This window comes from Vibrio sp. 9-16B-A1 (genome assembly GCF_056726165.1).
Map to the genome: position 1 here is coordinate 230,685 of NZ_JBSDZD010000004.1, position 115,343 is coordinate 346,027.

General features: G+C 51.9%; 102 protein-coding genes and 2 pseudogenes (2 of these 104 cut by a window edge). 60 read left to right on the top strand and 44 right to left on the bottom strand.

Annotated elements, in window-relative coordinates; genetic code table 11:
- Positions 1 to 243: the 3' end of a pyridoxamine 5'-phosphate oxidase gene (pdxH, locus tag ACVB80_RS08985; protein WP_481080942.1), read on the top strand. Its footprint begins 396 nt before the window's first position; the window shows 243 of its 639 coding nt (coding positions 397-639); its start codon lies off the left edge, out of view; the stop codon is at positions 241 to 243.
- Between the two features lie 66 nt (positions 244 to 309).
- Here the strand turns inward: pdxH and ACVB80_RS08990 are convergent, their stop codons facing one another.
- The 4 genes and pseudogenes from ACVB80_RS08990 to ACVB80_RS09005 form a co-directional block, all read right to left on the bottom strand.
- Positions 310 to 1,032, bottom strand: a complete 723-nt coding sequence (locus ACVB80_RS08990; protein WP_481080943.1) for a helix-turn-helix transcriptional regulator — start codon at positions 1,030 to 1,032, stop codon at positions 310 to 312.
- Between the two features lie 368 nt (positions 1,033 to 1,400).
- Positions 1,401 to 3,209: an SUMF1/EgtB/PvdO family nonheme iron enzyme gene (locus tag ACVB80_RS08995; RefSeq protein WP_481080944.1), complete on the bottom strand. Its 1,809-nt coding sequence runs from the start codon at positions 3,207 to 3,209 to the stop codon at positions 1,401 to 1,403.
- Between the two features lie 223 nt (positions 3,210 to 3,432).
- Positions 3,433 to 4,320 (bottom strand): annotated as a pseudogene (locus ACVB80_RS09000) (PEGA domain-containing protein); the annotation flags it as partial.
- Positions 4,321 to 4,394: 74 nt separating this feature from the next.
- Positions 4,395 to 4,536, bottom strand: a pseudogene (locus ACVB80_RS09005) (PEGA domain-containing protein); the annotation flags it as partial.
- Between the two features lie 446 nt (positions 4,537 to 4,982).
- Here ACVB80_RS09005 and ACVB80_RS09010 point away from each other — a divergent pair.
- From ACVB80_RS09010 to dcm, 7 genes are all read left to right on the top strand, one after another.
- On the top strand, positions 4,983 to 5,774 hold the full coding sequence (locus ACVB80_RS09010; RefSeq protein WP_481080945.1) for a helix-turn-helix domain-containing protein: 792 nt from the start codon (positions 4,983 to 4,985) through the stop codon (positions 5,772 to 5,774).
- 283 nt (positions 5,775 to 6,057) lie between these two features.
- Positions 6,058 to 9,153 (top strand): bifunctional proline dehydrogenase/L-glutamate gamma-semialdehyde dehydrogenase PutA, encoded by a 3,096-nt coding sequence (gene putA, locus ACVB80_RS09015; RefSeq protein ID WP_481080946.1) that lies wholly within the window; start codon positions 6,058 to 6,060, stop codon positions 9,151 to 9,153.
- Positions 9,154 to 9,164: 11 nt separating this feature from the next.
- Positions 9,165 to 9,857 carry a 1-pyrroline-5-carboxylate dehydrogenase gene (locus ACVB80_RS09020; RefSeq protein ID WP_481080947.1) on the top strand — a complete coding sequence of 231 codons (693 nt, stop codon included), beginning with the start codon at positions 9,165 to 9,167 and terminating at the stop codon, positions 9,855 to 9,857.
- 84 nt (positions 9,858 to 9,941) lie between these two features.
- The gene (gene putP / locus ACVB80_RS09025) at positions 9,942 to 11,432 is read left to right on the top strand and encodes a sodium/proline symporter PutP (protein WP_481080948.1); all 1,491 of its coding nucleotides are present in this window, start codon (positions 9,942 to 9,944) and stop codon (positions 11,430 to 11,432) included.
- 288 nt (positions 11,433 to 11,720) lie between these two features.
- Positions 11,721 to 12,506 (top strand): hypothetical protein, encoded by a 786-nt coding sequence (locus ACVB80_RS09030; RefSeq protein WP_481080949.1) that lies wholly within the window; start codon positions 11,721 to 11,723, stop codon positions 12,504 to 12,506.
- Between the two features lie 83 nt (positions 12,507 to 12,589).
- Positions 12,590 to 13,063: a very short patch repair endonuclease gene (locus ACVB80_RS09035; protein WP_481080950.1), complete on the top strand. Its 474-nt coding sequence runs from the start codon at positions 12,590 to 12,592 to the stop codon at positions 13,061 to 13,063.
- A 77-nt stretch (positions 13,064 to 13,140) separates the two neighbouring features.
- Entirely contained in the window at positions 13,141 to 14,853 is a 1,713-nt protein-coding gene (dcm, locus tag ACVB80_RS09040; protein WP_481080951.1) for a DNA (cytosine-5-)-methyltransferase, read from the top strand.
- 864 nt (positions 14,854 to 15,717) lie between these two features.
- Here the strand turns inward: dcm and ACVB80_RS09045 are convergent.
- From ACVB80_RS09045 to ACVB80_RS09080, 8 genes are all read right to left on the bottom strand, one after another.
- Positions 15,718 to 16,374: a tRNA (adenine(22)-N(1))-methyltransferase gene (locus tag ACVB80_RS09045; protein WP_481080952.1), complete on the bottom strand. Its 657-nt coding sequence runs from the start codon at positions 16,372 to 16,374 to the stop codon at positions 15,718 to 15,720.
- Entirely contained in the window at positions 16,371 to 17,666 is a 1,296-nt protein-coding gene (locus tag ACVB80_RS09050) for a sensor histidine kinase (protein ID WP_481080953.1), read from the bottom strand. Before ACVB80_RS09050 ends, ACVB80_RS09045 begins: the two co-directional genes overlap by 4 nt.
- A complete protein-coding gene (locus tag ACVB80_RS09055; RefSeq protein ID WP_481080954.1) occupies positions 17,663 to 18,352 on the bottom strand; it encodes a response regulator transcription factor in 690 nt (229 codons plus the stop codon). Before ACVB80_RS09055 ends, ACVB80_RS09050 begins: the two co-directional genes overlap by 4 nt.
- Positions 18,353 to 18,505: 153 nt before the next feature.
- Positions 18,506 to 21,658, bottom strand: a complete 3,153-nt coding sequence (locus ACVB80_RS09060) for an efflux RND transporter permease subunit (protein ID WP_481080955.1) — start codon at positions 21,656 to 21,658, stop codon at positions 18,506 to 18,508.
- A gap of 1 nt (position 21,659) precedes the next feature.
- Entirely contained in the window at positions 21,660 to 22,838 is a 1,179-nt protein-coding gene (locus tag ACVB80_RS09065) for an efflux RND transporter periplasmic adaptor subunit (protein WP_481080956.1), read from the bottom strand.
- Positions 22,835 to 24,220: a TolC family protein gene (locus ACVB80_RS09070; protein ID WP_481080957.1), complete on the bottom strand. Its 1,386-nt coding sequence runs from the start codon at positions 24,218 to 24,220 to the stop codon at positions 22,835 to 22,837. The genes ACVB80_RS09065 and ACVB80_RS09070 overlap by 4 nt, the downstream gene beginning before the upstream one ends.
- Before the next feature lie 86 nt (positions 24,221 to 24,306).
- Positions 24,307 to 25,029 (bottom strand): oligogalacturonate-specific porin KdgM family protein, encoded by a 723-nt coding sequence (locus tag ACVB80_RS09075; RefSeq protein ID WP_481080958.1) that lies wholly within the window; start codon positions 25,027 to 25,029, stop codon positions 24,307 to 24,309.
- Positions 25,030 to 25,068: 39 nt separating this feature from the next.
- Complete coding sequence (locus ACVB80_RS09080; protein WP_481080959.1) at positions 25,069 to 26,634, bottom strand: sulfatase family protein; 1,566 nt, start codon at positions 26,632 to 26,634, stop codon at positions 25,069 to 25,071.
- A 467-nt stretch (positions 26,635 to 27,101) separates the two neighbouring features.
- Between ACVB80_RS09080 and agaR the strand changes: the two genes are divergently transcribed.
- The 12 genes from agaR to ACVB80_RS09140 all read left to right on the top strand — a co-directional run bounded on the left by agaR (position 27,102) and on the right by ACVB80_RS09140 (position 38,324).
- Positions 27,102 to 27,878 carry a transcriptional repressor AgaR gene (agaR, locus tag ACVB80_RS09085; RefSeq protein ID WP_455291692.1) on the top strand — a complete coding sequence of 259 codons (777 nt, stop codon included), beginning with the start codon at positions 27,102 to 27,104 and terminating at the stop codon, positions 27,876 to 27,878.
- Positions 27,879 to 27,928: 50 nt separating this feature from the next.
- The gene (gene kbaZ / locus ACVB80_RS09090; RefSeq protein ID WP_481080960.1) at positions 27,929 to 29,215 is read left to right on the top strand and encodes a tagatose-bisphosphate aldolase subunit KbaZ; all 1,287 of its coding nucleotides are present in this window, start codon (positions 27,929 to 27,931) and stop codon (positions 29,213 to 29,215) included.
- Between the two features lie 13 nt (positions 29,216 to 29,228).
- Complete coding sequence (locus ACVB80_RS09095) at positions 29,229 to 30,410, top strand: SIS domain-containing protein (RefSeq protein ID WP_481080961.1); 1,182 nt, start codon at positions 29,229 to 29,231, stop codon at positions 30,408 to 30,410.
- 26 nt (positions 30,411 to 30,436) lie between these two features.
- On the top strand, positions 30,437 to 30,937 hold the full coding sequence (agaV, locus tag ACVB80_RS09100; RefSeq protein ID WP_481080962.1) for a PTS N-acetylgalactosamine transporter subunit IIB: 501 nt from the start codon (positions 30,437 to 30,439) through the stop codon (positions 30,935 to 30,937).
- 48 nt (positions 30,938 to 30,985) lie between these two features.
- On the top strand, positions 30,986 to 31,756 hold the full coding sequence (agaW, locus tag ACVB80_RS09105; RefSeq protein ID WP_238822409.1) for a PTS N-acetylgalactosamine transporter subunit IIC: 771 nt from the start codon (positions 30,986 to 30,988) through the stop codon (positions 31,754 to 31,756).
- Complete coding sequence (locus ACVB80_RS09110) at positions 31,746 to 32,639, top strand: PTS system mannose/fructose/sorbose family transporter subunit IID (protein ID WP_481080963.1); 894 nt, start codon at positions 31,746 to 31,748, stop codon at positions 32,637 to 32,639. Before agaW ends, ACVB80_RS09110 begins: the two co-directional genes overlap by 11 nt.
- A 67-nt stretch (positions 32,640 to 32,706) precedes the next feature.
- Complete coding sequence (gene agaF, locus ACVB80_RS09115) at positions 32,707 to 33,150, top strand: PTS galactosamine/N-acetylgalactosamine transporter subunit IIA (protein WP_481080964.1); 444 nt, start codon at positions 32,707 to 32,709, stop codon at positions 33,148 to 33,150.
- A gap of 2 nt (positions 33,151 to 33,152) precedes the next feature.
- Entirely contained in the window at positions 33,153 to 34,316 is a 1,164-nt protein-coding gene (nagA, locus tag ACVB80_RS09120; RefSeq protein WP_481080965.1) for an N-acetylglucosamine-6-phosphate deacetylase, read from the top strand.
- Positions 34,317 to 34,416: 100 nt separating this feature from the next.
- Positions 34,417 to 35,247: a 5-dehydro-4-deoxy-D-glucuronate isomerase gene (kduI, locus tag ACVB80_RS09125; protein ID WP_455291685.1), complete on the top strand. Its 831-nt coding sequence runs from the start codon at positions 34,417 to 34,419 to the stop codon at positions 35,245 to 35,247.
- A gap of 417 nt (positions 35,248 to 35,664) precedes the next feature.
- Positions 35,665 to 36,420, top strand: a complete 756-nt coding sequence (kduD, locus tag ACVB80_RS09130; protein ID WP_481080966.1) for a 2-dehydro-3-deoxy-D-gluconate 5-dehydrogenase KduD — start codon at positions 35,665 to 35,667, stop codon at positions 36,418 to 36,420.
- Between the two features lie 12 nt (positions 36,421 to 36,432).
- Positions 36,433 to 37,482: a glycoside hydrolase family 88/105 protein gene (locus tag ACVB80_RS09135; protein WP_481080967.1), complete on the top strand. Its 1,050-nt coding sequence runs from the start codon at positions 36,433 to 36,435 to the stop codon at positions 37,480 to 37,482.
- Positions 37,483 to 37,601: 119 nt separating this feature from the next.
- On the top strand, positions 37,602 to 38,324 hold the full coding sequence (locus tag ACVB80_RS09140; RefSeq protein WP_481080968.1) for a DUF6250 domain-containing protein: 723 nt from the start codon (positions 37,602 to 37,604) through the stop codon (positions 38,322 to 38,324).
- 121 nt (positions 38,325 to 38,445) lie between these two features.
- Here the strand turns inward: ACVB80_RS09140 and ACVB80_RS09145 are convergent, their stop codons facing one another.
- Positions 38,446 to 41,523 (bottom strand): chondroitinase family polysaccharide lyase, encoded by a 3,078-nt coding sequence (locus ACVB80_RS09145; protein WP_481080969.1) that lies wholly within the window; start codon positions 41,521 to 41,523, stop codon positions 38,446 to 38,448.
- A gap of 325 nt (positions 41,524 to 41,848) precedes the next feature.
- Between ACVB80_RS09145 and ACVB80_RS09150 the strand changes: the two genes are divergently transcribed.
- The 8 genes from ACVB80_RS09150 (at position 41,849) to ACVB80_RS09185 (ending at position 52,277) form a co-directional block, all read left to right on the top strand.
- The gene (locus ACVB80_RS09150) at positions 41,849 to 44,284 is read left to right on the top strand and encodes a polysaccharide lyase 8 family protein (protein ID WP_481080970.1); all 2,436 of its coding nucleotides are present in this window, start codon (positions 41,849 to 41,851) and stop codon (positions 44,282 to 44,284) included.
- Between the two features lie 238 nt (positions 44,285 to 44,522).
- On the top strand, positions 44,523 to 45,770 hold the full coding sequence (locus tag ACVB80_RS09155; protein ID WP_481080971.1) for an anaerobic sulfatase maturase: 1,248 nt from the start codon (positions 44,523 to 44,525) through the stop codon (positions 45,768 to 45,770).
- A 71-nt stretch (positions 45,771 to 45,841) separates the two neighbouring features.
- Entirely contained in the window at positions 45,842 to 47,449 is a 1,608-nt protein-coding gene (locus ACVB80_RS09160; protein ID WP_481080972.1) for a sulfatase family protein, read from the top strand.
- A gap of 74 nt (positions 47,450 to 47,523) precedes the next feature.
- Positions 47,524 to 49,002, top strand: coding sequence for a DUF2264 domain-containing protein (locus ACVB80_RS09165; RefSeq protein WP_481080973.1), 1,479 nt, complete (start codon positions 47,524 to 47,526; stop codon positions 49,000 to 49,002).
- Between the two features lie 107 nt (positions 49,003 to 49,109).
- Positions 49,110 to 49,964 (top strand): tagatose bisphosphate family class II aldolase, encoded by an 855-nt coding sequence (locus ACVB80_RS09170; RefSeq protein WP_481080974.1) that lies wholly within the window; start codon positions 49,110 to 49,112, stop codon positions 49,962 to 49,964.
- Between the two features lie 116 nt (positions 49,965 to 50,080).
- Positions 50,081 to 51,073, top strand: a complete 993-nt coding sequence (locus ACVB80_RS09175) for a sugar kinase (protein WP_481080975.1) — start codon at positions 50,081 to 50,083, stop codon at positions 51,071 to 51,073.
- Positions 51,063 to 51,698 carry a bifunctional 4-hydroxy-2-oxoglutarate aldolase/2-dehydro-3-deoxy-phosphogluconate aldolase gene (locus tag ACVB80_RS09180; protein ID WP_481080976.1) on the top strand — a complete coding sequence of 212 codons (636 nt, stop codon included), beginning with the start codon at positions 51,063 to 51,065 and terminating at the stop codon, positions 51,696 to 51,698. Before ACVB80_RS09175 ends, ACVB80_RS09180 begins: the two co-directional genes overlap by 11 nt.
- A gap of 6 nt (positions 51,699 to 51,704) precedes the next feature.
- Positions 51,705 to 52,277, top strand: a complete 573-nt coding sequence (locus ACVB80_RS09185) for a DJ-1/PfpI family protein (RefSeq protein WP_481080977.1) — start codon at positions 51,705 to 51,707, stop codon at positions 52,275 to 52,277.
- 406 nt (positions 52,278 to 52,683) lie between these two features.
- Here the strand turns inward: ACVB80_RS09185 and ACVB80_RS09190 are convergent, their stop codons facing one another.
- The gene (locus ACVB80_RS09190) at positions 52,684 to 54,069 is read right to left on the bottom strand and encodes a serine hydrolase domain-containing protein (RefSeq protein WP_481080978.1); all 1,386 of its coding nucleotides are present in this window, start codon (positions 54,067 to 54,069) and stop codon (positions 52,684 to 52,686) included.
- A 350-nt stretch (positions 54,070 to 54,419) separates the two neighbouring features.
- On the opposite strand from ACVB80_RS09190, the gene ACVB80_RS09195 reads away from it, so the two are divergent.
- Positions 54,420 to 54,755, top strand: coding sequence for a hypothetical protein (locus ACVB80_RS09195; RefSeq protein WP_481080979.1), 336 nt, complete (start codon positions 54,420 to 54,422; stop codon positions 54,753 to 54,755).
- Positions 54,756 to 54,815: 60 nt separating this feature from the next.
- Here ACVB80_RS09195 and ACVB80_RS09200 read toward each other — a convergent pair whose 3' ends face one another.
- Complete coding sequence (locus tag ACVB80_RS09200) at positions 54,816 to 55,721, bottom strand: LysR family transcriptional regulator (protein WP_481080980.1); 906 nt, start codon at positions 55,719 to 55,721, stop codon at positions 54,816 to 54,818.
- A 197-nt stretch (positions 55,722 to 55,918) separates the two neighbouring features.
- Here ACVB80_RS09200 and accD point away from each other — a divergent pair, with 197 nt between their 5' ends.
- Both accD and ACVB80_RS09210 read left to right on the top strand, forming a co-directional pair.
- Positions 55,919 to 56,779, top strand: coding sequence for an acetyl-CoA carboxylase, carboxyltransferase subunit beta (gene accD, locus ACVB80_RS09205; protein ID WP_481080981.1), 861 nt, complete (start codon positions 55,919 to 55,921; stop codon positions 56,777 to 56,779).
- A 132-nt stretch (positions 56,780 to 56,911) separates the two neighbouring features.
- Entirely contained in the window at positions 56,912 to 57,292 is a 381-nt protein-coding gene (locus ACVB80_RS09210) for a VOC family protein (RefSeq protein ID WP_481080982.1), read from the top strand.
- 65 nt (positions 57,293 to 57,357) lie between these two features.
- On the opposite strand, the gene tyrS is transcribed toward ACVB80_RS09210, so the two are convergent.
- Positions 57,358 to 58,641 carry a tyrosine--tRNA ligase gene (gene tyrS, locus ACVB80_RS09215; RefSeq protein WP_481080983.1) on the bottom strand — a complete coding sequence of 428 codons (1,284 nt, stop codon included), beginning with the start codon at positions 58,639 to 58,641 and terminating at the stop codon, positions 57,358 to 57,360.
- Between the two features lie 77 nt (positions 58,642 to 58,718).
- On the bottom strand, positions 58,719 to 59,528 hold the full coding sequence (locus ACVB80_RS09220) for a response regulator transcription factor (RefSeq protein WP_481080984.1): 810 nt from the start codon (positions 59,526 to 59,528) through the stop codon (positions 58,719 to 58,721).
- A 247-nt stretch (positions 59,529 to 59,775) separates the two neighbouring features.
- On the opposite strand from ACVB80_RS09220, the gene ACVB80_RS09225 reads away from it, so the two are divergent.
- Entirely contained in the window at positions 59,776 to 59,952 is a 177-nt protein-coding gene (locus ACVB80_RS09225; protein ID WP_481080985.1) for a hypothetical protein, read from the top strand.
- Between the two features lie 69 nt (positions 59,953 to 60,021).
- On the opposite strand, the gene ACVB80_RS09230 is transcribed toward ACVB80_RS09225, so the two are convergent.
- From ACVB80_RS09230 to ACVB80_RS09245, 4 genes are all read right to left on the bottom strand, one after another.
- Positions 60,022 to 61,056 carry an SGNH/GDSL hydrolase family protein gene (locus ACVB80_RS09230; protein ID WP_481080986.1) on the bottom strand — a complete coding sequence of 345 codons (1,035 nt, stop codon included), beginning with the start codon at positions 61,054 to 61,056 and terminating at the stop codon, positions 60,022 to 60,024.
- Positions 61,057 to 61,319: 263 nt separating this feature from the next.
- Positions 61,320 to 62,024 (bottom strand): hypothetical protein, encoded by a 705-nt coding sequence (locus ACVB80_RS09235; RefSeq protein WP_481080987.1) that lies wholly within the window; start codon positions 62,022 to 62,024, stop codon positions 61,320 to 61,322.
- 46 nt (positions 62,025 to 62,070) lie between these two features.
- On the bottom strand, positions 62,071 to 62,784 hold the full coding sequence (locus ACVB80_RS09240) for a type 1 glutamine amidotransferase (RefSeq protein ID WP_481080988.1): 714 nt from the start codon (positions 62,782 to 62,784) through the stop codon (positions 62,071 to 62,073).
- A gap of 27 nt (positions 62,785 to 62,811) precedes the next feature.
- A complete protein-coding gene (locus ACVB80_RS09245; RefSeq protein ID WP_481080989.1) occupies positions 62,812 to 63,420 on the bottom strand; it encodes a cob(I)yrinic acid a,c-diamide adenosyltransferase in 609 nt (202 codons plus the stop codon).
- A 176-nt stretch (positions 63,421 to 63,596) separates the two neighbouring features.
- Between ACVB80_RS09245 and ACVB80_RS09250 the strand changes: the two genes are divergently transcribed.
- From ACVB80_RS09250 to ACVB80_RS09260, 3 genes are all read left to right on the top strand, one after another.
- A complete protein-coding gene (locus ACVB80_RS09250; protein ID WP_481080990.1) occupies positions 63,597 to 64,196 on the top strand; it encodes a sugar O-acetyltransferase in 600 nt (199 codons plus the stop codon).
- Between the two features lie 141 nt (positions 64,197 to 64,337).
- On the top strand, positions 64,338 to 64,625 hold the full coding sequence (locus tag ACVB80_RS09255; protein ID WP_481080991.1) for a helix-turn-helix domain-containing protein: 288 nt from the start codon (positions 64,338 to 64,340) through the stop codon (positions 64,623 to 64,625).
- Positions 64,612 to 65,919: a HipA domain-containing protein gene (locus ACVB80_RS09260; protein ID WP_481080992.1), complete on the top strand. Its 1,308-nt coding sequence runs from the start codon at positions 64,612 to 64,614 to the stop codon at positions 65,917 to 65,919. The genes ACVB80_RS09255 and ACVB80_RS09260 overlap by 14 nt, the downstream gene beginning before the upstream one ends.
- A gap of 26 nt (positions 65,920 to 65,945) precedes the next feature.
- On the opposite strand, the gene ACVB80_RS09265 is transcribed toward ACVB80_RS09260, so the two are convergent.
- Positions 65,946 to 66,836: a LysR family transcriptional regulator gene (locus ACVB80_RS09265; RefSeq protein WP_481080993.1), complete on the bottom strand. Its 891-nt coding sequence runs from the start codon at positions 66,834 to 66,836 to the stop codon at positions 65,946 to 65,948.
- A gap of 306 nt (positions 66,837 to 67,142) precedes the next feature.
- A complete protein-coding gene (locus tag ACVB80_RS09270) occupies positions 67,143 to 67,625 on the bottom strand; it encodes an Lrp/AsnC family transcriptional regulator (protein ID WP_481080994.1) in 483 nt (160 codons plus the stop codon).
- A 120-nt stretch (positions 67,626 to 67,745) separates the two neighbouring features.
- Here ACVB80_RS09270 and ACVB80_RS09275 point away from each other — a divergent pair, with 120 nt between their 5' ends.
- Together ACVB80_RS09275 and ACVB80_RS09280 are read left to right on the top strand one after the other, a co-directional pair.
- Positions 67,746 to 68,351 (top strand): LysE family translocator, encoded by a 606-nt coding sequence (locus ACVB80_RS09275; RefSeq protein ID WP_481080995.1) that lies wholly within the window; start codon positions 67,746 to 67,748, stop codon positions 68,349 to 68,351.
- 175 nt (positions 68,352 to 68,526) lie between these two features.
- Positions 68,527 to 68,697 (top strand): hypothetical protein, encoded by a 171-nt coding sequence (locus tag ACVB80_RS09280; protein ID WP_481080996.1) that lies wholly within the window; start codon positions 68,527 to 68,529, stop codon positions 68,695 to 68,697.
- A 106-nt stretch (positions 68,698 to 68,803) separates the two neighbouring features.
- Here ACVB80_RS09280 and ACVB80_RS09285 read toward each other — a convergent pair whose 3' ends face one another.
- Positions 68,804 to 69,007, bottom strand: coding sequence for a hypothetical protein (locus ACVB80_RS09285; RefSeq protein WP_481080997.1), 204 nt, complete (start codon positions 69,005 to 69,007; stop codon positions 68,804 to 68,806).
- Positions 69,008 to 69,355: 348 nt separating this feature from the next.
- Between ACVB80_RS09285 and ACVB80_RS09290 the strand changes: the two genes are divergently transcribed.
- The 3 genes from ACVB80_RS09290 to speB all read left to right on the top strand — a co-directional run bounded on the left by ACVB80_RS09290 (position 69,356) and on the right by speB (position 74,056).
- Complete coding sequence (locus ACVB80_RS09290; protein ID WP_481080998.1) at positions 69,356 to 70,957, top strand: long-chain fatty acid--CoA ligase; 1,602 nt, start codon at positions 69,356 to 69,358, stop codon at positions 70,955 to 70,957.
- A gap of 237 nt (positions 70,958 to 71,194) precedes the next feature.
- Positions 71,195 to 73,117: an arginine decarboxylase gene (speA, locus tag ACVB80_RS09295; protein ID WP_481080999.1), complete on the top strand. Its 1,923-nt coding sequence runs from the start codon at positions 71,195 to 71,197 to the stop codon at positions 73,115 to 73,117.
- Positions 73,118 to 74,056: an agmatinase gene (gene speB / locus ACVB80_RS09300; RefSeq protein ID WP_481081000.1), complete on the top strand. Its 939-nt coding sequence runs from the start codon at positions 73,118 to 73,120 to the stop codon at positions 74,054 to 74,056.
- Between the two features lie 288 nt (positions 74,057 to 74,344).
- On the opposite strand, the gene ACVB80_RS09305 is transcribed toward speB, so the two are convergent.
- Positions 74,345 to 75,754 (bottom strand): anion permease, encoded by a 1,410-nt coding sequence (locus ACVB80_RS09305; protein ID WP_481081001.1) that lies wholly within the window; start codon positions 75,752 to 75,754, stop codon positions 74,345 to 74,347.
- Between the two features lie 291 nt (positions 75,755 to 76,045).
- Here ACVB80_RS09305 and ACVB80_RS09310 point away from each other — a divergent pair, with 291 nt between their 5' ends.
- From ACVB80_RS09310 to ACVB80_RS09325, 4 genes are all read left to right on the top strand, one after another.
- On the top strand, positions 76,046 to 77,611 hold the full coding sequence (locus ACVB80_RS09310; protein WP_481081002.1) for an ATP-binding protein: 1,566 nt from the start codon (positions 76,046 to 76,048) through the stop codon (positions 77,609 to 77,611).
- Positions 77,608 to 78,297 carry a response regulator gene (locus tag ACVB80_RS09315; RefSeq protein ID WP_481081003.1) on the top strand — a complete coding sequence of 230 codons (690 nt, stop codon included), beginning with the start codon at positions 77,608 to 77,610 and terminating at the stop codon, positions 78,295 to 78,297. The genes ACVB80_RS09310 and ACVB80_RS09315 overlap by 4 nt, the downstream gene beginning before the upstream one ends.
- A gap of 127 nt (positions 78,298 to 78,424) precedes the next feature.
- The gene (gene dbpA, locus ACVB80_RS09320; RefSeq protein ID WP_481081004.1) at positions 78,425 to 79,804 is read left to right on the top strand and encodes an ATP-dependent RNA helicase DbpA; all 1,380 of its coding nucleotides are present in this window, start codon (positions 78,425 to 78,427) and stop codon (positions 79,802 to 79,804) included.
- A 315-nt stretch (positions 79,805 to 80,119) separates the two neighbouring features.
- Positions 80,120 to 81,013 carry an acyltransferase gene (locus tag ACVB80_RS09325; protein WP_481081005.1) on the top strand — a complete coding sequence of 298 codons (894 nt, stop codon included), beginning with the start codon at positions 80,120 to 80,122 and terminating at the stop codon, positions 81,011 to 81,013.
- A gap of 73 nt (positions 81,014 to 81,086) precedes the next feature.
- Here the strand turns inward: ACVB80_RS09325 and ACVB80_RS09330 are convergent, their stop codons facing one another.
- Both ACVB80_RS09330 and ACVB80_RS09335 read right to left on the bottom strand, forming a co-directional pair.
- Entirely contained in the window at positions 81,087 to 82,031 is a 945-nt protein-coding gene (locus ACVB80_RS09330) for a LysR family transcriptional regulator (protein WP_481081006.1), read from the bottom strand.
- An 82-nt stretch (positions 82,032 to 82,113) separates the two neighbouring features.
- Positions 82,114 to 83,475 carry a DUF1214 domain-containing protein gene (locus tag ACVB80_RS09335; RefSeq protein ID WP_481081007.1) on the bottom strand — a complete coding sequence of 454 codons (1,362 nt, stop codon included), beginning with the start codon at positions 83,473 to 83,475 and terminating at the stop codon, positions 82,114 to 82,116.
- A gap of 637 nt (positions 83,476 to 84,112) precedes the next feature.
- On the opposite strand from ACVB80_RS09335, the gene ACVB80_RS09340 reads away from it, so the two are divergent.
- Together ACVB80_RS09340 and ACVB80_RS09345 are read left to right on the top strand one after the other, a co-directional pair.
- Positions 84,113 to 86,482: a S8 family serine peptidase gene (locus ACVB80_RS09340; RefSeq protein WP_481081008.1), complete on the top strand. Its 2,370-nt coding sequence runs from the start codon at positions 84,113 to 84,115 to the stop codon at positions 86,480 to 86,482.
- A 9-nt stretch (positions 86,483 to 86,491) separates the two neighbouring features.
- Positions 86,492 to 86,839: an ATPase gene (locus ACVB80_RS09345; RefSeq protein WP_481081009.1), complete on the top strand. Its 348-nt coding sequence runs from the start codon at positions 86,492 to 86,494 to the stop codon at positions 86,837 to 86,839.
- Between the two features lie 54 nt (positions 86,840 to 86,893).
- On the opposite strand, the gene ACVB80_RS09350 is transcribed toward ACVB80_RS09345, so the two are convergent.
- The 3 genes from ACVB80_RS09350 to ACVB80_RS09360 all read right to left on the bottom strand — a co-directional run bounded on the left by ACVB80_RS09350 (position 86,894) and on the right by ACVB80_RS09360 (position 90,594).
- Entirely contained in the window at positions 86,894 to 87,265 is a 372-nt protein-coding gene (locus ACVB80_RS09350; RefSeq protein WP_481081010.1) for a YgiW/YdeI family stress tolerance OB fold protein, read from the bottom strand.
- Positions 87,266 to 87,454: 189 nt separating this feature from the next.
- Positions 87,455 to 89,080, bottom strand: a complete 1,626-nt coding sequence (locus tag ACVB80_RS09355) for a methyl-accepting chemotaxis protein (protein ID WP_481081011.1) — start codon at positions 89,078 to 89,080, stop codon at positions 87,455 to 87,457.
- 374 nt (positions 89,081 to 89,454) lie between these two features.
- A complete protein-coding gene (locus tag ACVB80_RS09360; protein WP_481081012.1) occupies positions 89,455 to 90,594 on the bottom strand; it encodes a multidrug effflux MFS transporter in 1,140 nt (379 codons plus the stop codon).
- A gap of 97 nt (positions 90,595 to 90,691) precedes the next feature.
- Here ACVB80_RS09360 and ACVB80_RS09365 point away from each other — a divergent pair, with 97 nt between their 5' ends.
- Entirely contained in the window at positions 90,692 to 91,480 is a 789-nt protein-coding gene (locus ACVB80_RS09365; protein ID WP_481081013.1) for an AraC family transcriptional regulator, read from the top strand.
- A gap of 42 nt (positions 91,481 to 91,522) precedes the next feature.
- The gene (locus tag ACVB80_RS09370; RefSeq protein WP_481081014.1) at positions 91,523 to 92,098 is read left to right on the top strand and encodes a hypothetical protein; all 576 of its coding nucleotides are present in this window, start codon (positions 91,523 to 91,525) and stop codon (positions 92,096 to 92,098) included.
- A gap of 164 nt (positions 92,099 to 92,262) precedes the next feature.
- On the opposite strand, the gene ACVB80_RS09375 is transcribed toward ACVB80_RS09370, so the two are convergent.
- Positions 92,263 to 92,931 (bottom strand): phosphatase PAP2 family protein, encoded by a 669-nt coding sequence (locus tag ACVB80_RS09375; protein ID WP_481081015.1) that lies wholly within the window; start codon positions 92,929 to 92,931, stop codon positions 92,263 to 92,265.
- Between the two features lie 286 nt (positions 92,932 to 93,217).
- On the opposite strand from ACVB80_RS09375, the gene ACVB80_RS09380 reads away from it, so the two are divergent.
- Positions 93,218 to 93,841 carry a hypothetical protein gene (locus tag ACVB80_RS09380; protein ID WP_481081016.1) on the top strand — a complete coding sequence of 208 codons (624 nt, stop codon included), beginning with the start codon at positions 93,218 to 93,220 and terminating at the stop codon, positions 93,839 to 93,841.
- Here the strand turns inward: ACVB80_RS09380 and ACVB80_RS09385 are convergent.
- Positions 93,804 to 94,385 carry a gamma-glutamylcyclotransferase family protein gene (locus tag ACVB80_RS09385; RefSeq protein WP_481081017.1) on the bottom strand — a complete coding sequence of 194 codons (582 nt, stop codon included), beginning with the start codon at positions 94,383 to 94,385 and terminating at the stop codon, positions 93,804 to 93,806. The two genes, ACVB80_RS09380 and ACVB80_RS09385, sit on opposite strands and share 38 nt — an antisense overlap.
- 144 nt (positions 94,386 to 94,529) lie before the next feature.
- Between ACVB80_RS09385 and ACVB80_RS09390 the strand changes: the two genes are divergently transcribed.
- Complete coding sequence (locus ACVB80_RS09390) at positions 94,530 to 94,943, top strand: hypothetical protein (protein WP_481081018.1); 414 nt, start codon at positions 94,530 to 94,532, stop codon at positions 94,941 to 94,943.
- A gap of 38 nt (positions 94,944 to 94,981) precedes the next feature.
- On the opposite strand, the gene ACVB80_RS09395 is transcribed toward ACVB80_RS09390, so the two are convergent.
- From ACVB80_RS09395 to ACVB80_RS09415, 5 genes are all read right to left on the bottom strand, one after another.
- The gene (locus ACVB80_RS09395) at positions 94,982 to 96,100 is read right to left on the bottom strand and encodes a YibE/F family protein (protein ID WP_481081019.1); all 1,119 of its coding nucleotides are present in this window, start codon (positions 96,098 to 96,100) and stop codon (positions 94,982 to 94,984) included.
- 169 nt (positions 96,101 to 96,269) lie between these two features.
- Complete coding sequence (locus tag ACVB80_RS09400) at positions 96,270 to 97,661, bottom strand: alkaline phosphatase (RefSeq protein ID WP_481081020.1); 1,392 nt, start codon at positions 97,659 to 97,661, stop codon at positions 96,270 to 96,272.
- A gap of 192 nt (positions 97,662 to 97,853) precedes the next feature.
- Positions 97,854 to 98,249: a GFA family protein gene (locus ACVB80_RS09405; RefSeq protein WP_481081021.1), complete on the bottom strand. Its 396-nt coding sequence runs from the start codon at positions 98,247 to 98,249 to the stop codon at positions 97,854 to 97,856.
- 24 nt (positions 98,250 to 98,273) lie between these two features.
- Positions 98,274 to 98,723: an NUDIX hydrolase gene (locus tag ACVB80_RS09410; protein ID WP_481081022.1), complete on the bottom strand. Its 450-nt coding sequence runs from the start codon at positions 98,721 to 98,723 to the stop codon at positions 98,274 to 98,276.
- Positions 98,724 to 98,849: 126 nt separating this feature from the next.
- Entirely contained in the window at positions 98,850 to 99,272 is a 423-nt protein-coding gene (locus tag ACVB80_RS09415; protein WP_481081023.1) for a hypothetical protein, read from the bottom strand.
- A 205-nt stretch (positions 99,273 to 99,477) separates the two neighbouring features.
- Here ACVB80_RS09415 and ACVB80_RS09420 point away from each other — a divergent pair, with 205 nt between their 5' ends.
- Entirely contained in the window at positions 99,478 to 101,316 is a 1,839-nt protein-coding gene (locus ACVB80_RS09420; RefSeq protein ID WP_481081024.1) for an HD domain-containing phosphohydrolase, read from the top strand.
- A gap of 7 nt (positions 101,317 to 101,323) precedes the next feature.
- Here ACVB80_RS09420 and ACVB80_RS09425 read toward each other — a convergent pair whose 3' ends face one another.
- Entirely contained in the window at positions 101,324 to 102,043 is a 720-nt protein-coding gene (locus tag ACVB80_RS09425) for an SDR family oxidoreductase (protein ID WP_481081025.1), read from the bottom strand.
- Between the two features lie 108 nt (positions 102,044 to 102,151).
- Here ACVB80_RS09425 and ACVB80_RS09430 point away from each other — a divergent pair, with 108 nt between their 5' ends.
- The gene (locus ACVB80_RS09430) at positions 102,152 to 103,039 is read left to right on the top strand and encodes a LysR family transcriptional regulator (RefSeq protein ID WP_481081026.1); all 888 of its coding nucleotides are present in this window, start codon (positions 102,152 to 102,154) and stop codon (positions 103,037 to 103,039) included.
- A gap of 6 nt (positions 103,040 to 103,045) precedes the next feature.
- On the opposite strand, the gene ACVB80_RS09435 is transcribed toward ACVB80_RS09430, so the two are convergent.
- Positions 103,046 to 103,912, bottom strand: coding sequence for a LysR substrate-binding domain-containing protein (locus tag ACVB80_RS09435; RefSeq protein WP_481081027.1), 867 nt, complete (start codon positions 103,910 to 103,912; stop codon positions 103,046 to 103,048).
- Positions 103,913 to 104,057: 145 nt separating this feature from the next.
- On the opposite strand from ACVB80_RS09435, the gene ACVB80_RS09440 reads away from it, so the two are divergent.
- From ACVB80_RS09440 to ACVB80_RS09450, 3 genes are all read left to right on the top strand, one after another.
- On the top strand, positions 104,058 to 104,318 hold the full coding sequence (locus ACVB80_RS09440; protein ID WP_481081028.1) for a hypothetical protein: 261 nt from the start codon (positions 104,058 to 104,060) through the stop codon (positions 104,316 to 104,318).
- 157 nt (positions 104,319 to 104,475) lie between these two features.
- A complete protein-coding gene (locus tag ACVB80_RS09445) occupies positions 104,476 to 105,099 on the top strand; it encodes a LysE family translocator (RefSeq protein WP_481081029.1) in 624 nt (207 codons plus the stop codon).
- Between the two features lie 152 nt (positions 105,100 to 105,251).
- Complete coding sequence (locus ACVB80_RS09450; protein ID WP_481081030.1) at positions 105,252 to 106,883, top strand: SulP family inorganic anion transporter; 1,632 nt, start codon at positions 105,252 to 105,254, stop codon at positions 106,881 to 106,883.
- Positions 106,884 to 106,932: 49 nt separating this feature from the next.
- Here the strand turns inward: ACVB80_RS09450 and ACVB80_RS09455 are convergent, their stop codons facing one another.
- Positions 106,933 to 107,124, bottom strand: a complete 192-nt coding sequence (locus ACVB80_RS09455) for a hypothetical protein (RefSeq protein WP_481081031.1) — start codon at positions 107,122 to 107,124, stop codon at positions 106,933 to 106,935.
- A 304-nt stretch (positions 107,125 to 107,428) separates the two neighbouring features.
- Here ACVB80_RS09455 and ACVB80_RS09460 point away from each other — a divergent pair, with 304 nt between their 5' ends.
- Together ACVB80_RS09460 and aroG are read left to right on the top strand one after the other, a co-directional pair.
- Positions 107,429 to 107,863 carry a GNAT family N-acetyltransferase gene (locus ACVB80_RS09460; protein ID WP_481081032.1) on the top strand — a complete coding sequence of 145 codons (435 nt, stop codon included), beginning with the start codon at positions 107,429 to 107,431 and terminating at the stop codon, positions 107,861 to 107,863.
- Between the two features lie 282 nt (positions 107,864 to 108,145).
- Positions 108,146 to 109,198, top strand: coding sequence for a 3-deoxy-7-phosphoheptulonate synthase AroG (gene aroG / locus ACVB80_RS09465; RefSeq protein ID WP_481081033.1), 1,053 nt, complete (start codon positions 108,146 to 108,148; stop codon positions 109,196 to 109,198).
- A 124-nt stretch (positions 109,199 to 109,322) separates the two neighbouring features.
- Here aroG and ACVB80_RS09470 read toward each other — a convergent pair whose 3' ends face one another.
- The 3 genes from ACVB80_RS09470 to ACVB80_RS09480 form a co-directional block, all read right to left on the bottom strand.
- Positions 109,323 to 110,045 (bottom strand): hypothetical protein, encoded by a 723-nt coding sequence (locus ACVB80_RS09470; protein WP_481081034.1) that lies wholly within the window; start codon positions 110,043 to 110,045, stop codon positions 109,323 to 109,325.
- Positions 110,046 to 110,183: 138 nt separating this feature from the next.
- Complete coding sequence (locus ACVB80_RS09475; protein ID WP_481081035.1) at positions 110,184 to 110,810, bottom strand: thioredoxin domain-containing protein; 627 nt, start codon at positions 110,808 to 110,810, stop codon at positions 110,184 to 110,186.
- Positions 110,811 to 110,979: 169 nt separating this feature from the next.
- Positions 110,980 to 111,441 (bottom strand): MarR family winged helix-turn-helix transcriptional regulator, encoded by a 462-nt coding sequence (locus tag ACVB80_RS09480; protein WP_481081036.1) that lies wholly within the window; start codon positions 111,439 to 111,441, stop codon positions 110,980 to 110,982.
- Positions 111,442 to 112,116: 675 nt separating this feature from the next.
- Here ACVB80_RS09480 and ACVB80_RS09485 point away from each other — a divergent pair.
- On the top strand, positions 112,117 to 112,413 hold the full coding sequence (locus ACVB80_RS09485; RefSeq protein WP_481081037.1) for an isoamylase early set domain-containing protein: 297 nt from the start codon (positions 112,117 to 112,119) through the stop codon (positions 112,411 to 112,413).
- Positions 112,414 to 112,444: 31 nt separating this feature from the next.
- Here the strand turns inward: ACVB80_RS09485 and ACVB80_RS09490 are convergent, their stop codons facing one another.
- On the bottom strand, positions 112,445 to 113,332 hold the full coding sequence (locus ACVB80_RS09490; RefSeq protein ID WP_481081038.1) for a LysR family transcriptional regulator: 888 nt from the start codon (positions 113,330 to 113,332) through the stop codon (positions 112,445 to 112,447).
- Between the two features lie 81 nt (positions 113,333 to 113,413).
- Between ACVB80_RS09490 and ACVB80_RS09495 the strand changes: the two genes are divergently transcribed.
- On the top strand, positions 113,414 to 114,634 hold the full coding sequence (locus ACVB80_RS09495; RefSeq protein WP_481081080.1) for a multidrug effflux MFS transporter: 1,221 nt from the start codon (positions 113,414 to 113,416) through the stop codon (positions 114,632 to 114,634).
- A 275-nt stretch (positions 114,635 to 114,909) separates the two neighbouring features.
- Positions 114,910 to 115,343, top strand: partial view of a sensor domain-containing diguanylate cyclase gene (locus ACVB80_RS09500; RefSeq protein ID WP_481081081.1) — the beginning only. Its footprint extends 1,585 nt past the window's final position; only the first 434 of its 2,019 coding nucleotides appear in the window; it begins with the start codon at positions 114,910 to 114,912; its stop codon lies beyond the right edge, outside the window.

Sequence of the window (115,343 nt, forward strand, 5' to 3'; positions counted from 1 at the left end):
GCTGCGATCGCCAGTCATCAGAGCAGCCGCATTTCTGCACGCAGCATGCTGCTGGGCAAATACATGGAGCTGAAAGAGCAGTTTGCCAATGGCGAGATCCCGGTACCCAAGTTCTGGGGTGGTTACCGCATTGAGCCACAGAGCATTGAATTCTGGCAGGGTGGTGAACACCGCCTGCACGATCGCTTCCTGTACACAAAACAGGAAAGTGGTGAGTGGGAGATTGACCGTCTGGCACCATAAAGGCCCGGCCACTCTGTTATATAAAGCGGATACGAAAACAGCGCCCTGGTGGCGCTGTTTTTATATTCAGGAGTGGCTGTTTGGTGTCGAGGTCAGTACCACGGAGATTTGTGTCCGCAGCAGGCTTTCCGGGATCACCGAGCCGTAGCCTGCATCGAGAGCAATTTCGATAAGCTCGTTTTTGCTGTTCGCGCCAAATTTCCCCCTCAGGCGGGCTACATGGCCTTCCACGGTTTTGACTGAAATATCCATCGCGTTAGCAATAAACTGAGGCTTTTTGCCGTACAGCAGAAGAAACAGCACCTGAGACTCCCGCTGATTGAGCTTTTCCGGCAAAGGGGATTCGTTTTCACCAAATACATGCCGGTCTGCTTTGCTCAGCCCGGTGGCCCGGCAGATCCAGTGTCCGACTTCCAGAATGGCGGTGTCTTCCAGTTCCTGACCGTAAAATATGGTGCCCTGCACTTCACCATCGTCGTTCAGCCAGGGGGTTTTGGTAAAGATATGCGCCCGCCACCGGCCATCGGGATACGGATGAATATCGAGTACCCGCATGGTGTTACCGCTTTCCATCACGGCTCTGTCCTGAGCCTGAAAGTCTCCTGCACACTCTGTGGTCGGGCTTGGCATATCGAAATCTGTCCGCCCGATACAATCCAGGTGTGAGTCTACCCCGATCAGGTCACCATACGCCTGATTGGCGTACACAAATACCGAGTCTTTATCCTTGCATCCCCAGCAGCCCGGCAGTTGAGCAAACAGGGATTCCAGATGTGGGTTTTTCGCCATAGTTGTTTTTTCAGGGGGTTAAGAAAGTTTAAGATAATACCAGTCTCATATCGGACGTAACAGCAGTAATTACTAAAATTGTCACTACTGATGGATTGTTCGGACAAAAAAAAGCCAGCTTGAGGGAGCTGGCAAACACAAGATACATCTTGTCGACGTGTAGAAGAGGTATGACATTCACTTCAGGGTCTAAGTGAACATACCTTAGAAGTCAGGCATCATGCCCGACCTCTGACCACTAAGTTAATCGATTTCATTATTGGCTGAAAGGGGGGAAATCCCTCTGTTTTAAAAGGCCTGGCGTGAGCCCAAAGTTAAAACAGATAAAAAAAGCCGGGCTGAATGCCCGGCGTTGAGTGTATGGCTGGTTACTTCAGGTCTCTGACAACCCGGAAACCGATAAAGTTGGCGGTGGTATTCGGTGACACATCCAGGTTCTCATACGCTGCGGCTTTGGCCGGTGCAAAGCTCCACGCGCCACCTTTTACGATACCGCTGTTCTGTGCGGTCCATTCCCAGACGTTACCCACCATGTCATACAGGCCGTAGCTGTTTGGCGCAAACGCGCGAACCGGAGAGGCGCTCTTGTTGGACCATGGCGTGCCGCTCCAGCCAGTGTTGGCTTCACCACTGCCAAAGCGTTCACCCCACCAGAATGCCTGCTTGCTGCCGGCACGTGCTGCGACTTCCCACTCTGCTGATGTTGGCAGGCGGTAGTTGTGACCGGTCTGGGAAGACAGCCATTTGGTGTAAGCGCGGGCATCGTTGCGGCTCAGACACACAGCCGGGAAATCCTGTGACTGTTTATAGCCCGGGTTTCGCCAGTAGCTGCCTTTAACCGGGACCGTTACCGCGTTCTCAATGGTTGAACACAGCTTTTTCAGCTCGGCATCGGACTGATAACCGGTGTGGTTAACAAAGGTGGCAAACTGATCCACGGTCACCGGCGTGGCGGAGATACCGAAAGCATGATCAAGGTTGACCTGCTGTGATCCGTTTTCACCTATCAGGTATTCGCCGGCTGTGACGACAACCATCTGTGGCGCTTTGCTGCCGGACTTAATCTGATCGGCAAAGCTTTCACCGGCCTGAGGCAGGTTGAGCTTCTCTCTCAGTACCGCGCGCAGGGAGTGGTCGCCCTGGATTTTCAGTTCCTGATGGAAAGACTTATAACCTTCTTTTTCCACCGTGATCATGTGCAGGCCGGTTGGCAGCATGATTTCAACCGGAGTGCTGCCGTAGTTTACGTTGTCGATCACCACGTTATCCTGGTGCTGGTTCGAGCGCACGGTCAGGCTTACCCAGCGGATCTCTTGCTGCTGTTTACTTTGCTGGCTGAGGTCACTCTGCTCGAAGCAGTAACCGGACTCAATGCCCAGCAGCTTGCAGGCGGTGTTTTTCGACGGGCGGGACTCCATGGTGACATCCAGTACTTTCTGGTAGCGCTTGCCATCATAGAAGCCGGACTTGCTGGTTTTGTGGTTCAGCACGTGGATGTTCAGTGACGCTTTACCCAGGTTCTGCTTCACCAGACCTGATTCGGTGGTCTGATCGATGAGTTGTGCCTGAAACTGATTGACGGCTTTCTGCATCGCCAGATTCTGGGTCTGCTTGTCACACTGGGCCAGGGTCAGATCCATCTGGCAGACATTGGTAAAGCTGACTTTCAGTTCGTCTGACTGGCTGAGTTCGCTTTGCAGGCGCTGCGCACGGGCACGCAGGTGGCTGCTCTGAAGGTTATCCAGAACGCCACTGATCCGGCTCTCTTCGGCTTTCAGTGCGCTCAGCCCGGCATTTTCCTCGGTCAGCTTCTGATCAGCTTCCAGTCGCTGCTGCTGATTCTGTTTTACTTCTGCCCAGCTGTCCTGATAGGCCCTCTGCGCCGATGTGATATCCACATCCGGGTTATCCAGCATCAGTTCATACTGGCGGTCGAGTGCTTTTTTGGCTTTGACGCGGCTGGCATCAAGCCTGGCCGACTTATCTTCCAGTGTATTGAGCTCGTGGCTAAGCTGACGAATATCCTGCTTAGACTGCTTGATTTGCCGGGCGTTGGCTTCAAGCTCGGACTGCGTGGACGCAATCGCGCTTTCAATTTCCCCAATCGACTGAGGCTCAGAGGCCAAAGCCAGCGAAGGGGAAAGCATCAACAAAAGGGCAGGGAATCCATATCGCATTGCACTGTTACCGTAATATTCTGGAAAGTCGGGTCGAAAAAGTATTATACCAATCTGTGCAATTAAGTAAGCACTCTATTGGCGATAACCTGGTCGAAAAAACATCAAATCTTACCGTTGGTTAGAGAAAATGTGATCGATTTACAAACAATTTCCCGGGCCCGGTAAAACAAAAACGCCATCATACGGAAGTATGATGGCGTTTGAAAACATCAGAATGGAATTAACCGTTCTTATTCGGACGCAGTTTGATCCAGATGGTGTCGTTACCGTTTACCGTGATCACCCGGTTGTAAGTCTCAAAACCGGACTTGGAAACGGTCACCTGATGACGGCCTGCCGGAAGTACCACTTCAACCGGGGTTGAGCCGTATTTCACGCCGTTGATGGTGACATCATCGTTGTATTGATCAGAGCGGACCGTCACATTGGCCCACTGTTTGTCTTTTTTGCTCTTCTTGCTGGTGCTGGCAGAGTTCAGACAGTAACGGGCTTCCACGTTCAGCAGTTTACACGCTGCGGTTGCTTCCGGTTTGGCCTGAAGCTGCGCCTGAAGCTGGGTGAAGTAGCCATTGTTACCTTCAAAACCGCTCTTGATGATCTGGCTCTCCTGAACGTGGATGTTCAGTGCCACACCAGAGAGGTTTTGTCTTGCCAGTGAAGATTCAGACAGCTGAGATACCAGTTTGTTTTTAAAAGTTTTAACCGCTTTTTGCTTGGTCAGGTATTTACCCTGGCTGGCACATTCTCCCAGCGTCATGGTCGCGGAACAGGTGGTTTTATAACTGGTTTCCAGTACAGCGCTTTCTCTCAGTTCGGTGGCCATGCGTTTCACACGGGCATCAATACGCGCTTCCTGAAGGTTCTGAAATTCGGTGGTCAGGCGGGCTTTACGCTGTTTAAGGCGTGACAGTGCCATTTCACTTTCGGTGATCGCCTGCTGGTTTTCCAGCTGTGCTTTCTGGTTGGCTTTCACGTCATTCCACGCTTCCTGGTACTGTTTCTGGAAGGTGGTCAGGTCGATATCCGGCTCTTCGGCCAGGCGGCTGAACTGCTTGTCCAGTGCCAGTTTGGCACGATTACGTTTGGTCGCCAGTTGTTCGCTCTCTTTCAGCAGGCTCTGATGCTGCTGCTCAAGTCGGTTCAGCTGGGTTTGCCCGGCGTTGAACTCCTGATCCAGAGTATCGATTTCACCGTCTTTCTGAGAAAGCTTTTCATCAATCGCCGATACCGGATCAAGGCTGGCAGCCTCTTCGGCCTGCGTGGTAGCAGACATCCAGAATGGGGTTAGCGCAAGCAAAAGCGCTGGGAGTCTATGTTTGATCATGGGTCCCTGCATTATCATGGTTAGTTTAGGCTTCCTGCCTGAGTGGGTCAGAAAGCGAAACAAAGTTTCTGAGTATTGTATCACTTTGCTTTCGCCGGATGAGCCGGAAAGAAAACATTCAAGCAGAGTAATACTATTATCAAATGGTACGAAGCAGAAATGACAATACTCAAAAATTAGAGCAAACACACGCTCCTGAAAAGAAAAATGTCTTTTTTCTGCGTGACATAGTGCGCATCGTTTGTCTTTTCACCGCTTAAAGCTGTGAACCACAACGCAGAGCTACAATAGTGCAACATTCCCGGAACGATGTTAATCGCCATTTGTCCGTAATTTATACGGACTTGATCATTGTTCCGGGATAAATAAAGGGCTGACAGCCCTTTGACTCCATAAAAACGATGGAGGTAACATAGAGCCTTTCCAGACTGTCACCGGTTTTTGTTATGCAATACATTCCTGCTGATCCCAATCCTGCCCCTGCTGAGCTGCAGACGCTCTCCAGTGAGATGAACATTCATGCTCACGATTACGTGCAGATTGTGATCGGCCTGAGCGGCAAAGCCGAGTTTGACGTCGCCGGGGTGGGTAATTTTATTGGTCCGGGTCAGGGCTGTGTGGTGACCGCTTCCACCCTGCATGCGTTTGGCGGGGTAGGGCGCTGTGAGATCCTGGTGCTGAACCTTCACCCCGGGCTGCGTAAGGATGACCTGTTGATCGAACGCATTGAAGCGCTGGGCGCGCAGGATATCTACTTTCAGCTCGACAGTCAGCTGGAACAGCTGATCGCCCTGCTGGTGCAGGAGATGCGGACTAATCCGGATGATGCTTTGCTCAGCCGGGCCTGTAATGACACAGTGATCTCACTGCTTCAGCGTCATATTCAGTCTTATCAGTCGCTGCGTAAGGAAAACCGGCTTGATACCGAAGCCGTTGACCGCTTTATTGACCAGCACCTGAGCCAGAAAATCAGCGTGGCTCAGCTTGCGGGCAGCGTCTTTCTTGGTGAAAGTCAGTTTCACTCCCTGTTTAAAGAGCAGACCGGCCAGACCCCGCACCAGTATCTGCTGGATAAGCGCCTTTCTGCTGCGAAACGGCTGATCGAGCAGGGTAACCTGACTCTCGGTCAGATAGCCGAACTGACCGGTTTTTCCGGTCAGAGTGCTTTTACTCACGCCTTCTCCCGTCAGGAAGGGATTTCCCCTTCGCGTTATAAAAAGCGTTTTCAGTCGCTCTGATCGTTTCTGCTTCCTGTTTTTCCTTCTCAATACCCTCAAACCGTCTGTTGTTCCGTTAATTCTTGTGTGTCTGTTTGTGCAAAGGTAAGCGTTATTTTTAAATTTATCGCGTGATCTTGTTTTGTTTTTGTTAAATATCCGACTTTTTATCAAAAATGCCGGAGTTTTTGACAAGTATCTTTCCCGGGCGCAAAATACACTGCTTGCCAATGTGGATGAACCCAGGGTTTTCTCCGGCAAACAGGCGGGGTGGACAGCCCGGGTACGAGATTGAGGAAAACGCATGTTTACAGCTACTGATGTGTTAAAACCGGAGTTTATCGGGCAGTCGCCTGATGCGCTTTGGTCGCTGATCTCGCCGTTGTACATGGTTGACGAAACCCAATGGCTGGAACAACTTCTCCCTTTGGCAAGGCCGGATGACCGGCAGAAGCAGGAGACCGAACAAAAGACCACCCGGCTTATCGAAGCGATACGCGCTGACAAGAAAGCCATCCAGATGATTGATGCCCTGCTGCTTGAATACAGCCTGGATACTCAGGAAGGCATATTGCTGATGTGTCTGGCGGAAGCGCTGATGCGCATCCCCGATGCAGCGACGGCCGATGCACTTATCCGTGACAAACTGAGCGTGGCGGACTGGAAGTCTCACCTGCAAAACTCCGATTCCGTGTTTGTAAATGCGTCGACCTGGGGTCTGATGCTGACCGGTAAAGTGGTGAGCCTGAAAGACCTGCCGGAGCAAAGTCCTGCGCAGGCGATCAATGGCCTGGTAAGCAAGATGTCTGAGCCGGTTATTCGCCGTGCGATGCATCAGGCGATGAAAGTCATGGGACACCAGTTTGTACTTGGGCGCTCCATCGCCGAGGCGCAGAAGAACGGCCAGAAGATGCGTGAGCAGGGCTTTACCTACTCTTACGATATGCTGGGCGAAGCCGCACTGACCATGGCGGATGCCAACAAATACTACAAAGATTACCTGATGGCGATCGAGGCGGTGGGTAAGGACCTGGGCACCAGTTATGGCCCTGCGCCGTCGGTCTCCATCAAGCTCTCTGCTCTGCACCCACGCTACGAAGAAGCGAATCACGAGCGGGTGATGGACGAACTGTTTACCAGCCTGACCGGCCTGCTTGAGCGCGCCCGTGAGCTGAACGTAGCGATCACCATCGACGCGGAAGAAGCGGACCGTCTGGAGTTGTCACTGCGCCTGTTTGAAAAGCTTTATCGCAGTGAAACTGTCGCTGGCTGGGGCAAATTTGGACTGGTGGTTCAGACCTATTCCAAGCGTGCCCTGCCGGTACTGACCTGGCTGGCAGCCCTTGCCAAAGCTCAGGGGGATACCATCCCGCTGCGTCTGGTGAAAGGTGCCTACTGGGACAGCGAAATCAAATGGGCCCAGCAGGCTGGTTATGCCAATTACCCGGTCTACACCCGTAAAGAAGCGACCGATGTGGCTTACCTGGCGTGTGCCCGTTTTCTGCTTCAGCCGCATATTGCCGGGCATATCTACCCGCAGTTTGCCAGCCACAATGCCCATACCGTTACCGCTGTCGCGGTGATGGCAGAGCATGACCAATACGAATTTCAGCGTCTGCATGGTATGGGGGATGCCCTGTATAACCATGCCAAAGACGCGTACGGCCAGCCGGTACGGATTTACGCGCCGGTCGGCAGCCATAAAGATCTGCTGCCTTATCTGGTGCGCCGCCTGCTGGAAAACGGTGCCAACAGCTCGTTTGTCCATCGCCTGGTGGATGCCCGCTGCCCGGTGGAATCCCTGACTCAGCACCCGGTCGATACCCTGCTGGCGAATAAGACCCTGCACAACGACCGTATCCCGCTGCCGGGCGCGATATTTGATGGGCGCAGAAACTCCACCGGGGTGAATACCGATGTGGAGAGCACTGCCCGTCCGTTTGAAGAAGCGGTTCATGCGTTTATGGATAAGCAGTGGCAGGCCGGACCGATGATCAAGGGCAGCGAAAGCATGATCAAGGGCGAGTCTGTGCTGGCTCCGTATGATCGCCGTATTGAAGTTGGAACGGTGAGTTACGCCAGCCCTGATCATGTTTCCGAAGCGATTGAAACCGCTCAGGGCGGATTTGAAGCCTGGAACGGTACGCCGGTGGCTGAGCGTGGTCAGCTTCTGCGCGAACTTGCAGACCTGCTTGAGCGCGATCTCGCTGAACTGGTGGCCCTGTGCCATCTGGAAGCGGGTAAGACCATTCACGACAGCATTGACGAAGTACGCGAAGCGGTGGACTTCTGCCGTTACTACGCCGACGAAGTGCAGGGGCTGGTGCCTCATACCGTTAAAGGCTTTGATGATGTCAGCCGCACCATTAAGCGCGGCGGACGCGGCGTGTTTGTCTGTATCAGCCCGTGGAACTTCCCGCTGGCGATTTTCCTGGGCCAGGTGACGGCGGCTCTGGTTGCGGGTAACGCCGTGGTGGCCAAGCCTGCCGAGCAGACTTCCCTTATCGCGGCCAAAGCGGTGCGCCTGATGCTGGAAGCCGGCTTCCCGGCGAATGTTATTTCACTGCTGCCGGGGATCGGCGCTGAGATCGGCCACAGCCTGACATCTCATCCTGCGATCGCCGGGGTGGCCTTTACCGGATCCACTGAGACCGCGCAGAAGATCAATCAGACCCTGGCGGAGCGCGAAGCGGATCCTGTGCCGTTTATCGCTGAAACCGGTGGTCAGAACGCCATGATCGTCGACAGTACCGCGCTACCGGAACAGGTGGTGCGTGATGTGATGCGCTCGGCGTTTGCTTCTGCCGGTCAGCGCTGTTCTGCGCTGCGGGTGCTGTTTGTACAGGAAGATATTGCAGACCGGATCATTCACCTGATCAAAGGTGCGATGGCCGAGCTGCACGTGGGCCTGCCTTATCTGCATAAGACCGATGTTGGCCCTGTGATTGACGCGACGGCCAAAGCCAAACTCGATGCACATATCGAAGCGATGTCCGCCAGCCAGAAGCTGATTGCTCAGGCGAGACTGGATGAAAGCTGTGAACACGGCGATTTTGTAGTGCCGTCTGCGTTTGAAATCGACTCCATTTCGACCCTGACCAAAGAGCACTTTGGTCCGGTACTGCACCTGGTGCGCTTTAAAGCGTCTGAGCTGGCGCAGGTGGTCGGGACTATTAACGCAACCGGGTATGGCCTCACCATGGGTATCCACAGCCGCAATGAAACCACCTATCGCTGGATTGAAAAGCATGCCCGGGTGGGTAACTGCTATATCAACCGCGATCAGGTGGGAGCTGTGGTCGGCGTCCAGCCATTTGGCGGCCAGGGGCTGTCCGGTACCGGACCGAAAGCCGGCGGACCGCACTACCTGTTCCGTTTCACCCAGACTCAGTACGCGTAAGGAGAGCAATTATGGCACATCAGGCAACCTGTTTTTCTGACGCTCAGTCTGCGTGGGAGAACTGGAATTTAACCGATTATGACCATCGCGAAGAAGTGGTGAGCGCGTTCAGAAATGAGCTGGCTCAGCACAATCCGCAATGGGCAAAAGTGATGACGTTCCACCTGGAACACGCGCAGGCACTGCTTGCCAAACCTCATCACCTGCCAGGACCGACTGGCGAAACCAATGAGCTCTGCACCGCCGGACGTGGTGTGGCTTTGCTGATTGGTGATGAACATTCAAAATCAGCCCGGGTGGCGCTGATTGCTCAGCTGACCGCTGCACTACTGGCGGGTAATGCCGTTGTACTGTGCAGTGACGATGAGGAGTTTATCAGCCGCCTTGAAAGTGCAGCCGCTGTGCTGCCTGCCAACCTGCTGCAACGCCAGCCGCATGAAGCGGTCAGCCAGCTTCTGGAGTGTGATATCCGCGCTCTGGGGTTTGTCGGCGCTGCAGACGTTGCCCGTGAGCTGAACGTAAGTTTATCCAAAAGAGATGGAGCGATAGTTTCGATGACCGGTGAAACGGATCTGGTGGCGCTGCCTTTGGCGCACGATCCCTGTCTTTCACTGCGTTTTATCACCGAACGAACGCGCACCATCAACATCACCGCGGTGGGCGGTAATGCAACCCTGCTGGAGCTGGGAAGCGGCGGCCACTGACGACTTTGCTAACCCCTCCCCCCAACCATAACAATAAAGGGGGGAGTGCATGGAAGCACAACATTATCCTGAGGAGATATTCCTATGATCGCGAATAGCTTTGCTATTACCGGTACTTTTGTGACGTACCTGATTGGTATGTTGGCCATTGGCTATGTTGCATACAAGCGTACATCAAATTCTGCAGACTACTTTCTGGGTGGCCGTTCGCTCGGACCGTGGCCTGCAGCCCTTTCTGCCGGTGCCTCTGATATGAGTGGCTGGCTGCTACTCGGCCTGCCGGGGTTTGCCTACGCGGCGGGCATGGAAGCCATCTGGCTGGCTGGTGGCCTGCTGGCGGGTACCTGGCTGAACTGGCTGATCAATGCCAAACGCCTGCGTACTTACAGTATCACCACCGATTCGCTGACTCTGCCCGAGTTTCTGGCGCGCCGTTTTAAAGATAACTCGAACTTCATTCAGGTTATTTCGGCGTTCTTTATCCTTTTGTTCTTCCTTTTCTACACCAGTTCGGGTCTGGTAGCGGGCGGTAAACTGTTTGAGACCGTGTTCGGTCTGGATTACAGCATCGCGGTAGTGATTGGTACTGTTTGTGTGGTTTCTTACACCCTGTTTGGTGGCTTCCTGGCGGTATCCTGGACTGACCTGGTGCAGGGCCTGCTGATGGCGGCAGCGCTGATGATCGTACCTGTTGCGACCATGGATGGCGGCTTCGGCCAGCTTGGTGCCGACCTGCGTGCCATCAACCCGGAGCTGCTGACGTTCTGGAACGACAACAAAGGCGAAGCACTGAGTGCGATTGCGATCATCAACCTGGTGGCGTGGGGTCTTGGCTACTTCGGTCAGCCACACATCCTGGCGCGTTTTAAAGCGTCCCGTACCAACCGTGACCTGGTGACAGCACGTCGCATCGCGGTTGTCTGGTCTGGTATCTCAATGTTTGGTGCCATGCTGGTGGGCGTAGTGGGTCTGGTTTACGTGACTAACTCTGGTCTGAACGTTGGCGACGGCGAGAAGATCTTTATGCTGCTGGTGAACGCCGTGTTCCACCCTGTGATCGCCGGTATCCTGCTGGCTGCGATTCTGGCGGCGATCATGAGTACCGCGGACTCCCAGCTGCTGGTGTCTTCTTCTGCACTGGCAGAGGATTTCTACAAGCAGGTATTTAACAAAGACGCGACTCCTCAGCAGGTGATGCTGGTTGGCCGTATCGCTGTAGTTGGTATCTCGGTTGTTGCCCTGTTCCTGGCGATGAACCCTGAGAGCTCGGTACTGGGTCTGGTGTCTTACGCCTGGGCGGGCTTCGGTGCGGCATTTGGCCCGGCAGTGATCCTGAGCCTGTTCTGGAGCGGCATGAACCGTTTCGGCGCGATGGCGGGCATCCTTATCGGCGGCAGCACCATCGTTATCTGGAAGCAGCTGAGCGGCGGCATGTTCGACATGTATGAAATCGTCCCTGGCTTCATCCTTTCAACCATCGCTATCGTGGTAGTCAGCATGCTGACCGGTGGCCCGGATGAAGAGGTTCAGGCCCAGCACCAGGAGTTTGAGAAGAACCTGGTTGAGCTCGACTAAGCTGTTTTGAAATAACAAGCCTGCCACACGAAAGTGCGGCAGGCTTTTTTTATGCCGGTAAAGAATGGCTGTGTCGATGCTAAACGCATAAGCGATGGAACAGGAGTTACCTGCCTTATCGGACCTGGTCTGGAAGTCTGTCCTGATTTCGCTTGTTGGGAAAATACCAACAAACCTGTTTTTTTACGATGGGGATACCTGGCTATAGTATCCGCGAAACAATACCTCACCAGTCCCGGCAGAAAGGATGCGGCTTTGTGGACAGCCCAAAATAAAGGCAATTTACCAATGAAAAAAACTCTGCTTACCTCAGCAATCCTTACCCTGCTTTCAGTGCCAGCGATGGCGGAAGAGAAAGAGGTGATCGACCCGTCTGACCTGACTAAGGTTTACACCCAGGCGGCACTGTTTGTTACCTCTGAAGCCGATATGCGAGTTTCTGCGATGTTTACCGGCGCATGGAGTGAGAACATCCAGTTTGCCGGCTTTGTAGAAGGTAACTTTGGCAACGATGGAGCCAAGAAAGAAGGCAAAGACCAGCTTGGTATCGACTACCAGAAAGGCCGTGCTCAGTATTTCCAGGTTCACGCACTGGATAACTTCCTGATGCCGCGCGTGGGCATTTCTACTGACCTTATTCACATGAATGGCAGCGCAGGAGCCGCTGGCGGGCTGGATGATACCACCCTGCTTTCGGTGGGGGCGATCGGCCTTATCAACCCGGCATACACCGGCGGCGCTATGGTATTCCCGAACGCGGCTTATACCACAGGCCAGGTGTTCGGCGAGTCCGGTGACGGTTATATGTTTAACCTGTTTGTGACCAAACCGATTGGCGACAGCGGTGCCTTTATCCAGGCCTGGCCGGAGTACTTTAAGGTTTCCGGCGATGTGGCAGAGCTGGAGTCAAGCTCATTTAACCTGATGTTTAATGCCCCGACCACTTCAGACCGCACCCAGTGGCTGATGACCAAACTGGCCTACTCCAGCACCGACTCTGTGCTGCCAAATGGTACTGCAATCGATACTCCTGCCGAGCTGCTGGCGGAGATCGGTATGAAGTGGTTCTTCTGATCCTGTGAAGAGAGCACTATAACACCGGGTCTGGCACTAAAGTGGTATGCTGAAAGTAACACTACCAGTGAAGGACTCTGCCAGTGACAGACGTTCACAGCCGCCAGACCCGCTCAAAAAACATGCGCGCGATCCGCTCCCGGGATACAAAGCCGGAAGTGATGATCCGCAGTCAGCTCCACCGCAGGGGATACCGCTTTCGGGTATGCCCGGCCGGTGTTCCGGGTAAACCTGACCTCTGGCTGCCCAAATGGAACGCGGCTATTTTCGTCCACGGCTGCTTCTGGCATGTCCATGAGTGTGACGCCTTTCACTGGCCTGCTACCCGGCCCGATTTCTGGAAAACCAAACTGACCGGCAACCGCGAACGGGACCAGCGCGTGTATCGGACCCTGGCGCTGCAGGGTATCCGTATTCTGGTTATCTGGGAGTGCGCCTTAAGAGGCAAGCACCGCCTGCCGGAGGAGATGACTGCAACCCTGGCGGCTACCTGGCTTCAGAGCGGTGCTGCGGGTGGGGAGATAGATGGTGAAGGGCTGCATCTGACCTCCTGGTAACTGCGATTTTGGGGTAAGGAGAGCCATCTCACAGAAGCGGGTCTGACCTGCCGGCGCTTGTTATGTAAGGGATATTTGTGTGTTATCGTTCACTCAAAATTCCCAGAGACAGCCAGACAATGCGCTTCAGTGAAATCCTCAAAGGTGATGTGGAAGACGAGCTTCGCCTTGAACACAATCTTCAGGAAAGCAAAGCCCTGCTTAAACTTCTGATCACTATCTATAATCAGAAAAACCTTGCGCTTAAATTTCAGCAGCTTGGCGGAAACTACGCCGGGATAACCAGAGAGAAGCTGAACCGCTGGAAAGCGGATCCGGACGCCAATGCCATCTGCTTTCACGAGAAAGCCATCGCTGAGTTGCGTGAAAAGCTGCTTCCCGCCAAACCTGCCCACTGGGATAACCCGGATTTTCGTTTTATCGACCTGTTTGCCGGGATCGGCGGTCTGCGCAAAGGCTTTGAAGACTTTGGCGGCCGTTGCGTCTTTACCTGCGAATGGGAAGCCAGGGCGCGCCGTACTTATCTGGCAAACAACTATGTTGACCGCCAGGAGCTGGAATACTTCCTCGACAGCGAAGAAGAGAATCCGGAGCGCAATACCTCCCTGATGGACATCACCAATGTGACCCGCAGCGGAGATTCGGACGCTACAGACCAGCAAAAGCGTGACAGTATTTTAAAGCACATTCCCGAGCACGATGTGTTGCTGGCGGGCTTTCCCTGTCAGCCGTTCTCGTTGGCCGGGGTTTCCAAGAAAAACTCAATGGGCCGTGCCCACGGGTTCGAGTGCGATACTCAGGGCACCCTGTTCTTTGATGTCGAGCAGGTCCTGCGTGTGCGTAAGCCAAAGTTCTTTGTGCTGGAAAATGTAAAGAATCTGAAGAGTCACGATAAAGGCAATACCTTTGCCACCATTATTCGTGCGCTGGATCGTGCCGGTTACTGGGTGGCAGACATTACCGACGCTGGTGAGGACATTGAAGATTCCATCAGCATCGTGCGTAAGCGTAAGAATGAACCGGCGATCATCGATGGCGCACACTTCACCCCTCAGCACCGTGAGCGTATTGTGCTGGTGGGTGTTCGAAAAGACCTGATTGAGCAGGAGCCATCACTGCGCAACATTTCCCTGGCCGATATCGAGAAGCCACAAAAACGCTACACGGTGGCCGAGATCCTGTGTGAGCTGTCAGACGAAGAGCGCGCCAAATACACCCTGACTCCCAATATGTGGAACTACCTTTACCACTACGCCCTGAAGCACCAAAGCAAGGGCAATGGCTTTGGTTTTGGCCTGGTGGACCCGGCCCGTGAGGATGCGATCACCCGTACGCTTTCAGCCCGTTACTACAAAGATGGCTCTGAAATTCTGATCAATCAGCACGGGCTGGAAAAAGAGTATCTGGAGCGCAACAAAGAGCACGCGATAGGTAAGAACAAAGAGCGGGAGCAGTATGCGACGGACTTTGCCGACCGTCTGCGCAGTGAGAACCCACGGCTGACAGAAGCGCAGTTTAAAGCGGCGGTGAAAGAGGGCGAGGGTAAATATGACCAGCTGCACGGCCGTTACGCGGATGAGTTTGACTCAGGTTACAAAACCCCGCGTCGCCTGACTCCGCAGGAGTGTGCGCGCCTGATGGGCTTTGAAAAGCCGGAGCATGACCGGAGTGCAACTGACACTGACTTCCGGATCGTGTGTGCCGACACTGCTGCCTACAAGCAGTTTGGTAACTCGGTAGTGGTGCCGGTGTTCAGGGCCGTGGCCGGGTTGCTGAAAAAGCACATGTAAGATGTGATTTGGATTAAGCCCCGCGAGGGGCTTTTTTGATCCCACTTTAAGTCAATGAGAAGTTTATCGGGTCGCTGTACTTATGGTGTTGTCGCTGCCGCGAGCTCACTCCATCCTTGTTGAAAGCAGATCCTGAATCGCGCTTAACCTGATGTGAGTGGGGAAGGTTATGGGGAGCGCGTCCAGGATGACCAGGGTGAGGGCTGGTGGTTTTGTTTTTACCTGACAGCTTTCAGCGATCTGAAAGTATGTACTTGTCGCTGTTCTTACCATTCACTCCGGGTCATCCTGAACTGGATTCAGGAGCTTCTCACAGCGCATCGTATGGTTAATGCGATAGCAATGCACTGATATTAATGGGTTAATGAGCGCAGCTGAATTTCAGGTGTTGTCGCTGCCGCGAAGTGACTCCACCCTTGCTGACAGCAGATCCTGAATCGCGCTTAACCTGATGTGAGTGGGGAAGGTTATGGGGAGCGCGTCCAGGATGACCAGGGTGAGGGCTGGTGGTTTTATTTGTTCCTGACAGCTGTCAGCGATCTGATAGTTTGTTTTTGTCGCTATTCTTACCATTTACACTGAGTCATCCTGAACTGGATTCAGGATCTTCTCACAGCGCGCCGTATGGTTAATGCGATAGCAACGTTCTGAAATTAAAGGTGGTTCTTTGGCTCTTCAGACCGCTTGATGGGATCCCGGTTCGCGTCTGCCTGTGAGTGTGTGGTTGTGCTTCGTGGAGTGCGACCGGGATGACATTTTTTCTTTCATTACAGTAGATTAAAAGAAAAATTTGTCATCCCGGGCTTGACCCGGGACCTCGCAAAGCGATCTGTGAAGTTGCAGTGAAGCACAGGCAACCAGCGTTCAGAGCTCAACACCCCGATAAGCCACACAGGCCAGCCTTGCTTCTTCACTCCGCCCTTTCTGATAATGCCCCACAATCCGTTTCAGATAGCGCCGGGCGACAGTTTTCTGCTGCTCCGTATCTGGCTGCCAAATTACCTCGCCCACCAGACTCACCGCCGGATACCCGGCCCTGCGGCTTAGCTTCAGCACTTCATAACAGCGCTGGTTATCTTCTACCAGAGTCTCTTCCATCACACCCAGTTTCTGCTGGCTCAGCGCACTTCGCAGCTCATAAGGCCGGTTGGCCGGGCAGAGAAGCAGGTCGAAACCGGTATCAGGGTTAGCACTCAGCAGCTCCTGCACCAGCTCTGCCATCAGATCGCCGCCGACACCTGCGATGATCACCAGCTGTTTTCCGCTGTGTTCACTCAGGGGAATGGTGGTTACGTCCTGGCAGTAGGTTTTCCATGGGCCGCCCGGGAAAAAGCGTTCCAGGTTTTCACTCAGCTTTTCAATCAGTGGTGGCAGGATATCGACAAAATGGATGCACGCCGCTGCCTGGCGCGAGAGCAGCGCACCGCCCAAATGGCCGTGGTCACAGCAGCAGTCCCAGATATGGTCGTAGCCGGTACCGGTCATGGCTTCTATCTGTTTCAGGCGTTTACCCAGTCTCACTCTCTGTTGTCCTCAGTTTGCTCTGCTGTTGGGGCGGTGAAGTCTACGCTGACTTTGCGTCCTCCATCAACCATTGTTACCTGCTGCTGCCAGCCGTAGCGGCCGATCAGTCGCTCAGTCAGCTCCAGCCCGAGGCCAAAGCCAAGGAGTTCTTCATCACCGCTGCCGTCTTGGTTTTGATTGGTGATAGTCAGGGTGAGGCCGCGCTGGACGATACTGACCCTGCCTTCACTGGTGTGCTGGAAGGCATTTCGTATCAGGTTGCTGATCACAATCCGGCACAGCGCTTCCGGCAGCTCGCTGAGCTGACCATCACGTTTGAGGCTGACTTCCACCTGTTTTCCCTGCAGCAGATAGCCAAGCTCTTCGCTGATCTCTTCGCAAAGCGTGCCGGGCGAAACTTCTGTTACCGGCAGTGATTTTTCTTCCTGACGGTTCAGCCACAGCAGGGTTTCGGTCAGGTCGGTCATGGTCAGGCCCGCGCGCTCTATTCTTTCCAGTACCGCAAGCTGCTTTTCTTTATCCAGCCCTTTGTCGACCATCTTGCGCAGCAGTTCGCTGTTGGTTCGGGTGACGGCGATGGGTGTACGCAGTTCGTGGCTGGCGTAACCGAGAAAGCGCTGTTCGCGGTCCAGGCTTTCCTGCACTGAGCTCAGGCTGGCCTGGACGATACCCGCCAGGGTGTTGAGCTCACTGTAATGAAAATCGGGCGCGGGGGCAGCGAGCTTATCTTTGCTGTCCAGCCCTTTGGCCCAGGCGCGGAGGGCTTCAACCGGTGCGGCGACTTTTCGCATGATCAGCACCAGCACAAGGGAGAAGAAGGCTATCGAGCCAAGTGCAGCCAGGATGATGTACACAAAATGGGGCATACCGAGAACTTTTGGCTGGGTGTGTATCCCGTCCTGGGTGAAGTGAGCAGAGACGAAGCGGTCTTCCTCGCCGCGGCGTACTTTCATTGCAAAATAGACGGCATCGGGCGGAGACAGGAACTGATGCCCAATAGCTTTTTTCCTTAGTTCATCGTACTCCAGCCCCTGCGCCGGAATATTGCTCCTGACCTGTTCCGGCAGATCTTCCCATTGGGTGGCGATGGTAAACTTTTCGATATGAACCGGATTACCGGGAGAGACACTTTGTTTTGCGGCCAGCGAGTACATGTTGCCCCGCAGAGCGAGATCCATCCCCGAGAAGAAGTAGTTGAGGCTCATATATGACAGCACCAGGATGGTACTCACCCCGGTCAGCAGCATGGCGAGCAGAACGTAGAGTCGAAGGCTGGGTCTTATTTTCATGCTTTCTCCTCCCGGCGCAGTACAAATCCCAGACCGGGCAGGGTGTGCAGCAGTTTGTTATCCTGGCCTGCATCGAGTTGTTTGCGCAGGTTAAAAATGTGTACTTTCAGCGCGTTGGAATCTGGTTGCTCTTCTCCCCACACTGCCTGAAGCAGTTTTTCCCGGCTGACCGGATCCGGGCTTGAGCGCATCAGCACTTCGAGGATTTTATAGCCGGTCGGGGAGAGTTTAAGCGGCATTTCCCCGCGCGTGGCGCTCTGCTGGCGGGTATCCAGGCAGAGGTCGTCGACACATAACCGGCTCACCTGGCCGCTGCGCCGTCCGGCCAGCACCCTGGCCCGGACGATAAGCTCTTCCATGGCAAAGGGCTTAACCAGATAGTCATCTGCGCCTTTGGAAAAGCCGGTCAGCTTGTCATCCAGGGTATCGCGCGCGGTGAGCATCAGTACCGGAACGTCTATCCCCTGTTCGCGCAGCCGCTGGCACACTTCCAGGCCGTTCATTTTTGGCAGGTTGAGGTCGAGGATCACCGCGTCATAACTGCCCTGCTCAATCAGGTTCAGGCCAGACAGGCCGTTGGCCGCGTGGTCACAGGCGATCTCTTCCAGTGCGAGATAGTCGATTACCGCGGTGGCGAGGTCGATATCATCTTCAACGAGCAGCAGTTGCAGGTTATTGGTGAGCATGGGGTCTCCGGTCGTTCAGCTAGTTATTGGTTAGCCAGGCTGGTGTCGCTTAGCAGACTCTCTGCGTCAGGACGACGCGGTGAAGCCCCATGGATGGGTTTATGCGTGTCTGCTAAGCGATGCCGGCCTGGCGGACGGCACCATATTCTCAGTCTACGCCTGATACTCAGGAGTTGTGGAGCCTGACAGGCGATTTTTGAGGGACAGCAACAAAGATTTAATGTCACACTGAATCATCAGCAGTGATGGTGTCAGTATCAGGGTGATCAGCGAAGCGAACAGGATACCGTAGCCCAGTGCCGCTGCGGCCGGGATCAGGAACTGTGCCTGCAGTGAGGTTTCACCCAGCAGCGGTGCCAGTCCGGCAAAGGTGGTGACCGAGGTCAGCAGCACCGCACGCAGTCGTCCGCTGCACGCTTCGACGATGGCATCGTGCAGGTTGTGCTTTCCTTCGCGCCAAAGCTCGTTAAAACGCGATACCAACAGCAGACTGTCGTTCACTACCACACCGCTCAGCGCCAGGATGCCGTTGAGGGACAGGATGCTGATGGTCAGGTCGTTCCACCAGTGGCCGAGGATAGCGCCGACGATGCCAAACGGGATCGCGGTCATGATCAGCAGTGGCTGCACATAAGATTTCAGCGGAATAGCCAGCAGGGCAAAGATAGCGACCAGCGCCAGCACAAACATGCTCTCCATTGATGAGGTGGCTTCCTGCTGTTGCTCTGCTTCACCGGCGAAATCTATATTCAGGCCCGGGTACTGCGCCTGCAGCTCTGGCACCAGGTCTTTTTGCAGCTGGCTGACCAGCTCGTTTGAGGCGATCACGTCTTTATCTACCACCGCACTGATATACACCGCGCGTTGGCTGTCGATACGGGTGATCTCCGCTGGCTGGTACTCAGAGTAGATGTTGGCAACACTGCTCAGCGGTACCACGGTGCCATCCGGTGTACGCACGCTGGACTGCTGAATATCCGCCAGGGTCTGGCGCTGAGACTCCGGGTAACGTACCCGCACTTTTACTTCATCTTTACCGCGCTGGAATCGCTGCACAATATCGCCACCGAATGACTGCAACACTTGTTTTGACAGGGAGGCCGTGTCCATGCCCAGCGCGCGGCCCTGACTGGTCAGCTCAAAGCGGTACTGCGGTTGGCCTTTGTCCAGGTTGTCATCAATGCCGCTTACGCCGGCGATCTGCTCCAGGTGTTGTTTGAAGTCCTGCCCGGCGCTGGTGGTGGTTTCGCTGTCCCAGGATTTCAGCTCGACTTTGAAGTTATCGACCATGGCCTTTTTCGACATCACTTTCAGTTTTTTCACCCCTTCCATCTGGCCTGCCAGGCTCTGCCAGTGTTTGGCAAAAGCGTTGGAGTCGTAGACCGAATCAGGGTCGAGTTCGATGCTTACCGAGCCGCTGTCATCGGCTTCGGCGATAACCTGCAGGCTGAGGATCTCAGACGGCTGATCGGATGCGCCAAACTGTGCCCGCAGCTCTGCGTCTGCCTGCTCTGCGATGGCTTCCAGTTTTAGCAGGTTGGTATGGGTCTGACCAAAGCTGGCATCGTTCTGCATGCTGATTTCAGCTGATACTGTATCGCCGGCAATATCCGGGAAGAAAGCGACCCGTACCGCGCCGGTCATTGGCATACCCGCGACCAGTACCAGCAGAGAAAGGAACAGCAACACCACGGCGTAGCGGAACTTCAGCGCCAGGTCGATCACACGTTTGTAGACGTTTTGGTTGAACCAGTTCAGGCCACTGTCTGCGCCGTGCTGGATACGGTTCCAGATCCCTTTGGTCTGCTTGCGGTGGGTATTGATGTGCGCCAGGTGGGCAGGCAGGATCAGCTTGGACTCCACCAGTGAGAGCAGCAGACAGATGGTCACCACGGTGGCGAACTGGGCGTAGACCTGGCCCATTTTGCCTTCCACCATGGCGATGGAGACAAAGGCGACCACGGTCGTCAGCACGCCAAAGATAGTCGGGGCTGCCACTTTCATGGTGCCGCGGATTGTGCTGCCCAGCGAGTCTCCCTCCTGCTTGCGGGTGGTGTAGATACTCTCGCCTACCACCACGGCGTCATCGACGACGATACCGAGTGCCATAATAAATCCGAATGTGGTCATCTCGTTGATGGTCAGCCCGGCGAAACTTTCGGTCATAAAGAACAGGGTGCCGAAGAAGACAAACGGCAGGCTCGCAGCCACCCAGAATGCCACGCGCAGGTTCAGGAACAGCGCCAGGATCATAAACACCAGCGCGATACCCGTCATGGCGTTTTTGGTCAGCAGGGAGAGACGATCTTTGATCATGGTACTTTTGTCATACCAGGTCTCGATTTCCACATCCTGTGGCAGCAGATTGGACGAGCGCCATTTCTCTACCACCTGCTCTGCCTGGTCCACAATGCTGACCACGTCACCGTACTCGTCCATCACGATCTCAATCGCCATGGCGTTTTGGTCGTTGTAGCGCGACAGCACAAAGGTGTCATCGGCGAACATATCTTTGATGGTGGCGATATCGCCGAGGGTGATCTCGCTGCCGCTGCTGCTGGTAACCACTGGGATGGCTTTAAAGTCTTCCAGCTGGTAAGCCTGCTCGGAGACTTTCAGTCGCACAGTTTTCTCACCACTGCGCAGACTGGTGGCGATAGCGGAGGAGGACTCGGCGTTGATGGCGTCAGACACATCGCTCAGGGTCAGGCCGTACGCCTGCAGCATGGCTTCGTCGACTTCTACTGAGATCATCGGCTCGGCTTTGGCCTTGATGGAGAGGTCGCGGATAGCATCCTGGCTCAGCAGATCCGATTTCAGCTGCTCGGTCAGAGACTGCAGAGTGGCGCGGTCGGCATCGCCATAGAGCTGGATCCACAGCGCGTGGTCCTGCATTCTGGCTTTGTCGATCACCGGCTTATCCGCTCCTGCGGGCAGGTTGTTGATCGCATCGACTTTGGTCTTTACATCGCTCAGCAGGGTATCGAGCTGGTAGCCGCTCTCTTTCTCAATCGACACGCGCGCGCCATTGGAGTCCGAGGTAGAGGTAACCCGCTTGATGCCGGGCACGCTCTCCAGTGCGTCTTCTATTTTGATCGCGATGCCTTCTTCGGCCTGAACCGGGTCGCCGCTGTCATAGTTGACCGACACGGTGACCACATCCGGTTCCATGCTGGGAAAGGCTTCTTTGCGCAGTGAGTTGACCGAGAACAGCCCGACCAGGATCACCCCAATCATCAGCAGGTTCGCGGCGACCGGGTTTTGGGCAAACCAGGCGATGATCCCTGTTTTTTTATAGTCGCTCATATTAGCCCTCCACTACGGCGCTGACGCTCATACCCGTCTGAAAACTGCTCAGCGGGCGTTTCACTACCTGAGCCGAAGCTTTGCCTTCGACCGGGGTGACATACACTTTATCCTGCACTTCAAACTGCTTGTCGGCGGTCACCGGAGTCAGCAGGCCTTTGTCATCGACCAGCCACAGCTCGCCCTGTTGAGAAATGGCCGAAGCCGGCAGCTCCCAAAGCTCACCGCGTTCAACCCCTCTGATGCTGGCGCTGACAAAGGTGCCAGGGTAGAGCGGCGAAGTCTGCTCAAGCGGCTTCTCTACCACCACGACCAGAGAACGGGTGCGGGTGTTCTGCTGCAGGTGTTTCTCACTGCGCGCCACATAGCCCTGCCATTGCTGGCTGCCGTCGCTGCTGGTCAGGGTGACCTGCCAGGCGTCTGATGCGGTTTCTGGCAGGTTGCGCCACTGGGTTTCAGAAAGCGGGACTTCGACCTCAACCCGGTCTGTGCTGTAGAGGCTGGCAAGAGCACCGCCGCCCTGAACATAACTGCCGGGCTGGATATCACGGCTGACGATAAGCGCATCAAACGGCGCTTTGATAACCGTGTTGGCAAGGTCCTGCTTTGCTTTTTCCAGCGCTTTTTTGGCGTTGGCCAGGGTTGCTTTGGCTTTGACAAGCTGAGGCTCACGCAGAACCAGCGGCGAGTCCGGCTCACCTTCCAGCCCTGAGCGTTCCCATTCCGATTTGGCCGCCTGGCCCTGGCGCTGCTCTTCCAGCAGGGCAAGGTGCGCAGAAGCCACATCAGCCTCGGCCTGAGTTACCGCCTGCTGATAGCTGGCGTCATCCAGTGTCGCCAGTACCGTGCCTTTGGCAACCACCTGACCGGTCTCGAAGTCATCGCTGATGCTCTCCACCCGGCCGCTGACTTCGCTGGTATAGCTGAGCTCAAAACGGGGACGCGCTTCGCCGTAGCCGGTCACCTGGGCCTGATAGCTGCCTGCGGTCGCAGTCTGGACCGCGACCTGCTGAAGTGTGGAAACAGAAACGACCGGAGCAGCGGCAGGAGCGACTTCGGCAGACGTGGCTTTTGGCTGCGTTTCCGGTGACGGCATCTGCGAGCCGTTATAGGCCAGGGCGCCAAAAATGGCAGAAGCGGAAAGCAGGGTGATGGCGATAGTGATGGCATTGCGTTTCATGATGAGACTCCCAGGCCCAGTGCCAGGCCTAAATCGATTCGGTTTTTAAGGCGCAGGTAAGTGGCGTTAACCAGCTGCGCTTCGGTGTCGTAGGTCTGCTGCTGAACGGTCAGCAGGTCAAAAATGTCGATAAGTCCCTGGCGGTACTGCTCCTTATAGGTGGTAAAGCTGCGCTGGGCGCTCTGCAGCGCATCGGTCAGGTGTGCCTGTTGTTTTGCCAGTGAGGCTTCCTGGCCGACGGCGTTTTCCACTTCGTTTACCGCGTTAAGCAGTGTTTCCTGGTAGGCCCAGAACTGCTTCTCTGTGGTCAGTTCGGCAAGCTCTGCCTGAGATTTGAGTTTGCCGCCCTGAAACAGTGGCGCGGTCAGCTGGCCCAGCACGTTCCACAGCGGGTCGCTCAGCAGCGCTTCGCTTGGGGAGGTGGCGATATCGGTCAGGCTGGCAGAAAGGTTGATTGACGGCAGCATGGCTTTGTAAGCTGCGTTGGTGCGCAGGGATTCGGCTTCAATGTTGTAGAACGCCTGCTGCAGGTCCGGGCGGCGGGCAAGATCCTGCTCCGGCATGGCATCCAGCGGGCTCAGCACTTCAGGAAAGCTGGCTTCGATTTCTGGCTGCTTAGTCTCTTCGCTCCATTGGCCGCTTAACAGCGCCAGGCTGCGCTGGCTCTGGGCCAGATTTTCGCGGTATTTCGCCAGGGTTGAGCGGGTAGTCGCACTGCTGGTGCGGGCGTTATCCAGCTCTTTTAAGCTGCCAAGCCCGGCCTGATAACGCTCCAGTACCAGGGTTTCGTTGTTTTCCAGTACTTCCAGGCGACGGCTCTCTATCTCAAGCAGTTGCTGGTTAAGGCTGACTTCCAGCCAGCTGCGCATAATATTGGCCGCCAGCAGATCCCGGGTGCCCTGCAGGCTGGCGTGCGAGGCCGCGATATCTTTGGCCGCCGCTTCACTGCTGTCTGCCAGCTTCTGCCACAGGTCCAGCTCCCAGCTCACCGTCAGGTCAGTGGTGTAAGTGGTATCGCTGTTCTCCTGAGCCTGGCCTTTAAATCCGGCGCTGACGCTGGGTAACTGGCCAGAAGAGGTGATGCCTTGCTGGGCGTAAGCCATCTTCAGCGCGATCATGCTTTGCTGCAGGCCAGGGTTATTGGCAAGCGCGGTTTGCAGATACTGGTCCAGCTCCGGCAGGTCTGTCAGGTCGGTCAGCTGTAACGGCGCCTGCTCAGAAGTTTGCTGAGGATCATTCGCTGTCAGCGTTTCCAGCAGCGCGCTGCTTATCTGGTTAGTTTGTTGGTTCGCCTGCGTTGCGTAGTCTGTTTCGGCGGTAGACGCACAGCCCACACTCGCGGCAACCAGCAGGGAAATAAGGGAAATTCGTAAGGGATTCATGCCTGCCTCCATTGAGTATGAGGGCAGGTTAGCAACCGGGGGGTTAAGGGGGGGTTAAGGCGCCTCCGAAAGCGCCTTCCATCTATTTACCAGGTATATTTGATACCGACTCTGTAACGAAGCTGTCTTTCATCTGAAGTGCTGTTGAGCTTCACCTGACCTACTTCCATAAATGGCCGCCAGTTTTCACCATCTGCGGTTTTTATTGAGTACATCACCCGCATATTGTGTAAGTAGTCCGTCGAACCGTTGTCGAATAGTGGTTGGGCGTTGCTTTCCATTTCTTTCCAAAACTGGAACTCGTACTGGAAGTCCCAGTTGCCGGTTTTATAGCCTAACCAGGTATCAAACTGTTGGATTTTGGAATGGTAGCTGTTGCCGTCGGTGCCTTGCTGCGCGTAATCCCACAGTTTCCATTTGTAGCGCCCCTGAAGACGAAAGCCATTGTTAAAGGCGTAGTTCAGGCGTGCATAAGGCACATAAACCAGGCCGGCAGCGGTAAAATCGAGCGAGGCACCGGCGATACCCACCAGGTTATCATCTAATTTCTTGTAGTAAAAAGCGGAGAACTCCGAGCCGCCCAGAGACATCGCATCATAAGCACCGTCTTGGTTGGAGTAGCGCGCATCCAGCTCAAAACCAATATTTTTCCCGGTATCGATAAACGCTTTAAAGCGATCGGCATGTTTTTGCGCGCCATCGACGTATTGATGGCGATACTCAATGGTGGTTTTGTAATCGTTAGCCAGCGCTTGAGTGGAACCAGCGGCGAGCAGCGAAGCGACGACAATTTTTGCTGTGGTATTCATAGTAACCTTTGTTTTATAGGGTGAGAGGGTTAACGGTTATTAGGTGTAGGCTTTCGCCACACTGGCTGGTACTTCTGTCGGGCGCCAAGGGTCGCCGGTGAGTTCAAGCCAAGGCATCAGTTCTTGTTCGATCAGTTGTGCGACCAACTCTTGGTTGTCGTCGGCGATGTTTTTCATCTGATACGGGTCGTTTTGGTTATCGTGTAAAACGAACGTCAGCGGTTTGGCTATCTTTCGATCGACCATCAAGGTGTAGCGGTCGGTGCGCACCCCACGTCGTCCGTAGGACTGGCCACCATAAGGCATGAAGGTATACAGCTGTGAGGTTGGGCGAGTATCGCCTTCAATACCAGCCACTGTGTTGGCGAAGTTGGTGCCTTCAACGGTGTCGGGAATGAGCGCTTCCATGCCCATCAAGCCAAATAAAGTTGGGTAGATATCGGGAGCCGAGAACAACAAATCGTCTTGGCGAGGCGCGAGTTTACCTGGCCAGCGGAACATCATTGGGATGCGCATCGCTTCATCGTAATGGACGTTTTTGGTCGGCTTACCGTTCGAGCCCATGCAGCAACCATGGTCGGAGAAAAACACGACTAAGGTATCTTCAGTCAGGCCTAAACGATCAAGCTCATTGATGATCCGGCCAAACTGATCGTCCACCCCATGGACCATCGCCATGTACTCTTTAAAGTACTCTGGACCATAGCCTTCTAAGTACTCTTTATCCCACTGGACATTCGGGCGGGTATTGAGGGAGCGTGATGTTTCACCGTCAAATTTATCCAAATATTTTTGCGGAACTTGATCGTATGGTGAGTGTGGCGGGTTCATCGATACCACTAAGGTAAAGGGTTTATCGCTGTCACGATAGTGGCCGTTTTCATTACGTAAATACTTGATGGCAATGTCGGCCTCATGCTCAGGACTCCATTGATTGACCTTGATCGGCTGATCTCTTGGTGTCTCGTTGGTCCAATACATTGGAGTAAGGTGTTTATCGTAGGTGCCATAGGCGTACCAGAAATCGAAACCGTGGCGCCTATCTGGTGCGGTCCAGTCATTCCAGTAGCGTCCTTCCATCGGGTTGTTATAGCTAGGGATGAATGGCGCTTCGGGGGTATCAAGGTGCCACTTACCGATATAACCCATGCTATAGCCTTGATCTTTTAAGATATCAGACCAAGTTCGGGTGCTTTTCTTTAGCTCAATACCAAAGTCTTTACCGCCGAACTTACCTGGCATCGCAGTGTGGCTGTTGCCTTGAATGCCGTTTCGATATGGGTATTGGCCTGTCATCAGCATACCGCGAAAAGGGGTACACAGAGGGAAGTTAGATACCGCTTGTTTAAGCACCGCACTTTGTTTCGCAAACTTGTTCAAGTTCGGGGTATGGGACGGGTCTTGGTTCATAAAGCCTAATGTGTGGGCGCGCATTTCGTCTGGAAAGACGATAAGTAAATTGGGCTTTTTAACCTGTGGGGCGCTAGGATCTGCGGATGCTTTTGGGCGACTAGAGGTGGTCGCGCAGCCGGCAGTTACCGCAGTGGCGGCGACTGCACTGGTTGCGGCCATTCCTTTTAAGAGCTTTCGGCGGGTGATAGACATGTTTCACTCCTGAACGTCAATGCATTGAATAAAGAAACGGAAAGCATCGGCTTTCAATTTCTTTCCTTAATCGAGCATAGTAATATTATTCCTTCGATTGCTTGCGGATCGTAAATGATCGAAATGTTATTGGCTGCGGATGGGATCACAAAATCCCGTTTAAAGCGAAAGTGGATAAAAAAATGAAAGGGAAATACGGGCCATATCTGTGCCAGAACGAAAGGAAAAATGCGATAAAGTGAAAGATATTGCGCTTTAATCGCCCATTCTGATTGGCTTTGGCGCTTTTGAGGGTTATGATATGGATAAATGCGTAACTTAACGCAAGTGTTGAGCGTCAATGCGAAAGAATGTGAAAGAGATCAAAAGTTTCAATCTTACGTGTTGTTGCTTTTATTTTTAGGTGTAAGCTTAATTCGAAATCAAGTGAAAGAGATTTTGCTGGTTTCGTAAGGAGACGAGGTAAAGTGAAAAGTGCTGTCGAAAGGCGTATGGAAATCGTCAATGTGGTTAACCAAAATGGTAAAGCCCGTGTCGAAGACCTCGCTGCACAATTTGATGTCTCTAGTGTCACTATTCGTAGCGACCTGAGTTTTTTGGAAAAAAATGGCTATGTGGTGCGTTCTCATGGTGCGGCAATTCCAAATACTGGGGTGATTGCTGAATTGTCTGTTCAAGAGAAGCGTCGCCAAAATTCGGGCGTGAAATCTTTGATTGGTCAGGCGGCAGCTAAGCTAATTGAAAATGGTGACACCGTTATTCTGGATTCGGGTACTACCACGCGAGAAATCGCGTCTAGCTTAAAATCGCTGGAAGACGTAGTAGTAATGACCAACGGTCTGGATGTAGCAATGGAGTTGGCATCAGCACCTGGAGTTGAGGTGTTAATGTCGGGTGGAGTGCTTCGTAAGAATGCACTTTCTTTCTCTGGCTCGCAAGCAGAAAACAGCTTGAAGAACTACCGCTTTGATAAGGTATTTCTTGGGGTCGATGGATTCGACTTGCGTGCAGGTATCACCACACATAGTGAGCAAGAGGCGAGCCTTAACCGCTTAATGTGTGAGATTTCTGAACAAGTGATCGCGGTTGTCGATTCAACCAAATTTGGTAAGCGTAGCTGCCATATGATCCGCGAGTTCGGCAACATTGATATCCTGATAACGGATTCTCAAATCCCTGAAGACTACTTACAAGGTCTTCGCGAAATGAAAGTCGAAGTTATCATTGTAGAAAAAGAGAACTAGCCCCTAACTCCATCGCCACATTTTTTAGATGTTGACTTTGGAGTTAGTAAATGAACACCCTTCTTAATCTCGTTCAACGCCATAAAGCAGGCGAAAACAATGGAATTTATTCCGTTTGCTCTGCTCATCCGCTGGTAATTGAAGCGGCGCTTACTCAGGCGTTGAGTGACGATTCTTTGTTATTGATTGAGGCTACCTCCAACCAAGTAGACCAGTTTGGTGGCTATACGGGGATGACGCCCGTTGATTTTCGTAACTTTGTTCTTTCGCAAGCTGAAATGTTGCGTTTTCCTACCGAGAAACTGATTTTAGGTGGTGACCACCTGGGCCCTAATCGCTGGCAGCACCTTGCGAGTGAAGAAGCGATGACTAATGCTGACGCACTCATCGCTGCCTATGTTGCGGCGGGCTTTAAGAAGATCCACCTCGACTGCAGTATGTCCTGTGCCGATGATCCGACTCCGCTATCTGATGAAATAGTAGCCGCGCGCGCCGCACGTCTTGCCAAAGTTGCTGAGCAAACGGCTTGTGACACTTTTGGTCAGAGCGATCTTGTTTATGTGATTGGGACAGAAGTGCCCGTCCCTGGTGGGGCGGCGGAAGAACTAGAAGAGCTTGAGGTTACTTCGCCTGATGCTGCCAGGCAAACCCTTGAGTGTCATCGAACTGCGTTTGAAAAAGCCGGGGTTGGTTCATGCTGGTCTCGCGTTATCGGCTTAGTGGTCCAACCTGGAGTTGAGTTTGACCATACTGGTGTAATTGATTATGACCCAGCTAAAGCCCAGGAGTTAAGTCAAGTTGTCAACCATTATGACCACTTAATCTTCGAGGCGCATTCTACCGATTATCAAACCGATAAAGCTTATCAGGCATTGGTTGAAGATCATTTCGCCATTCTGAAAGTGGGCCCTGCGCTGACTTTTGCCATGCGTGAAGCGCTGTTTAACCTTTGTGACATTGAAGATCAGATCGTGACGAAGGCGCACTGTTCCAATTTAAGGGAGCAGGTCGAGCAGCAAATGTGTGACGCCCCAGAATACTGGAATAAATATTATCACGGCAGTGAATCTGAACAGCGTTTTGCGCGTTGTTATAGCTTCAGTGACCGCGTCCGTTATTACTGGCCAGACGAAGCGATTCTTCACGCGCAATCAAAACTGTTCGACAACCTGAACCGCTTTGGCATTCCACTGCCACTGCTGAGCCAATATATGCCGGAGCAGTTCCACGCAGTGCGTGAAGCAAAAATTAAGGCATTACCCAAAGAGTTAGTGATCGACAAAATTCGTCAGGTACTTCGCAGTTATGCGAAGGCGTGCAAGCTAGATAGTTTTTAAGAGGTAGAACAACATGAACCAATATCTTGGTTATTCAGAGAGCGAACTGGAACGGCTTAAAGGTTTTTGGACCGCAAAAGAGATTGAGCAGCAGCCAGCGTGCTGGCAAAAAACACATGCCATTATTCAGGAGTGTCGCACTCAAATCAGCACCTTTATGGCAGACGTTTTTTCCCAGCCAAAACTGCGCATTGTTTTGACGGGAGCCGGGACTTCCGCTTTCGCTGGGCGTGCTTTAGCCCCTGCGCTGGCAAAGCAAACCGGGTTACGTATTGAAGCTATCGCCTCAACAGACATCGTTTCTAACCCAGATGAATATCTGGCAGAAGATCTGCCGACCTTGCTGGTTTCTTTTGCCCGTTCAGGTAACAGCCCTGAGAGTGTGGCAGCGGTTGAACTGGTGAACAACAAGCTAACCACGGCATATCACCTGGTATTAACCTGTAATGTCCAGGGAGAGCTTTATACCCGCTGCCAGGCTGACAGCCAATCTCTGGTGCTTTTGATGCCAGAGGAAACCAACGATAAGTCGTTTGCCATGACCTCGAGCTTCTCGTCAATGATGCTCGCGGCATTTTCATCGTTGACAATTTCGCAAGACCACTCGAAAGAAGTTGAAAGATTCTGTAAATGTTCTGCGGCATTGGTCAAAGAAATTAATAAAGATATCAGTAATATAGCATCAGAGTCGATGCGACGTGTTATTTACCTGGGCAGCGGTAGTTTGCAGGGCCTGGCACAAGAGTCCGCATTGAAGCTGTTAGAGCTTACTGCGGGTAAGGTAGTCGCTTGCTATGACTCCCCTTTGGGTTTCCGTCATGGTCCTAAGTCTATCGTTGACAGTGAAACGATGATCGTTGTGTTTATTTCAAATGATCCATACACCCGTCAATATGACCTTGACCTGCTTGAAGAACTTCGTCGTGATAATCGCGCAAAACGCGTTATTGCTATCAGCGCCCAGCACGAAGACAGAGTTGCCGCCGGACAGCATTACGTCATTCCTGATATGGCGGAAGCGACGGATTCGGAACTGCTCTTTCCTTATATGTTGTTTGCCCAGAGCTACGCTTTTCACCGGGCGATAGCCCTGGGCAATACCCCTGATAATCCTTGTCCATCGGGTGAAGTCAACCGCGTGGTACAAGGCGTCACCATCCATTATTCACATAACTATTTAAAACAAAGCCAATAAATTATAACCCGAAAGGTAGAACGCTTATGACTGCACCAAACATAGTCTGGACACGTATCGATGAACGCCTGCTGCATGGCCAGATTCGCATTACGTGGGGCAAGCACACCGAAGCAAACTTGATTTTGGTGGCCAATGATGATGCGGCCGAGGGGCCAAACGCGGCCTTTATGCAAGCAGGAATGAAGGCATCGGCAGGAGGAGAATACGCGGTTCGCTTTTTCTCTGTCCAAAAAACGATCGATGTTATTCATAAGGCCTCGCCAAAGCAGAAGATTTTCGTCTTGTGTAATAACCCGACCGATGTTGCACGACTTGTAGAGGGAGGGGTGCCAATTAAACACTGCAATGTGGGCAACATGCACTTCCATGAAGGCAAACGACAAATTGCGAAGACGGTTTCAGTCAGTGATAAAGACATTGAAGCCTTTGAATACATGGTTGGTAAGGGGGTGGTGTGTACTATACAAAACACCCCTGATCAAACCCCAGTGGATGTACTGGAACTCGCAACGACCAGTGCATAACGCACTGATACATAAATCATAAACATGAATTTAACAAAGGAATAGATCATGGTTTTTGAAGCTACGCTTGTCGCTATATGGGCGTTCTTCTGTGGCATCGATAAATACGATGTTGCGTTGAACATCCACCGACCACTTATTACCGGCCCCATTGTTGGTCTGATAATGGGTGATATGCAAACTGGCTTGATTGCTGGCGCTACGCTGGAACTGGCCTGGTTAGGCTTAGTACCTAATGCAGGTGCTCAGCCGCCTGATGTAACAATGGGTACTATTGCTGCAGTTGCGTTTGCAGTTATGACCGGTCAATCCCCTGAAGTTGCTATGGGTGTTGGTATGCCTATCGCGGTATTGATGCAGATGTTGGTGATTGGTTTCTTTGCGCTGACCTCTTTCACTATGGGTAAAGCAGACCGTTTCGCAGAGACCGGAGACTCAGCAGGTATCGATAAGTTACTGGTGACAACCATCAGTTTGCGAAGCCTGATGTATGCAACCGTCGCCTTTATTACCGTCTACTTTGGTGAGCATGCTGCAAGCTGGATTGATGAAAATGCACCGAAAGTATTGCTGACCGGTTTGGGTATTGGCGCCAAGATGGTCCCAGCGATTGGTTTCGCGATGCTACTTAAAATCATGTGGTCGAAAGAAGTGTCAGGTGTGTTCTTTATCGGTTTTGTGATGACGACTTACCTGAAACTGCCAATCATGGCGGTGGCAATTCTCGGCGCTTCAGCTGCGGCACTGTACTACTTCTTTAGTGGAAACAACGGAAGTTCAAATAACCAACAAGTAGAGGAATTTGAAGATGGCATCTGATATCACTGCAGGCACTCTTGCCAATAACAATACTAAGGTTCATGAAAATCTGGTGGATGATGTCGATTCATATGAAGACACCACCCCACGCCAGGTGATTACCAAGAAAGACCTGTGGAAATGTGCCCTGCGTGGCCTGTTCATGGAAGGTAACTTTAACTTTGAACGTATGCAGGCGGGTGGTTTTGCGTTCTCGATCATTCCTGCGCTGAAAAAGATCCACGGTAACAACAAACGTGACCTGGCTAAAGCATTAAAGAACCACTTACAGTTCTTCAATGCCAGCCCTAAGCTGTTCACTTTCTTGCTTGGTACTGCCATTGCAATGGAAGAAAACAAAGAAAAGCCATCGACCGTGAACGTAATGAAGGTGGCGGGTATGGGGCCAACCGGTGGTATCGGTGATGCGATTGACCACATGACCTTGATGCCACTGACGTTAGCTTTGGGTGCGTCGATCGCGATGGAAGGCTCTATTGCTGGTCCGTTCGTGTTCTTCTTCTTGTACCAAATTGTTCACTTTGCGGTGTACTTTGGTCTGATGTTCATGGGCTATAAAGCGGGTACCGCCGCTATGGTCAACATGAGTGATGCGACCGAGAAGTTAGCGAAAGCGGCCAACATTATGGGTATCTTCGTTATCGGGGCCTTGTCGGCGACCTTTATACGGGTGCAGACCACCGCTTCCCTCGAACTGGGCGGCAAAGTGGTTGAGCTACAAAGTGCTCTGTTTGACAAGATCATGCCGAACTTACTGCCGCTGGCTTTAGTGTTCTTTATGCTTAAGTTGGTGAAAGGCACAGGCTTCTGGGCGAAACCTCCGGTGCTGATCTTCTCTACCCTTGCGGCAGGTGTTGTTGGACACTTCCTGGGTATTCTGTAATAAAAGCAAACAGTTAGACTGGTAAAAAGGGGGGAGGCGACTCCCCCTTAATATCAACGAGGTAGTTATGATTGGTATTGTTGTTTCTGGGCACATTAATTTCGCCACCGGTATGCAGTCGGCAGTTAAAGCGATAGCGGGTGAGCAAGAGCAGATGCAGTTTATTGATTTTGTGGAATCGATGTCGACAGATGAGCTGGAAGCTGAACTACGCAGAGCGGCGAAAGAAGTGGACTCTGGTGAAGGGGTGCTGTTTTTGACCGATATCCCTGGAGGTTCACCGTGTAATCGTGCCCTGGCTATTTTGATGGATGGTGAAAATGTTGAGCTTATCGGCGGTGCCAGTTTACCGATGATTGCCAACGCAGCGTTTGAACGCGAAGACGGCAGTTTAAAGGAGCTGGTCGAGACACTATTAGATATTGGTAATTCTTGCATGCAAGACATGCGTAAAGAGCTTGAATTATTGGTGCAGCCTGAGCCGGTTGCCGAGTGTGAAGACGGATTGTAATCATGCGGCATGCTTATGTTGCCGATCGAGTGTTTACCTCTAAAGGCATAGAGACCAACCTCGCCGTTGTGGTTGAAAATGGAAAGATTGTTGAGTTAACCCGCCACATACCCAGTGATTGCGAGGTTGCTCACTTAGCGGGGCAGTCTCTGTTACCGGGCTTTATTGACATCCATATCCATGGCCGTAATGGTTTTGATGTGATGGATGCTACGGATGAGGCACTGGATGGTATTTCCGCTGCGCTACCGCAAACGGGGGTTGTCGCATGGGTTGGTACTACAGTGACGGCGCCATGGAGCGACATCACTGACGCGATCTCTCAGATAAAAAGTTATGTCGCAGAGCGCCCACAGGCCTCGTGCCAAGTGGGGGCCGAGCTGTTAGGTAGCTTTCTTGAAGGGCCATATTTCACCGAGCCTTATCGCGGATCTCATCCGCCCGCGTATTTAAAGCCAGCGACCATCTCTGAGCTCGAGCAACTGCTTGAGGTGGGAGGAGACAGTTTAATTCGTGCCGCGGTCGCGCCTGAAGCACCCATGGCCATGGAAGCGATTCGTTGGTTAACGACCCATGGAGTCAAGACTTCAGTGGCGCATACCGAAGCAACGTTTGCTCAGGTGACCGAGGCGTACCAACTTGGTGCAGATTGCGGCGTTCATCTGTTTAACGGCATGCGCGGTTTGCATCACCGCGAGCCGGGCTGTACTGGGGCGGTGTTATATCACGACATGTTGGCAGAGCTGATTGCCGATGGCGTTCATGTTGATCCTGTGATGATGCAATTGGCTTACCGAATGAAAGGCTATCAGGGCATTGCGTTGATAACCGATTGTATGCGCGCTGGTGGCCTGGATGACGGAGAGTACCCGTTTGGCGCCCAAACTATTACGGTGAAAAACGGTGAAGCTCGCAGCCCTTGTGGATCGCTTGCCGGGAGCACCTGCAGTTTAGACCAGGCAATACGTAACATGATTTTTCATAGTCAGGTGCCTGAGTGGGAAGCGGTGCAGATGGCATCGGCAGTGCCAGCTCAGTACTTGGGTTTAAGCGATCGTTTAGGCAGCATCGCAGTCGGTATGGATGCCAGTTTCACCTTAGTCAACGATCAATTTGAAATACAAGCAACCTCAATTTTTGGTGGCTGGGCTTATCAGAAGAGTTAAGCAAGTTTACCTCTGTTGAGATCTTTTTAAAAAACAGTTTTAAGCCACCTCGCGAGTATGGAGCGTGGCTTGCAATGCAAAAAAGTGAAGAGGCTTTAGCATGGAAATTCGTCAACCTATCCATAGTGAGCACGCTAAGCAGTTAGATACTGCGGGATTACGCGAGCAGTTCTTGATTGAAAATCTGTTTCAGTCGGGACAGATTAACTTAACTTACAGCCATATCGACCGCATCATTGTTGGTGGGGCAGTACCCACGAGCGAGGCTATCGCTTTTGAAGGCGGCAAAGAAATTGGCGTCGATTTCTTCCTTCAGCGCCGCGAACTCGGTGTGATCAACATCGGTGAAGCGGGGCTGGTGGTTGTTGATGGCGAAACCTTTGAAATTGGTGCACGTGAAGCGATTTATGTCGGCATGGGCGCTAAAGAAGTGCGTTTCGAGAGCATCTCTGCAGATAAGCCAGCGCGTTTTTATCTTAACTGCGCCCCTGCGCATCAAGCGTATCCCACGCGTAAAATCAGCCGTGAAGATGCTGCGCCAGAAACTTTAGGCAGTCAAGAAAACTGCAACGTACGCACCATCTATAAGTACCTGCACCCGGCAGTATTGCCGACCTGTCAGCTACTAATGGGCATGACAGAGTTGGCGCCGGGCAGCTTGTGGAATACCATGCCGTGTCATACCCATGAGCGCCGTATGGAAGTGTACTTATACTTTGATATGCAAGCAGATAATATCGCTTTCCACTACATGGGCGAGCCGCAAGAGACGCGTCATATTGTGGTTCGTAACGAGCAAGCGGTGATCAGCCCAAGCTGGTCGATTCATTCAGGCGTGGGCACGGCGGCCTATACCTTCATTTGGGGGATGGTGGGCGAGAACCAAACGTTCCACGATATGGACCACGTTGCGATGAGCGATCTTAAGTAAACCCATACCGATTTTTTATATCCATCAGTAAAAGCGAAACCTTGTGATGATCTGCTCTATAGCAATCATCACGGCTTAGGTTTCGCTTTTTTTTTGTCTGAGATTTCCTCACCTGGTAATCAGGGGTAACTTTCGTTTTGTTGTATTTTCTCTTTCATTTTGACTAAGTGTCACTTAAATTAACATTTAGCCTTTCATTTGCTTTTGTTTTTGGTTTTTATGTGATCTTGGTCTCTTTAATCTTTCGTATGCTTTCGTATTATTTTCATAGTTCTTCGAAAGTGCGGTTGATAAGGCAGTTAGTCACCAGCATGTTTTCGATATTGTTAACGAACCACCATAGCCATAGCCATAGCCGTGCGGGGTCATCTCCACCGCTGCGCTCTCTTAGCTATGGCACAAAGCTAGGAATGAATAATGAAACTTTTTGATCTCACAGGTAAAGTAGCTATCGTAACCGGTTGTAATACAGGTCTTGGCCAAGGTATGGCACTGGGTTTGGCAAAAGCGGGCGCGAACATTGTTGGTATTGGCCATGAGCCTGCGCCAGAAACGCAGCAGCAAGTTGAAGCGCTAGGGCGTAAATTTCATTACATTACCGCAAACTTAATGGAGCAAGCACAACTCAACCAAATCGTGGCAGAAGCGGTAGAAGTGATGGGACAAGTCGATATCTTGGTTAATAACGCGGGCATTATTCGTCGTGAAGATATCTTAGAGTTCTCGGAAGAGAACTGGGACGACGTGATTAACATCAACCAAAAAACTTTGTTCTTCCTTTCTCAATCAGTCGCGAAACAATTTGTGAAACAAGGTAACGGTGGCAAGATCATTAATATCGCTTCAATGCTGTCATACCAAGGTGGTATCCGCGTGCCATCGTACACTGCGAGTAAGTCGGCGGTGATGGGGTTGACCCGTGCTTTGGCAACTGAGCTTGCGGAGCACAACATCAATGTTAATGCGATTGCACCAGGTTACATGGCAACAGACAATACAGCCGCGCTGCGGGCGGATGAAGCGCGCAACGCAGCGATTTTAGAGCGTATCCCTGCCAATCGTTGGGGAATGCCAGCCGATCTTGAAGGACCTGCGGTATTTTTAGCATCAAGCGCCAGTGATTACGTCAATGGTTATACCGTAGCAGTTGATGGCGGCTGGTTGGCGCGTTAAGGAGTAGATGAGATGGGATTGGGTAGTAAACAAAGTATTCTTGATACGATGAAGCGAGTGTATCGATATCAAGCGGCGAATCAAACTCGTAGCGTGATCCGCCGCAGCGGCAAAACGCGTTTTATCAAAGATACCGATTGGGAGCGAGGCGTATTTTGGTCGTGCACTTCGGCGGCATGGCTAGCCACTGACGATAATGAGTATCTTGAGGGCGTGATGAATTATGCGCTGCATACAGGCTTTCGCACCGGGCCCAATGCCCGTTTTGCTGATGACCACATTTGTTGCCAAGCTTACTTAGATGTTTACCCAGTCGTTGACCAAATTGAAGCGTTAGAGCCTACCATTAAAGCGCTCGACATTATGCTCGATAGCCCGGAAGCGGGGCGTAAAGATTGGTGGTGGTGTGATGCGCTGTTTATGGCACCGCCAAGCTTTGCGGCGCTGGCGAAGCAGACGGGTGAGCAAAAATACTTAGACTACATGAACACCGCCTACTGGGATTCTGTCGAGCATTTGTTTGATGAGGAAACAGGGCTGTTTTATCGCGACTATCGCTACATTCCTGATGGTACTGGCAGCGAACTGCGCGAAGCTAATGGCAATAAAGTCTTTTGGAGTCGTGGCATTGGTTGGGTATTAGCGTCGGTACCACGTTTAATGGCGCGGATGCCAGAAGACTATGCCCCACGTGAGCGCTACCTTGATCTCTTTATCAAGCTTGCTGAACAAGTGATTAAGTACCAACAAGCCGATGGTTTTTGGCGTACCAGTTTACTAGACCCAGAAAGTTTCCCAGCGCCAGAAAGCAGTGCCACATCACTATTTTGCTACGGCTTAGCGTGGGGGATAAATAACGGCCATCTTGACCGTGATACTTACCTGCCTGTGATTGAAAAAGCCTGGCAAGCGCTGCAAGGCTGCATTCATGAAAACGGCATGATGGGTTGGGTACAGCTACCAGCCTTTAACCCGCGCGATGTGAAGTTTGAGCACAATATTGATTATGGTGCCGGCGCTTACATGCTTGCGGCGACGGAAGTGGCGTTATTGGCTCAGTAGCCACATAAGTCTTACGGCTTAATATTATTACAACATAATTCAATTAAAAGCCGAATCAGTTTGATTCGGCTTTTGTCTATATGTGCGGTTAATTTATCATTGATATAAAGGGAAGCATAATGAGAACCATTAGTAAAATTTTAACCTTACCTCTTATGATTTGCAGCAGTTTAGCTTATTCACAAGATACTATAAGCCACTTGGATTTATTAAATAATAGCGGGAAATTAATATATTCCGATTCGTTCGAACAATCGCTGGAGCAATGGGTAGTAGAAAAAACCGATCAAACAAAGGTTGGTATCATTGATGGTTCATTGGATATCGATGATGGTGCAGGGGTTACCGTATGGTTTAAACCAGAGCTAAGTACGCCATCGGTGATCGAGTTCAATGGTGCTGTTGTGGTTGCTGGCGGTAAGAATGACCGCGGTACGGATCTGAACTTCTTTTGGATGGCTCAAGAGCCGGGTAGTGCAGACTTTTTCAGTAAATCCGACTGGCGCTCTGGCAACATGCGCAAGTATGACCCTATGAGACTTTATTATATTGGCTATGGAGCGAATGATAACTCAACCACACGTTTTCGTCGTTATCCTGGTGATGGTACTAGACCACTTTTACCTGAATATGATGTGAAAGATGTCGAATTTATGAATGTCCCCAATAAATATACCAATATCAAAATATTTAATTTAGATGACAAGGTAATGGTTTACGCCAATGATAAACTATTATATCGCATTGAAGATGAATCGATGTTTAAGTCTGGTCGATTTGGCTTTAGAACATGGAAAAGCCATTTGAAAATCGATGATTTTAAAGTTTATTCTATTCAGTGAGAAATATAAGAATATCTCTAATAAGGTGAGAGTATTCTATTGCAAAGCGCAAAATAAGCCTTCGCACTGATGAAAAAAACAGCCGCTCGATTGAGCGGCTGTTTTGGTTGCTAATTATGAGTTACTTTCTCCTTAGTTCGAACTGCTCAGGCTTAGCGTCGGTGGTGGTGACGCGGATCTGAGTATTGCCTGCAGTTTGAGTGAGCGCGACTTGGTCGTTCGTGCCGTTCAATTGCCATTCTCCTTTGAGGGTAAACTCGCTTACGACAGGCTTGGATAGGTTATAGCGCCAATCTCTATCATAAATGCTGACTTCGACTTGCTCGCCGCTGGCGTCTACTTGATCGGGATCTTGACCTTGATACAAGGCCAGATCAGGATTTACCACACTTAGCGAAAGCTGATCTTGCGCTGCGTTTTGTTGCAACATGATCTGACTGGCTGTGGTTGAGGCAAGCACTAATCCCGTGTGATTGGTGGTTGCTGGGCTAAAGAATGCATACCCTTCTACGCCCTGCTCAGTCTTGATGGCATGGAGCTTGGTGTCTTTTTGTAGCACACTATAGACAGGTTTAAGCGCATCTTGAGCGGCAATTTTTATCGCGTATTCATACTCGCCATTGCTTGGCGCTTTGCCATGGTCTATTACTGCCGTGGCAAATTGACCGGTGGTTGGCGCGCCGTCATCTTCATCGTTGGAGTGCTGCACCTGGTAGCTAAACTTGACCTGCTGCCCAGCCTTACTGGTGACAAAATAACGGTTGCCTGCCGGATCGAGTAGCGAGACGTCGTTTGCGTAGACGCTGTTTGTTCCGAGAGTATCAATTTGCTCTCCGTTGATTTCAACAGGCTCAAGGTTTGCCACACTGTGTTGGAACAGGGTGGTTTGGGTATCTCGCTCAGCGATGTCGTTGACAATGCCCGAGCCCAGCGCGATCACATTATTGCCAAAGATGAAATAGGACTTATGCGCGTAGAAACTCTGCTGCTGATATTTTTTGTGTCCATGTAGGGTCATGGCGAACATCGCGTTGTCGCTGCCTAAGGTATTGGCGCCTGAGTAGCTTTCCGTCGAAAGGAGCATCTCTTCGATGCCCGCCCCTGGTAATTGGTGCAACTGGGCGCGAAGCTCGTTGTTGGGTAATTGCAATGTGGTTGTGCCTGGGTAACGATTCCAGTCCCAGCCATCGTGACTGAAGGCACGTTTGCTCAGATCAGCAGGGGTTATTTCAAGCTGGCCATACTGCAGATAACGGCCATAGAGATTGTTGGCGGCGTAGGTTTCGTTTCCGACTAAGTAACGGCTGAATCCTCGCGCCGTCGCAAGCCAAGATTGCGACGCATCATCAGGGCTAGTACCGCGCGAGATTGCCATGGATGCATAGTTCATCGCCCAGACACCAGTAGGTTCGTTTTCAGCCATTACGCCTTCAAAACTTGGTTTTTGGGTTAAGTTAGCATAGGCGGCAGCAAGCTCGTGGTCTATCGCGCTGGAGTTATCAGGCGCTCCCGATTGTGCAAGCCATTTAAACGGTGTCGCAGTTATTTTCTGTTTTCCATCGGGATGGCGGCCACTTAATACAATTGGGGTTTTCGTCTCTTTGGTGTACACCCGCATTTTGAGTAACACGTCTTTGATTCTTTCGTGCGCTTGCTGGGAGATCTGATAGTTACTGTGGCTTAAACCAAAAATGACCCCTGATAAACCATTGAAGGCATCTTTGCCATAGGCAGGGTAATGCTGCGAGTGGTGGAAGACACTGCCATCGGGTTTAAATCCGCCGCCAAGGCCATCCGAGCTTAGGAGCGTGGTGCTGAGCCAAGATTGTAGCTGGTGAAGCATGGTTTGGCGCTCAGTTTGATCGGGCAGCAACAGGAAGCTCTTTGTCATCCACTGCAACTGGGTGTTAAGAATATCGACGTTAGATGCGTTGATCTCTTGCTCTGGTTCGTAAACGCGGCCGGTGGCGTTAAACCACATCATCGCTTGCTGGGCTTTTTTAATCAGCTTGTGCTCATCGAGCAGTTTTCGGGCGATAAACAGGGCATCAAAGAACTCACGGGTTTGATAACCGACGTGGGTGATGATTTGAAAGCCCGAGCCGCCTTCCCACCCTTGATCAAAGGCATAACGGCTTGCATCAACAAAAGCTTTTTCTAACGCGGCTCTGTTTTCATCAGACAGTGACTCACTGCGAAGATACTTGGCGGTTTCCAACATTGCTTTACCCAGGGTGCGAATACTCATGGTGTCGGTAAGCATGGCGAGAGTGTCATCAGTGACGATACCGGTTTTTAAGAAGTTGTGTCGTTTAGGGTGGTCAAGTGGTTTGCCGGTGTAGCTACCGTCGCCATTTTGCTCGATCATGAAAGCTTGGTATTTAGCAAGATTCGCATCAATTTTTTGTTGAGAAACAATTAACTGGCTGTTTACTCCTAAGTGTTTGTCGAAGTTTTGATACAGGACTGCGCTATCACCTTGGCTATCATCGAAGGTAAGATCATAGTTAAAACTTGGCTGCTCTGCGCGTAGCATTTGATCGTACATAAGTAGCGCTGTCCAGTTCTTACTCGCCATATTGACCACATCGGGGTTGACGAAAGGCTGCTGGATATCGGCGGTTGGCCAGCGGTTATCGACCGGCACCGCCATCATGGTTTGGTCAAAATAGAGCGTGCCACTGGTATCGGGAGCGGTAATGGTTAAACGGTTCATGCCAGCACTTGGTGTGCCATCCATGTCTCTAAATGGGACTGAAATGCCCCGCCAGCCGGTAAAATTTAAGCCATATTTGAACTGACTTTGAGGGCTGTCACCATGGCCAAATTGAAAGGTCAGGGACTGATCGGATGGGACCTCATTGTAGACCCAAGCCATAAAGGTGTAGGGGGTGATCTCACTGTCGTCGGTTTTGTAACCGATATCTTGGCTGAAGACCAGTTCACTATGTGGCGTAAAGCGCCATTTCAGCGCATTTTGACCATCTTTATAGTGTGTATTGCTAATGGTGAGCGGGTTTGACGATGTGGTCGTGATAGAAGAGGGCAGTCCATTCTCAAAGAAATACATGAAGCCGCCGGGCTCGATTTTTCCTCCTTCTCCTTGGTAGCTATTCAGCTCATCGGTATTACAAGCGGTTAAGGCGATGACCAAACTCATGGCTAGATAGCTTGGTTTACACTGTCGCATGATGTTCATTTGTTTTTCCCTTGTTTTCGTTTATTGGTTGGTGAAGGGTAATGAAACTTGCTTGGTGGTTTATTGAACAGGATCACAGTGACTATTAACAGTTAGCTTTCGACTGCTTTCATTTTAACTATTTGGTTGCAGGTCACATTTCAAACTCTTTCACTGTAGGGCTTTACTTTCGTTTTTACCGCTTAATTACTTTCGTTGGTGATGTTTTGCACACGTTTGAAGGTTCGTTTTTGCCAATTTTTGTTTATTTGATCGTGATAGCTTTTCATTAATCTACTTTTGGTACGGTGGCTTCGCCAATAAACGAAAACAAACGGAGCTAAAAATGATAAAACTCTCCCCAATCACGGCTGCCTTATCGGTCGCATTGCTTGCAACGCCCGGGTGGGTGATGGCCGAAATGTCCACCAGTTCAGTGTCGAGCTCAGCGTTGATGAGTGATGCAGAGGTTGCACAGGAGTTTGTCCGTCTGCGTACCCGCTGGGCGGAAAACTTTCTCGGTGACCCGAGTGCCCCTTTTGATGCGACGCTAAAGAAAATGGTCGTGAGTACCAACAATAACGCGCAAAAACAGTGGTCAGCGATGAACACCGATGCCGGGCGCTTAAGTTTGTGGGACGATGTGGTGTTGGATAAGATCACGCCAGAAGGGCAGAAAAAGCTCGGCGCCGCGATTCGTACTTCTTATCAGCGCTTATTTATGATGGCGAAAGCCTACCGGCTTCGAGATGGGAATCTGCAAGGCAACCCGCAACTGCTGGCGGCGATTGTCGATGGTATGACTTTCCTTAACCAGCACTACTATCAGGTTGGGGGCAAAGAGTGGGGCAACTGGTGGCATTGGGAGCTGGCCATTCCCCGAGATATTCATAACACCTTGGCGCTGATTTATGATGACGTGGAGCAAAAGGTAATAACCGATCATTTAGCCGCGACGCGTTACTTTACCCCAGAGGCAACCCATCTTGGCGCAGGGCCTGGAGCGAAATGGTCGTCGAACCCGAGATACCGAGTGTCGACAGGAGGCAATCGTACCGACAATACTCAGGTGGTACTGCTGCGTGGCATATTGTCGCATAATGAAAATGAAGTCGAAGCGGCGATCGCTGGGCTACCTGCTGTTTTGCAATACGTGACTGAGAAAGATGGTTTTTATCAAGATGGCTCCTTTATTCAGCACGGTGACATTGCTTACAACGGCACTTATGGCAACGTGCTATTGGGTGGGCTTGGCTTGCAAATCAATTTAATGGCGGGCTCTAAGTGGCCCGCAGACTCCCCAGCACTTCAACAGATCTATCCCATTATCCTCAAAAGCTATGAGCCACTACTTTATCAAGGCATGATGCTGGACTTTGTCAATGGCCGAGCCATTTCACGGAACAAAGAGCAGAACCACAATGTTGGCCATCAGGTGATGAGCTCCATTTTGCACTATATTGATGGCGCGCCAAGTCAATATAAGTCGCACTTACGCTCGATGGTTAAGGCTCTGATTTTAGAAGATAACTATAAAGACTTCTTCGCCTCGGCGTCGAATATTGCTAACTATCAGAAAGCGCGCGCGTTGGTGGACGATGCAGCGGTGACGCCAAGACCTGAGCTGATCGGCCACTTTAATTTCCCCGCCATGGATCGCAGTGTGCACCGACGTCCTGGTTGGGTGTTTGCACTAGCGATGCACTCTAGCCGGTTAGGTAACTTTGAATGCATGAACAAAGAAAACCGCAAAGGCTGGTTTACCGGCGACGGAATGACCTATTTGTACAACGGCCAGCAAGATCACTACACCGATTACTGGCCAGTGGTTGACAGCTATCGGCTCGCAGGCACCACCGTTGATTCAGATCAGATGAAAGAGTGCCAGGGGCAGCGCAATCAGATAAAAGGCGGGCGCAAGTCGTCCATGCACTGGGTCGGTTCGGTCAAACTGGCCAACTATGGCGTGGCCGGGATGGAGTTCAGTAATTGGAGCGACACACTCTCTGCGAAGAAATCCTGGTTTATGCTGGACGATGAAGTAGTGATGCTCGGTTCGGATATCTATTCTTCAACGGCTTCGCCAGTGACAACAGTGCTCGCTAACCGAAAGGTTTCTGCCAGAGGAACAACAGGGGTATCGCTAAATGGGTCTGCCTGGAATGGAGCGAATGGTATGAGTCACGATGTTCGCTCTGTCAGTATCCGTAATGATCTGGTGACTGGCAGTGATTTGAGTTATGTATTTTTTGCTCCGACCGAGGTTGCTCTCAAACGTGAGCAGCGCAGCGGAAACTGGTCAGAAATTGGCACTCGTGCAGGGGCTGTGAGCGGCGAGTTTATCTCAGTGCAACTGGCACATGATGCAAGCCAGTCTGATTATGCTTACGCTTTGCTGCCGAACGCCAGCGCTCAAGCGGTGCAAGATTATGTCGCCAAACCTATGCTTTCTGTTGTTCGAAAAGATGCCATGGCGCATGCGGTTTACGATAAAAAACTCAACTTGCTCGCTGCCAACGTCTGGGGGGATGGTGAAGTTAGGGTTAACGATCAACTCACCACGTTCGACTCGTTGGCGATAATGGTTCAGCAAGAGGCTGGGCTCTATCAAGTCGCCATTTCTGATCCGACTCAACTGCAAACTACGCTGCGTTTCAAGTTGCATAAGCATATGACGCTGGTGGATGATCCGCAAAACCGAGTACAAGTTAATGCACAGCATGAACTGGTGGTGGATGTGAGTGGGCTGAAAGGACAAAGCTATCACTTTTCAGTGCGCTAATTAGTTACCCCTTCTCATTTTGCTCAGCCGACGGTTTTGACCGTCGGCTTTTTTATCGGGCTAGGCTATTTTCGTTTATGCTTGTTTTTTCCTTTCGTTTTCGATTACTCTATCAAATTGACGCTTTTGACTTTCAAATGCTTTTGAGTTGGTTGTTAATGTGAGTTTGGTCGTTTTATTTTTTCGATTTCTTTCGTATTATTTTCAAACTTCTTCGATATGAACGATGGATATTGCGATGAATCAAACCCCTCAGGCGCGTTTTCACATGATGGCAAAACCGGCGAGTTACCGCTGTAACTTAAAGTGTGACTACTGCTTTTATTTAGAAAAAGAGACCTTACTTCAAGGTGAATCGTTAGGTGAGGGGAAGAGCCCGCAGGCATCCAATCCATCGGAAAACATGTCGGATACCTTGCTCAAACGCTACGTACGCGACTACATTCGCTCCCAAGACAGTGACAGTGTTGATTTTGCCTGGCAGGGTGGAGAGCCGACCTTAGCCGGGCTCGACTTCTATAAAAATCTGGTGAGGTATCAGGCGCAATACGCCGATGGCAAAACCATTACCAACAGTTTTCAAACCAACGCGATTGCGATTAACCGTCAATGGGCCGAGTTTTTTGCCAAGCACAACTTCTTAATTGGTGTGTCGATTGATGGGCTTGCAGAGGTGCATGATAAATATCGCATTTCAGTCAATGGTAAACCCACGTTCGCCCGAGTCAAACAGGCCATTGATCTGCTCAAAGAGTACCAGGTTGAGTTTAATACTCTCACGGTGATCAATGATCAAAACTGGCAGTACGGTAAAGAAACCTACCACGCGCTTAAGCAACTCGGTAGTCAGTTCATGCAGTTTATCCCAATTGTGGAAGTCGAGGCCCATTGCCAGCAAGGGCAAAATGGTCATTACTCCCCTAGCGCCAACGCGAAACTCACCCATTTTTCGGTGCCTGCCCATGGTTACGGTCAGTTTATGACTGATGTATTTGACGAGTGGGTCAAAGAGGACATTGGTACGGTTTATGTGCGTATGTTTGACAGCATTCTTGCCACTTGGATGGGTTACCCCGCGTCTGTATGCGTGCAATCGAAGCAGTGTGGCCAGGCGATGATCTTAGAGTCAAATGGTGATGTTTACTCGTGTGATCACTACGTTTATCCCGCCAATAAGCTCGGCAATATCAGCCAAACTAACATAGCGCAGCTTGCGACTGGCAAGCAGCAACAACGATTTGGTAAGGCCAAGCACAGTAAGCTTACCTCAATATGCCAACAGTGTGAGCTACAAGCTCTCTGTTATGGCGGCTGCCCAAAACATCGCATTGAGGCCATTGAAGGGGAAAAGCATAAGCATAACTATTTGTGCGCTTCCTATCAGCGGATCTTCAATCATACCGCCCCTGCGATGCACTTAATGAGCCAAGAAATCCAAGCGGGCGGCGTGGCCGCCAGTGTGATGCCGATGCTGAGACACTTATAACCAACCCTCGCAGCATCGAATGAGTTAATCCAATACAACCAACAGTGATATCCAAAATAAAGGAGTGGAGAATGAACCTGTTATTGCCGAGAAAAACCGCCCTCGCCGGTTTGATTGCGGCGGCTTGCACCGTTACCCCGTTAATGAGTCAGGCAGCCCAGAAGGTGGAACAACCTAACGTGTTATTGATTGTGATGGACGATCTCGGCACGGCGCAGCTGGACTTTGCCCTAGATAACATTAACAAGCAGGAACTGGCAAAACGTAAAGTTCCTGAGCGCTACGATGGCGACTTTGACCAATTGTATGATGCGGCCAAACGCTCTATGCCCAACATTACTAAGCTTGCCAATGAAGGGGTGCGAATGACCAATGCCTACGTGGCAACACCTGTATGTGGGCCTTCTCGCGCAGGAATGATGACAGGTCGATTCCCCCACAGCTTTGGTACATACAGTAACGATGATGCGAAGCTTGGTATTCCGCTAGACATTAAACTCTTGCCTGCGCTGATGCACGAAAATGGTTATACCACGGCGAACATAGGCAAATACCATAATGCAAAAGTACGTAAAGTGTTTAAACCAAAAGATGAGCAGAGCCGTGACTACCACGATAACCAAATCTCTATCGCGGAACCGGGTTATGGCCCTGAAGAGCGAGGCTTTGACTACTCTTACAGCTATTATGTTTCAGGCGCCGCGCTGTACAACTCGCCAACCGTGTTTAGAAATGGCGAGAACATTCCAGCGCCAGGTTATCTAACCCATAACCTTACCAATGAGACCATTGAGTTTATTGAAAAAGCGGACAAAGCCGACAAACCGTTTTTCATCAACTTAGCTTATAGCGTGCCGCATATTCCGCTAGAACAGCCGGCACCGGCTAAATATATGGAACGCTTTAATACCGGCAATGTGGAAGTTGATAAATATTACGCACACGTCAACGCATCCGATGAAGGCATTGGCAAGATCATCGCCAAACTCAAAGAGATGGGGGAGTATGAGAATACCCTGATCTTCTTCCTTTCAGACAATGGTGCTGTGCACGAGTCGCCAATGCCGATGAACGGCATGAACCGCGCCTTTAAAGGCCAACGCTACCGTGGCGGTGTCCATGTGCCGTTTGTTGCGCACTGGAAAGGTAAGCTTCCTGAAGGGCGAGTGGATAATACCATGATCTCAGCGATGGATATCCTGCCGACCGCACTGGCAGCCGCCAAGATTGATATTCCAGCTGAAATGAAAGTGGATGGCAAAGACATCATGCCGCTGCTAAATGGCAAAAAACAGCAGCCGCACCCTTATTTGTACTGGGCGGGCCCACGTGCCCTTCACTATGACGCCACTAACACCGGATTTTGGAGCAATTACTGGAAGTGGATCACCTTCGAAACCAATGAGTTTATCCCAAGTCCATATATCGAAAAGCACTCGAAAGGCGAATGGGCGATCAAAGATCAAGAGTGGTCGTTGCACTACTACGATGATGGCAAAGGCGAGTTTGAGTTATATCACTACGCCAAAGATCCAGCAGAATCGGTCAACTTAGCTAAGCAGTACCCGGACAAAGTAAAAGAGCTAAAAATGGCGTTTTATGACTGGGTGAAAACCAAGCCTGCCCCTATTGCCTGGGGGCAAGATCGTTATCAGATCTTAACCGATTCAGCCAAATAATCATTGAGTAACACAACATAGGCCTCTTCGGAGGCCTTTATTGATGCATTCCCTGCTAGCAAAAGAGAAGTACTATGCGTAAGACGATCGCCTCCACCCCTCGCCCCACCATTCCTTATGAACATCCTGACGCCGCAATGTATTGCAAACTGTTTAAAGAGAACCTGATCCGCTTAAGGCATAAAAAACGTGCCTATTCGCGTCACGATGACATGATTCAGGCGCTTTTTAGCCGTGAGGGCGAGCCGTTAAAGCGCTTGTGTGAAACCTGGGTCAGCTATACCGCAGAGGCGTTTGAACACTATGCGGTGTGGGATTACAGCCATGCTTATTACCCAGGCCGGCCGAGCCAGCAAACGGCGCGCACTGATGCGATGGAAGGGGTCAGTCGTGTATTGCCAACCTTAGCGGCTTGGCTACATGCTCATCCAGAAGGCACTCCGCTATTGGGATTAAACGGTAAGCCGATGGATGTGGTCGCGATCATTCGCTCTGCCTTGTTAGCGGGTACCGATCCGAGTCATCAAGGTTATTGGGGCGAACCGCACGACTACGATCAGCGCATTTGTGAAAGTGCTGATTTGGCTTTGGTGCTTTGGCTGAGTAAAAAGCAGGTCTGGGCCCGGTTCGATGCCCGCCAAAAGCAGCAAGTGAGCACTTGGTTTAAGCAAGTGAACCAGCTCAATACGGTCGATAATAACTGGCACCTTTTTATTCTTACCGTGCAGTTTGTGTTGAAAGATCTTACCGGCGAAGAGCGGGTAGATAGGGATAAGTATGAGCGGATAAAAGAGTTCTACGTCGGTGACGGTTGGTTCCGTGATGGTGCGAACGGTAACTACGATTATTACAACGCTTGGGGATTCTTTTACTCTCTCTATTGGCTTGATCAAATTGATCCAAGCTTTGACCGGCCGTTTATTCAGCAAGCCATGAGCGATTTTGTCGCGGGTTATCGTTACTTTTTTACCCCGCAAGGTTTGCCGCTGTTTGGCCGCAGCGCATGCTATCGCTTATCTGCGTCTGCACCTTTGTTAGCCGCGGTTGATCAACACTCGAGTGCGATTGAGCTCGGTGAAGCCAAGCGCGCATTTCGTACCAACCTACAGTACTTTATCGCCAATGGTGCACTGAAAAACGGCGCTCCGACTCAAGGGGTGTTTGGCGATGATGGCCGATTGGTGGATAACTACAGTGGCCCTGCCAGCAGTTTTTGGTCTCTGCGGGCGTTAAATATTGCGCTTTACTCTGCCCAGCGGATCGGGCTATGGGAGGCACAGGAAACTCCGCTTGAAATTGAAAAAGGCGACTTTGATTTTACCCTCAGCGCCATTGAAGCGCGTGTGATCGGAACTTTCAAAACGAAAGAGGTCACGGTTTTGTTTCAGTCCGACTACACCGATAAACAAAGCCCAATATCCCGTCAGTTAAGCCGCCAAAGCTTGAAGTATAAGTGTTTGGAGCTGCTCACAGGGCGAGCGGCTCGGCCAAAAAACAACTTGTTACGTAAGGGGATTACCTGCTATTCATCGAAAATGAGTCATTTCTTTTGATTTCATATGCTTTCGTTTCGAAAAGAACTGTGATCTTGATCTATTTACTTTCTTTGGTTTTCGAATAGTATGAAAGCGAAAGATAACGAAGGGGTTGAGGTTTTTATATGTTTTTGGTTTCATCACGTGAGATGCTGCATAAAGCACAGTCAGGCGGTTACGCTGTGCCCGCATTTAATATTCATAATCTGGAAACCGTGCAAGTGGTGGTCGAGACGGCTGCAGAGATGTGTTCGCCAGTGATCTTGGCTGGTACGCCGGGCACTTATGCTTACGCGGGTACGGATTACTTAGTCGGTATCTGTAAAGAAGCGGCGAAACGTTATGAAATGCCGATCGCACTGCACTTAGATCACCATGAGTCTTACTCGGACATTTGCCAGAAAGTGCAGGCAGGCATTAAGTCCGCGATGATCGATGGCTCTCATCTGCCATTTGATGAAAACATTGCTGTAGTGAAAAAAGTGGTGGAATTCTGTCACCGCTGGGATTGCAGCGTTGAAGCTGAGCTGGGCCGTTTGGGTGGACAGGAAGATGATCTTATTGTCGACGCAAAAGATGCGCTCTACACCGACCCAGACAACGCGATTGAGTTTATCCAAAAAACCGGCATTGACTCGCTTGCTATTGCCATTGGTACCGCGCATGGCATGTACAAAGAAGAACCACGTTTAGATTTTGATCGTTTAGGCATTATTCGTGGAAAAACTGATGTGCCTTTGGTGCTGCATGGCGCTTCTGGTGTACCAGATCAAGACGTTCGCCGCTGTATCGAGCTTGGCATCACCAAGGTGAACGTGGCCACAGAGCTTAAGATCGCGTTTTCCGATGCCGTCAAACAGTTTTTTATTGAAAACCCTACCGCCAATGACCCTCGTCACTACATCGTTCCGGGTAAGCAGGCCATGAAACAAGTGGTGCAAGATAAAATCCGTGTTTGTGGCAGTGAAGGAAAGATTTAACCCATCCTATAGGTAATGAAACACTATTGTTAGTGCTCCTGGCTATGTCAATTAGCATTCCCCCGTCGCTAATGGCATAGCCCTTTTTTTAACCAAAATCGTTAGGCCGATAAACAATGAACGAGTGTCACGCAGCACCTCAAAAAAACGTCTCGCAAAAGAAAATCGCCATCATTGGTGAATGCATGATCGAACTAAGCGGTCAGCCATTTCAGCTCCAAACCCAAAGATTTGGCGGAGATACGCTTAACACCGCGGTTTACTTATCTCGCCTGCAAGAAGGCCTAGCTCCGTATTACGTTACTGGGCTTGGCTGTGATAGGTACAGCCAGTTGATGAAACAGAGTTGGCAGCAAGAAGGGATCAACACCTCATTGGTGGTGAATGTCGAAGATAAGCTACCGGGCCTCTATTCGATCCAAATCGATGACCAAGGGGAGCGTAGCTTTCATTACTGGCGTAGTGACTCTGCCGCGCGCTACTTGTGTGAACAGCCCCAGTTTGAGCAGTTAGTGGAGCAGCTCAAGCCGATGGACTTGATCTATTTATCTGGGATCTCGCTGGCTATCTTAGCCGATGACAGCAAAGCCATCTTGCTTGGTGCTTTAGCCCGCCTTAAGCAGCACGGGGTTAAGGTAGCCGTTGATTCGAACTACCGTCCACGTTTATGGCGTAACCGTTTTGAAGCGCGCAATTGGCTCGAGCAGCTATACCGTTTAAGTGACATTGCGTTGGTCACGGGCGAGGATGAAGAGCTGTTATTAGGCCTTGAAGATACCCCCGCAGAGCTTATTGCTGAGCGCCTGCATCTGTTGGGTGTTGAGCAAGTGGTGGTCAAGCTCGGGGCGAAGGGCGCGATGTGGTCTCATGCTGGGCAGCGCGGATATGTGGCGGGGAACCGGGTCAGCCAAGTGGTCGATACCACCGCCGCGGGCGATTCGTTCAATGGTGCCTATTTAGCCGCATGGTGCAGTGGGATGTCGATGGCCGAGTGCTGTCATTGGGGCAACAAACTCGCCGCACAAGTTATCCAGTTTAAAGGCGCCATTATCGCCAGGCAATCAACCCGTCTTATTTCTACTTTAATGAGTGAACAAAATGAACAGTAATCCATGGACAGAACAGTTGCGCCGCTTGCGCGTAATGCCAGTGATCCAAATTGAAGATGCCGATGACGCAGAGCCATTGGCGAGAGTGCTATTAGAAAATGGCTTGCCGGCCGCCGAGATCACTTTTAGAACTTCGGCTGCGGCGATGGCGATCACCCGTATTCGCCGCGCGTATCCTGAAATCATTTTGTGTGCCGGCACGGTCCTCACCGCGGAGCAAGCGGAGCTTGCGATGGCCGCAGGCGCCGATTTTGTGGTGAGCCCAGGGTTTAATCCCAATACGGTTAAACACTGCTTAGCCAATGACATTACCATTATTCCCGGTGTTAATAATCCAAGCCAGGTCGAGCAAGCGCTTGAAATGGGGCTCAATACGCTTAAGTTTTTCCCGGCAGAAGCTTCAGGCGGGATCAATATGCTCAAGTCTCTTACAGGTCCTTATAGCAACATTCAGCTTATGCCGACTGGTGGAGTGAAGCCAAATAACCTACTCGACTATTTGGCCATTCCTCAAGTCGTGGCTTGCGGCGGTACCTGGATTGCACCAACCGAAGCCATTCGAAACCACGATTGGCAAACCATTGCTAACAACGTGCGCGAAACGTGCAAGCTAATTGGTCAGTAGGAGAGTTTGAAGATGACAAAACAAGTTGCGGTTCTGTTAGCCGATGGGTTTGAAGAGGGCGAAGCTGTGGTCTTCATCGACATCATGCGCCGTTTAGATATTGAAGTAGATGTACTCTCATGCATGGAAACGACCAAGCTGCAAAGTTACTTTGAAACCCGCATTAGCGCCGATGATACGCTAAGCAACCATTGCCATCAGTTTTACGATGCAGTGATGATGCCCGGCGGGCCAAAAGGGACAGATAACTTATCCGCAAACCCTATGGTGATTGAGTTCCTTAAACGGCATATTGAAGCGGATAAGTATATCTGTGCGCTTTGCTCTTCGGGCGCTAAAGTGCTGGCCGCTAATCACTTACTTAAAGGCCGTAATTACACCACCGGCGGAGGGTTGGAAAAGCGATTTGAAGACGGTCACTTTGTTGATCAGAAAGTGGTGATTGATGGCAAGTTTATTAGCGGTAAAGGATTAGGCGTGAGTTTTGAGTTTGCCTTTAGTGTTGCTAAAGCGCTGCTGACCGATGAACAGGAGAAAGTTGACTGGCAAGCGAGCCATATCTATTTCGACCATTGGTAGCGCTTTGCTTCTGGCTATCGCTGATGGTGATCTTAGTTCGAGCTCGGCATCAGTGACGGCGGCCTGACGGCTTACAACGGTGGCGATCGCTGGGTGCGCCGGTTAAATGGCACAATGGTTATGAACCAGGCATCGGGCAAATGAGCCGTGACCCGGAATACCGGGGCCGCAGTTTACAGAGCTTGTCAGAGAACTGGCCCAGGATGGCAAAATTAATGCCAGACTACTGGGCCTGGCTGTTACTGAGCAGGAGTATGATGAACAGGATGTAAAAAAGTCTGGCACTACTTAGCCAGGTTTGGATACCCGAAAAAGTAGACCTTGCAGTGGGATGAGGTCATGCGTCACATGACGGAGCCTATATAACGGGCTCACAGCTGCATCAGGTGTGGCTGTGAGCCGGTGTTTATCGGCTTTTATGGTAACGGTGACGGAAGTTTGCCCAGTGTAAAGTAAAGCGCTGATGGTCAATCTCACCTGAAGGTGTATGTTCAAACTCAAGCAGAATACCATAGGCCTTGTTCTCAAATTCACCCTGGCTTAGTGGCGTCAGAGGTATGGCTCCCTGTCCGGTCGCCTGGCCCATCAGTTGCCCCTCCTGAAGAAACAGTGTTACCTCCGGTTCGTATGAAGGGGAGCGAAATTTACCCAGGTAAGGGGTGAGTTCCGTTTGTTCCATGGTGATACCTGGGCGATCGAGGTCAGGCAGCTCTGCAGGTTTGTCCAAATAGATCCCGGCTAAGTTGGTAATAATGTCGTCAAAGTTGCTGTTGAGGGCATTGCTGTGAACCGCAATCGCAAGATCTTCGTGTTCGAAATACACCAAACGGGAGTAGAAGCCTTCAATCCATCCGTCATGCCCATAACCGGAAAGTTCATAGACCGGATAATTAAAGACGCCTTTGCTGAACTGATTGGAGAAACTCTTCATTGCCTTCAGTGACGGTTCTGAAACCAGTTCGGCGTTAAAAAGCGCGCGGATAAAGCGGGTTAACTCTGTCGGGGTTGAAATCATCGCCCCGGCAGCAAGGATCACGCTTGGTGACCATTCGTCATACGGTAACCACTGGTAATTTGAGTAGTAGTAGGACGGAGTATCAAACCCGCACGCCTTTAAGTCGCGGCACAGCCGGGTCGCGTTCAGCCCAAGCGGCTCGGTAATATTACGTTTTAACACCACCTCATAGGGCTGACCTGTTATTTTTTCAATGATATAGCCGAGCAGCAGGTAGTTAGAATTTGAGTACTGGAACTGGTAATTGGGGCTGAACTCACTCGGGTAGGACTGAATGCGCGCAACCATTTCCGCTTCGCTTTGATTGCGTGAGTAGTAATAGTGAAAATCGGGGTTGTTCACATAGTTGTGGATGCCACTTCGGTGTGAAAGCATGTGTTCAATGGTGATGCTGTCAGCATTGGGAATATCAGGGTAGAAGGTGGCCAATGGTGTGTTAAGGGAGAGTTTTCCCTGCTCAATAAGCTGGAAAATCAGTGTTGCAGTGAAGGTTTTGGTCACCGACCCTATTTTGTACTGACGCTGCAGGGTTCCTTTTTCCCCTCTTATCCCGGTTTGCTGCTGAAAGCGAACCTTGCCATTCTCGCTGATCACAACGCTGAGCATGGCCTTGTTGTGTTTGGCCAAATCCGAAACGTATTGCTGCAGCTTCTGCTGGTCAAAGTCTTGCTTTGCCCAACTGGTGGGCACGAGCAGCATTAAACAGAGACAAGCCAAGCCTGCCAGCAGCAAAGAACGCTTATTGGTTAAGCGGGGTCGTGGGGTTAATTGCGTCATCCTGTAACTCCATCAAAATTGAAATGCTATGGAACATAGTAAATGCAATTGATTGAACAGAATGATTAATATTAGATAAATTATATAAAATTGCATAAATGGTTGAAGTGGCTCGAAAAGCCTGGAACAGATGTGAAGTCCATTGTTCAAAATGGGTTGTTTTAGACGGTTTGGCAGAGTCAATCAAAGCGAACCCAGGTTTTTCTTTCTCCGGGGTATAGGCGATACTCTCTTCAACCGTTCGACATCTTGCACCTGCAAACAGTCAGTGTGACAACACCAAAAGGCCACAACCCATGCTCATGCAAAGCTATTCCTATTATTCCGATGTCCGTGTATTCCGGTTCACTATGGACACCGACATCACCGCTGATTTCCCGCTCTGGAAGGAAGATGATGACTTCCCGCCGCTTTCACCGCGAAAGGCGATAGCCGCCTCTGAGGAGACGCTGCTTAACATGTTGTGTGAGCACCCGATAGCTGCGCCCGAGTTTCAGTCGATTGCCCTTGTCAGGGAAAAAGGAGAGGATCGGGACTGGTGGTACTACAAAGTGAGCTGGATGGTGTGGCCGGAAGACCCGTTTGAGGACAGAGGCACAATAGAGCTGCCGGTACTGCTCAGTGGTCGCTGCCCGGAGTTTGAGTCCTGCCGGTATGGGGAACATATTGAGAAGTTTTTCTCCTGAGTTTACTGACCAGATTGAACCGGCAGCCTTGGTTGTGGCTGCAGGTTCTGTTTCTGGCACTTAGTATTTAGTACTTCTGCTTTTCCAGCCCCGCAAGTGTTCAACAAACATCGAGGTTTTCTTAGCCAGGTGTTTGTTTGAAGAACAGAATGCATACAGAACCAGGTCTTCCGGCTCGTGTTCCAGCTTCACTACTTTCAGCTTTCCGGTGCGTACCTCATCTTTGCAGGATTCGACCGGCAGTATGGCAAATCCAAGTCCTGCCAGTGCAGCTGATCTTGCGAGGTTTCCGCTGTTGACCCGAAATGAAGAGTGTACTTTTTGGGTAATCACCCCGCTCCCGGAGTTTCTGAATATCCATGGAGCACCACCGAGTACAGTTAAGCTGGTGATGCACGGTACACGGCTTAGATCGGCGATACGACAAGGTGTTTCACAAGACTGAATAAGCTCTGGTGAGGCGACGACAACACTTGGAAAACGCATTATCTCCGCTGCAATCCAGTTGCTGTCAGCCAGTTGCCCGCGATGGAAACTCAGGATCACATCGAATCTGTCCAGCAGATCTTCTTTGGGATTTAAGCCCGTATCGCAGCACAGGGAAATCGATGTGTGTTGCCGGCAAAATGAAACGACGGCGTCGGCGAGCGACGGGCTGTCAGGCATCAGTACTCTGAGTTGCCCTGTTGCTTCATTTGAGTGTCGGGTGACTTCTTTAAGGGCGTCATCAAGTTGCCCCAGCAGCGGCTGGGTCGATGAGTAGAGCAGCTCGCCTGCTTCTGTCGGTGCTATGCGGCGTGTCGTCCTTTCAAACAGCCTCGTGCTGAGGTTCTCTTCCAGCAAAGCAATATGCCGGCTGACGTTGGAAGTCGGCAGGTCCAGGAACTCTGCTGCTCTCTTAAAACTGTTGTTCTCAAAGACACAGTGAAAGCTTCTCAGCCACTGCTGTTCGATCTTCTCTGACATATTCGATTATCCAATTTGGTTGGATTGTTAAACCCGTTTTCGACACTTTATCGTCGCGCCGCAGCTCATACAATGTTTGTTTAAGAAAGAGTTTCTGTATGTGCAGAGTCTGCCGGGTACCTGAAGATTATCCCTTGTGTGATAACAGTTCCCCTGCGTGCAGACTCTTTGTAATGAAGAAGACTGGTAAGAGTGTTATGAGTTGGCTGGAAAAAATACTGGATACCCGGAATATCATCAGAACCCGAAGAAGTGAGATACCTGAGGGAGTATGGACCAGGTGTCCTTCGTGCGGGCAGGTACTCTATCGCGCAGCTTTGGAGGACAATCTGGAGGTTTGCCTTAAGTGCGATTACCACATGAGAATGCCAGCCCGGCGCAGACTGGAGACATTTCTCGATGCCGGAGAACGGGTTGAAATCGGAGCTGAGCTTGAACCCCGGGATGCGCTGGGTTTCAGGGATATCAGGCGTTACCGGGAGCGACTGGCTGTTGCTCAGAAAAACACGGGAGAAAAGGATGCCCTGGTTGCAATGAAAGGAGAGCTGCAGGGATTACCTGTTGTTGCCTGTGCATTTGAGTTTTCGTTTATGGCGGGGTCAATGGGCTCGGTTGTGGGGGCCCGTTTTGTTCAGGCGGCCGAGGCAGCAGTTGAAGCAAATTGTGGCCTGGTTTGCTTTACCGCCAGCGGTGGAGCACGGATGCAGGAGTCTTTGATGTCACTGATGCAGATGTCTAAAACCAGTGCGGCTTTGAAGCGTTTGTCAGATAACGGGCTGCCATATATCTCAGTATTTACCAACCCGACCCTGGGCGGTGTATCGGCGAGCCTGGGCATGCTGGGGGACATCAATATTGCTGAACCGGATGCGATTATCGGTTTTGCCGGCCGCAGGGTTATCGAGCAGACGGTACGTGAACACCTGCCGGATGGTTTTCAGAAGAGCGAGTTTCTGCTGGAGAAAGGGGCCATCGATATGATTGTCGGGCGGGGGGAGATGCGTAAGCGGGTTGGGGGACTTATGGCTAAGCTGACTAATCAGCCTCATCCTGTTTAATACTTGTTTTTGCACTGACATACCAGTGACTCAAAAATGAGAGCTATTGATATTAAGGGGTGGGACAAGTGGCAGTACGCCATGAGTACACTAGCTTTAGAAAGACACTCACACCCAAAGTAAGGAGGCGGTATGCAATTGAATCCGGTTGGATGGTTTGAGATCTATGTTGACGATATGGCGCGTGCCAGGGCTTTTTATGAGACGGTACTGGCAGTCTCTCTGGAACAGCTGAACGTTGAGGCTGATATGAACATTGAGATGTGGGCCTTCCCGTCTTCCATGGAAAACTATGGCGCATCGGGCGCGCTGGCGAAAATGGAGGGTGTCCCGGCGGGTGGCAACAGTGTGATGGTTTACTTCTCCTGTGAAGACTGCGCAACAGAGCAATCCCGGGTGGAGGCCGCTGGCGGTAAAGTGGTACAGCCTAAGTTTTCTATCGGTGAGCATGGATTTATCTCCATTGCGGCAGACAGCGAGGGCAATATGATAGGCCTTCACTCCATGGCCTAACCGATGCTCCCGGGATTGCCCGGGGGCTGTTGAAGATAAGTAAACGAGGGAAAGTCCTCTTAAGGTTAACCCACCTTAAGAGGACCAGTATTCTGCGCAGCAATCCGTTTGACCAGACAGAAGTGCTTTTTACCCCGCTGCAGCAGCCAGTACCGGTCGAACAGTGGAAAGCCCATTGCCTGATTTTCTGATTCAGCTTTTTCTCCGTTGATGCTGATGGCGTTATTACCAATCAGCTCACGGGCGATACGTCTGGAGTTTGCCAGACCCGATTCTGTTAACAGCTCCACCAGGTCCTGGTGAGTGCTGTGGATGCCGGGCAGCCCGTCCAGCTCAAGTTGCTGAAGCTCGTTCAGACTTAGTTGCTGTACGTTGCCATTAAACAGGGCCTTTGTTATCCGCTCTGCACTTGCCAGCCCCTCATCTCCATGAATAAAGCGCGTCATGTGCCCGGCCAGGATGCGCTGCGCCTGAGGCCTGCCGTTGCCAGCCTTGTCCTGTTCTTCAATTCTGGCAATGTCATCACAGCTCAGGAATGTGTAGTAACGTAAGAAGTTGTACACATCCGCATCTTCCGAAGAGAGCCAGAACTGGTAGAAAGCGTAGGGTGACGTTTTATCCGGGTCCAGCCATATTGCGCCACCTTCAGTTTTACCGAACTTGGTGCCATCGGATTTGGTGATCAATGGTAGTGTAAGGCCAAATACCTGCTCACCATTTTGACGACGGGTCAGGTCGATACCACTGAGGATATTACCCCACTGGTCATTCCCGCCGATTTGCAGGCGACAGCCGTACCGGCGATTCAGCTCAGCAAAGTCGTACGATTGCAGCAGCGCGTAGCTGAACTCAGTGAACGAGATACCCTGCTCCGGGCGTTGCAGGCGTTGCCTGACCGATTCCCTGCCTATCATGGCATTGACTGAAAAGTGCTTGCCGACATCTCGGAAGAAGTCGATCACGTTGATCTGTTTTACCCAGTCAGCGTTGTTCACCGTGATCATGGGTTGGGTGAGCTGCCTTTCCATCACATGCCGGATTTGGGCTGAGAGCGCTTTAACCCAGCCGGTAACGGTTTCTTCTGAGTTCAGACTTCGCTCGGCAGCTTTAAAACTCGGGTCTCCAATCATTCCCGTTGCACCGCCGATCAGGGCGATGGCCTGGTGGCCGGCATCCTGAAAGCGCTTGAGCATGATAAGGGGCACAAGGTGGCCGATATGCAGGCTGCCTGCGGTTGGATCGAATCCGCAGTACAGCGTTTGAGGTTCTGCCAGCAGTTGTTGGAGCCGGGCTAAATCACTCGCCTGGGCAATCAAACCGCGGGCCTGTAAATCTTCAATCAGTGTCATTATCTTGTCTGTGTTCGTTGCTTTGTGTTCAGACTAAGGGGCGACACAGGCTTTCGGTATATCCCTAAAGGGATGGTTTACTGTCTTGACCGGGTGATAAGGTGGTTGAGAAAAAGTTGAAACAGCTCACTCAGTGACGCGACGTTAAGCTGGGCGTAAATACGTTTCCGGTGGTTTTTTACCGTGCCTTCTGTTACTTCAAGTTGTTTGGCAATCTCTTTGGTGTCAAAGCCCTGCGCGATCAGAGAGGCGACTTCCTGCTCCCGCCTGGTTAGCAGCTCCTTGCCAAAAGAAGTCAGTGCAAGCCCGATCTCTTTGCGCATTTGCCCCGAACAATCTTCCGGGCTGAGTGGCGGCTCGGAAAGGGTGAATGTAGTCCGATTCCAGTGCTGTTGACACAGGGACTGGATCACGGGGAAACAGGATTTGAGCCTGTTGATTTGTGGCCTGGTAAAGCGTTTTTTTGGCTGCATATAGCCGAAATAGAGCATAACCCAGCGGTCCTGCTCAATCTCAATTAACATGCTCAGTTCATCTTTCCAGCCTGTCTGGTGGTAGAACTGCCGGCAATAAGTTTTGTACTCAAGATCCTGGCGTACTACATCCTTCAGGGTAAAAATACCCTGCTGTTTACTGGTACTGAGCTTCTGGTAGAAAGGGTCATTTTGAAATGATGTTGTCAGGTAGCGCTGGAACAGCAGCTCGCGCTCGTTCTCAATGGAGTCGTAAAGATAGATAGGGTGCTTCCCCTCGCGATAGCCGAGAATGACCGCGCAGTCGAAATCCAGAACGGAACTGATCACACCTATCAGTTTTGGCGTGAAACCAGGTGTGTTAAGGGCGGAAATGGCTTCTGCCAGCTGTAAATTGAAAGCATCGTTTGGCATTTGTTTTGTCTCTGGGCAAAGCTGCCTGCAAGCATAGCGTAAACGGTCCGTTTGTCGCCAGATGTGTCCCTTAAGCAAAGCGAACAGGAGCAGGTCTTTTGTTTTGCCTTTGCCTTAAGTGTTTGTATAAAAGTAATGTTGCCCGGACCAGGCCCCGGTTATTCCAGAAATGAGAACCCTGAACACCATATCACAAACTCAGCCGGGCCATTCTTTTCAGTGAGTTATCAAAGATACTATCACTGATATGGGCCGGGAAGTTCGGGTTGAGGCAGCTTCTTACCTGCTTAGTGGCTGCTGCCCTGAGTTTGGGTTGTGCCGGTATGGTAAGCATATTGAGAAGCTCTCTATCGGTCAGCATGGATTTATCTCCATCGCGGCTGACAGTGAGGGCTGCATGAGTGGTCTTCACTCAATGGTTTAACGGATGCCTCTGGTTTTCAGGGGGATGAAATAAAAAGGTCTGGCAAATTGCCAGACCTTGTTGAGAGTGTTACAGCACCATACAGCAGTTCACTGTATCCGCCACGTGTTTGGCGAACAGTTTGTGCATGTTGGTGGTTGGGTGAATGCCATCCCAGTACATGTAATTAGCCGGATTGGCGGTGATCTCTCCGGTTTCGGTCTGGTAAGAGGCATCGGTCACGTTGGTGATTTTAATATTCAGACCTTTGTCTTCATACAGACCGTATTTATTTACGTTGTTTATTACCTTGTTATAAAATGCCCAGGAGTCGATATAAATAATACGCACGCCAGGGTTGGTGTTGCTCAGTTCATTTACCTGCTCTTCAAGTCTTGAATTAAAGCTGGTAATAAATGCTTCAGCTTTTTCTTTTTCACCGGCAAACCAGGGCGCTTCAGAAAAGTCCGGGATATTACCCACTACAATGGTTTTCGCCTCGTTTTTAATAAGCGTGTTGATGTCCGCGATGGCAAAGTCTGCGGCCTGCTTACCTGTTTGCCCCAGATCGCCGTAGAGGGTGTACCACATGTTGTTGGTGCCGATCATGTAGGTCACCAGGGTTTTCTTTTCAAACTGCCCTTTTGCTTCGATGCGGTTTGCTATCTGAGTGGCCGTATTCGGGAAGATGTCTCCTCCCGATACTGAGGTAACTTTTTCGCCTTTACTCAGGTTGTCGAAATGTCCGGCCATCGCCATTGCGCCACCTACAGCCCAGTTGTTACCGGCTTTTGAGTGGGATTCGACGCGATAAAGGTGCTTTTGCTTCTCTCGTTCCACTTCCACGCAGGTGTTGATTTCAGCCCTGGCAGGCTTTGAAGAAGGCAGGGACAGCATGTTGGCCAGATGCTCAGTCCAGACCTGACCGTTACTTGCGCGGCCAGTCATGTTAGGTCTTGTGGCGGCGGTGATGACTGCGCCGTTGGTCGCGGTGTTCATTGCATGGGAGATGGCATGCTTGTTTCCGCAATCAGACAGGCTGTCACCAAAGCTGGATATGTCAGTAAATGTTTGTGCGAATGAACTTATGGGTAATATAAGTGACAACAATGCAATATTTTTCATTTGGTTATCTTGTTTTGATAGTTATTGGTGTTTGGGGTGGTGGATAATATAGGAGGTGGGTCAGGTTGTCTTTTTAAATTCTAGTGGTTGGATGTGCGGGGAATATATATCGTAATTCATAATATAAAATATACGATTGCATGACCTCTTTTATAACATGAGCGTAATTTTGATTATTATAAGTTTCTTTTTTACAGTTTAGATATCATGACGATGCATGGGTATTACTTCCATGTGCCCGGTAAAAGTTCGGGCACATGCTTTTATGTCTGGTTTGTTAGCATAAAGGCTATAATTGCTTCCCGAAGCGCTTTTATTTCTTCCCTGAGCTCCCTGCTATTGGGGGTTCTGGTCATCAGCAGTGTCACCGAGACCTGCTCCAGATAGTTTTCCAGCAACGCAAGATGGGCGAGTTCCTGATAGCTTTTCAGCAGAGCCGGATAAGCATCTGTCAGTGCCCCGGAAAGCTCCGCATCGCCAGCAACTGATATGTAGTAGTCATTGAGAGCTTTAAAATAGAGATGTTCGGGGAAGCTGCAGCACTTCGTGCCATGATCCCAGTAGCGAATCTCAACGGCGCCCTCGCGGACGACGTTTTCCTCATTCACTTCCTGTTTGAATTCTTCCAGGTACTCACGTGGGTACCAGTGTTCTGGCGGTTTTTCACCTGGGAAGCGGAGCCGGTAGCTGTCTTCTTTGTTTACCAGACCGCGCCGGTTGAGAGCCGACTCCAGCAGTTGCTCATCACTGAAAGTCGTATTCTTAAAAAACTGCTCACAAATCCCGACCCATTCCTGATAGCTGCAGCCCGGAAAACAGTGACGATCTGGCGTGCGGCCGGTTTTCAGCATCATGCGCATCTCTTCCACTCTTTTGAGCTCACCGGAGTGGCGGGCGTGATTGTATATCTCGCCTTCGATTTTCCCCATCAGGGCGTCGGCCTGTTCAAACAGTAATTTGATGTCCATTGTGATCCCGCTGTTTCGATATATCGTTACCGCTAACCGCTAACCGCTAACCGTTTTTATTTACCAGAGCCAGCCAGTTTTCTGCCAGGGAATGACAGAGTTCAGCCTGGGCTGAAAACTGTTCTTCACTGGTATCGAGCATTGCGTCTGTCATCCATTGCTTACTTTCATCCATATCGGCGCTGAGACCATCCACCCACCCCTGAACAATTTCAGTGTTTACCTCCGGGTGGAACTGGACGGCGTAGCTGGTCTTACCGACCCGGTATGCCTGATTTTTACACTGTAAACTGCCCGCCAGCAGGGTGGCGTTTTCCGGCAGAAAGAGGGTGTCCTGATGCATCTCATACATCTGGTAGCGGACAGGGAGTGAGGAAAACACCGGATCGTTATCCGCTTCGCTTGTGCGTTCCAGTTCGGTAAAGGCGATTTCCCAGCCGTCATTGGAGCGGTAGGGGCTGCCCATGGCCCTTGCCAGCAGTTGTGAGCCGAGGCAGATACCAAACAGGGGCTTTTGCTGTTGATGGAAGTTTTGGATCAGGGCGACCACATCCGGCAGGAAAGGGGAGTTCTCATCGTCATAAGCGCTGGTGCGCCCGCCGAGGATCACCGCGCCATCAAACCGGCTGGTATCCAGTCCGTCCAGTTCATTGTTCCACGCCTGAATGGTGGTGAGTGACGCGCCAAGCTTCTCCAGTGACTTTCCAAAATCACCTGCCGGGGCGAACTCGTCGTTCTGAAGGATTAGTATCCGGGCCATGTCTGTGTTCTCCTGATTTTTTGCCTGTCAGAACTCTATGCCTTTTCGGGCCTTAAGGCCACTTTCCAGGCCATGTTTTATGTTATCTACCCGGGAAACGGTATCGGCGTACTCGCGCAGTTTGCGGTGGGCGGCGCGGCCGGTCAGGATCAGTGACTGATTTTCAGGGCGGGCTTTAAACGCTGCGATCATCTCATCCACATCCAGGTGTTTGCGCGCCAGGGTATAAGTCACCTCATCGAGCAGCAGCAGGTCAATCTCCGGGTCGCTGAGCAGTGGCAGGGTTTGCTTCCATACTTCTCTGGCGCGCTGACGTTCGTATTCTGCACAGTAACCCTCTTTAAACGAACAACCGGTATTCATGGTGATCACCGGTACACCAAGTTGCTCAAGCAGGTTCCGTTCGCCACTCTCCGCGTCGCCTTTCAGAAACTGCACCACCGCACAGCGCTGCCCGTGACCGAGTGCGCGAAAAACCATGCCGAACCCTGAGCTGGTTTTTCCCTTGCCGTTGCCGGTTAACACCAGCACCCGGTGTCTGTCTTCTGTCGCCAGGTCAGACTTCTGGTGGACTTTGGTTTTGATCGCTTTATGGCGCGCTGTCTGGGCGCCGAGTTTGGTTTTTTCGCTGAGCATAGGACCTGGTTAAGGTTTGACTTTAAATTGGTTAACTAAGATACCCGTATGTCAGCGTATAGGCCAGCACTGAACCTGCCGGAAAAATGAGAACCGGGCCGGTAAATTACATTTCGGGTTTCATGGTGTTCAGAAAATCATTTTAACCTGACTGCACATTTGTGAGTGGGGTGTGTATGAGCCAGAAACTGTCAGATTTTTCCGTATTACTGCCAATCGATCAGGAGTTGTTTGAGTTCCTGGATGAGCTGAGAGAGAAGCTGTATGACTTTAACCACGCCCGGCCGAAAGAAAAGGAGCTCAGAGAGGATCTGCTTAAATCTATTCTGGGCAGCTGTGACGGGGTAAATATTCTGCCGCCGTTTCACTGCGATCTGGGCAGGAACATTCATTTTAAACGCGGTGGTTTTCTTAATACCGGAGTGACCATTTTAGATATCGCGCCGGTGACGATTGGTGATTATGTTCAGATAGGCCCCAACGCAGTACTGGCGACGGCCGGGCATCCCCTTGACCTGGCTGAGCGGGTAAAGCCAATGGCGTGTGGAGACCCGATCACTATTGGGGATAATGTCTGGATTGGTGCCGGGGCGGTTGTACTCGGCGGCGTATCCATCGGCGACCGCAGCGTGATTGGTGCGGGCAGTGTGGTGACCAAAGATATCCCCGCTGACAGCGTGGCGGTGGGGAATCCCTGTCGGGTAATCAAAAGCATAGAGCACAGCCCAATGCCTTCTGATGAGCAGCTTGAAGCAATGTGGAAGGGGCTGATGTGAGAATCAAAAGTGTACGATGGTGCACTTTCATCTCTGATTCTGACTAATTTCACCAAAAGTGTAGTAATGTACACTTTTGGTTGGAAATTGTTCAGTTATGACCTAAAGTGTAAGAGTGTACACTTTTAAGCAGAAAGCAATATGACCCAGGGATCGTCAGGCTCAGCGCTGTGTGAAGCTGCTGATGCACAAACCATCGGTGAGTGTGTTAAACGGCGTCGCCGGGAATCAGGTATGACTCAGGAAGTCGCAGCGGCATTGTGCGGTGTGTCGAAGAAGACCCTGATCAAAATAGAAAAGGGGGGGGATGTCTACTTTTCCACCCTGCTGCAGGTGACCCACTCCCTTGGTATTGAGTTGCACATTATCACTAAGGGAAGTCCGGTGCAGCAAAGCGGTCCTGGAGAGGTGGACGATGACTGGTTCTGATATCCATTCACTGGAGATGCGCCTGCGTGACCGGCTGGTGGGCCATCTTAATTTCAACTCTTCCAGTGAGGCTTTCAGCCTCGATTACAGTGAAGACTGGCAGCAACACGGCTTTGCTCTGGCCCCCACACTGCCGCTGGACGGCTCTGCCAGCAGCGCCCATATCTCCGCCTTTCTCAGTAACCTTCTTCCTGAAAATCAGGGTCTTGAACATCTTATCGAGTATCTGTCCGTTTCGCGGGGCAACACCTTTGCCCTGATCCGGGGGATTGGTATGGATACTACCGGCGCGGTCAGCTTTATTATGCCGGGTACACAGATGCCGGAAACCCGGTTTATCCCCATCACAGAGAGCGAAATGCTGAAGAGGCTCGATGAGCCGGATGTGTGGGCACTGGAAGTGTGGGACGACAAACCCAGGCTCTCGGTGGCCGGGGTGCAGTCCAAGCTGAATCTGTTTATGCGCGGTGGTGAGTACGGGTTTGGTGAAGGTGAGCTCAGCTCGACCCATATCATCAAGTTTGAAAAGCACCACCTGAAGCACCTGGTGCTCAATGAGTTTCTCACCATGCGTCTTGCCAAAGCCGCCGGATTTGATGTGGCTGAAGTGGAGATGATGTGGATCGGTGATCACCGTTCTCTGGTGGTTGAGCGCTTTGACCGCCGTTATGAGCACAGCAATAACCGGGTGTTGAGACGCCACAAGATAGACTCCTGCCAGGCGCTGGGCTTTTCGGTAAACAAGAAGTACGAGCGCAACTTTGGTGATGGCCGGGACGTGGCCCATATCCGGGAGGGGGTGAGTTTTACCCGCCTGTTTGGTCTGGCTGAGCTGTGCGTGAACCCGGCTCAGGCGCGGCTGAACATGCTGCAGTGGGCGCTGTATAACCTGGTCACCAGTAACTTTGATGCCCACGGTAAGAACTACAGTTTCTTCGTTTCCCGTCAGGGGCTCTCTCCCACGCCCTGGTACGATCTGGTCAACGTGGGTATGTTCCCCCAGTTCTCCCAGAGTATGGCGATGGCGTTTGGCGATGAGTTTGAGCCGGTGGATGTTCACGCATACCAGCTTCTTGAGTTTGCCGATGAGTGCGGCCTGCCCAAACGCCTGCTTAAGCAGACGCTGGAGAAAGTATGTGAGTCTGTACTGACGGGGCTGGAAGGGCTGACAGTACAGGTAACCGATGCTGACAAGGAAGAGCGCCGCTACATGCGCCGCTACACACTCAAAGTTTCTGAACGTTGCGGCTACTTTCTGAGGCAGGCTGAGATCTTGCCTGAACTCGAGCTTTAGCTCAGGCCGGTTTGGCTCAGCTTTCTTCAGGCCAGATAGCTTTTAGCTTCATGTTCCAGTGCGCTTAGCGCAAAATCCACTTCATCACAGGTGCCATCCGCGACACCGAACAACAACTCGACGCCTTTGGTATAAGGTTGTGGTGCGTCTGAGATATGGAGTTGTTTCAGACGTCCGGCCTCGGCCCACGGTTTGGCAACATGGTCTGAAAGCGCTATCCATCCGCCATTACCAAGCAGCTTCATTGCCAGCACCAGGCTGCCGGTTTTCTCTGTGACGTTTGAGATCCGAAAATCTCCCAGATCCCCTTTTTCCACAGACTGAAGTTCCAGTTGAGGGTGTAGCCGAAGTTCATCAGCAGAGACGGACTCCCGGTCTGCCAGCGGGCTGTTGCGGTGGACATAACCACTCAGGGTCAGGCTGCCTATGTGTCTGGAAGCGACTTTGGTCCGGGCTTGAGGTGTGTTTTCAGCAGCCATCACGGCTATATGACAGAGTCCGTCTTCAATGGCGCTGACGGCTTTAATCCGGGTGGAACGAATGCAGTTTACCGCAATACTGGGATAGCGGGTTTTTACTGACTGGATGGCATCCGCCAGCATGGCAGAAGGGATAAGCGGGTCGTAGAGCAGTTCCAGGGTTGTAAGCGGATTATCAAACAGCGACATGGCGGCCAGCTCAAAATCCTGTGCCTGCCTGCTGAGGCTGGCTGCACGGCTGATCAGTTTGTGAGCCGCGTCGGTCGGTCTGGCGCTGCGCCCTTCAATCTGAAACAGCTCAGTTCCCAGAGTCTCTTCCAGTGTGAGCAGGTGTTCACGTATGGTACTGCGCTCTTTTCCGGCGATGCGTGCCGCTGCGCTGTAGGAACCGTTCTGGTAAACCAGTACAAATGAGAGGATCTGTTCGATGGAAATCATATAACACACCCTGCAAAGTCAATCAGTTACTCTTAAGAAGGTAGCTTAAAAACAGCCAGTTTTCTGCCCGGCCGCTCCCGTGGTGATCTCAGTCTGGTATACGTTAAAAGTACTTTCATTCAGGCGTAAACAAGTTATAACACAAGTTATCCACTGAAATTGTGGGTAACTTGGATAAGTGTATAAAACTGCGGGAGTTAACCGGGCGTGAACTCATATCAGGGCAAAGCGCCGGCTTCACGGGCTGGTGCCCTGTTTTTTGGCTTTATCCGCCAGCAAGAGTTATTGCTGGCCGAACAAACGGTATCAATCCAAAGGAAGCTTAAAAGTACTTTTGATCTCTTTCACAGAGACGTTCGACTGGATAGAGCTGACCCCTTTCACTCGCCTTATTGAACTGATGCACTCAAAGTATTCATCCAGATCCCTGGATACGACCTGAACGATGTAGTCAGCTCCCCCGGCAATACAGTGACACATCACTATCCAGTCGGATTCGGCGACAAAGTCTTCAAATGGCTGTGTGTTCTCAACCTCATGGCTGCCGAGCGTAACCATAGTAAAGCCGGATACCTGATAACCTAATTTCTTACGGCTCAGCTTTGCTGCATATCCTTCGATATAGCCCTCTTCTTCCATTTTCTTCCAGCGCCGCCAGCAGGGTGTTTCACTCAGGTTTACCTGCTCTGCCAGTTTGCTGTTACTCATGCGCCCGTTATTCTGGATACGCCTGAGAATGGCTAAATCAGTATCATCCAGCAGGTGGTTAGTGGATTCTTTCTTTTTCATGTTGTTATTGGAAATAGTCTGCTCAAATTGATTTGAATCTTAACCCATATAGCAATTTTATTCCTGCCCGGTTCGATAGACTGATCCCATCTCAAAACAATAACCAGAAGGAACAAACCAGTGAGCGCACAACTGATGACCGCTTTTTTTCTTTTCGCAGTATCAATCTCGATCGTCCCGGGGGCCGGTAACATCGCTTTGTTAGGGCTGTCCAGCCGTTATGGCTTTACCGCAACACTGCCTTTTGTATTTGGCTGCACCCTGGGTGTCATTATCCTGCTGGTCGGGGCCAGTATCGGGCTGGTGGGACTGTTTGGTATCTATCCTGAGCTTTACACCATTCTCAAATGGGCTGGTGCCGGTTACCTGCTCTATATGGCGTGGGGTATTGCAACCACCAGGTTAGAAGCGGACAGCGGGGCGAAAAAGTCCGGTTTTTCATCTGGCGTGCTGGTTCAGATCCTCAACCCGAAGAGCTGGGTTGCCTCACTGACGGTGTTTTCTCAGTTCATCTCACCAGAAGGCGATTATCTGACTCAGGCAGTGATCATTATCTGCGGTATGGTAGCCACAGGGGTAACCGGAATGCTGGTCTGGGCCTACTTCGGCACACTGCTGAATCAGTTGATTCAGTCACCGGGAAAGCTGGCATTCGTTAACCGTTTTTTTGGAGGAAGTCTGGCTTTGGTTGCGTTGTATGTTGTTTGTCAGCCTGGGGTTGGGTGAGTAGTTTGAGGACAGCTTTTGGCGAACAACCAAACCCGGAGCGCAACAAGTCCCTCGGGTTGATGCAAATTGAACGCACCTTAACTATCGGTAAAATAGATATTAACTAACTACAAGCTATCTGAAAAACTGATAATAATGAGCTGCGTTAATTAATCAGCCAAAGGGCTAAACTATGAAAACTGAATCTGATCAAACTGTCAGTGAAACCCAGAAGCAGCTTGCAGAACTGAGAGCTCGCCTGCAGCAAAATCAACAAACTATGAAAAAGAATGAGCTGGCAGGGAGCTCGACGGAGTTCATGTCAATGATGATTAAAAGTACAGGTACATTTGAGAAAGAGTAGCGGGCGGGCAACAGTAAAAAGGCCGGACACCATCTGGTGAGCGGCCTTTTTTGCATTTGTGTGTTGCTCAGGAATCGACGATTTTCGGGGGCCTGATGCTATCCTGCTAAGTGTTGCTCAGTGTACTTTTTAGCAGCTGCTTTGTCACTTCAACTGCTTCTGCCATACCTGCATCAGCTAAAGCGAGTCCGAGCGCTACTGCGGCAGCTATGAGCAGGAGCTGAGTTCCCAGATCGAGCCTGAAACGGTTTCTGAAATTTGTATCATTTACCTGCTCCATACTCTTATGCAGTTGATAGTCATATCTCATCGTATATTTATCCGGTGTTTCATAGTTAGCTCGAATGATAACCGATTTAGCTCACGGACGCTTTTGAGCGATTGGTGATTTATTGGGCTTTCTCAAAACTGATACAACCCGGTGGGTGCAGGTGCTTCGGTGAATGGAGGGGCGGGTTTTGACATTTGCCAGGCTAACCTCCGGGCACTGAGTATATCGTCTTGTTTCTTAAAATCTTTAAGCGCTTAACACTTAAGCCCCAACCTGATTGCCGTCCACTCAGGAATATATCACCCTGAAGCGATTAAAGTTCGTGAAACTCAGCGGGCTTAATGACTTACAAAATCCACCAATACAGAAAGATAACGAAGACCCCACATGATCCAATACGTTAACGACCCGTCCAACTATCAGCTGCTGATAAAAAACCTGCTGTTTTCACCGGTTGCTTTTAACCCGAAACAGGAGATTGTCTACGCCAACCATCGCCGCCACAGTTATGAGACTTTTCATAATCGGGTGAAGCAGTTCGCCAACGCCCTGACCCGAATGGGCGTCAAAAAAGGCGATACGGTAGCGGTGATGGATTACGACTCGCACCGCTATCTGGAGTGCTACTTTGCCATTCCGATGATTGGTGCCAAGCTGCACATGATCAATGTCCGACTCTCTCCGGAGCAGATCCTCTATACCATTGACCACGCGGAAGACGACATCCTGCTTATTCATGAGGAGTTTCTGCCGATTCTGGATCAGATCAAAGGCCGGATTGATACCGTCAGCCGCTATGTGGTTCTGCGTGACGAGGGGGAGTGTGAGTACGAGCAACTGCTGGAGCAGGAAGAAGCAGAGTTTGATTTTCCTGACTTTGATGAAAACACGGTGGCGACCACCTTCTACACCACAGGTACTACCGGCATGCCTAAAGGGGTGTTCTTCACCCATCGCCAGCTGGTGTTGCACACGTTGAGTATACTCAGCTCACTCGGAACAAACCCTGTACAGGGGAGGCTGCACCGGGGCGATGTCTATATGCCGATCACGCCGATGTTCCACGTGCATGCCTGGGGGCTGCCGTATATGGCGACCATGCTGGGCGTGAAGCAGGTCTATCCGGGTAAGTACATTCCTGATGTTTTGCTGGGCCTGATAGAAAAAGAGAAGGTGACGTTCTCACACTGCGTTCCAACGATTTTGCACCTGCTGTTGAGCTCTCCCAAATCTCAGTCTGTCGATTTCTCTGACTGGAAAGTAGTGATTGGTGGCGCTGCGCTGCCTAAGGCGCTGTGTAAAGCGGCGCTGGAGCGAAATATCGATGTGTTTGCCGGTTACGGAATGAGTGAGACCGGGCCGATTCTTTCAATTGTACAGCTCGATCAGGAGCACCTGGATCTGGATATTGACGAGCAGGCCGAGTATCGCTCCAAGACGGGTAAAAAAGTCGCAATGGTCGAAGCCCATATCGTGGATGAAGAGATGGAGAAGCTCGAACACAACGGTGAAACCAGTGGTGAAATTGTGGTACGGGCGCCGTGGCTGACGCCGAACTACTATAAAGACAACAAGAATTCCAAAGCGTTGTGGCGCGGTGGTTTCCTGCATACCGGGGATGTGGCTACTGTTGACGGCGAGGGATTCTTTAAGATTACTGACCGGGTTAAGGATATGATCAAAATTTCCGGTGAATGGGTCAGTTCGCTGGAGCTGGAAGATATTCTTCATCAGCATTCAGCGGTTTCTGAAGTGGCCGTCATAGGCATGCCTCATGACAAGTGGGGAGAAGTTCCCCTGGCGCTGGTGACCCTCAAAAAAGACGTTCAGGTGACAGAGAAGGAACTTCTGAACTTCGCAAAAGACTTTATTACCAAAGGTATTCTCGCCAGGGAAGCTCTGCTGCTGAAAGTGAAGTTTACTGACAGCATTGCCAAAACCAGCGTTGGTAAAGTCGATAAAAAAGAGCTTCGCAGGCTGCATCTGTAACCAGCGGTCTCTGTTTATTTACCCCGGAAGCCCCGTTGTATATGCTGCTTTTAACCAGCTGCGCAGCGGTCGGCTTCCGGGCTTTACGCCCGTCTTTTTTCCATCACCAAAGCTAATCCTGTCGACAAAAATATATTGTTAGACGCCTTTCTGTTTTTGCCCGTTAATACGCCCCATCAACCGGGGCAGCATTTCTGAATTTTATCTCTGCTGCCTGATATTTAACTCAGATAAACAGTGAGAAATGATGTGGAACAACAAACTAAGCTAGACCGCGTTCGCGCTGACTATAACGTGCATTACTGGAGCCAGGGCTTCTACGGGATAGACAATCAGGGTGAGGTGTATGTATCGCCGCGAAGCGATAACGCCTTTGCCACGCCGCTCAGTTCGGTGGTGGGCAAACTTGAGCAGCGCGGACTGAATTTACCGGTACTGGTGCGTTTTCCACAGATCCTGCATCAGCGGGTAAATAACATTTGCCAGGCATTTAACCAGGCGATTGACGAATACGGCTACGACAACAACTACCTGCTGGTTTACCCGATCAAAGTGAACCAGCAGAAAGAAGTGGTGGATGAGATCCTGGCAAGCCAGGCGAAGTCTGAAACCAAACAGCTCGGCCTGGAAGCGGGCAGCAAGCCAGAGCTTCTGGCGGTGCTGGCTCTGGCGCAGCAGGCGAGTTCGGTGATTGTCTGTAATGGCTATAAAGATCGTGAGTACATCCGTCTGGCGCTGATCGGCGAGAAGTTGGGTCATAAAGTCTTTATTGTGCTGGAGAAGCTTTCTGAGCTGGATCTGGTGCTGAGTGAAGCGAAAAGCCTGGGCGTGACTCCGCGACTTGGCCTGCGCATTCGTCTTGCGTCTCAGGGCGCAGGCAAGTGGCAGGCGAGCGGTGGTGAGAAGTCCAAGTTTGGTCTGTCGGCCTCTCAGGTACTGACCGTGATGTCGCGCCTGAAAGAGCTCAGCATGCTGGATTGCCTGCAGCTGGTGCATTTCCACCTCGGTTCTCAGATGGCCAACATCCGCGATGTACGTAAAGGGGTTAACGAAGCGGCGCGTTTTTACTGCGAGCTGCGCGACCTTGGTGCCGGCATTGAGTTTCTGGATGTGGGCGGTGGCCTGGCGGTGGACTACGACGGTACCCGCAGTCAGTCGTCCAACTCGATGAACTACGGCCTGGCTGAGTACGCGCGCAATATCGTCAGTACAGTGGGGGACGTGTGCCAGGAGTATCGTCAGCCGATGCCGGTGATCATCTCCGAGTCCGGCCGCTCCCTGACTGCACATCACGCGGTACTGATCACCAATGTGATCGGCACCGAGGCGTACTATCCGGAGGCGGTCACTGAGCCGGAGCAGGATGGCCCGGTATTGCTGCAAAACATGTGGCGCAGCTGGGAGAGTCTGTGTGAAGGCTCGGATGCAAGGGCGCTGATTGAGATTTACAACGATACCCAGGCCGATCTGGCAGAGGCGCACAGCCTGTTTACTACCGGTGTTCTTAACCTTGAGCACAGGGCGTGGGCAGAGCAGCTGTCGCTGCGGATTTACCACGAGCTGGCGGCGCAGATGAACAACCGCAACCGCTTCCATCGTCCGATCCTGGATGAGCTGAGCGAGCGCCTGGCAGACAAGTTCTTTGTGAACTTCTCCCTGTTCCAGTCGCTGCCGGATGCGTGGGGCATTGACCAGGTATTCCCTGTGCTGCCGCTTTCCGGCTTAGGTCAGGCGGAAGACCGCCGCGCAGTGATGCTCGACATTACCTGCGACTCAGATGGGGCGATTGAGCAGTACGTGGAAGGTCAGGGCATTGAGTCCACTCTGCCGGTACCGGCGTGGAGCAAAGATCAGCCGTACCTGATGGGCTTTTTCCTGGTCGGTGCGTACCAGGAGATCCTGGGTGACATGCATAACCTGTTTGGTGACACCCACAGCGCGGTAGTCAATATCGGCGACCAGGGCGAAGTGGAGGTGGTTAACGTGAACGAGGGCGACAGCGTGGAAGACATGATGCGTTACGTTCATATCGATGTGGATGCGATCCGCAGCAATTACCGTCAGCTGGTCACTGAGCGTGTCGCGCCGCAGGAGCAGGATGGGGTAATGAGCGAGCTTGAACAGGGCCTGCGTGGTTACACCTACCTGGAGGATTTTTAAGTGAAAGATGTGTTCAGCAAAACTGATTACTCGCTGTACTCAAACGCGATGACCTTTGTCCGTCGTCCATATATCCGCAACCCACTCGGCAGCGATGCCGATGTGGTGGTACTGGGCGCGCCACTGGATATGGCCACTTCTGGCCGTCCGGGCGCGCGTCTGGGCCCGGACGCGATTCGCCGTGCTTCGGTGAATCTCGCGTGGGAGGGAAAGAAGTTCCCCTGGAGCTTTAACCTGTTTGAGAAAACCAGGGTTGTGGATGCGGGCGACCTGGTATTTGACTGTGGCGATGCCGGGGACTTTACCCGGCGCATGGAGCTGGCAGCAGAGCAGATTATTGCCGACGGCAAAGCCCTGCTGACTCTGGGCGGGGATCATTTCGTGACTCTGCCGGTGCTGCGCGCGCACGCCAAAAAGTACGGTGAGATGGCGCTGATCCACTTTGATGCTCATACCGACACCTACGACAACGGCAGTGAGTACGACCACGGCACCATGTTCTATCATGCGCCGAAAGAGGGACTGATCTCTGCAGAGCACTCAGTGCAGATCGGTATCCGCACTGAGTATGAACAGCAGAGCCACGGTTTTAACGTGATTAATGCCATGCAGGCCAATGATATGAGCGCTGCAGAGATCGCGGCTGAAATTCGCCGTGTCATCGGGGATAAGCCAGCTTACCTGACGGTGGATATTGACTGCCTGGACCCGGCGTTTGCCCCGGGGACCGGCACGCCGGTTTGTGGCGGGATCACCTCAGACAAACTGCTGAAAGTCATCCGCGCTCTGGAAGGGATTAACCTGGTGGGCATGGACGTGGTGGAAGTCGCGCCGGCTTATGACCAGAGTGATATCACCGCACTGGCCGGAGCTACGGTAGCGCTGGAGATGCTGTATGTCTGGAGTGCATCGCACTCCGGAAACGGCGGCCAGGATTGATATGCGGTGGCGGGAATTCCAGGCCTTTTCATCCATCTGGCTGAATGAGCGGGGCAGGGAATCTGATATGGCTCGCTAATTCACTGGTGATGGATTTTATAAATTACATTCCGGCGGGATGTTGACCGGGCTTTCGCGGCCCGGGTTTGTTCCGGGCGGGATAAAAAGTGATAGTGGTCTGGCGTATCCGGGGGTACGCGAGGCGGTGTGGAGCGCTTGCCTGCACCGGGCAAAGCCGTCACGTTATGTGACGGCTTTTGTCGTTATACAAAGGAGCGGTTATCCCTGTTACCACATCCCCAGCAGTTTCCACCAGGCGCCGCCAACGAAGATAAAGATTGGGATCACCACCAGGGTGAACACAAAGCCTATCTTCCACCACTGTTTGAGCGGCATGAAGCCGGCACCAAACAGGATTGGCGCAGGGCCGGAGGAGTAGTGGGTGGTGGACATATACAGGTTAGAGAACATGCCCAGTACAATTGCGGCCAGCAGCGGCGGAGCGCCGGCACCGATGGCAATCGCCAGGAAGGCAGAGTACATGGCGCTGATGTGGGCCATGGCACTGGCCATCAGGTAGTGACTGTAGAAATACACGAGCAGCAATATCACCAGGGTGGCAACCCAGCCGTAACCGGCCATGGAGGCACCGACCATATCACCGAACCAGCCGATAAAGCCCAGCTTGTTCAGCTGTCCGGCCATCATCACCAGCACCGCGAACCAGACTATGGTATGCCAGGCTTCTTTCTCTTTGAGCACGTCATCCCACTTGATAGTGTGGGTTACCAGCAGGAACACCAGGCCAGCCAGCGCAGTCACGGTTGAGTGCAGCGACAGGGTTGGGCCCAGTACCCACAGGGTGACCATGCCCACAAAGGTACCCGCGATCATCCACTCCGCGCGGGTCATCGCCCCCATGCTTTTCAGCTCTTTACGGGCCAGTTCGCGCATCTCCGGGGTCTTTTTCAGCTCCGGCGGGAAGAATTTGTACATCACCAGCGGGATAAGCCCCAGACACAGCAGGCCGGGAACGATAGCGGCCAGTGCCCACGCACCCCAGGTAATTTCCACGCCCTGCTCGGCTGCGAAGTTCGCTGCCAGCGGGTTACCGGCCATGGAGGTCAGGAACATGGCACAGGTGATGGCGTTACACTGGAAGATACACTGCACCAGGAAAGCGCCGATCTTGTTCTCGGTGCCTTTGTCCGGTGAAGAGTTATAGGCATCCGCTACCGAACGAAACAGGGGCGAGATGATCCCGCCGCATCGCGCTGTGGTACTTGGAGTGGCCGGGGCGAACAGCAGGTCGGTCAGCACCAGGCCGTAAGCCAGTCCCAGCGAGTTGTGGCCCAGTTTGCTGATGAACAGGTAACCCACCCGGCGGCCAAAGCCGGTCTGAATAAAGCCACGTGAGATAAAGAAAGCGGCGGCAATCATCCAGATGGTTGGGTGAGCAAAGCCGGACAGCGCGGTCTTGATCGGCAGCAGCCCGGTCAGGGTGGTGGCACTCAGGCCGATTAGCGCCATTGCGCCCAGTGGCAGTGGTGCCACGATTAGGCCCAGCACGGTCGCGATGAAAATCGTCATCATGTGCCAGGCTTCGATACTCAGCCCTTCCGGCACCGGCATAAACCACAGCACCACACTGAGTAAAACTAACGCCAGTAATCTGGCATTCGGGGACTGGAGCAGCATCGGTTTTCTCCTTAAATTTACCAATCTGATGGTCACGTTAGCGAACGGCAGGGGGAAAAAAGTGCGGCGGATCAGATTTGCATCAGTGGGGCAAAAGTGGCGATGAAAAGTGCAGCCGGGCTAAAAACCGGGTGCAACGGATATTGAGAAAAACATCATTGAGACCCGTAAGCTCCATTTACTCCACCATTTGCACCATAAAAACCAGAGCGTGATCAGGGCTGAGTTTTACCCCGCCTGACGCCCGGCTGTTCAGGCGATGCGGTATCCTGTTTTCAAAGGAGAGAGACAGTGACATTTAACAAGAAAATTCTGCTCAGCCTGCTTGCCGTGCTCCTGCTTCAGGCCGGGGTTTGGTGGCTGACGGTGGTGCCAAAAGCGATGACGATTCTGCGTCAGGAGGTGGCCGCCCGGGCTATGGTTCAGTCGCGCCAGATAGCGGAACTCGATTCGCTCAGGGATGCCGTCAGCCTCGGTGATGTGACGGGGGTTCAGGCGGTAGTCGATGAGCTCTATGCCGTGTCGGACGCCGATTTTATCGTGATTGGTGATCGGCAGGGGATCCGCATGACTCATCCGGTAGCGGAAAGAGTTGGCACGCCGATCATGGGGGGTGACATTGACGATGCCCTTAACCATGGCCGTCACTACCTCTCTGAAGGGACGGGCTCGCTCGGGCGTTCACTGCGCTATATCAGTCCGATTCTGGATGATTCCGGTCAGGTGGTAGGCATGATCAAAGTCGGCTATCTGATCGATACCCTGAGCGAGTGGAAGCGGGTCCACTGGCTGCCCATCCTTATTATCTCCCTCACCACCGTGGTGCTCTCGGCACTGTTTACCTGGTTCATTTCCCGCTGGATCCGCAGTGGTATGCAGGGACTGGAGCCTTCGCAGCTGATACAGAACCTGGAACTCAAGCGGGTGATCCTCAATGCCACTCACGAGGGCGTGCTGGCGCTGGATAATCAAAACCGGGTGATTGAGTGCAATCACAACGCCGCCCGCTGGCTGGGGTTAGTTTCAGAACAGGTGACAGGCAGAACTGTAAGTGACGTTGTAACCTCTGAGGGGTTCTGCGATGCCACCAAACCCAGCGTATCAGACCAGCTGGTGGTACTGGGTGGACGGCCTGTGGTAGCCAGCAGGGTCAGTCTTGCCCGTGAGCAGGGGGGCTGCGTGGTCAGCTTCAGGCTGCGCGATGAGATCAGCATGCTTACTCAGCAGCTCAGCCAGATCCGCCAGCACACCGAAAGCCTGCGGATCATGCGCCATGAATACGCCAACAAGCTGACCACCATCGCAGGACTGATCCAGATGGGCCGCAGCGACCGCGCACTGGCGCTGATTGATGTACAGTCAGATGGTCAGCAGCGTCTTATCGACCAGATCACCAGCCAGTGCCGGCTCGATACCCTGGCCGGTCTGTTGATTGGTAAATGCCATAAAGCCAGTGAGAGGCAGATTGCCTTCTCCCTCTCGCCGGACAGCTATGTGGCCAGCCTGCCGCCCACACTGAGTGAAGAAGCCCTGTGCGCCATCACTGGTAACCTGATCGACAACAGTTTTGCCGCCTGTGAGATGCAAAGCGGAGTAGTGGAGCTGGCGATTAACGACCAGGGGCCGGAGCTGATCGTGGCGGTCAGTGACAATGGCAAAGGGATCCCCCCGGCGCTGCAGCAGAAGATTTTCGACCTGGGCGTCTCCTCCAAACCGGAAGAGGGGCACGGTATTGGCCTGTACCTGGTCAAACGTTACGTGGAGGAAGCCGGTGGTTATATTGAAATTGATTCGGAGCCGGGGATGACCAATATCACCCTGTACATTGCCAAACCAGATGCGGGAGAGCCGGCATGATTAACGTGATGATCGTCGATGATGAAAACAGTATCGCGGATCTGCACAGCCAGTTTGTTTCCGCGCAGGAGGGCTACCGTGTGGTGGGGCTGGCCAACTGCGTCCGTCAGGCCAAAGCCATGCAGCAGATGCTGGAGCCGGATCTGATCCTGCTTGACCATTATCTGCCGGATGGTGATGGTCTTGCGCTGCTCAGTCACTGGAAAGATCAGCCGAATCAGCCTCACGTGGTGTATATCTCGGCGGCCAATGATATGGAAGTGATCCGCCGGGCTCTGATCTTCGGCGTGTTTGATTATCTGATCAAGCCGATGAACTATCATCGTCTCGGTGAAACCCTTGAGCGCTTCAGCGCGTTTTATCAGGTGCTCAGCAGGCAGGGGGAAGTGGCGCAGAGCGAGCTGGATAAAATGCTCTCGGTGCGCGAGCAGCCTGCGGCAACCGGCGGGCAACAGGGTGTCGACCCTTATACCCTTGAGCAGGTGATGAACTGTTTTCGTCACCTTAATGAAGAGCACAGCGCCCAGTCACTGGCGGAAAAGGCCGGGCTGAGCAAGACCACAGCCCGCCGTTATCTGGACCATGCAGTGAGAAAAGGACTGCTGACGGCCTACCTTCAGCATGGCTGCGTTGGCAGGCCGGTCCGGACCTATCACCGGGTTTCCGGTGTGGTGGTATCACCCTGAAGCCGGGGCTGTCCGTTTACAGTGTAAATTTTAACCGGCGCTGATTTCTGCGCTGGTTAAAAAATCGCTGGATTCTTTTTGGCGATCCCCCATAATGCGCGCTCATTTTTGAAAACGGGCAACCACAGTGACTACTGCAAAATTTACCTCCCTGCCACTTAATCCGGCGCTGCTTTCTAACCTTGAGACCATGGGCTTTACTCAGATGACGCCGATTCAGGAGCTGAGTCTGCCGCTGATCCTCAAAGGGCACGATGTGATTGGTCAGGGTAAAACCGGCTCGGGTAAAACCGCCAGCTTTGGTCTGGGTCTTTTGCAGAACCTCAACGTGAAGCGTTTCCGGGTTCAGTCACTGGTGCTGTGTCCGACCCGTGAGCTGGCCGATCAGGTTGCCAAAGAGATCCGTACTCTGGCGCGTGCCATTCACAACATTAAAGTGCTGACCCTGTGCGGCGGTATGCCGATGGGTCCGCAAATCGGCTCTCTTGAGCATGGCGCGCACATTCTGGTAGGTACGCCAGGACGTATTCTGGACCACCTGGAAAAAGGCCGCATCAATCTGGCGGAGCTGAACACCCTGGTACTGGATGAAGCAGACCGTATGCTGGATATGGGCTTTGCTGATGCGCTGGACGCGATCATTGCCGAAGCACCACAGGATCGTCAGACCCTGCTGTTCAGTGCCACTTTCCCGGATCAGATCAAATCGATCGCAAACAAAGTGATGGATAAGCCGCAGATGGTCAAAGTGGAGTCTACCCACGATCACAGCAGCATCCGTCAGTTCTTCTATCAGCTGGAGACCAGTGAAGAGCGTGATAACGCGCTGGAAACCCTGCTGCTTGTGCACAAACCGGCGTCTTCGGTTGTGTTCTGTAACACCAAAAAAGAGGTGCAGAATGTGGCCGATGAGCTGCATCATCGTGGTTTCAGCGTGATTGAGCTGCATGGTGATATGGAGCAGCGTGAACGTGACCAGGCGCTGGTGCAGTTCGCTAACAAGAGTGTCTCCATTCTGGTGGCGACTGACGTGGCGGCGCGTGGTCTGGATATCGACGACCTGGACGCGGTATTTAACTTCCAGGTGTCCCGTGACCCGGAAGTGCACGTTCACCGCATTGGCCGTACCGGCCGCGCCGGTAACAAAGGCCTGGCGTTCAACTTCTTCGCTGAAAAAGAGATGATTAAGATCGCCCGTATCGATGAGTATATGGATATCGAAATCACTCCGGATACCCTGCCGGAGAAACCGGGCTGTGAGCCATTTACTCCGGTGATGCAGACCATCCAGATCGATGGTGGTAAAAAGCAGAAAATCCGCGCCGGTGACATCCTGGGCGCGCTGACCGGTCAGGGCGGCATCGAGGGTAAGCTGGTAGGTAAAATCAACCTGTTTCCGATGCGCTCGTATGTGGCGGTAGACAAGTCTATTGCACGCAAAGCGCTTAAGAAAATTGAAACCGGCAAGATGAAAGGCCGTCAGGTGCGGGCAAGACTGCTGAAGTGATGCGACAGATTAAAGGCCGGGTAACCGGTCTTTTTTTATGTTTGCTATCCAGACACTTATGCTCAATGAAACGAGTGATTAAATAAGTACATATATTTTTTCCGGATTCATATCTGGCATGAACTTTATATATTACTAAACGCTAATTAGTTTCAGGGAACAGAGTAAATCACCTGTAATAATCAAATTCATCTCTCATCTCTATTGCAACCAGGTTTATATTATTTCGTATTTAATTACGCCTGTTTGGACAAAAAAGCAGGAATTATTTTTTAACCATGTATACTGCATTTTTCCCTGTAAGAATTTGTAACAATGCTTGATAACCTTCGTATGGGCGTAAACGTGCTGTTCGTTACGCTTAACACTGCGTGCACTGCGCTGATTGTTTCTTTATTAGCTTTAATCAAGCTGCTCATCCCAACTCAGTGGATGCAAAAAAAACTGACGGTTTTAGCGAACAAGCAATTCTGGTGCTGGGCTAGCCTCAATTTATGGATGCTTAATGCCAACAACAAAATTAAGTGGGAAATTGAAGGTGAAGAGTCACTCTCCCGTGAGCAATGGTATTTGCTGATGTCCAATCATTTGAGTTGGGCTGACATTGTAATTTTATCTTCTGTTTTAAAAGATAAAATTCCGGCGACCAAGTTCTTTCTCAAACACGACCTTCTTTATGTCCCTTTTGTTGGCCTTGCCTGCTGGGGGCTTGATATGCCATTTATGAAGCGCCACTCGCGTGAGTATCTGCTGCGTCACCCTGAGCGCCGGAACGATGACTTTAATGCGATTAAAGCCTCTTGTGAAAAATTCAAACGTGCGCCAACCACTCTGGTTAACTTTGTGGAAGGCACCCGGGCCAACAAAGAGAAACTGGCGGCCGGAAAACAGCGCTACCAGCACCTGTTAAAGCCCAAAACTGGTGGTCTCGCTTTTGCACTCAGCGCTATGGGGGATTTGATGGATGGCATTGTCGATGTCACCCTGGCCTACCCTGAGAATCAGGAGTCACCATTTATCGATATGCTCAAAGGTAACTTAACCAGTGTGGTGGTTCGGGTGAAGCTTCATCCGATCGATGAAAACGTGAATGGTGATTACTTCACTGACAAAGCTTTTAAACGCCGCTTCCACAACTGGCTTAACAGTCAGTGGCAGGAAAAGGATGAGTATCTGGCCAGGGTTTACGAAAAGCACAGCCAGTCTTAAGTGAGATGTAAGAAAAGAGAAGCCGGTGCTTCTCTTTTTTTCTGCTCCGTTTTTTTACGCTCCTGAGGTGTGGTCAGAGTGACTGCCATTCACCCGGCCGGGCAGGAGTCCTGGTAACCTGCTTTATCACCTTTCTGAGCGCCTCTTCCAGCCACAGGGTTAGCGGGTCACTGGTAAAGTGGTTAGAGTAGAACAGGCCGATATCGCCGCTTGGTTGCTGGTACTGGTCAGAAAACGGGATGGCGATAAAACGCTTATCGAACTGAGCGGCGGTCAGGCGGGGGCAAAACAGCACCATGTCAGACTCCTGCAGCGCCCGGAGGATAATACTCAGGTGGCGGCAGCGCAGTTTCACATTGCGGTGGACACCGTGCCTGTGCAGTTCAGCTTCTGCCCTTGGCGTGACATCGTTCCAGTCTTTCATAATGTGCACTGCAAAAGGGTGTTCCCGGATGTGGTCCAGGGTGATATGCGGCTCATTGTGAAGCGGGTGATCGGCCCGGCAGACCAGCACAAAATCATCTTTACCGACTTTTCTCTGAATAAAGCTTTTTGGCAGATCGAGCGGAAAATAGTTGATGCCCATACGCACTTTCCCCCGGGTCAGCTGGTCCGGTGTCGAGGCGCCCCAGTCATCTATGGTCAGTTCGATGTTCGGCGCTTCAACCGAAAGGTAGTGGACAAAACCGGGCACAATCCACTCTGCAACAGAGGCGTTCATCGCTATCGTCACCTGGGCATTGCAGCTGGCGGCGTCGAACGCATCGCCATTAAACAGGTGCTCCATCTGGCTCATCAGCTGAGGCAGGTCCCGGCGCAGCTGTTCTCCCCTTGCCGTCAGCTCCAGGCTCTGGCCTTTGCGCACCAGAAGCTGGTCACCCATGGCTTCACGCATCTTCGTCAGTGAGCGGCTGACGGCCGACTGGCTGGTACTGAGCTCTTTGGCTGCCAGGGTAGTGCTTTTTACTTTCAGAAGCACATCGAGCGTATAGAGCAGGTTGAGATCGGTGCGGTTCATAGGTGTCGTGTTCTGCGCTTAGGGTGATACTCCCGATAGTAAAGTAAGCCCTGACGTCATGCCAGGGCTTGCAGGGTTTGCGTTATTTCTTTGCGACTTTGGTAAACGGAACCGGTTTCCACTCATCGTTTCGTACGCTGTCACCCGGAGTGTACATACGCAGTACGGCGTACCAGCTGTGGTCCGGGATCGGCAGGAAGTTCGGGTTGTTCTCCTGGCCTTTGGTGTCTGAGCTCATGTAGATGGTGTAGGTGCCATCTTCGTTTGGTGTCAGGGTACGGTCACCACGCGAATGACGGTTCATGCTGTTTTCTTCCATCAGGCGGGTCTTGCCGCTGTAAGCCGTGTATGACCAGAAGCCTTCAACTTCAGGGGCAGTAAAGGTGACAGTGTAGTCGTATTTGCTGCCATCCAGCGGTTCACCATCGGCGTCAACAAAATCACCGGTGTACATGGTGTAGGAAGCTGGCAGGCCCCACTGTCCCAGCAGTGTCCCAAATGCGTGCTGGAAGCTTGGTACCGCTGTCATCTCTTCCCGGGTACCCAGAACGTCACGCGAATCGGTAAAGGGTGCATTTTTGATATGCTCAAAGCCGTCTTTCTGTGCCTGTTCAATGAGTTTCTGCTGCTTTTCAGTCAGCAGCGTGCCAACAGGCTGGCCCAGGCCAAACGGGGCAAACTTTGCCAGCAGCTCAGCATCGTGGTCGCGCATGGTACCCTCAGACAGAATGAAGTTGGTACGCTCAACCCAGTTGCTGTTGGCCGGGTCCGGGTAGTTGCGTTGTACCGGTTCTGGTCCTTTCTGCCCCAGGAACTCAGACAGGGTACGGACAGTCCACAGGTCCATCAGCTTCTGTGCTTTTGGCGAGTCTTCTCCGCCGAGATCCATGATACGACCCATCATTTTCACCAGCGGATGCTCAACGTAGATCACTTCATCTACACTGGCCGGTACTTCACCTTCCCACCCTTCCAGGGCATACATAAACACGCCGCCTTTGGTGCCGCGATCCGGTGAGCCGAAGCCCGAATCAGTGAAGTGCTGCATGTTCATGGTGTGGAACAGCCAGTAACGGCCTTCATCATGATCCGGGATGGTAATGATCACAGGCTCTGCGGCCACGTCCATCCAGCCCATGATATGCAGGGTATCGTTGTTAATGGTCGGGTGCGCGGTGTAAGTGTGGTCAGCCAGCTGACGGATGTTCTGGAACTGGTTAAGCGGGTAATCCGCTTTGACCACAGTTTCGTAGAAGTATTTGTAGGCCTCATCAATGGAGTACGCGTACTCGTAAGCAAGCTGAGCCAGTTTAGTCTGGTCTTCTGCCTGAATGGCGCTGGTTGCCTGAGCCAGTGGCGTCTGAGACGCAATGCCACTGTTTGCGAAAACCGGAGCGGTCAAAAGGGTGCTGGCGATAGTCCAGGCGAGTACGGTCTTTTTCATTGATGAATACCTTTGTTGTTTGGGAACAGGGCTTATCTTAGTGCAGAGCTAGCCATGCGGATACAGCTATAGGAGGGTAGGAGGTATATCAGATGTGATATTAATAAGGCGACAGAGATGCTCTGAAGCCCATACGCCAGGTGGTCTTTAACTGCGGGTCTCTGACGCTGGTGACCCTTTTTGCACAGTCCCTGAGGCGGTTCAGGAAATATGATGGATAAAAGCAATACAAGTTTGATCTGAGTTCATCGTCAGCCTGTAAAGCTCCCCCTGTATGAAGTTGTTTCTACTCCTCCCTGAGCATCTGATTATTCATTTTGTCATTTGGGAGAACTTGCATGGAGTGGGTGATTGTATTGAGCTTCTGAAATATAGAATATTTACTCACTAACAATAAATTAACATGCGGTCAATTCATTAATAAGTATTTGCTTTATAAGGTTTTAATTGCTGATTGCGGTGTTAACGGAATTCGTTGGTTTGGTGATATTTTGTTCATTTGTAAGTCATTCATGCAATGAATCGTTTGTTGTTTTCTGCTGGTGGGCTATAGCTGGGTCGCCCCTTAAGGACGCCGTTCGGTGACTTTTAATGAGGGTATGATGAATATAAATCCGCTCAAAAAGGAACAGAGCAAATGCATCAAATAATAATTAATTCGAAAGGTTTGTTTTCATTGTCAGCTGTTGCTGCAGCGATGACACTCTCTGCGTCAGCGTACGCGGCTCCTCTGACGGGGATCGATGAAGCCAGTCTGCCGACCAAATACATCGTCAAGTTTAAAGAAGATACATCAACTCCTTCAGCAATGGGCAGAAGCTTATTCTGGGGGCCACGCATCGCGCAGGAGTCGATTCTGGATCAGCTGAAAGCGCGCAAAGTGGAGAGGCTGGGGAACCGTGCAATTTACAGTGTTGAGATGGAAGATTCTGAAATCGGTCACCTGCGTAACCGAAGCGACGTGGAGTACGTGGAGGTTGACCCTCCGCGTTACCTGCTCAGTGAAACCATCCCATGGGGTTATGAGGCTGTGAATGCACAACTGCTGGATGATTCGAATGCGGGTAACCGTACCGTGTGTATTATCGATTCCGGTTACGATCTGGCGCACAATGACCTGAGTGGCAACCGCGTTGCGGGCACCAACGACAGCGGTACCGGCTCCTGGAGTGTACCTGGCAGTGGCAATGCTCACGGTACGCACGTGGCAGGTACTATCGCTGCGATTGCCAATACGGAAGGCGTCAAAGGAGTTATGCCAAATCAGAATGTGAATCTGCATATTGTAAAAGTGTTTAACGAGTCCGGCTGGGGTTACTCATCCAGCCTGGTGAAAGCGGTTCAGACCTGTGCCGACAATGGCGCAAACGTGGTGAACATGAGCCTTGGTGGCAGCCAGTCCAGTGTTACCGAGAAAAATGCCCTGAAAAGCATTTACGACCAGGGTGTGTTGCTGATTGCTGCAGCAGGCAACGATGGCAATACCGCTCACAGCTATCCGGCTTCTTATGATTCAGTGATGTCGGTAGCGGCGGTGGATAACCAGAGCGATCACGCAGCATTCTCTCAGGCTACCGATCAGGTTGAAATTGCTGGTCCGGGTATGGCAATTCTGTCTACCGTGACGGTTGGTGAGGGTAAGCTGTCGGACATTCATCTGAATGGAGTCAGCCAGTTTGAGCGCGGCATTGTGCCTCACAACCGGCTGATTCAAAGTGGCGGAAGCTACAACCCTGACCCGGTTGCGGGCTCTGTCACGGCCACACTGGCAAGCTGTGATGTGTCGGGTGGCAGTTTCAACTGTGGTGACATGACGGGGAAGATCTGTCTGACCGAACGTATCGGAAATCAGTCCTCGAACAGTTATCCGGAAATTGATGCGGTTCAGGCATGTTATAACGCAGGCGCGCGCGCTGCGATTGTTTACAGTAACTCTGCACTGCCGGGTTTGCAGAATCCTTTCCTGGTCGATCAAAACAACACTGCACGTATGGTATCTGTAACGGTTGACCGCGCCTTTGGTCAGGAGCTGCTTGGTTATGTCGGCCAGGAGATCACCGTTTCAACCTCTCAGGGTGAAGACTATGAGTACTACAATGGTACTTCGATGGCGACACCACACGTGACAGGGGTTGCGGGGCTGGTCTGGAGCTACCATCCAACCTGTACAGCAGCGCAGGTGCGTAATGCACTGATTAAGACAGCGACAGATATTGACGTTGCTGGCCGGGATAACCGCACCGGTTATGGTCTGGTCAATGCTGATGCAGCGAAACGTTATTTGGACGAAGGCTGTAATGGTCCGAATGGCGGTGGTTCTGATGATAACGTTCTGGAAAATGGTGTCGCGAAAACGCAGCTTTCCGGTGGCAGTAAATCAGGCGCAGTGTTTGTGTTTGACGTTCCTGCTGATGCGACCCTGGCAATGTTCAGTATGAGCGGTGGCTCCGGTGATGCAGACCTTTATGTGCGCTTTAACGGCACACCAGACACCAACACTTACGACTGCCGTTCATGGGTTGATGGTAACGGTGAGAGCTGCAGCCTGAATGTGTCGCAGGCGGGTCAGTATGAAGTGCTGGTTTACGGTTACAGTGCGTATTCTGGTGTTTCTCTGGTGGCAACCCATAATGGTTCGGATAGTTCATCAGGTGTGAGTGCACCTTCCAGCTACACTAACTCTAATCCTGTAGCGATTCCTGACAACAATCCAACAGGCATTGTAAGCTCACTGGATGTAGCCCGCTCAGGCGATGCCGGCGTTGTAGCGGTCGACCTGGATATCAGCCATACCTACGTTGGCGATTTGCGCGTAACGCTGACATCACCAACTGGTGGTCAGGTGGTTTTGCATGACAATGCTGGTGGCGGCGCAAGTAATATCAAAACCAGTTTCCAGGCAGACTTCTCTGGTTTTGAGGCTAAGGGAACCTGGGAACTAAAAGCCGTGGACAATGCCAGAAGAGACACAGGCACCATCAACAGCTGGACTCTGTCCTTTGAATAAGGAGCGACCATGAAGAAGCAGACCTTACTTTCTTTGTCGTCAGTGTGTGCAATCGCACTGCTGGCGGCCGGGCTGAGTTCGGCCAGTTTGGCAAACAATCAGGGGTTTCCTGTTGTGGATGAACGACCTGAACAGGCAGAGCAGCAACCTGCGCGTTACTTCGTGAAGTATCACAAAGGAAAAGAGAGCGACGTGAGAGCGCTTCTTCGTCAGCACAACCTTGAAGTGGTTGATGCTCTGGTGAAACAACAGGTACTGATAGTGACCGGCAATAAGGCCGATATCGACAAGCTGCCTGAGCATGACTCAGTTGAGTACACCGAGCAGGAGCCCGTCAGAAAGTTGTTGTCTCAGTAAGAAAAGCGCCCCTCGTTTGAGGGGCGCTGCACGATACCGGATGTGGCTCAGCGGTTAACTGGCTTTCTGTACCCGGTCTGCATCAATCTTGACCTCTTTCCAGTCTTTGTCCACTTCACCAATGATGGTGATCTTATCCTGCGGAGTAATGCTCAGACCCTGCCAGACCCGGTCATCGATTTCAATCACGATGTTGTTCTGGCCGTCACTGAACTGATATTCCTCATCACCGATATAGTGGGTGATATGACCTGTCAGCTGAACCTGAGAATCATCGCGGGCTTCCAGAGCTTCAGCGACTGTCGAACTGGCCGCCAGGGATGGTCCGTTAAAACCGCCGGACTGAGACGGGCCATCAAAGCCACCAGATGCCATAGCAGTACCAGAAGCCAAAACCAGAGCTGACGCGATAATCATTTTTTTCATAGTGTGTTCCTTGGGGAGTGTTTGTTGAGTACGGGGTTACTATGACAAAGCTCTGCTTAACCAGCGCTTAAGCGGATTTTCAGATTCCGTTCACATTGTAAAAGTTTGTAAAAGCCCGGCAGGGAGGATAAAGAAAAGGCCGGGGAACCCGGCCTTGTTGCTGTTTAGCTCCAGTATTTGTTAAGTGTTTTATGAAGCGTGAGAGAAGAACCGCAGCGCTTCTTTCTGTTGCTCGGAGTAATCAGCCAGTGACTCGGAAACGGTGGCGCTCTGGGTGATACCTGCGACGTTCTGGTTAACGATGTCTGAGGTCTGGACCACATTTGACGCGATTTCACTGGTCACACAGGACTGCTCTTCTGATGCGGTGGCGACCAGGGTGTTGATTTCAGAGATTTTACTTACTGAGTCGGTGATGGCCGCGAAGGCTTCCGAGACCTGCTGGGCGATAGTCTGGCTCTCTTCAACCATGGTGGCGTTGTTACGCATGTGCTGGTCGGCTTTTTCCGCCTGTGCCTGCAGTTTCTGGATTACGTTCTGGATTTCGACGGTTGATTTCTGGGTGGTGGCGGCCAGAGAACGTACTTCATCAGCAACCACGGCAAAGCCGCGTCCCTGTTCACCAGCACGGGCGGCTTCAATCGCCGCGTTAAGTGCCAGCAGGTTGGTCTGCTCTGAAACGCTGTTGATCACCTCGACCACCTGGCCGATTTCCAGCGAGAAGGTACGCAGTTGCTCAACGATGTCTACGGTTTCGTGGCTGGAGTGGATGATGCGTTCGGTGATTTCATTCGAGCGGGCCAGTGCCTGGCTGCCCACATTAACGTTCTCACTCGCCAGCTGGGCTTCTTTTTCCGCCGTAGTGGCGTTCTGGCTGACTTCTGTTGCTGTGCTTGAGAGCTGGCTGACCGCTGCAGAAACCTGCTCTATATGCGACAGTTCCTGTTTGGCGTTGATGTCAGACTGCTGGATAACGCTCGACAGCTCCTGAGAGGTTGATGCCACGCTCTCTGCTATCTGGCTCAGTTCGCCGGAGATTTTTTGCAGGGTGGAGATGGTCAGGTTAACGTCGCGGGCCAGTGCCGTCATTTCATTATCGCCTGATTCAGAGGCTGTTACGTTCAGGTTACCCTGGGCCACGTTGTGCATTACATGCTGCAGGTTGTTGATCGGCAACACAATGCCTTTGGAAATGAAGTAGCCCATGATAACAGCCAGGGTTACCGCAAGGGACATTACCGCCAGTGAGACGGTTGAGGCAGTATCAAACGCTTCATCGCCACGTTTGCTCGCAAGGTCGGCTTCGCGGGTGTAGAAGCGGCTCAGGGCTGTCAGTGCTTCGGACAGCTCGTCATAGAGGTTGAGTGACTTACCGACGAACAGCATCCGGGCTGCTTCGTTCTGGTTGGTGCGGGAGAGTTTCAGTACTCCTTCCTGCACAGTAATGTAGTTGAGGTAGGCTTTCTCAAAAGCATCGCACAGACGGTTCTCCTCTGCCTGGCTGGTGACTTTTTCAAAATTGTTCAGGGTGATGGCGATCTCCGAGGTGAGCTTTTCAAGCGATGCCTCGACTTCTTTCTGATCTTCATCTGCCAGTGAGATGATGTGCTGAGCTTCAAACACCCGCAGATCGGCGGTCTGGGTGTTCATCCTGTCTACCGCCTGGATAACCGGGATCCAGCGTTCGCTGATCTCGGTCGATTGGTTGTTGATCTCTGCCGCCGCAAAGAAGTTGTAAATACCAAGCATGAGGATCAGCAGGGAAGCTGTACCAAATCCAATCAGCAGCTGGGTACGAATTTTAAACCTGTCCATAATCGTCCTTGTAAGAAAACATTGTTGTACATTGTCAAATCTTTTGTCTGATTATGTTGCTGATGTTAATGGTGTCAATGGGAGTGATTCAGAATAATGAGCTTTGTATCAAACTGTGCGCGCCGGTTTATAAAGTGAAGCTGAACGTGGATATGTGTTGTAAATGCATGTCTTATATCGAAATTTGATGGGCTTGTCAGGTGTTCATATAGCGATAAGGTGAAATCCTTATATCCACGTGAGCTGATAAACAAGAGATTTGATTTGATGTTAGGCTCTGTAAGGGTCCGGTTTCCCAGGTGCAGCATCAGCCCCGCATTCACCTGCGGGGATGTTGTTTGTTGGCGCTGAGCAGGCGTAAGGCATTTGTCCTGTTATGCCTGCTTCACTGATACTGCTTTGAGCTGCTTTGTTGCTGAGGCAGTAAAGGCGAGTGCCGAGACTATCAGGGCACAGAGACCATAGTTTTCCAGCAAGCCGAACAACCCAAGCCCGGAGCCGATCAGCAGGTAGTAACCCAGACCGAACAGGGCGCCGGCGCTGCCAAGCTGTTGCTGATAGGCTTTCAGCGCCCGGCTGAGAATGTTGGGGATTGCGATGGCAAAGGCGGCGACCAGGCCCATTACAGGCAGCATAAACCAGATGTCTGATTGCAGGACACAGACTGCTGCTGCGCTCAGCAGGGCAAGATAACAGGCGCGGCGGATCAGAAGATCTGGCGAGTGGCCGGACTTAAGAAGCGCCTTGTTGGCATAGCTGCCTGCCAGGGTGCCAAGTGCCAGTGCTATTCCGCTATACCCAAACTCACGCTCACCGTAACCCATAGCTTCAAACAGAAACGGCCCCTGCAGATAGTAGCCAAACAGCAGTACATTAAAGCAGGCAACCAGAATGGCGTCACGCCACAGCGCGCTGTCTGTCAGCATACGCTTTGCCAGAGCAGTCAGCTTTACCGGAGGGCGCACCGCGCGGGTTTCCGGCAGGGCGGCTGCGGTGATGGTAAGCAGCAGCACTGCCAGTCCCATCAGCGCAGTAAATACGGCCTGATGACCTCCGGTTGCTGCCAGTTGTCCGCCTGCCAGCATTCCGATCACCGGGCTGAGGGCTATTCCCATTCCCATATATGAAAAGAATCTGGCCAGTTGCGGGCCCTGCCAGCGGTCACGCAGTATCGTCTGACTGACGACAGAGCCGCTGGCGGCACCAAAAGCACTGATCGCCCTGGCTGCCAGCAGGAGAGAAAAGTTGCCGGCCATAAGCGCAGCCAGTGAACCCAGAGCGTAGCAGCCAAGGCCACCCAGCATGGCGGGTCTGCGGCCAAGTCTGTCAGCCATCAGCCCCCAGAACACCACCCCAAAGGCAAAAGCGATGAAGTAGCAGGAGATGGTCAGCCCCGCTGTCGGAACGGACACCCCAAAAAAGGCCGCCATTGAAGGCAGCGCCGGGCTGTAGATGGTTTCCACTACCTGGGGAAACATCATCAGTGCCAGGATAAGAAACAGTAAGGGTTGCATAGTGTTTTTCCGTTGTACTTGAAAGATGGCGGAAGTTTACTTAGCCTCACGGTGGCCGGATAACATAATCAGAACCAGATATATCAGGATTGGGACAATGGCAGAAATAGATCAGAGCAGACCGTTTGACCCGGACACCATTCCCGGCCCGGTTGTTGGGATAGCAGCAGAGGTGGGCAGGCATGATTCGGGTATGCATTGCCACAGCCGTGGCCAGCTTTTGTATGCACCCAAAGGTTGCATGCGGATTGTGCTGGACGGTAAACGCTTCGTTTTACCCCCGACCCGCGCCGCCTGGATCCCGCCTGGTATCGGGCACAGGGCGATGATGACTAATGTGGTGGCTTACCGCTCTGTCTATTTTGAATCCGGCCTGGCGAAGCAGATTGGAAATGGGGTTAAAGTGGTTCAGGCCGGAGAGCTGCTGCGGGCGCTGATAGAGCGTATGGCCTGGTGGCCCTGGCAGGAGGACGGGGTGCCAAGCAGCAATACCCTGGCGCTTTTTATCGAAGAGTTGCAGAGTGCACCTGTCGAGTCGCTGCAACTGACCCTGCCGGTTCACCCAAGGATGAGAGCACTGGCAGAGAGCTGGAGCGTTGAAGGTGAGTTGCCGCCGTCGTCAGCTCAACTGGCGGCCAGATATGGTGCCAGCAGTAAGACGGTCAGCCGGCTTTTTAGCCGTGAAACCGGGATGAACTATCAGGCCTGGCGGCAGCAATGGCGTTTGCTTGCTGGCATTGAGCTGTTGTCTTCAGGTTACCAGGTTAATGATGTTGCCTATCAGCTGGAGTTCTCATCTGACAGTGCGTTTATTCACTTTTTCCGTCAGCAGACCGGGATGACCCCGGTGGAGTATATGCAGGGCAGCCTTTGTTTGCGGACCTGAATCCTGTTATAACAGAATCCCTTTAACTTTCTGGTATCGCCTGTGTCCCGTCGAACATACCTGTCTGCCGCTGCATTGCTCAGTGGTCTGTTGTCATTTAACAGCTATGCTTTTCATCCGCTCTGGATGTCACCAGTGGTGGACGCGCCTTATCAGCCCTGGCAGGCGGCTCAGGTCAGTGCTCAGACGGATCTGTTTGACTGTGGTCTGGAGCGGGAAGGAGAAAGCTACTGCAGCGATCTGACCTACTACTACAAACTGCCGGTGTATGCGGAAGTAGAAGTGCGGAGTGGCCGGCAGAAAAGTGTCCGCCTTTACCGGGAGTATTCGCTCATCAGCTATTCGGATTTGCAGCTGAACCTGCGAAAAGACGGCTTTGTTTTGGTCAGTGTGAAGATTAATGGCGATGAGTTTGATGTGGCCAGTGAACTGAAAAAGCAGTCAGTGAAAAAAGCCGATGCCGCGCTGGTGCGGTTTGTGAATCAGAGGGCTGGGGGTAATAAACGCACCCTGGTGTGGCAAAAAGACGGGCGGGTGCGTGCGGTGTTGACGACGACGGCGGATGAGCTGAGCGTTGAGTTTGATTATCTGTCAGCCACCGAAGAACGCCAGCAGTAAGATAACTGCGCCGATGATAAAGACAGTTTTGATCAAGGTGCCGACTTTTCGGCTTCCCCCTTCAGGGGACTGATTACAACATCCCATGCCGGACTCCTGTTGAGTGTATTGAAGGTGCCCAGCATAGACCTTCCCGCAGGAGGAAGGTCAACACTGAAAAGGGATTAACTGCGAAGCGCCATCAGTTTTGCGGTCAGTTTTGGTGGCAGGCTGATGTTAGGAACCAGCAGGTTGAGCGCGATGGCGCTCATCAGGGAAGCCATCAGATCCGTCGGTGAATGCATTCCCAGCCAGACCCGGCTGAACGCGACGCCCACACCCCACGCGACGATAATACCGGTCAGCAGCAGGTTACCCTGTCTCAGCCAGAAACCGCCCCAGAACAGCACCGCAACCGCTGCAAAAATAGTATGGCCGGATGGCAGTGAGTAATTGGTCTCCCCCTGCCATTGTTTCATGCGCCATGGGTTGATTTGTGGTGCGGCGATCTCCAGCAGGGACTCTTTATCACTGTCATTCAGCTCATAGAATGCTTCTGGTTTCGGGATCAGGTTCAGTTCTGTCAGCTGCTCTGTATAAGGGCGCGGAACTTCGGTCATTTGCTTCATGCCGGTTTTAAGCACGAACGCCAGTACCAGCAAAATACCGAACTGCACATAAGCACTCAGCATTTTGGCAAATGGAAAACGTCGCATCAGTGGCAACAGGCACAGCAGAGCTGTGGTGATCAAGAAACCTTTGCTGCCAGCTGAAAAAGAAAACTTATCCAGCACCCAGCCAAAGGTGTTATTTAACGGACCGGCAAGGTCCGGGTCCGGAAACGTAAATGCCATCAGGCAGATAATTCCGGTCAGAATCAAAACGGCGCTAAATTCAAACCGTTTCTCTGATACAGCCCAGCTAAGCATCTTACGCCTCTTAGTGTCAGAAAAGCGCTCATGTTAGCCGGGTGATCGCCGGTATAAGTCAGCAAAAGGTAAGATTTAATACAATTTTACTCAGTTTGATAATTTTCACTCATCTGTCGAAAACCGGCCAGACGATCACAGCCCTGCTGCTGAAGGAATGCCAGGCTATAGTGTCGGAAAGAACAGCAATTGCAGGAAAAGGAGTGCTCCAGTGAACAGGGAAAGACTCAAAGCCGCTGAAGCGGCGTTTTTCAGCCGTTATCCCGGTGGTTTTGCTCACCCTGAAATGGTGGAAATTGGGAAAAAGCACAAGATGGACAAAATGGTGGAGATGGCGCAGTCCATGTTTGCCCCGGAGCGTTTTACCAGCGCGCAGCAGGTGGCGGAAGACATGGTCAAAATGGTGACCCGTTCATCCATGGTCTCGGTGTTTGAAAAGCCCCGCTTTCGCGATTATGTCCGCGGTATGACCCACGATGAACGTGAGGGTCTGGCTTACAGCCTGCATGATTTTCTGCATGGTGATCAGCAGTACGGGCTTAATACCATGGTCGATCTGCTTAAACCGGCGAAGCTGGCCAAATGGTCACTGGTGACGGTGATCCCGGCGTACTATGCGCCGCTCGATGAGGTGTTTGTGAAGCCAACCACCGCCAAAGGGGTGATTGACTACTTTGAACTGAAGAATCTCAGCTACAAGCCCACGCCCAGTTATGAGTTTTATACTGAGTACCGTCGTCAGATCCTGAACATGCGCAAGCAGGTTGACCCGGGTCTGGCCCCGAGCAATGCGGCGTTCAGCGGGTTTCTGATGATGTCCCTGACGGCTCCCTGACCGAGGCGATGATCTCGTCTATCAACTGGTGGTGAGACTCGCATACGCCCGCCAGGCTCCTGTACTTCGGTGCGTGACGGTCATTTTCCAGCGGATGATGCCAGCCCTCTGTGTGCAGGGTAAAATGCTGCGCAAACTCTGCTGACACCTCCAGGCAGCCGGCCAGTACCGTATCGACATAGCTCTGCATAATCGGCACGTTCGGGCAGGGTGAGTCTGCGCTGTCATTGACATAGACCCATACCGTACGCGACGGATCGAGCTCAGCGTGGGCTGATATCTGACTGTGGCACAGTTCGATGCGCCGGTAGCCTTTCTCCCTGCGGTCAAACTCCGGCAGTACTTCCGGGTTTATCTCAAGCAGTACTCCGTTTACCTGGCCATCTCCTGTCGAGACCACCAGTGGGGACAGGGTATAACTGTCATCAATTTTCCCCCAACGGCGTACCAGTCCGTCTGCAACGGCGGGAATGGCGTTTTCTGTCTGTCCGGTCAGTTTGCGTGATTCGGAGTTCATCAGGCTTCCGTAGCCAAAAATATACATATTTATCCTCTCTTGCCGGTGGCTGAAGCCATGTTTCTATTGCAGCAAACCCTGCGATAAATGAAAAGCTTTGTTTCCCTGCTGCTGAACTTCGGTCAAGCTGGTATAGTGCGGCGCGTTTAATTTACCTGAATGAAAGCACTAATGAAGAAACTGATTGTGTTGCCGGGGATTGCTGTGGCGGCCTGCTTTACTGCGCTGTCACTGATGCCGGATGCGACCATAGCCGATCTGAGGTTTCATAACGGAATGATTGACCTTAGCCAGGAGCTGCACGGAGACTGGGACAGGGTATGCCTGTATGCGCCATACAGCACCAATGAAACGGCGCTGGAAGCATCCGGTGTTGCGACAGATATTGAAAAGCTGAGTGAGATCACGGAGCGGGATGACATCAGCCTGCTGGTGACCCTGCATGGTGATACGCTGATCAAAGCCTATCAGGTCAACAGGTTCAATATCGATTTCTCAGCTCTAGCTCCGCTTTGCCTGGCACGGGACCAGGCGCGATTTGTTGAGGGTGAGTCCGGGCCCGTACTGAAACAGATTGTGAAATAAATAACGCCGCGAAATTCGCGGCGTTACTGTTTGTGGGGTTACTGATATTCAGGTTGTCCGCCAGTATTCTGGCTTGCGTCTTTGCAGATCATTGCCCCGGCTATCCAGGCCGTCAGTGGCGCCACGATCACCAGTGACAGGCTGCCGATCAGGGTGCGGGCGACTTCGCTGGCGACCAGCTTCATATTGAAGATCTGCATCAGGCTGGTGTCCCGGCTGATAAACAGCATCAGCAGGGTAAGAAAACCGCCGGAATAAGCCAGCAGCAGGGTGGTGGTCATGGTGCCGATCACCGCATTGCCGACCCGGAAGCCAGAGCGCATTAACTCCTTCCGGCTCATCTCCGGATTGGTCAGTTTCAGCTCTTCCATGGTGGCGGCCATCTCCATCGCCACATCCATCGCTGCACCGCTGGCTCCGATCAGTACCGCACAGTAGAGCACGTCGAGCATGTTAAGGTGCATGCCGGTCTCAAACAGAACAAGCTGGGCAACCGGCTGTGCCATTCCATCCAGTTTCAGGATTTCCCCACACAGCATACACAGTCCGGCGGTGACTATCAGTCCGGCCAGGGTACCGGCAAAGGCCGCTTTACCTTTGTAACTCCAGCCCGCTACCGAAAGAATGATCAAGGCAGAGAGAGCGACCAGAGTCAGGGTGGTGATCAGCAGCGGCGGGTATCCGGCCAGCAGGCCCGGGATAAGCAGTTGCCAGATGATCACCAGAGAGCCGGTGAAAGAGAGCAGAGCCCGCAGCCCGACCTGGCGTGCGTAGGCAAGCAGGGCGATGGCGAACAGGGCAAACAGAGCCACCAGATATGGCAGGCGGTAGTGGGACAGCGCTTTGATGTGCCGGACACTGCCCAAGTTGTCAGTCATTACCGCGACCAGAATTTGATCTCCCGGATAATAGAGCTCGTCGTACTCCATTGCGCCGGTCAGCATATTGATTGCAGGATAGTGAACGCCGGGCTGGCTGTTCAGTTCCACAGTCAGGCTTTGTTCACCGATTTTATTGGTGCCGATCACCGTCATTCTGCTGTTGTCGGTTGCGACAACGCGGGCAACCTGTTCCGGTTGGCCTGAGGTGCCACTGTGGGTAAAGGTATAGGCAGCGGCGCAGAGAAGGACTGCGACTGCTAAGTAGATGCCTCGCATGGGGGCTCCTGTGTATGGGAGTTTTTGAATGGAAACGGGAAGCTGGTTTCTTTTGTGGATGTATTGATCGTTGTGGAACCCCCTCTGACTCTCCTTTCAAACGGGCCACGCAGGTGGGAGGTCAGGAGGGGGTTCTCAGGCGAACACAATCACTTATAGGATTTCAGCACTACTCGTGTTCACCAATCTTCACTTCCATAATGTCAGCGATAGTGTGAGCAACCTGAGTGTTGTCTTTAAAGCCGCCCAGTTTTTCTGCCTGAACCCCAATAGCGGACAGTGGCAGCTGAGTTGCGGTGTGGGCGTATGACGTCCAGTAAACACCGGCACGTTTTGAGGTGATGTGAGCAACGGCGATCGCTACCGGGTCATAGCCGCCGTATTTGACAGCCGCAGTTGGATCGTTGTTGTCTTTGGCATCCATCGCCGTTTCAATCAGATCTTTTTCTTCTGCGTTAATGTCAGTCAGGTTGAACTGTTTGGCGATGTGTCTGTAGAACGCTTTGCGGTCACCGGTGTAAACGCCCTGCAGTTTGTCATCGACTGACTCTTTGGTTTGGGAAATCTTATCCAGGGTCACAAAGTAGTTTTTGCCAAAGCCCATGCCCATGCCGCCGGTTTCGTGGTCACCGGCAACGATCACCAGGGTGTCGTCAGGATTCTTTTTGTAGAACTCAAGTGCTTTTTGCACGGCTTTGTCAAACGCAAGGGTGTCGTAAACCGTACCCGCGATGTCGTTGGCGTGCGCTGCGTGGTCGATACGGCCGCCTTCGATCATCAGGAAGAAACCGTCTTTATCTTTGGACAGCAGCTCGATGCCTTTTTCTGCCATCTCCGCCAGAGAAGGGGTAGCGTTGTCTTTCATACGGTCGATTTCGTAAGGCGTGTGAGATTTGGTGAACGCAGCAAACACTTTTTCACCTGCCTTTGGCTGGTAACCACGGAAGCTGGTGACTGACTCTTTACCGATAAAAGTGCGATAGTCATTTTTCTCCATTGAAGCGACCAGGTTTTTACCGTCTTTACGTTTGGAGTCCTTGCCGGTCACAAAGTGGCGGTAGCCTCCACCGGCGATGTAATCAACGTCGCTGGTTGAGTAGTCGAGAGCGATTTCGTTCTCGTTGTCGCGGCTGATATTTTTAGCAACAAATGCGGCCGGGGTTGCGTGGGTCAGTCGGGTAGAAGTGACCAGGCCGGTCGCCATGCCTTTTTTCATCGCGCCTTCCAGCAGGGTAGAAACTTTGGTCCCGTCCGGCAGCATGCCGATCACGCCGTTGTCCGTTTTAACACCCGCGGCCAGAGCAGTCGCAGAAGCAGCAGAGTCCGTTACCAGTGAGTTTGCTGAGTGAGTGGTATTGATACCGGCCACCGGAAGGGTGTTCATCGCAAGGCGGGCGTTTTTGTCGCCGCTTTTTTCCTGCAGATAGTACTCGGCTACCTGACGTTGTGCTGTCGCCATGCCATCACCAATCAGGTAGATAACGTGCTTTGGAGCATCAGCCATTGCCGATGCACTCATCAGGATTGAAACGGCAGCAGCCGAACGGGTGAACTTAGACATTGCTTTAATTTCCATAGTTGTAGTGGGATTTCCGGGAAGCAAAGTTAAGGGGCTCTGATGACGTTAATCTTACAGTATGGTGTCAGTTTGGTTTAATGTCCAACGGGGTTTGACTGAGATCAATAAAACATGACCTTGCCCCAGGTCACTGTTATTGATACGGTTTTTCATAGCATGATGAGAAGCCCCTGTTCAGCGATCTGCCGGATGATTAACACCATCGAGCAGCGGTACTTCGCCAATATCATAAGGATTCACACCTTCCAGGCAGCCCAGGTTATAACCATACTCATCCGGTGATGAGCGGCGCTGGTGGTGGGTATAGATGCCGCAGACGGAGCAGAAGTAGTGCCTGGCGGTTTGGGTATTGAACTGATAGAGCTGAAGTACATCTTCTCCCTGTAAAATCTTCAGCTGGTCGAGTTTTACCGATGCCACTATTGTTCCCTTGCGGCGGCAGAGTGAGCAGTCGCAGCGGCGCGGCTTAACCACACCGTCCGGCAGAGCCAGCTCCAGCACGACAGCGCCGCAGTGACAGCTGAGATTGTGCTTTGGACGGATTTCGGTTGGGCCAATCATTTTGAACATAAGCACTCCTTTGCTTTGGGCTTGTCAGCTTATCTTCCAGAACTCAGACGGAGCCTGGTCAACGAAATACTGCCAGACATGGCGGTAGAACTGATGCTGATTGGGAAAAGGGGCCAGTTCGCACGCCTGTTCCAGGTTGCACCAGCGATATTCGTGATGCTCATGGTTGATGGTAACGCTCTGCTGCGGTGGACAGATAAATACAAAACCCGGCACCATGATGATCTGGTTGGTGTGGTGCTCATAGAACTGCTCGACAAACTGGGCGTTGTATAGCTCAGTGCCGCTGATCCCGGTTTCTTCACCCAGCTCGCGTACTATTGTCTGCGGGCCGGTTTCTCCGTCTTCAATCCCGCCAGCCACATGGCACCAGAAGCCGCCGTTGCGGCGCAGCATCATCAGCATTTTCATCTCTCCGTCAATCTCAGACAGAACGACAGCAGATACACAATGAGAAGTAATTTCAACAGACATATGCTCACCTTGTTGCATTTGACCGCACAGTTTATGCGTTGAGTGCGGTGAAAACCGGGTGAGGGTTCACAGTTCAGTTGTTAAGCGGCTGAGCCGGAGGGAGGGGGGGAGTTGGGGCTGGGGGGATTACTTCCGCGAAAAGGCACTGTGAAAATACCCAAAGCTGGAAGCGAGCATAGCCGTACCCACACCAAGATAGATGAGTGAAATGATGCTGAGCGGAACCGGAGAGTGGCGCAGCAGCCAGCCCAGTCCCATCATGGCGGCTATCAGCAGGTAGCTTTTCCATGGGATAAACCCAAACAGGCAGCGATCGCCGGATGCGCCATTTAAACGGGCGAGGTTTTTACTGACCACTTTTTGAAAGCCGAACCGGGCTTTGATAAGCCCCAGTATTATCCCGCCGGAAACCACCAGGATATCGGAGCCTGACCAGTGCAGTGCCCTGAGCGACAACATGCTGCCTACACCCACCCAAACAAGCCCCGCCAGCAGTATCAGCCAGCGTGGGGAGACTGCCGGAGTCAGTTTGTGTGTCGCATTCATCATCAAAGCACCGTGTGTAACAAAATATTTCCGGATGGTACTCCGGATATAACGGACTGGCAACTCAAACAATTTCTCAGCAATAGCTTAATATGCCGGGCGGGAATGTGCATTTGAGTGTTTATCCTGGCCTGGTTTGACTACACTTTTAATCAGAAGGCGGTAATAAATCGCAAAACGAAAACAACTAACGTCAATGGCTGTGCTTATGTTTCTGAGTAAATTCTACCTCAGGGTCTGGCAGCGATTTTGGTTGCTGACCATTCCGTTAACCCTGCTTGCTGCCGGTGCTTACATATCAGCGAGCATATTGCAGCACAATATGGAGCAGAGTAAACAGCAGAGTAAAGTGTACTCTGCGCTCGATATTGGGGTCTCCCTTGCCCGGCACGATCTTGAAACCGTGATGGGCCACTTAAACTTTCTTGCTAACAGTCAGTCTCTGAATGCATTTACCCGGCAGGACGGACCGGAGATCCGCGCTGAAATCGAGCAGATGTACTTTAACCTCAGCAATACTTCCCGTTTGTATGATCAGATCCGCCTGCTTGGCCCGGATGGCATGGAACTGGTGCGGGTTGATTTGCGTGATGGTAAGGCGGTGCCTGTGCGGGGAGACAAGCTGCAGAACAAAGCCGGACGGTATTACTTCACCGAGGCAGCAGCGATCACCAATCATCAGATTTATGTTTCACCGCTGGATCTCAATATTGAGCGTGGTGAAATCGAATTGCCCTATAAACCCATGATCCGTTTTGCCCGGCCGGTGCGTGATGACAAAGGAGCCCTGAAAGGGGTGGTGGTACTGAATTATCTGGGGGCCCTGTTTCTGGACAAGCTGCGCAGTGAGCTGGGCAACGTGCCCGGACATGGCGCGCTGCTTAATAAAGACGGCTACTGGCTGGTCAGCGAGGAGCCGGGGCAGGAGTGGGGCTTTATGTTGCCTCATAAACAGAGCTTTCGTATGAACTACCCTGCCGCGTGGCAGAAAATCCGTTATATGCAGGAAGGTACGATCATAGAGAATGGAGGTAAGTTTTCTTTCCGCAACGTCTATCCAATGAGTGGTCTTGGTACACAGATTGCCAACGCGGACCATTTTATGGAGCAGTGGAAGATTGTGGTGGTGAATATTCAGTGGAACTACAACTGGCAGATGTTGCTGTCCAGCCTGCCGGTGCTGTATCCGATCTTCTTTATCTATCCGGTCGGTCTGGTATTAATCTTTGTCTGGGCACGGGCGTCGGTAGGACGCCGGAGCGCTGAGCGCAAACTGAAAACCCTCAACCGCTCACTGGAGCACAAAGTGGCGGAGCGTACCCGCGAGCTGGAAGCAACCAAGAACGTCACCATCGTCAGCATGGCCTCACTGGCGGAAACCCGGGATAACGAAACCGGCCAGCATATCCATCGTACTCAGCTGTATGTGAAACGCCTGGCTGAAGAACTGAGTTATTACCCGGACTATCAGGAGTATCTGACCCCGGAAGTGATCGCCATGATGTACAAATCCGCACCGTTGCATGACATCGGTAAAGTCGGGATCCCGGATCACATACTGCTTAAACCGGGCAGGCTGACGGAAGAGGAATTTGAAGTGATGAAAACCCATACCCGGCTTGGGGCGGATGCGCTCGATCATGCAATTACTATTTTGAAAGCAGAAGTGGGGCGCAGTGAGAGTGCCTGTTTCCTTAGTTTTGCCAAGGATATTGCCCGTCATCACCATGAACGCTGGGATGGCAGCGGTTACCCGGATGGCCTGCATGGTCATAATATTCCGCTGGCTGCGCGCATTATGGCGGTGGCCGATGTGTTTGACGCCCTGTCAAACCGCAGGGTGTATAAGCAGGCCTTTGACCGGCGGAAAACCGAACAGATCATCATTGATGGCAGCGGCACTCAGTTTGAGCCGATGATAGTAGAAGCCTTTGTCAGGCTGAAAGAAGAGTTCTGGGAGATCCGGGCACGCTTCAGTGAAGAAGAGCAGGAAGTAAAAGAGAGGCAGGGAGAGGCGAAAGTCGCCCCTCTTACTGCCCTCAGGTGACAGCCGCTTATGGCTGCTGTTTAGTCGGCGCCAGGGCGATCTCACGAATGCAGACATTTTGTGGCTGCTGGTAAGCAAAGACTACGGCGCGGGCGATATCGTCCGCTGCCAGTACGCCACCCATCTGCTCCTTCCAGCTGTCGTAACCGGCTTTGATCTCGTCGCTGGTGGTGTGTGACAGCAGTTCGGTTTCCACCGCACCTGGTGCGATGGTTACAACACGTACGTTGGCGTCCGCCACTTCTTCTCGTACGTTTTCAGAAATGGCGTGAACAGCAAACTTGGTGCCGCAGTAGGCCGCGTGATCCGGGAATGTTTTGCGACCCGCGATTGAGCTGATGTTGACGATGGTGCCGCCGTTACGGGCTTTCATTCCGCCCAGTACTGCCTGCATGCCGTTCAGAAGGCCCAGCACGTTCACGTCAAACATGGTTTTCCATTCCGCCGCATCCTGAGTGTCGATCTGACCCAGCAGCATAGTGCCGGCATTGTTCACCAGCAGATCAGCCGGGCCGAACTCAGCTTCTGCTGATGCAATGGCGGCTTCAAAGGCGCCTTTTACCGTCACATCGACCTGTGCGCACAGGGTATTGGGAAGATCCAGTGCCTGCAGGCGTTCAATGCGGCGGGCAATAAGCAGCAGCGGGTGGCCAAGTTCACTGAAGTGACGGGCGATTGCTTCGCCGATACCTGAACTTGCGCCTGTAATTACGATGAGTTTTTTCATTTTTCTGCTCCTGTGTGTTGATGGCGCCAGTTTAGGCAGATTTTCATTGTTGATATATACGGCATTGAGTGAAACACTGTTGTTGTATGACAACAATAAGGATGAGAGATGGCAGCGATTCAACTGGCTGACGTAAAGGCGCTGGTGCTGGTGGCACGGCTGGGCAGTTTTACCAACGCAGCGGAAGCGATGGGAGTATCGCGCTCACATGTTTCCCGGCAGGTCTCGGCACTGGAGTCTGCAATGGGGGTGACCCTGCTGCTGCGCACCACCCGTACCCTGAAGCTGACCCCGGCCGGAGAGCAGTTCTGTGACCAGTGCGCCAGCGCGCTCGGCAGTATTGACGACGCAGTAGCACAGGCGAGAGAAGAGACCGAACAGGTGCGCGGTGAGCTCAGGATTAACTGTGTGGGCGGTTATCTGGGAGAGGAGCTGCTGGCGCCCGTGGTATGCCGCTTTATGACTCAGTACCCGGATGTTCAGGTTAGTCTGGATTTCTCCAGCCACCGGGTGGATCTGATTTCGGATGAATTTGACCTGGCGTTGCGGATGGGAGAACTCGAAGACTCAGGCTTTGTGGCCCGGCATTTGATGGATATTGATATGGTGACCCTGGCAAGTCCGGAATATGTAGCTGGTTGTGGTGTGCCGTTTGAGCACCCTTCTCAGCTTGAGCAGCACCGCTGTCTGGTTGGCAGCGTGAACCGGTGGCGGTTTATCTGTCCTGAAAGTGGCGATAAAACCGAAGTAAAAGTCTCCGGCGTGCTGCGCAGTAAAAATGGCCGGGTACTGGTGACTGGCGCAAAGCTGGGGCAGGGGATCATCCGGGTTCCCCGGCTCTATTGTCTGGCAGAAATTGATGCCGGTGAGTTGGTGGAGGTGTTCAGCGACTGGAAAATCACTTCGGTGCCTTTCTCTGCCGTCTATCACAGAGACCGGTATCAGCCGAAACGTCTGCAGGCATTTATCCGTTTCCTGCTTGATGAACTGAAATGACCGCTCTTAGTTCAGCACCCGGCGGCAGTGCTTATGAAGCCAGCGAATACGTGGGTTGTCCCGCTGGCTGCGCCGAAAAGTTGCCATGTAGCTCAGTTCCAGCCGAAGCTCCGGAGGGACCATAATTGAGCGGGTACCCGGAGGGGCATCTCTGACGGTGGTCATACTGCAGTGGTTGCTGCTCAGGATGACCTGATCCCGGATGGAGGTGAGCTCCACTTCGAGTGACGGCTGAAAATCCAGCCCATAGCTTCGTAGCCGCTCCAGCATTCGATACCGGTAGTCATTCAGGCCAGGAGTATGCAACATCACTACAGGGTAATTCACCAGCTCCTCCAGGGTCTGAGCCGGATGCTGCTGGCGCACCATAAAACCCAGTGGCCGGCTGGCTATCCGGTTTTGCTGCAGTGCCTGAGGCAGGTTCTCATCCTCAACGTGAACGGCGATATCTCCCTCCCCATCCAGCAGGCGGTTGCGGTTGGTGGGATTCCAGGATTTAAACGCGATTTTGGCATCAGGGCACTCTGCGCGAAGGTTGCGATAGAGCGGCAAACCATACAGGTCAAAAAAGTGCGGCTGGGCGAAAATGGTGACAGGGTCACTATGGGTGGCCGGGTCAAAATGTTCGTGACCTATTTGATGGCAGCATTCGAGTATGGCCTTTAAATGGTGAATGTTCTGCTGAAGAAAGCTGGTGGGTTCAAATCGGTTTCCGGAGGGGATAAACAGAGGATCTCCAAGCAGCTCTTTGGCTTTGGCCAGCGTTTTGCTGATGGCCCCTGAAGTTTTCCCCTGCGATTCGGCAACCGCTTTTACACTGCCGAGCTCATACATCTTTACCAGTACGGTAATGGTTCTGATATTCAGATTCACGCTGTTCCCCCGGGTTTGCAATATCCCGTACTGTGACCTGAAAAATGTGACATGGTTCACTTCCTGAATGGAAATCCCGTATTTCCTCGTTTCATTATGTGACCGGAGTTACATTGAGTCCGTCAGTCGAATGAGGAGACAGATTATGAAAAAGACACTTACCCTTGGTTTACTGTGTTCCGCGGTTTTCACTCTGCCAGCCATGGCAGCGCCTGTTCCGGTACCTCAGTGCGGACCGCAGGCGAGTGCGGATGAGTATTGTCAGGTCAGCGGGGAAAATCAGATCGCGTCAGAGCGTGTGGCGCTGGATGCTGCGAGCCCTGACGATGACGTCGTCGTGACCCGTTTCAGCTACGAAGCGAAAAAGCCGACTTTTGAGGAGATGCTGGAGTCATCGCGTAACTGATAAAAGCTAATACTGCTTATGTGTTAATCAGCTGCATGAACGATTGGGGGGCAATGTTCGTGCTGCTTCAAGGCTATACCTAATCCATATGTCTTGTATGGTGGGGCGGAGATAGGATATTATCCCGCCCCCTTTTTTGTTTTATAAAACCCCTTCCATGATTGATATTACCATCCTGCCGGTTTATCTGACCGCGGTTGTTGCCCTGTTGCTGTTGCCGGGACCGGATATGTTACTTATTGCCTCTTCGAGCATCAGTTACGGGCGTAAAGTCGGTGTTTTTGCCAGTCTGGGTAACGCGACGTCCGGTGTGTTGCTGACCCTGCTGGCTGCTGCCGGTGTGTCTGCGTTGATCGCGATGAGTCCGCTGGCGCTGAAAGCGCTGCACCTGCTCGGTGGTGCGTACCTGCTGAAAATGGGCTGGGATTGTCTGCGCAGCAGCGCCTCTGAAGTGCCGGAGCTGGAGCAGGCCAATAAACTGGCGGGCGCATTTTACCAGCGTGCGCTGGTGAGCAATCTGCTCAATCCGAAAGCACTGGTTTTCTTTGTGATGTTTTTGCCTCAGTTTGTTTCCGCCAATATTGAAGCGAGTTCAGGTGAGCAGATGCTGGCACTGGGTCTGCTTTTGAATGTACTGGGCCTGACGTTTAACCTGGTGTTGGTTGGCCTGGTGGGTAGTCTTGGCAGTAAGTTGCTGGAGAGCGAGACTTTCCGAACCTGGCAGCATAAGGTGATGGGCGCGGTATTTTTCGTACTGGCCATATGGATGCTTGCCAGTTGATCCTCTTAGCATGTGTATATCTGACCAGCCTTCGGGCTGGTTTTTTTTGCCCTGTATTCTTAGTCGGTGAGGATCTGGCCGGATCATAATTGTAGTTTATGATAATGGCATTATAATGCCGTTATCATGTTTTCCGTGAGGAGTGACGAATAATGCTGGCGATAATTGAAGCCAAACAAGCCGGGCTGCTGAGCAGAGCCCACTGGATGAGAAATATAGTAAGCGGGGTGATCGTTGGGGTGGTTGCGCTGCCGCTGGCGATGGCCTTCGCGATTGCATCAGGGGTAAAACCGGAGCAGGGGATCTACACCTCGATCATCGCCGGGATCTGTGTGTCCCTGTTTGGTGGCAGCCGGGTACAGATCGCCGGTCCGACCGGCGCATTCATAGTGGTGCTCTCCGGGATCACGGCTAAGTACGGCTTTGAAGGCCTGCAGATCGCCACGCTGATGGCGGGGGTAATTTTGCTGCTGTTTGGCCTTGCGAAGATGGGCAGTATCATCAAATTTATTCCGGCACCAGTGATAGTGGGCTTTACGGCAGGTATTGGTGTGATCATCTTTGTTGGCCAGTGGCCGGACTTCTTTGGTCTGCCTCCGGTTAGCGGTGAACACTTTCATCAGAAGCTGGCGATGCTGATAAGCAGTTTTCCGCAGTTTCATCTGACCACCACATTGCTGGCATCCCTGTCGCTGGCGCTGGTACTGTTTGGTCCAAAGGTACCGGGTCTGCACCGCATTCCAGGCCCGTTGCTGGCACTGGTGTGCGTTACCCTGCTTCAGTATCTGTTTCAGTTTGATGGTGTGCGTACCATTGGCAGTGCGTTTGGTGGTATTCCTCAGGGATTGCCGGAATTTCACCTGCCGGAGCTCAGTTGGGAGAAGGTGATAGAACTGACAGGCCCGGCATTTACGATTGCCATGCTGGGGGCGATTGAATCCCTGCTCTCTGCTGTGGTGGCTGATGGTATGGCCGGTACCCGGCATAACTCCAACCAGGAGTTGGTGGGCCAGGGGCTGGCGAACATCGCTGCACCTCTGTTTGGTGGTTTTGCGGCGACCGGTGCGATTGCCCGTACCGCAACCAATATCCGTAATGGCGGTAATGCGCCGGTTGCCGGTGTGATCCACTCGCTGGTGCTGGTTGCTATTTTGCTTTTGCTGGCGCCTTTGGCGGTGCATATTCCACTGGCAGCCCTGGCGGCGATTTTGTTTGTGGTGGCGTGGAACATGAGTGAGGCGCGCCACTTTGTCGCTATGGTAAAACGCGCACCACGGGCTGACGTTGCGATACTGCTGATCACCTTTACCCTGACGGTATTTGCAGACCTTGTTGTGGCGGTCAATATCGGTGTGATCCTGGCAACCCTGCATTTTCTTCGCCGGATGGCCTCCAGTGTTGAGGTTAACCAGGCCAGCCACAAAGAGCTGGTAGAAGAGTTTGCCCATAAGGGACTGGATGATCTGCCGGCAGACGTGCTGGTGTTTGCCGTGGACGGGCCGTTTTTCTTTGCCGCGGTAGAGAATTTTGAGCAGGCGCTGGCATCTACTCATACCGAACCCAAAACGCTGATCATTCGTCTGCGCTGGGTACCATTTATTGATATTACCGGCCTGCAGGCGCTGGAAGATGTGGTAAGGGCTCAGCAGTCTCAGGGCGTGAGGGTGATGCTTTCCGGTGCTAATCAAAGGGTGGAAAGCAAGCTGCGTAAAGCGGGGATTATTTCACTGGTTGGTGAAGCGAACCACTTTGCAGACGTTGAACTGGCACTCAGGGCGCTGTAACAGGTTCAGTTGTTACAAGAAAAAGCCAGACGGTGACGTCTGGCTTTTTTTATGATTTTACTTTTGGATTGTGGGTCGTTCCTTCATCCAGATAGCTCACATCGTGCTTCTCAAGATAATCACGGATTAGTTGGCGTACGACCTGAGAAGGGGTGAGATCCTGTGAATTACACAGGGATTCAAACGCCTGCTTCTTGCGCGGATCGATGAGTACGGTCAGACGGGCACTTTTGGTTTCCATGTAACAGCCTGTTAGTGGTGATAATTCAATTATCATCAAATTAACATGATTGAGACCGGGCAACAACTCTGAGCACAGGGGGCATGCCTGCGGGACATTACGCGGCAGCCGGGCAGGGCATCAGCGCTTTCTGGTGTTTTCGGAGCATTAACCCGTGTCTCCGTCCGGGATCGGCTTTCTCCTGCGCAGATTAATCTGAACCTGCTCATAAAGAGGTAGGCTCCGGGGTAACTGCTATAGTTAAGTTAGCAACAACGTCAGTGGCTGGGCGGGTAGCGGCGTTATTCAGACACAGGAGTCCATTATGGACATCGTCGAACTTAGCTGGAAAGAGACCATTCCGGTACGTCTTGAGGTGCTTTGGCCCGGGATGCCGGAAGATTTTTGTTACGTGGTGGGGGATGAGCTGGCCTCTCACTACGGCGTGCGTGTGCAAGGGGAGCTGGTTGCGGTGATCTCGGTTTTTATTGATGAAGAAGAGAGCATTGCAAGGGTGCGCAAGTTTGCCACCCGGATAGAGCACCGTCACTGTGGTTACGGTTCCGCCCTGATGAACCATGTTATCGCTGAACTCAGGCGGCGTCATATCCGCACGCTTTGGTGTATCTCCCGCGCCAGTACCTATGAATATTATGAGCAGTTTGGCCTGCATAAAGACGGTGACCCTTATGTCCGCTGCGGCGTGACTTTTTGTCGTATGAGTGCCGATTTGGGTGTGGAGAATAAGCTCTCCGCCTGATTTTGTTTCTGTTATCGTCCTGTATACCCGCGCCATCCGGTCGCGGGTTTTTTATTATTATCTCCCCGTCGGGCTCCGGCAGCTATGGTGGTTTAATGCCAGAATTTCCTGCTTAACTGGTCTGACTGGAGGTCTTTTAATAAAAATAACTGACAAAAAATCAATTTTTATCGGAAATAGTGATTGAAGTTCTATTTTTGAACCGTTAGGTTAAAAGAACACGCTGCACCGTAACAATAGTAAAACCAGGTGCTTTAAGGGAATAAACAGGAAGACCAGAGTATGTATCAAACTGATGACGTTCGGATTAACAGAGTTAAAGAGTTGTTGCCACCGGTAGCGGTACTGGAGAAGTACCCGACCACAGAAACGGCATCATCAACCACGTTTGAAGCCCGTCAGGCCATTCACAACATTCTGCAGGACAAAGATGACCGCCTGCTGGTTATCGTTGGCCCGTGTTCAATCCATGATCCGGACGCGGCACTGGAGTACGGCAAGAAGCTGAAAGTACTGCGCGATGAGTTGGGTGATCAGCTGGAGATCGTGATGCGGGTTTACTTTGAGAAACCTCGTACCACGGTGGGCTGGAAAGGTCTTATCAATGACCCGTATCTGAACGACACGTTTAAGCTGAACGATGGTCTGCGTATTGGCCGCAAGCTGCTGCTGGACCTGACCGATATGGGCCTGCCAACCGCAAGTGAGTTCCTGGATATGATCACTCCGCAGTATGTGGCGGACCTAATCAGCTGGGGCGCGATTGGAGCGCGTACTACTGAATCTCAGGTGCACCGTGAACTGGCTTCCGGCCTGTCATGCCCAGTAGGCTTTAAAAATGGTACTGACGGCAATATTAAGATCGCCACTGATGCGATCCGCAGTGCCAGTGCGTCACACCACTTCCTGTCGGTGACCAAGTACGGTCACTCAGCGATTGTGGAAACGGCCGGTAACCCGGACTGTCACATCATCCTGCGCGGCGGTAAAGAGCCTAACTACAGCGCAGAGCATGTAGCGCGTATTAAAGATGAACTGGCGACTTCTGGTCTGTCGCAAAAAGTGATGGTCGATTTCAGCCACGCAAACAGCTCCAAGCAGTACAAGCGCCAGATGGTGGTGGGTGAAGATGTTGCCGGGCAGCTGGCAGCCGGTGAGAATGCGATTTTCGGTGTAATGATCGAATCTCACCTGGAAGAAGGCCGCCAGGATCTGGTTGACGGTAAAGCGCCGGTTTACGGCCAGTCTATTACCGATGCCTGCATCGGCTGGGATGACACTGAGCAGCTGCTGCGCCAGCTGGCAGAAGCGGTTCAGGCGCGCCGTAACGCGTAATCAAAGTAACAGATATATTAAGGGCGGCCATCAGGCCGCCCTTATTGTTTATTATTATTTTTAAAAGCCGGGGGCACCTTGCCAGGCACTACTCTGTAATCCGAAAAAGGCAGTAGAACGGATATCAGAAGTAGTAAGAGACACCTGCTTTGATTTGCTTGTCGTCGTCCAGAGATGCGCCATTGATTGTTGTTTTGGTGTAACCCAGTTTGATGTCACCCCACCATTTGCCGTTTTCGGCAAGAGGCTGACCGTATGAGATCTCCAGTTTTTTAACGTCTACTTTTTCAGTTTTGGTGTACTGAGGCTGGATCATCATGTATTTGCCAAACTCATCCAGGTAGATGGAAGCAAACAGGTTCGCCTGGTAGCCTTTCTCTTTCTCAATGGAAGAAGGCAGGCCAACAGGAGACAGCTCCACATACGCCAGGTTCGGGAACAGCGCCAGCCAGTCCTGACCGGTTTCTACTTTGGCGATCAGACCAATTGCGGTGGTATCCAGACCTGTATCCTGGTGGGTCTTGATGTAATCAACCGACGCACCAATCTTAGAGATAAAGCCCCAGTCTACGTTCTGAACACCGAACAGGCGCGCACGGCTGTTGTCGTTCTTGTCGTTTTCACCACGGTCGTAAGTGCGGGTGTGCTCCAGCAGGCCGAGGTAAGAGAAATCTTCACTCAGGTTACCTGCGATACCACCGGTCAGGGTGTAGTCTTTGTTGCCCGCCTGCGCCCACAGGAAAGTGTTGGTTGCGGTCAGATCCGCCGGGTCAGGCTGCTTTTCTTCTGCCATTACGGCGCCTGGCAGTACGCTCAGTGCGGCAGCAAACAGTAGTGCTTTTTTCATTGCTTTAATCTCATACAGGTTATGCTGAACACAATATACACGAAAAAGGTTTGCCTTCAAATCTTTATTCGGGGTGATGAGAGGAAACTTCTCATAATTTGATGAAATTCACATTTGCATATAGCGGCGTATGCCGTTTTATGCCTGTTCGCTGAGATTCTTATTGGTCAGATCTTTGACTAAGTCTTTGTATTCATTGAATGAGCTTACACGCTTTGGCATCATGTGGTACTGATTGCCAATGATCACTGCCGGTACTGCATTGATCTGAAGAGCCTGGCTTTGGCTGAGATAGTGTTTAACAAGTTGGGTAGTCTGAGCAGAATGATAGGCTTTTTGAAACTCGATAGGTTCGATGTCAAGTTCGGTGGCGACCAGACCAGACAGGCTGCTCAGGGAGGCCGGCACATCACCTGAACGCAGGTGTTTAAACAGGGCTTTGGTGTATTTCAGGGTTAAATTGTATTGTTCTGCAACAGCCAGACCACGGGCATAGAGCAGATCGAGTTGATCATTGGGGCTGAACACCGGCACTTTGATTAAAGAGACACCTTCAGGCAGCTGGCCGGCAACTTCGGCATATGTTTCATCCAGTGCCGCGCAGTGACCGCAACGGAAGCTGAAGTAGACGTACACATTCTGGTCACGGGCGAGCTGACTGGTAACGACCTGGTAATCCGTCCCTTCCTGAAGTTCTATGGCTGAGGTGAGCGGGCTGGTGCTTACCGCGCAGATGGTAAGCAGTGTGGTGATAAATCGTTTCATGTCTGACGTCCTGGGTTAATTGAGCTCTGCTCTTATAATTTAAAGGGGGTGCTTTTACAGCGGTCGATTCTAAGTGCGGGAGCGTATGTCGTCAAATTATACAGATTAGGGATTCCAGGGCGTAAAAAAAGCCGCCTCAGAGGGCGGCCTTGTATCATTCTGATTCCGATCAGTATTCGAATACTTTCGGGTTGTAGTGCATTACCATGCCTTTCATTGCATCGTAGATGATCTTCTGGTGCTCTTCGCTGACGTGCGAGACGGCGTTTTGAAGTTCCTGGTTGATGATCACAGAAAGCTCATCATGGATTTTCTTACCTTTCAGGGTCAGGAAAATCTTCTTGGCATTCTTGTGGGTTGGATCCGGCGTTGAAGCGATGTATTCATTTTTCTCTGCATGGCGGATCAGGCTGGTCATAGTGCCTTTACTGCGTTGCAGACGTTCAGCCAGTACACTCGGGCGAAGACCGTCTTCCCAGTCCAGCTCCATCAGTACCAGTAATTGTTCTACATTGATCTCTTTGTAACGCTTTTGGATTTCCAGCTGAATGCGGTTCTGCATCTGGCGGGTAGCAATCCAGCTGATCCCTGCGGTAGTTTCGTATGGCTTAAGAGGTTTATTTTCGGCCACGGTATCATTCCTCGACGTATTCATAATGCTTATAGCGACATAATAAACGCAACAAGGTTCGAAGTGGAAGTTGTTTTCCGGGTTTTTTGAACTGGCTCCAATGCGGGCTTAAATATGTTTACTATTAAATGTTTTGGCTTTTTTTTGTGAGCTCAGGATTTGGGGGTGAATAAGTAATGGATTATATAATATTAATCAATAAGTAAGAGTTGGCTGGCTTTAGTTTTGCAGAATGCTCAGGCAGCGGTGAATCAAAGTAAGTGTGTTATGGTTTTATGACGCTCAATTGAAAAAAAAGTTTCCCTGCTGCTCACACAAACGCCGGATTTTGTCCCTTTGTTTGATTTTCGAGCCTGAAACTAAAGACTCATTTCGTTTCCGGAAGTGGTGGGGCCGTGCACACCGCTGTTTATCGGGATGGTGTACCAATAACACATTCCTGACGCAAGTGCAGGAGTTTGCATCTGTGAGATTTGACTCAAGTCCTGATTTTTCAAGCTGTTTTTCCCGGCTTCCTTGCGGGCTCGCCGTTATGCACTACTATCTTAGATGGTGGTTCGACCTTTTGACTCACAGTGCGACAAAGATCGCCTTTTTCTTGCCTTATGCACATGGTTGAGTTACAAAGTAAAGATGATGTTGAGTAAGTGAAAACAAACCAAATTGGAGTTGGCTGTGATTAATAAACGCTTTTTTAAGACTAAAGATGAAGTAGAAGTGACTTTCGCACTGGAAGCGAACGGGGCAGGTTCTGTTTCACTTGTCGCAGATTTTCTGAACTGGCAGGAAGAGCCAATGAAGAAAAACAAAAAGGACAAAGTGTTCAAGTACAAAACCCGCTTGCCTAAAGGTCAGGAATTTCAGTTCCGTTACCTGGTAGACGGACAAGAATGGGTTAATGATGCCCAGGCTGATCGCTATGTGCCGAACACTTTTGGCCAGGACAACGCTCTGCTTTCAACTGCTGAGTAACTGAGTCCGGTGAATTGTGGAAACCGGCCGGTTAAGGCCGGTTTTCGCGATCCAGCTTTTCCTTAATATAATCGAGAAATAACCGCGTCCGGGTGTGCTGGTAGTCCAGTTTGGGATAATAGGCATACACCGTCATAGGCTCAGCTGACTCATTTGGCAGGATCTGGATCAGATCTCCACTGTCGAGCATATCTTTTACCATCATCGTATCTGTGATCAGGATGCCCATTCCTGCTTTTGCCGCATAAAACAGTGCTTCCGGGTTGGTGGTCACAAAGTTACCGCCGAGGGTAATCCTTCGTCCATCCTTCAGAACCACATCCCGTTGCAGTTGCTCTCCCCATACCAGCATGTTGTGATTTTTCAGAGAGTTTACATCTGCCGGAATGCCATGGCTTTGCAGATAAGCCGGGGCTGCAAAAAAGCGCGCGGTATGGGTAAACAGCGGTGTTGCCCGGTAGCTGAGCGAGTTCATTTGCTCCAGTTCGCGGCTGATGAACAGGTCCAGGCTGGTTTTGGGGATTTGTCCGGGCGCTGTGGTGATCAGCTGCACTTTAATTTGCGGATAGCGTTGCAGGAAGTCATCCAGGTAGCGGACCAGGAATTTGGAACCGACCGAGAGGGTGGCCCCGATACTGAGTACACCAGCCGGTGTCTGGCTGATTGATCGGGTTTCATCGAGCACAGACTGCCACTGGTCGAGCTGAATTTTGGAGCGCTCATAGAACAGCGCACCAGCTTCGGTCAGGGTGATTGAGCGGGTAGTTCGCTTGAGCAGTTGAGTACCAATCCGCTCTTCGAGCCAATGGATGCGTTTGCTGATCGCTGAACTGGTGGTGTGCATTCTGCGCGCTGCACCGGCAAAACTGCCTTCATCCACCACCCGGATGTAGCTGCGGATCCCTTCAATCCAGTCCATCTTTACACCTCTATTAGTTCCTGTCTGGAACTAATGTATTTCCAATGCGGTGGATTATCAATTGATGAGACGCAAATTAAACTGTGTAGTATGAATATGACTTCCTTCTCGAAATTACCTTTACTGCTCGCCATGCTGGTTATTGCAACCGGTCAGGTGGGTGTGAGCATTTACTTACCATCGCTTCCGCTTTTAAGTGCTGAACTTGGCGTAGACGCCGGGGCTGCGCAGTGGATCGTCACCGGCTACCTGGTGAGTCTTGGGATCTCTCAGCTGTTTTATGGTCCGCTGGCGGATGCCATCGGACGCCGTCCGGTATTTATCCTGGGTCAGGGGATCTATCTCGCCGGGACCCTGCTGTGTGTGGTGTTTGGTCACAGTTTCAGCATGCTGGTACTGGGGCGTCTGTTGCAGGGATTCGGTGCCGGCAGCGCATCGGTCATAGGCAGCAGCATACTGCGTGATTCCTACAGTGGCCGGTATCTGGCCAAAGCGCTGTCCTATCTGTCAGTGATGGCTTCAGTGATGCCGATGATCGCTCCGGTACTGGGGGGCTGGTTGAGCTGGCATTTTGGCTGGCACTCAGTGTTTGTGTTTGTGTTTGTCTATGTTGGTGCCATTTATTTGGTTGGACTGCTGATCCTGCCAGAGACTCTGCCATACAGCCGCAGTAAAGCGTCGCCGTTTAAGGCGCTCTGCAGCTATTCTGAGCTTTTGCGTAACCCTCAGGTGATCACCAGTGCGGCTTACAGCTGGCTGAATTTTCTGATGATCATGGTCGCTCTTTCGCTGATGCCATACCTGCTTCAGCAGCAGCTGGGGGTCAGTGCGTCCGATTACGGGCTGATTATGGTACTGCCGTCGTGTGGCCTGATGCTTGGCAGCCTGTGCCAGAACTTCGTCAGCCGTTACCTTGGCAGTTATCAGATCCTGGCCGGTGCGCTCAGCCTGTCGTGTTTGTCCGGTCTCTGGCTGTTGTGGGGTGGTATGGATCTGGTGACTCTGGTGGGGGCTGTTGGCCTGCTGGCACTGGCACACGGCTTTATTTTCCCGGTGGCACAGAACCTGCTCCTCGCACCTCACAGGGAGAGGGCCGGTACGGTTACCGCATTGTCCGGCGCGATTCAGATGTGTGTTACCGGTGTGGGCGGCAGCTGGCTGGCGCATTGGGTAACCAGCAAGGAATCGATGGGCATTTTCTTTTTGGTGATGAATGTCATCATGTTTGCCCTGCTGGTTTACCGGGTGATTAACAGGCACAGATTTGCTGTGCTGGATGAGCTGTCAGTGAAAGCATTGTGATCCTGGTTCAAAACATGCTTCACATCGCGAAATAAAGCATTGAACCCCTGAAAAATGCGGCTTGGTTATCAGTCGCATGTCCGCTGTGTTGCATAAAAAACCACCGTTTTATACCTTTTTCTTGTTGGCTTATTCAATCCGATTAAAAAAGTGCCCGGGGTATAAGAAGAGTGCAAAAAACGCAATTAGTATCGTGTGTATCGTCAGCACGCGACATTAAGGTGGTCGCAGATGCGGTGTTTGAGTATCTGGGGGAGAAATCGAGACCCCGGGCGATGTATTTTATTTCTGATCCCCTGCTTAATCCCGGGGCTAACCCTCTTTATGCCTGTGGTGACTATACCCCGGTCATTAATTTCCCTGCCTCCTTCTGGACCTGGGCTTCTCAGTTCGATACTGCTGATAACCTGATCCCGCTTGAAATCAATACCTGCTCCTGGAACTACCGCGAAGCACTGGGTGGTGACTGCTACATCATGATGTTTGACAACCATCCTGAGTGGCGTACCTACCTGTTTATTGAAGCGGTCGACCCTAAGATGGGCCCTGACAGCGTCTACCAGCACGACCTGGATGTGATGCACTTCGTTGCCTCCCGCTGGCAGTGTTTGCGGGCTGAGCGCAATGCGGCGCTGGAGTTTAAAAACCGCGACGTCCGCGAGGCAAAATACCTGGATCAGATCCGTCAGCGGGAACAGTTCATTGAAAA

Bases quoted from the DNA above. Each gene is read 5' to 3' on its own strand.
- ACVB80_RS09235 (WP_481080987.1), bottom strand. From the start codon at position 62,024: ATGGACATCAAATTACTGTTTGAACAGGCCGACGCCCTGATGGGGAAA.
- ACVB80_RS09445 (WP_481081029.1), top strand. From the start codon at position 104,476: ATGATTGATATTACCATCCTGCCGGTTTATCTGACCGCGGTTGTTGCC.
- ACVB80_RS09475 (WP_481081035.1), bottom strand. From the start codon at position 110,810: ATGAAACGATTTATCACCACACTGCTTACCATCTGCGCGGTAAGCACC.
- ACVB80_RS09390 (WP_481081018.1), top strand. From the start codon at position 94,530: ATGAAGAAACTGATTGTGTTGCCGGGGATTGCTGTGGCGGCCTGCTTT.
- ACVB80_RS09405 (WP_481081021.1), bottom strand. From the start codon at position 98,249: ATGTTCAAAATGATTGGCCCAACCGAAATCCGTCCAAAGCACAATCTC.
- ACVB80_RS09335 (WP_481081007.1), bottom strand. From the start codon at position 83,475: ATGAAAAAGACCGTACTCGCCTGGACTATCGCCAGCACCCTTTTGACC.
- ACVB80_RS09255 (WP_481080991.1), top strand. From the start codon at position 64,338: ATGACCCAGGGATCGTCAGGCTCAGCGCTGTGTGAAGCTGCTGATGCA.
- ACVB80_RS09050 (WP_481080953.1), bottom strand. From the start codon at position 17,666: ATGAAAATAAGACCCAGCCTTCGACTCTACGTTCTGCTCGCCATGCTG.
- ACVB80_RS09160 (WP_481080972.1), top strand. From the start codon at position 45,842: ATGAACCTGTTATTGCCGAGAAAAACCGCCCTCGCCGGTTTGATTGCG.
- ACVB80_RS09415 (WP_481081023.1), bottom strand. From the start codon at position 99,272: ATGATGAATGCGACACACAAACTGACTCCGGCAGTCTCCCCACGCTGG.
- aroG (WP_481081033.1), top strand. From the start codon at position 108,146: ATGTATCAAACTGATGACGTTCGGATTAACAGAGTTAAAGAGTTGTTG.
- ACVB80_RS09490 (WP_481081038.1), bottom strand. From the start codon at position 113,332: ATGGACTGGATTGAAGGGATCCGCAGCTACATCCGGGTGGTGGATGAA.
- accD (WP_481080981.1), top strand. From the start codon at position 55,919: ATGAGTTGGCTGGAAAAAATACTGGATACCCGGAATATCATCAGAACC.
- ACVB80_RS09440 (WP_481081028.1), top strand. From the start codon at position 104,058: ATGAAAAAGACACTTACCCTTGGTTTACTGTGTTCCGCGGTTTTCACT.
- ACVB80_RS09265 (WP_481080993.1), bottom strand. From the start codon at position 66,836: ATGATTTCCATCGAACAGATCCTCTCATTTGTACTGGTTTACCAGAAC.
- ACVB80_RS09095 (WP_481080961.1), top strand. From the start codon at position 29,229: ATGAACCAATATCTTGGTTATTCAGAGAGCGAACTGGAACGGCTTAAA.
- ACVB80_RS09325 (WP_481081005.1), top strand. From the start codon at position 80,120: ATGCTTGATAACCTTCGTATGGGCGTAAACGTGCTGTTCGTTACGCTT.
- ACVB80_RS09200 (WP_481080980.1), bottom strand. From the start codon at position 55,721: ATGTCAGAGAAGATCGAACAGCAGTGGCTGAGAAGCTTTCACTGTGTC.
- ACVB80_RS09355 (WP_481081011.1), bottom strand. From the start codon at position 89,080: ATGGACAGGTTTAAAATTCGTACCCAGCTGCTGATTGGATTTGGTACA.
- agaW (WP_238822409.1), top strand. From the start codon at position 30,986: ATGGTTTTTGAAGCTACGCTTGTCGCTATATGGGCGTTCTTCTGTGGC.
- kduD (WP_481080966.1), top strand. From the start codon at position 35,665: ATGAAACTTTTTGATCTCACAGGTAAAGTAGCTATCGTAACCGGTTGT.
- ACVB80_RS09270 (WP_481080994.1), bottom strand. From the start codon at position 67,625: ATGAAAAAGAAAGAATCCACTAACCACCTGCTGGATGATACTGATTTA.
- ACVB80_RS09010 (WP_481080945.1), top strand. From the start codon at position 4,983: ATGCAATACATTCCTGCTGATCCCAATCCTGCCCCTGCTGAGCTGCAG.
- ACVB80_RS09360 (WP_481081012.1), bottom strand. From the start codon at position 90,594: ATGCAACCCTTACTGTTTCTTATCCTGGCACTGATGATGTTTCCCCAG.
- ACVB80_RS09285 (WP_481080997.1), bottom strand. From the start codon at position 69,007: ATGAGATATGACTATCAACTGCATAAGAGTATGGAGCAGGTAAATGAT.
- ACVB80_RS09230 (WP_481080986.1), bottom strand. From the start codon at position 61,056: ATGAAAAATATTGCATTGTTGTCACTTATATTACCCATAAGTTCATTC.
- ACVB80_RS09420 (WP_481081024.1), top strand. From the start codon at position 99,478: ATGTTTCTGAGTAAATTCTACCTCAGGGTCTGGCAGCGATTTTGGTTG.
- ACVB80_RS09070 (WP_481080957.1), bottom strand. From the start codon at position 24,220: ATGAATCCCTTACGAATTTCCCTTATTTCCCTGCTGGTTGCCGCGAGT.
- ACVB80_RS09065 (WP_481080956.1), bottom strand. From the start codon at position 22,838: ATGAAACGCAATGCCATCACTATCGCCATCACCCTGCTTTCCGCTTCT.
- ACVB80_RS09375 (WP_481081015.1), bottom strand. From the start codon at position 92,931: ATGGCATTTACGTTTCCGGACCCGGACCTTGCCGGTCCGTTAAATAAC.
- ACVB80_RS09145 (WP_481080969.1), bottom strand. From the start codon at position 41,523: ATGAACATCATGCGACAGTGTAAACCAAGCTATCTAGCCATGAGTTTG.
- ACVB80_RS09155 (WP_481080971.1), top strand. From the start codon at position 44,523: ATGAATCAAACCCCTCAGGCGCGTTTTCACATGATGGCAAAACCGGCG.
- ACVB80_RS09340 (WP_481081008.1), top strand. From the start codon at position 84,113: ATGCATCAAATAATAATTAATTCGAAAGGTTTGTTTTCATTGTCAGCT.
- ACVB80_RS09140 (WP_481080968.1), top strand. From the start codon at position 37,602: ATGAGAACCATTAGTAAAATTTTAACCTTACCTCTTATGATTTGCAGC.
- ACVB80_RS09210 (WP_481080982.1), top strand. From the start codon at position 56,912: ATGCAATTGAATCCGGTTGGATGGTTTGAGATCTATGTTGACGATATG.
- ACVB80_RS09470 (WP_481081034.1), bottom strand. From the start codon at position 110,045: ATGAAAAAAGCACTACTGTTTGCTGCCGCACTGAGCGTACTGCCAGGC.
- ACVB80_RS09110 (WP_481080963.1), top strand. From the start codon at position 31,746: ATGGCATCTGATATCACTGCAGGCACTCTTGCCAATAACAATACTAAG.
- ACVB80_RS09395 (WP_481081019.1), bottom strand. From the start codon at position 96,100: ATGCGAGGCATCTACTTAGCAGTCGCAGTCCTTCTCTGCGCCGCTGCC.
- ACVB80_RS09030 (WP_481080949.1), top strand. From the start codon at position 11,721: ATGAAAAAAACTCTGCTTACCTCAGCAATCCTTACCCTGCTTTCAGTG.
- ACVB80_RS09075 (WP_481080958.1), bottom strand. From the start codon at position 25,029: ATGAATACCACAGCAAAAATTGTCGTCGCTTCGCTGCTCGCCGCTGGT.
- ACVB80_RS09170 (WP_481080974.1), top strand. From the start codon at position 49,110: ATGTTTTTGGTTTCATCACGTGAGATGCTGCATAAAGCACAGTCAGGC.
- ACVB80_RS09430 (WP_481081026.1), top strand. From the start codon at position 102,152: ATGGCAGCGATTCAACTGGCTGACGTAAAGGCGCTGGTGCTGGTGGCA.
- ACVB80_RS09225 (WP_481080985.1), top strand. From the start codon at position 59,776: ATGGGCCGGGAAGTTCGGGTTGAGGCAGCTTCTTACCTGCTTAGTGGC.
- ACVB80_RS09365 (WP_481081013.1), top strand. From the start codon at position 90,692: ATGGCAGAAATAGATCAGAGCAGACCGTTTGACCCGGACACCATTCCC.
- ACVB80_RS09455 (WP_481081031.1), bottom strand. From the start codon at position 107,124: ATGGAAACCAAAAGTGCCCGTCTGACCGTACTCATCGATCCGCGCAAG.
- ACVB80_RS09055 (WP_481080954.1), bottom strand. From the start codon at position 18,352: ATGCTCACCAATAACCTGCAACTGCTGCTCGTTGAAGATGATATCGAC.
- ACVB80_RS09345 (WP_481081009.1), top strand. From the start codon at position 86,492: ATGAAGAAGCAGACCTTACTTTCTTTGTCGTCAGTGTGTGCAATCGCA.
- putP (WP_481080948.1), top strand. From the start codon at position 9,942: ATGATCGCGAATAGCTTTGCTATTACCGGTACTTTTGTGACGTACCTG.
- ACVB80_RS09195 (WP_481080979.1), top strand. From the start codon at position 54,420: ATGGACACCGACATCACCGCTGATTTCCCGCTCTGGAAGGAAGATGAT.
- ACVB80_RS08990 (WP_481080943.1), bottom strand. From the start codon at position 1,032: ATGGCGAAAAACCCACATCTGGAATCCCTGTTTGCTCAACTGCCGGGC.
- ACVB80_RS09315 (WP_481081003.1), top strand. From the start codon at position 77,608: ATGATTAACGTGATGATCGTCGATGATGAAAACAGTATCGCGGATCTG.
- ACVB80_RS09060 (WP_481080955.1), bottom strand. From the start codon at position 21,658: ATGAGCGACTATAAAAAAACAGGGATCATCGCCTGGTTTGCCCAAAAC.
- putA (WP_481080946.1), top strand. From the start codon at position 6,058: ATGTTTACAGCTACTGATGTGTTAAAACCGGAGTTTATCGGGCAGTCG.
- ACVB80_RS09190 (WP_481080978.1), bottom strand. From the start codon at position 54,069: ATGACGCAATTAACCCCACGACCCCGCTTAACCAATAAGCGTTCTTTG.
- ACVB80_RS08995 (WP_481080944.1), bottom strand. From the start codon at position 3,209: ATGCGATATGGATTCCCTGCCCTTTTGTTGATGCTTTCCCCTTCGCTG.
- ACVB80_RS09460 (WP_481081032.1), top strand. From the start codon at position 107,429: ATGGACATCGTCGAACTTAGCTGGAAAGAGACCATTCCGGTACGTCTT.
- ACVB80_RS09240 (WP_481080988.1), bottom strand. From the start codon at position 62,784: ATGGCCCGGATACTAATCCTTCAGAACGACGAGTTCGCCCCGGCAGGT.
- ACVB80_RS09400 (WP_481081020.1), bottom strand. From the start codon at position 97,661: ATGTCTAAGTTCACCCGTTCGGCTGCTGCCGTTTCAATCCTGATGAGT.
- tyrS (WP_481080983.1), bottom strand. From the start codon at position 58,641: ATGACACTGATTGAAGATTTACAGGCCCGCGGTTTGATTGCCCAGGCG.
- agaF (WP_481080964.1), top strand. From the start codon at position 32,707: ATGATTGGTATTGTTGTTTCTGGGCACATTAATTTCGCCACCGGTATG.
- ACVB80_RS09220 (WP_481080984.1), bottom strand. From the start codon at position 59,528: ATGCCAAACGATGCTTTCAATTTACAGCTGGCAGAAGCCATTTCCGCC.
- ACVB80_RS09135 (WP_481080967.1), top strand. From the start codon at position 36,433: ATGGGATTGGGTAGTAAACAAAGTATTCTTGATACGATGAAGCGAGTG.
- ACVB80_RS09175 (WP_481080975.1), top strand. From the start codon at position 50,081: ATGAACGAGTGTCACGCAGCACCTCAAAAAAACGTCTCGCAAAAGAAA.
- ACVB80_RS09150 (WP_481080970.1), top strand. From the start codon at position 41,849: ATGATAAAACTCTCCCCAATCACGGCTGCCTTATCGGTCGCATTGCTT.
- nagA (WP_481080965.1), top strand. From the start codon at position 33,153: ATGCGGCATGCTTATGTTGCCGATCGAGTGTTTACCTCTAAAGGCATA.
- ACVB80_RS09330 (WP_481081006.1), bottom strand. From the start codon at position 82,031: ATGAACCGCACCGATCTCAACCTGCTCTATACGCTCGATGTGCTTCTG.
- ACVB80_RS09165 (WP_481080973.1), top strand. From the start codon at position 47,524: ATGCGTAAGACGATCGCCTCCACCCCTCGCCCCACCATTCCTTATGAA.
- kbaZ (WP_481080960.1), top strand. From the start codon at position 27,929: ATGAACACCCTTCTTAATCTCGTTCAACGCCATAAAGCAGGCGAAAAC.
- ACVB80_RS09250 (WP_481080990.1), top strand. From the start codon at position 63,597: ATGAGCCAGAAACTGTCAGATTTTTCCGTATTACTGCCAATCGATCAG.
- ACVB80_RS09305 (WP_481081001.1), bottom strand. From the start codon at position 75,754: ATGCTGCTCCAGTCCCCGAATGCCAGATTACTGGCGTTAGTTTTACTC.
- ACVB80_RS09410 (WP_481081022.1), bottom strand. From the start codon at position 98,723: ATGTCTGTTGAAATTACTTCTCATTGTGTATCTGCTGTCGTTCTGTCT.
- ACVB80_RS09180 (WP_481080976.1), top strand. From the start codon at position 51,063: ATGAACAGTAATCCATGGACAGAACAGTTGCGCCGCTTGCGCGTAATG.
- ACVB80_RS09080 (WP_481080959.1), bottom strand. From the start codon at position 26,634: ATGTCTATCACCCGCCGAAAGCTCTTAAAAGGAATGGCCGCAACCAGT.
- ACVB80_RS09245 (WP_481080989.1), bottom strand. From the start codon at position 63,420: ATGCTCAGCGAAAAAACCAAACTCGGCGCCCAGACAGCGCGCCATAAA.
- ACVB80_RS09350 (WP_481081010.1), bottom strand. From the start codon at position 87,265: ATGAAAAAAATGATTATCGCGTCAGCTCTGGTTTTGGCTTCTGGTACT.
- ACVB80_RS09425 (WP_481081025.1), bottom strand. From the start codon at position 102,043: ATGAAAAAACTCATCGTAATTACAGGCGCAAGTTCAGGTATCGGCGAA.
- ACVB80_RS09280 (WP_481080996.1), top strand. From the start codon at position 68,527: ATGAAAACTGAATCTGATCAAACTGTCAGTGAAACCCAGAAGCAGCTT.
- kduI (WP_455291685.1), top strand. From the start codon at position 34,417: ATGGAAATTCGTCAACCTATCCATAGTGAGCACGCTAAGCAGTTAGAT.
- ACVB80_RS09385 (WP_481081017.1), bottom strand. From the start codon at position 94,385: ATGTATATTTTTGGCTACGGAAGCCTGATGAACTCCGAATCACGCAAA.
- ACVB80_RS09260 (WP_481080992.1), top strand. From the start codon at position 64,612: ATGACTGGTTCTGATATCCATTCACTGGAGATGCGCCTGCGTGACCGG.
- ACVB80_RS09020 (WP_481080947.1), top strand. From the start codon at position 9,165: ATGGCACATCAGGCAACCTGTTTTTCTGACGCTCAGTCTGCGTGGGAG.
- ACVB80_RS09450 (WP_481081030.1), top strand. From the start codon at position 105,252: ATGCTGGCGATAATTGAAGCCAAACAAGCCGGGCTGCTGAGCAGAGCC.
- ACVB80_RS09290 (WP_481080998.1), top strand. From the start codon at position 69,356: ATGATCCAATACGTTAACGACCCGTCCAACTATCAGCTGCTGATAAAA.
- agaV (WP_481080962.1), top strand. From the start codon at position 30,437: ATGACTGCACCAAACATAGTCTGGACACGTATCGATGAACGCCTGCTG.